Below are 115343 nucleotides of genomic sequence, written 5' to 3'. Positions count from 1 at the left end.
AATCCGCCGATTTCCACTGTGTTGGGCCAGCTATGCAGCTAATTCGCGGCATCCATAATATCCGTGCACGCCACCGTGGCTGCGTGCTTACCATCGGCAACTTTGACGGCGTCCATCGCGGTCATAAGGCGCTGTTGGGGCAGTTGAAGCAGGAAGGACGACGCCTGGGGCTACCGGTGATCGTCATGATCTTTGAGCCACAGCCGCTGGAACTGTTTGCCGCGGATAAGGCTCCGGCCCGCCTCACGCGTTTGCGTGACAAGGCTAAATACCTGGCACAGGCCGGGGTTGATTACCTGTTATGCGTCAAGTTTGATCCCCGCTTTGCCGCCCACACCGCCCAGGCATTCGTTGCCGAGCTGCTGGTCGAAAAACTGGGGGTAAAATTCCTGATGGTGGGGGATGATTTCCGCTTTGGTGCTGGTCGCCAGGGGGATTTCCCACTGTTACAGCTTGCCGGGCAAGAATTCGGCTTTGAGGTGGTCAGCACGCCAAGCTTCCGCGAAGGCGAGCTGCGCATCAGCAGTACCGCCATCCGCAATGCGCTGCGTGATGACGATTTGCCGCTGGCAGAAACCCTACTGGGGAATCCTTACAGTATTTCCGGGCGCGTAGTGCATGGCGATGAACTGGGGCGAACCATCGGTTTCCCAACCGCCAACCTGCCGCTCAAACGCCTGGTTGCCCCGGTTAAAGGGGTCTATGCGGTCGATGTTTATGGCCTGGGCCCCGAGCCTTTACCGGGCGTGGCCAATATCGGCACCCGCCCGACGGTGGCAGGCATACGTCAGCAGTTGGAAGTGCATTTGCTGGACGTAACTATGGATCTTTACGGGCGCCACTTGGATGTGGTGCTGCGCGCAAAATTGCGCAATGAACAGCGTTTTGCTTCGCTCGATGCGCTAAAGCAGCAAATCGCCAATGATGTGGTGACGGCCCGGGCGTTCTTCGGGCTACAGACACCGGTTTAATCTACGAACCGAAACGAGATCGAGAATCTAATGAGTGACTACAAGAATACCCTGAACTTGCCGGAAACAGGGTTCCCGATGCGTGGCGATCTCGCCAAGCGTGAACCTGGCATGCTCGCACGTTGGTATGAACAGGATCTGTACGGGATCATTCGTGCCGCCAAAAAGGGCAAGAAATCCTTCATTCTGCATGACGGCCCTCCGTATGCGAATGGCAGCATTCACATTGGTCACTCGGTAAACAAGATCCTCAAAGACATTATCATCAAGTCAAAAGGGATGGCTGGCTTTGATTCGCCTTACGTTCCAGGCTGGGACTGTCACGGTCTGCCTATCGAACTGAAGGTTGAGCAACTGTATGGCAAACCGGGTGAGAAACTGACACCGGCAGAATTCCGCCAGAAGTGTCGCGAATATGCTGCCGAGCAGGTTGAAGGCCAGAAGAAAGACTTTATCCGTCTGGGGGTACTGGGTGACTGGGATCGCCCTTACCTGACCATGAATTTTAAAACCGAAGCCAACATCATCCGTGCATTGGGCAAGATCATCAGCAATGGTCATCTGCTCAAAGGCGCCAAGCCGGTGCACTGGTGTACGGACTGCGGTTCTTCCCTGGCGGAAGCGGAAGTTGAATATTACGACAAAACCTCGCCGTCCATCGACGTCGCGTTCCACGCGGTTGATGCCGCGGCGGTGGCCAGTAAGTTCGGCGTACACAACGTTAATGGTCCGATCTCCCTGGTGATCTGGACGACCACGCCGTGGACGTTACCGGCTAACCGTGCGATCTCGCTGAATGCAGAATTCGCTTACCAACTGGTGCAGATTGACGGCCAATGCGTGATCCTGGCTGCGGATCTGGTGGAAAGCGTGATGAAGCGCGCAGGCATTACTTCCTGGGCCGTGTTGGGCGACTGCAAAGGCAGCGATCTGGAACTGATGCGCTTTACCCATCCGTTCATGGGCTTTGACGTGCCAGCAATCCTGGGCGACCACGTTACGCTGGACGCCGGTACCGGTGCTGTACATACCGCACCTGGCCACGGCCCGGATGACTTCGTGATCGGCCAGAAATACGGCCTGGAAGTCGCCAACCCGGTTGGCCCGAACGGTTGCTACCTGACTGGCACCTATCCGACGCTGGACGGCAAGTTCGTCTTCAAGGCCAACGATCTGATCGTTGAGCTGCTGCGTGAGAAAGGCGCATTGCTGCACGTGGAAAAACTGCAACACAGCTACCCGTGCTGCTGGCGTCACAAAACGCCGATCATCTTCCGCGCTACGCCACAATGGTTTATCAGCATGGATCAGAAGGGCCTGCGTAAGCAGTCGCTGGAAGAGATCAAAGGCGTGCAGTGGATCCCTGATTGGGGCCAGGCACGTATCGAAACCATGGTCGCTAACCGCCCGGACTGGTGTATCTCACGTCAGCGTACCTGGGGCGTGCCAATGTCCCTGTTCGTGCACAAAGAGACCGAGCAGCTTCATCCACGCAGCGTAGAGCTGATGGAAGAAGTGGCCAAGCGCGTTGAACAAGATGGGATCCAGGCCTGGTGGGATCTGGATGCTGCCGATATCCTCGGTGCCGATGCAGCCGATTATGTGAAAGTGCCAGATACGCTGGACGTGTGGTTCGACTCCGGTTCGACCCATTCTTCAGTGGTTGATGTGCGTCCAGAATTCAACGGCCACTCTGCCGACATGTATCTGGAAGGCTCCGACCAACACCGTGGCTGGTTCATGTCATCGCTGATGATCTCAACCGCCATGAAGGACAAAGCGCCTTACAAAGAAGTGCTGACCCACGGCTTTACCGTCGATGGCCAGGGCCGCAAAATGTCCAAGTCGATCGGCAACACCGTCAGCCCGCAGGACGTGATGAACAAGCTGGGTGGCGACATTCTGCGTCTGTGGGTGGCTTCTACCGACTACACCGGCGAGATTGCGGTTTCCGACGAGATCCTCAAGCGTGCTGCCGATTCTTATCGCCGCATCCGTAACACCGCGCGTTTCCTGCTGGCTAACCTGAACGGGTTTGATCCAAGCACCGACTGCGTGGCACCGGAAGAGATGGTGGTCCTGGATCGCTGGGCCGTGGGCCGAGCATTGGCTGCACAGCAGGATATCGAGCAGGCGTATGCCAGCTACGACTTCCACGAAGTGGTGCAGCGCCTGATGCAGTTCTGCTCGGTGGAAATGGGGTCCTTCTATCTGGACATCATTAAAGACCGTCAGTACACCGCGAAAAGCGACAGCGTTGCCCGCCGCAGCTGCCAGACCGCCCTGTTCCACATTGCAGAAGCGCTGGTCCGCTGGATGGCACCGATCATGTCGTTTACCGCCGATGAAATCTGGGCCTTCCTGCCAGGCAAGCGCGCGCAATACGTCTTTACCGAAGAATGGTACGACGGCCTGTTCGGGCTGGCAGAGGGCGAAGGCATGAACGATGCGTTCTGGGCCGATCTGCTGAAAGTACGTGGCGAAGTGAACAAGGTGCTGGAACAGGCGCGTGCAGACAAGCACATTGGTGGTTCGTTGGAGGCGGCGGTTACGCTGTACGCCGATAGCGATCTGGCAGCACGTCTGAACAGCCTGCAAGATGAACTGCGTTTTGTGCTGCTGACCTCATCGGCCAGCGTGGCACCGATTGCGGATGCTCCGGCAGATGCGCAGCCAAGCGAACTGTTGAAAGGGCTGAAAATTGCGTTCAGCAAAGCGGATGGTGAGAAGTGCCCGCGCTGCTGGCATTACACCACCGATGTCGGCCAGGTGGCGGAGCACGCAGAACTCTGCGGCCGCTGTGTGACCAACGTAGCCGGTGACGGCGAAAAACGTAACTTTGCCTGAGAACAAGCGCCTGATGAGTAGACCGATAAGTTCGACCGGCTTGCGCTGGCTATGGCTGGTAGTGGTGGTGCTGGCGCTGGATTTTTTCAGCAAACAGTGGATCCTGAGTAACTTCGTGCTGGGCCAGACCCAGCCGTTGTTCCCGTCAATCAACCTGTACTACGCCCGTAACTACGGTGCGGCGTTCAGTTTCCTGGCGGATCACGGCGGCTGGCAGCGCTGGTTCTTTGCCGGTATTGCGATCGCCATCGTGGTGGTGCTGCTGGTGATGATGTATCGCAGTAGCGCCCAGCAGAAGCTGAACAATATCGCCTATGCCTTTATTATCGGCGGGGCGCTCGGCAACCTGTTTGATCGCCTGTGGCATGGCTTTGTGGTCGATTTCATCGACTTTTATATTGGCAACTGGCATTACCCCACCTTCAATCTGGCGGACAGCTTTATCTGCGTCGGTGCCGCCATGATTGTGCTGGAAGGGTTCTTGCCGGCGAAGAAAAGTGTCAAGAGCGAAGGTAAGTGATATGACGGCTCAGGTTAACGGCAACAGCGCAGTATTAGTGCACTTTACGCTAAAACTGGCAGATGGAACGACCGCTGAATCAACCCAGGGAAATGGCAAACCGGCGCTGTTCCGCCTAGGTGATGGCAGCCTGTCTGCTCCGCTGGAACAGCAGTTGATCGGTCTGCGGGCTGGGGACAAGTGTGCGTTTAGCTTGCAACCGGAAGCGGCGTTTGGCGCGGAGAACCCGGATCTGATCCAGTTCTTCTCGCGCCGTGACTTCAACGAGACCGGTGTACCGGATGTCGGCACCATCATGCTGTTTACCGCCGTTGACGGTAGTGAAATGCCTGGTGTGGTGCGTGAAGTGACGGAAGACTCGATCACCGTTGATTTCAACCATCCGCTGGCGGGGCACCCGGTGACCTTCGATATCGAAGTGCTGGAGATCGATCCGCAGCAGGAGGACGCGCATGCAAATATTGCTGGCTAACCCGCGCGGCTTTTGTGCCGGGGTCGATCGTGCGATCAGCATTGTAGAACGTGCGCTGGAGATTTACGGCGCACCGATTTACGTGCGTCACGAAGTGGTGCATAACCGCTACGTGGTCGAAAGCCTGCGTGAGCGTGGTGCGGTATTTATCGAAGAGATCGCGGAAGTGCCGGATGGCTCGATCCTGATCTTTTCCGCCCACGGAGTCTCACAGGCAGTTCGTGCCGAGGCCAAAGCCCGCGATCTGACCATGCTGTTCGATGCCACCTGCCCGTTGGTGACCAAGGTGCATATGGAAGTGGCCCGTGCCAGCCGTAAGGGCACCGAGGCCATCCTGATTGGCCACGCCGGGCATCCGGAAGTGGAAGGCACCATGGGCCAGTACAGCAACCCTCAGGGGGGCATGTATCTGGTGGAGTCGCCGGAAGATGTCTGGCAGTTGCAGGTGAAGAATGAGCGTAACCTGTGCTTTATGACGCAGACCACCTTATCGGTGGACGATACTTCCGACGTGATCGATGCGTTGCGTAAGCGTTTCCCAGAGATTATCGGGCCACGCAAGGACGATATCTGTTACGCCACGACCAACCGTCAGGAAGCGGTGCGCAGTTTGGCAGGTGACGCCGATGTGGTACTGGTGGTGGGGTCGAAGAACTCCTCTAACTCCAACCGCCTGGCCGAACTTGCCCAGCGAGTGGGTAAACCGGCCTATTTGATCGACTCGGCGGCGGACATTCAAGAGTCCTGGCTGAAAGACGCCAGCAACATTGGTGTCACTGCCGGGGCCTCTGCGCCGGACGTGCTGGTTCAGGACGTTATCAGCCGCTTGAAAGCGTTGGGTGGTAAAGACGTGCATGAGATCAGCGGCCGCGAAGAGAACATCGTGTTTGAAGTGCCGAAAGAACTGCGCATGGATATCAAGCAGATCGACTGAGTACCAGAAAGTGACTAAACAACGGGGAGCTAAGGCTCCCCGTTTTGCATTCTAGCTCGCAGAAACCACAAAAAACCGCCTTATCGCCATTCAACGTAATGCATAAATCGTGCATGATTATGTCTATTGCGCCGTTGGCATTAATCGGGTAATTGTTAATCAATTGACAGCGTTACTGATGAAATGCTCGGGGTATCATTATTTTCTAATCCCCTGACAAATCCTCTGGCAGTCACAAGGTGGGCCAGTTACCCTGAACTTATAGCCGAGGATCGGCTTTTGACCATAAAAGAGAGCGAAGTATGACTGATTCACAAATCCGCATCGCGATTGCGGGTTCCGGTGGCCGCATGGGGCGCCAGTTGATCCAGGCCGTGCAGCAGGCACAGGGCGTGGTATTGGGGGCAGCGTTGGAGCGCCCGGGTTCTAGCCTGGTTGGTACCGATGCCGGTGAACTGGCCGGCGTTGGCCCTCTGGGTGTCACCGTCAGCGATAACCTGGAAAAGGTCGTCAATGATTTCGATATCCTGATCGACTTCACCCGTCCGGAAGGCACCCTGGCCCATCTGGCATTTTGCGTCGCCCACGGTAAAGCCATGGTGATCGGTACCACCGGTTTTGATGATGCAGGCAAAGCGGCTATCCAGGCCGCAGCGCAGCAGATTGGCATCGTGTTCGCCGCCAACTTCAGCGTGGGCGTCAACGTGATGCTCAAGCTGCTGGAAAAAGCGGCCAAGGTAATGGGCGATTATACCGATATCGAAATTGTCGAAGCTCACCACCGCCACAAGGTGGATGCCCCTTCAGGGACAGCGTTAGCCATGGGTGAGGTGATTGCCGGTGCTTTGGGGCGCGATCTGAAAGAGTGCGCGGTCTATGAACGCGTGGGTTATACCGGTGAGCGCGATCCAAAGAGTATCGGCTTTGCCACCATTCGTGCCGGAGATATTGTGGGTGAACATACCGCCATATTTGCCGATATTGGCGAGCGGGTAGAGATCACCCATAAAGCCTCCAGCCGCATGACGTTTGCCAATGGCGCGGTGCGTGCCGCATCCTGGATCTCAAACCAGCAAAACGGGCTGTTTGATATGCGCGATGTGCTTGGATTAGACCAGCTATAGTTTCTTGAACACCATCGTGATGTGGTTGTGTTTGTCATAATGCTATGATAATCGGACAATAATTTTATTGTCCTTTTTTTAACATGAAAAATGATGACTACGATGCAGTTTTAATTCGTTATCGTTATTTTTACATGTTATCTATCCCGTTTCTTGCTTTTGTTCTCACCTTTATTGCTCGCGGCTCCGATTTAAGCTGTTTTAAGCTATTTTTTCTGTCACTGTGTCTCGCAACCGTTTACTCGTCCAAGTTTGCTGCTGTTTTTGTGCCTGTGACCCCCTTTAAACCCTGAGGTCAGCAAAAATAATAGAAAAAATGGCAGTTTGGCTAGACAAGCGGGACACTCATCATTAAAATGCGCCCAATTTGCCAAAAATTGGCCTTGAGGGCGGTTTTTGCATTGATTTAGGGTGTGAAATATGAATTAATATGCAAATATTGTGATTGATTATTCCTCGGAGGGTGTTTTGATTAAGTCAGCGCTATTGGTTCTGGAAGACGGAACCCAATTCCACGGTCGGGCCATCGGGGCAGAAGGTACGGCAGTAGGGGAAGTGGTCTTCAATACGTCGATGACCGGCTATCAAGAAATCCTCACCGATCCTTCCTACTCCCGCCAGATTGTTACTCTTACTTATCCCCATATCGGTAATGTCGGCACCAATGATGCCGATGCTGAATCCTCCGCAGTTCATGCTCAAGGCCTGGTCATCCGCGACCTGCCACTGATTGCCAGCAACTACCGCAACGAAATGGGCCTGGCCGATTACCTCAAGCGTCACAACATCGTGGCGATTGCCGATATCGATACCCGCAAGCTGACCCGCCTGCTGCGTGAAAAAGGCGCACAGAATGGCTGCATCATCGCGGGCGACCTGACCGATGCCGAACTGGCGCTGCAAAAAGCCAAGGCTTTCCCTGGTCTGAAGGGCATGGATCTGGCGAAAGAGGTCACCACCAAGGAAGCTTACGCCTGGCAACAGGGGAGTTGGACGCTGGAAGGCGATTTGCCGGAGGCCAAACCTGCAGGCGAACTGCCTTACCATGTCGTGGCCTACGATTACGGTGCCAAGCGTAATATCCTGCGTATGCTGGTAGATCGCGGCTGCCGCCTGACCGTGGTGCCAGCGCAAACCCCTGCGGAAGAGGTGCTGAAAATGGCGCCAGACGGCATCTTCCTGTCCAACGGCCCTGGTGACCCGGAGCCTTGCGATTACGCCATCACCGCCATCAAACGCTTCCTGGAAACCGATATCCCGGTATTTGGTATCTGCCTGGGCCATCAGCTGCTGGCACTGGCTAGCGGTGCCAAGACCATGAAGATGAAGCTCGGCCACCACGGTGGTAACCACCCGGTGAAAGATCTGGATAACAACACCGTGATGATCACCGCGCAGAACCACGGCTTTGCCGTTGATGAAAATAATCTGCCGAGCACGCTGCGCATCACGCACAAATCCCTGTTTGACCACACGGTGCAGGGCATCCATCGTACCGATAAAGCCGCGTTCAGCTTCCAGGGCCATCCGGAAGCCAGCCCAGGCCCGCACGATGCCGCGCCGCTGTTCGATCACTTTATCGAACTGATTGAGACTTACCGTAGCAACGCCAAATAATCAGGAGCCAGAAAAGCCATGCCAAAACGTACAGATATAAAAAGCATCCTGATCCTCGGCGCTGGCCCGATCGTTATCGGCCAGGCGTGTGAATTTGACTACTCCGGTGCCCAGGCGTGTAAAGCGCTGCGCGAAGAAGGTTACCGCGTGGTGCTGGTCAACTCGAACCCGGCCACCATCATGACCGACCCGGAAATGGCCGATGCTACCTACATCGAACCCATTCACTGGGAAGTGGTACGTAAAATCATTGAGAAAGAGCGCCCGGATGCGGTGTTGCCAACCATGGGCGGGCAAACCGCGCTGAACTGTGCGTTGGAACTGGAACGTCAGGGCGTACTGGCCGAGTTTGGCGTCACCATGATTGGCGCTACCGCCGATGCCATCGATAAAGCCGAAGACCGTCGCCGTTTCGATATCGCCATGAAGAAAATTGGCCTGGATACGGCGCGTTCCGGCATCGCCCATAATATGGAAGAAGCGTTGGCGGTGGCTGCCGATGTGGGCTTCCCTTGTATTATCCGTCCATCGTTCACCATGGGCGGCAGCGGCGGCGGTATCGCCTACAACCGCGAAGAGTTCGAAGAGATTTGCGAACGTGGTCTGGATCTGTCACCGACCAAAGAGCTGCTGATTGACGAATCGCTGATCGGCTGGAAAGAGTACGAGATGGAGGTGGTGCGCGATAAGAATGACAACTGCATCATCGTCTGCTCGATCGAAAACATCGATGCGATGGGCATCCATACCGGTGACTCCATCACCGTCGCCCCGGCGCAGACCCTGACCGACAAAGAATACCAAATCATGCGCAACGCCTCGATGGCGGTGCTGCGTGAGATCGGCGTGGAAACCGGTGGTTCCAACGTGCAGTTCTCGGTGAACCCGAAGACCGGCCGCCTGATCGTGATTGAAATGAACCCGCGCGTATCCCGTTCATCGGCGCTGGCCTCGAAAGCCACCGGCTTCCCGATTGCCAAAATCGCCGCCAAGCTGGCGGTGGGCTACACCCTTGATGAGCTGATGAACGACATCACCGGTGGCCGTACGCCAGCCTCCTTTGAGCCTTCCATTGACTATGTCGTGACCAAGATCCCGCGCTTCAACTTTGAGAAGTTTGCTGGTGCCAACGATCGCCTGACTACCCAGATGAAGTCAGTCGGTGAAGTGATGGCGATTGGCCGCACCCAGCAGGAATCGTTGCAGAAGGCGTTACGCGGCCTGGAAGTGGGCGCGACCGGCTTCGATCCTAAAGTGAGCCTGGACGATCCGGAAGCCTTGACCAAGATCCGCCGCGAACTGAAAGATGCTGGTTCAGATCGTATCTGGTACGTTGCCGATGCCTTCCGTGCTGGCCTGTCGGTCGATGGCGTATTCAACCTGACCAACATCGACCGCTGGTTCCTGGTACAGATTGAGGAGCTGGTGCGTCTGGAAGAGCAGGTTGCTGAAGCGGGCATCAATGGCCTGAACGCCAGCTTCCTGCGCACGCTCAAGCGTAAAGGCTTTGCCGATGCGCGTCTGGCCAAGCTGGCTGGCGTGGCGGAAAGCGAAATCCGCAAGCTGCGTCACAGCTTCAATATGCACCCGGTCTACAAGCGTGTGGACACCTGTGCGGCAGAATTTGCGACCGACACCGCCTACATGTACTCCACCTATGAAGACGAGTGCGAATCCAACCCGACCAGCGATCGTCCGAAAATCATGATCCTGGGCGGTGGCCCGAACCGTATCGGCCAGGGTATCGAGTTTGACTATTGCTGCGTACATGCTTCGCTGGCGCTGCGTGAAGACGGTTACGAGACCATCATGGTCAACTGTAACCCGGAAACCGTCTCTACCGACTACGACACCTCCGATCGCCTGTACTTCGAACCGGTCACGCTGGAAGACGTACTGGAAATCGTGCGTATCGAGAAACCAAAAGGCGTGATCGTGCAGTACGGCGGACAAACCCCGTTGAAACTGGCGCGTGAGCTGGAAGCGGCAGGCGTGCCGATTATCGGCACCAGCCCGGATGCGATTGACCGTGCCGAAGACCGTGAGCGTTTCCAGCAGGCGGTTAACCGTCTGGGTCTGAAGCAACCGGCCAACGCCACGGTGGCAACCATCGAACAGGCTGTTGAGAAAGCGGCCGGTATCGGTTATCCGCTGGTGGTGCGTCCTTCCTATGTGCTGGGTGGCCGTGCGATGGAAATCGTTTACGACGACATCGACCTGCGTCGCTACTTCCAGAACGCAGTCAGCGTGTCCAACGATGCGCCAGTGCTGCTGGATCGCTTCCTGGACGACGCGGTAGAAGTCGATGTGGATGCAATCTGCGACGGCGAGCGCGTGCTGATTGGCGGCATCATGGAACACATTGAGCAGGCTGGCGTCCACTCCGGTGACTCTGCTTGCTCACTGCCAGCATACACGCTGAGCAAAGAGATCCAGGACGTGATGCGCCAGCAGGTCGAAAAACTGGCGTTTGAGCTGCAAGTCCGTGGCCTGATGAACGTGCAGTTTGCGGTGAAGAACAACGAAGTCTACCTGATCGAAGTGAACCCACGTGCCGCGCGTACCGTGCCGTTCGTTTCCAAGGCTACCGGCGTAGCGCTGGCTAAAGTGGCGGCGCGCGTGATGGCCGGTAAATCACTGGCCGAACAGGGCGTGACCGAAGAGGTCATCCCGCCGTACTACTCCGTCAAGGAAGTGGTGCTGCCGTTCAACAAATTCCCAGGCGTTGACCCAATCCTTGGGCCAGAAATGCGCTCAACCGGTGAAGTGATGGGCGTGGGCCGCACCTTCGCCGAAGCCTTCTCCAAGGCGATGCTGGGCAGTAACTCTGGTATGAAGAAAGGCCGTGCGCTGCTGTCGGTGCGCGGTGGGGACAAGGCTCGCGTAGTGGATTTGGCCGCCAGCCTGCTTAAGCAAGGCTTTGAGCTGGATGCTACCCACGGCACTGCCGTCGTGCTGGGCGAAGCGGGGATTAACCCACGCCTGGTCAACAAGGTGCATGAAGGGCGTCCACACATTCAGGACCGCATCAAGAACGGCGAGTACACCTATATCGTTAACACCACGGCGGGGCGTCAGGCGATTGAAGATTCCAAGCTGATCCGCCGTAGTGCGCTGCAATATAAAGTGCACTACGACACCACGATGAACGGCGGCTTTGCCACTTCAATGGCGATGAAAGCAGACCCAACCGAGCAGGTGACTTCGGTACAGGAACTGCACGCGCGCATCAAAGGGTAAGGGCGTTACACGCTGTTTTGCCATCAAAGGACGGGATCGTATCCCGTCCTTTTCTTTTATCTTCATCAGCCAATTTGTACCAAGCCAATAAAAATTTCCGCTATTAATCCCTGCGTAAACCGTCAAGATATATGCTTGATGTATGACACCGCACGGCGAGAACCGCATGATCCTGATTATTTACGCCCATCCCTATCCCCGGCATTCCCATGCCAACCAACGGTTGCTACAGGCAGTAAAAGATATTCCCGGTGTTGAGGTTCGCGAGCTTTACGAACTGTATCCGGATTTCAACATCGATATCAGTGCCGAGCAGCGGGCACTGGAGCGGGCCGATATGGTGGTTTTGCAGCATCCGATGCAGTGGTACAGCATGCCACCGTTGCTGAAACTGTGGATCGACAAAGTCCTCGAACATGGCTGGGCCTATGGCCATGAGGGAAACGCTCTGGTTGGGAAAGATTGCCTGTGGGCGGTGACCAGCGGAGGAGATGAGCATCACTTTGCCTTGGGCGATTACCCCAACTTTGCTGCGCTGGGGCAGCCGCTACAGGCAACGGCGATTTACTGTGGTATGCAGTGGCAACCGTATTTTGCCGTACATAACACCTTTACCTGCAACGAGCCGGCCTTGATCGCCGCCGGGGAAGCCTATCGTCAGCGGTTGGTGCAGTATCTGATGGAACACAGCGAGCCAACGGTAGAGCAGGAGCCCGTCAATGGATAACCATGGCATGATGATTGAGGGTCTGATCTATCTGGGATCGGCCGGGCTGTTGGTGCCGATCGCCGTACGTCTGGGATTGGGGTCGGTGCTGGGCTATCTGATTGCGGGCTGCATCATTGGCCCTTGGGGGCTGAAGCTGGTTTCCGATCCTGAATCGATACTGACCTTTGCCGAGATCGGCGTGGTATTGATGTTGTTTATCATCGGACTGGAGCTGGATCCCCGGCGGCTATGGACGCTGCGAGCAGCGGTATTTGGCGGTGGCAGTATCCAGATGGTGGGCTGCGGGCTGGTGTTGAGTGCCTTCTGTTATTTCCTCGGTCTGAACTGGCAGGTTGCCTTGCTGATTGGTTTGACGCTGGCGCTATCCTCTACGGCGATCGCCATGCAGGCGATGAGCGAGCGTAACCTGACGCCTTCACCGATCGGCCGCAGCTCGTTTGCGGTGCTGTTGTTCCAGGACATTGCCGCTATTCCCCTGGTGGCGATGATCCCGCTATTGGCCAGCAGCGGTGTGGCCACGACGCTGGGTGCTTTTGTGTTTTCTGCCGCCAAGGTGGTGGGAGCGCTGGCGGTTGTCGTGCTGCTGGGGCGCTATGTGACCCGGCCTTTGCTGCACTTTGTGGCGCGTTCCGGCATGCGTGAAGTGTTCAGCGCCGTGGCGCTGTTCCTGGTGTTTGGTTTTGGCATTCTGCTGGAAATGGCCGGGCTGTCGATGGCGATGGGAGCCTTTCTGGCTGGCGTACTGTTGGCAAGCTCCGAATACCGTCATGCGTTGGAAAGCGATATCCAGCCGTTTAAGGGGCTGTTACTCGGGCTGTTCTTTATCGGTGTGGGAATGTCGATCGACTTTGGCACCTTGTTCCATCACCCGCTGCTGATTGCCTCGCTGCTGCTGGGCTTTATGCTGCTGAAGGCGGCGCTGCTGTGGTTGGTTGCCCCGATATTGGGAGTGCCCAAGCGTCAGCGCGGGCTGTTTGCCATTTTGCTGGGGCAGGGCAGTGAGTTTGCCTTTGTGATCTTCGGTGCGGCGCAGATGGCCGGTGTGTTGCCGCTGGAATGGGCTAAATCGCTGACGTTGGCGGTAGCGCTTTCGATGGCAGCCACGCCGCTGCTGCTGGTGATTGCCGCTCGCCTGGCCAAGAATGCCCCGCAAGATGAGCGCCCGGCAGACGTCATCGACGAAGAGAACGCCAGCGTGATCATCGCCGGCTTTGGACGTTTCGGCCAGATCGCTGGCCGTATGCTGCTGGCTAACGGCGTGCATACCGTGGTGCTGGATCACGATCCTGACCATATCGAAACGCTGCGTAAGTTCGGCACCAAGGTGTTTTATGGCGATGCGACGCGGGCCGACCTGTTGGAAGCGGCGGGAGCTGAACATGCCAAAATCCTGATTAACGCCATCGACGATGTGGAAGCCAACCTGCAATTGACGGAACTGGCCAAACGTCATTTCCCGCACCTGAAAGTGGTGGCGCGCGCTCGCGATGTCGATCACTGGTATCAACTGCGGCAACTGGGCGTGGAAAAACCCGCGCGGGAAACCTTCGAAAGCTCATTGCTGATCGGCAGGGAAACGCTTGAACTGCTGGGGCTGGACGCTTATGAAGCCCGTGAAAAGGCTGATACCTTCCGCCGCTATAACCTCAAGATGCTGGAGGAAACGCTGGAGAACTACCAGGATACCGAATTCCGCGTGGCCAGCCTGCAACGGGCTAAAGAGATGCTGACATCGGCCATCGAGCAGGATCAGTCACGCCTGTCTCACGTGCAGCAAAACGGTTGGCGCGGCAGCATTGATGGTAAGGCGCCAGAGGAAGAGGTGGTGGAAGCAAAAGGCTGAGAATTTGGCGAGGGCTGACCCCTCGCCGGTTGTTAGCTCAGAGCAACCTTGATGCCCAAGGCGATCAACATCCCGCCCAGCAACTTATCGACCACTTTCTGAGTTTTCTCCAGCCCGCGGCGCACCGGTCCGCTTTGGATCAAAAACACCAGCACCGGCCACCACAAGGCGGAAAGACCGAGGATAATCCCGGCATACCACAGCTTTTCACCCAGGCCAGAGTTGATTTGCAGCACTTGAGTAAACACCGCCAGAAAGAACAGAGTGGCTTTCGGGTTGAGCAGATTGCACAGGTAGCCTTGCACAAAAGCGCTTTTCAGGCTGACCTGTTGTTGCGGCAGGCTACTTACGTTCATCTTGCTGTCGCCACGTGATAGCAGGGCTTGAATACCGACCCAAATCAGGTATACCGCACCGGCGTATTTCAGCACGTTGAAGAGCCACGGCGTGGTGGTGATCACTACCGCCAGACCCGCAACACAGTAAGACATGTGGGTCGCCACGCCGCAGATCACACCGAACGCGGTCATCATTGCTGCCAGACGCGGATAGCGCGCCGCGTTTTTAATCACCAGGAAAAAATCTGGCCCTGGGGAAAGCATGCCGAGGGTGGCAATACCGGCGACAAACAATGAAGTTTCAAGCATGGGCGGGTTCTCTGATAAAAAGACCGAATTATGCTGATAATAACGCCACTCCACCTGATGCGCATCAACCTATTGAGGTAATCTCTGGTTATATGATGAACATTCATTCAGGGAGATACGTTGGACGTTATGAAGCAGGAATTAACCGCAGAGATACCCGGAGTTAACCATCAACAGCGTGAAATCACCCGTCTATGTATTCAGTGTGCATTGCTGTTGCTACAGCACGGGGCGGAAAGCACGGTAGTAGAGCAACTCTCAACCCGCCTGGGCCTGGCGCTCGGCATGGACAGCGTAGAAAGTTCCATTTCGGCCAACGCCGTGGTGCTGACCACCATCAGTAATGACGCCTGCCTGACCACCACGCGTAAGAACGTTGATCGCGGGATCAACATGCAAATGGTGACCGAGGTGCAGCACATCGTGATCCTGGCGGAACACCATCTGGCGGATGCCCATGACGTGGCCCGGCGATTTGAAAAGATCCGTCCGCTGCGTTACCCACGTTGGCTGGTGGTGCTGATGGTGGGGTTGTCCTGTGGCTGCTTCAGCATGCTCAACGGCGGCGGGCCCGATGCCTTTGCGGTCACCTTTATGGCCAGCGGTTTGGCGATGTTTGTGCGCCAGATGCTGACCGCCCGTCATATGAATCCTTTGATCAACTTTTGCCTGACGGCCTTTGTCGCTACGTCGGTCTCCGGCCTGCTGTTGCGGCTACCCGTTTTCCACCAAACTTCCAGCGTGGCAATGGCGGCCAGCGTGCTGTTGCTGGTGCCCGGTTTTCCGCTGATCAACGCGGTAGCCGATATGTTTAAAGGCCATGTGAATACCGGTCTGGCCCGTTGGGCGATGGCCAGCCTGTTGACGCTGGCAACCTGTATCGGTGTGGTGATGGCAATGTCGTTGTGGGATTTGCGGGGGTGGTCATGAGCCTGCTCTGGGCGCTGTTACAGGACATGCTGCTGGCGGCAGTACCTGCGCTGGGCTTTGCCATGGTGTTCAACGTTCCGGTGCGAGCGCTGCGCTATTGCGCCTTGCTAGGGGCGTTGGGTCACGGCTCGCGGATGCTGCTGATGCATTTCGGCATGAATATTGAGTGGGGCTCGTTCCTGGCCGCCATCCTGATCGGTGTGATCGGCATTTACTGGTCACGTTGGCTGCTGGCGCACCCGAAGGTGTTTACCGTTGCGGCGGTGATCCCGATGTTCCCCGGTATTTCTGCCTATACCGCGATGATCAGCGTGGTGGAGATTTCGCACTTGGGCTATAGCGAAGCGCTGATGTCGGTGATGATCTCCAACTTCCTCAAGGCCTGTTTTATCGTGGGAGCCTTGTCGATTGGTCTGTCGGTACCGGGCCTATGGCTGTATCGCAAACGTCCTGGCGTTTAAGGCATTTGCTAAGGATCTGGGATTATTAAAGTTTATCTTCAGAGCCGTCCGATATATGGCTATCGCTCTATTCGTCTATCGACGGTTGACGGGGCTTTACGTATAGTGTGAGCAATTTTGCTGCCTATACAGGGTTAAACAATGATTATCAGCCTGATTGCTGCTTTGGCGGCGGATCGCGTTATTGGTATGGAAAATGCCATGCCGTGGCACCTGCCGGAGGATTTGGCGTGGTTTAAACGTAACACGTTAAACAAACCGGTGATTATGGGCCGCAAGACCTTTGAGTCGATTGGTCGCCCGTTGCCGGGCCGCCATAATATCGTGTTGAGCAGCCAACCGGGTAATGAACCTGGCGTGACCTGGGTGACGTCGCTGGAAGAAGCTCTGACAGCGGCAGGAGATGTGGAAGAAGTGATGGTGATGGGCGGTGGCAGTATTTACAGCCAGTTCCTGCCAAAGGCTTCCCGCATGTATCTGACACATATCGATGCCGAAGTGGGTGGCGATACCTACTTCCCGGATTACGAACCGGACGAATGGGAAACCTCATTCAGCGCTTTCCACGATGCGGACGCACTGAACTCTCATGGTTATTGTTTTGAGATTTTAGAGCGCCGTTAAGGCGGTTGAGCTATCAAATGGGCACCCTTGGGTGCCCATTGCCGTTTTAGGAAGCGACCAGCGTATCCGTGCCGTCTAGCGTTTCACCGCGATTGCCCGGTTGGGTAAAGTAGCGCTTGTCTTCCCAACGTAACATCGTCAGATCCCCGCCCCAACAGCAGCCTGTATCCAGTCCGATAATGCCTTCCGGTGTGCCTTTGCCTTCTAGCGATGCCCAGTGGCCGAAAATGATGGTGTACTCGGGATCGACCAGACGCGGCAGATCAAACCAGGGCTTCAAAGGGGCGGGCGCGGTGCCTGGCGCATCTTTGCAGATCATGTCCAACTGGCCGTTAGGGAAGCAGTAGCGCATGCGGGTCAACGCATTGGTGCTAAAGCGCAGGCGCGCCAGCCCGCTCAACTCTGGACTCCAGTTGTTGGGCATATCGCCGTACATCGCATCCAGGAACAAAGGGTAGCTGTCGCTACTGAGCACGGCTTCCACTTCACGGGCGCAGGTCTGCGCGGTCTCGATATCCCACTGCGGGGTAATTCCGGCGTGGCCCATGATCAGCTTACGTTCTTCATCCACCTGCAACACCGGTTGGCGACGCAGCCAGTTGATCAACTCGTCAGCGTCAGGGGCTTCCAGCAGAGGGGTAATGCGGTCTTTGGGTTTATTGCGGCTGATACGGGCGTATACCGCCAGCAGGTGCAGATCGTGGTTACCCAGTACCATGCGCAGTGCCGGGCCGAGAGAGCGCGCGTAGCGCAACACTTCGAGCGAGCCGGGGCCACGGGCGACCAGATCGCCGGTCAGCCATAGCTGGTCTTGCAGCGGGTCGAAATTAACCTGCGCCAATAGCGACTGCAGTTCATCGAAACAGCCATGAACATCGCCGATAAGATATGTCGACATAATTAGTGGATCAGCGTTGGAATGGCTAAACGGAACACCGGAATAGCGGTACGGAATGGCTGACCCTGATGATCAACCATCTCATAGTGGCCTTCCATGGTGCCCAGCGGCGTTTCGAGTACCGCGCCGCTGGTATATTGAAACTCGCTGCCAGGGCGGATGATCGGCTGTTCACCGATCACGCCTTCACCCTGAACTTCGGTCTGGCGACCGTTGCTGTTGGTGATCAGCCAGTAACGGCCCAGCAGTTGCACGTCAAAGCGCCCCAGATTACGGATGGTAACGGTATACGCGAAGACGTAACGTTCTTCCTCAGGTATCGACTGCGATTCAACATACACACTCTGGACCTGAACACATACACGGGGCGAATCAATCATGACTACTGCTCCTTTATTGCTGTTGCGCCTGTTGCTCTGAAAGCCAGTTTGCCAGCTTACAGTACTGCGCTACAGAAATATTCTCTGCTCTGAGCGTCGGATCGACGCCGAGTTCCGTCAACTGTTCCGGGGTGAACAGATCGCCCAGGCTGTTGCGGATGGTTTTTCTGCGTTGGTTAAACGCCTGAGTGGTCACGCGGCTTAGCATGCGCACATCGCCGACGACATTTGGCATCACCAGATGCGGTACCAGACGCACCACGGCAGAATCGACTTTAGGCGGCGGCGCGAACGAAGTTGGCGGTACTTCCAACACCGGGATCACGTTACAGTAATACTGCGCCATCACGGTCAAGCGCCCGTATGCTTTGCTGTTCGGGCCGGCAACCAGACGGTTGACCACCTCTTTTTGCAGCATGAAGTGCATGTCGCGGATAGCCGAAGTATAGCTGAAAAGGTGGAACATCAGCGGCGTCGAGATGTTATACGGCAGGTTGCCGAACACGCGCAGCGATTGGCCTTCTTCGGCGGCCAGCTCGGCGAAGTTCACCGTCATGGCATCTTGCTGATGAATGGTCAGCTTGTCTTTCAACTGCGGGTGATTGGCCAGACGGGCTGCCAGATCGCGGTCGAGTTCAATCACCGTCATGCGATCCATACGTGCGCCAACCGGTTCGGTCAAGGCTCCGAGGCCAGGGCCGATTTCGATCACGGCTTCGCCCGGCTGTGGGTGAATGGCCGAAACAATGCTATCGATGACAAACTGATCGGTTAAAAAGTTCTGTCCAAAACGTTTGCGGGCAAAGTGCCCTTGGTGGACTCTATTATTCATTGCTGTTAATTATCATTTTAATGGCGAGATCCAAGGCCGTTTTGAAGCTGCCTGCATCGGCAGTGCCGCTGCCAGCCAGTTCCAACGCGGTACCATGGTCGACCGAGGTACGGATAAAAGGCAAACCGAGGGTGATATTCACCGCCCGACCAAACCCCTGGTATTTTAGTACAGGCAAGCCCTGATCGTGATACATCGCCAGCACCGCATCCGCATGTTGCAGATATTTGGGCTGGAACAGCGTATCCGCCGGGAGCGGGCCAATCAGTTGGATGCCTCGGCTACGCAGAACGTCCAAAGCCGGAATAATCACATCCAGCTCTTCACGCCCCATATGGCCGCCTTCCCCTGCATGCGGGTTCAGCCCACAGACGTAAATCTGCGGCTGCGGGATGCCAAACTGGTTTTTCAGATCCCGATCGAGAATGGTGATCACTTCGAACAGGGTCTGTTGGGTGATGGCGCCCGGCACTGCCAGTAACGGCAGATGGGTGGTTGCCAGAGCGACGCGCAGCTCTTCGGTCGCCAACATCATCACCACACGTTCACAATGGCTGCGATCGGCAAAGAATTCGGTGTGGCCGGTAAAGGCGACGCCAGCGTCGTTGATGATGCTTTTGTTGACCGGGCCGGTGACCAGCGCGGCGAACTCACCGTTCAGGCAACCGTCACAGGCGCGGGCCAAGGTCGCTACCACGTAGGCACTGTTGGCCACGTTTAACTCGCCTGCGACCACGGCCGCCGGAGCAGCAACGGGTAATACCGTTAGCGTCCCGGCACGTTGTGGCTGTGCAGGCTGGCTTGGTTGGTAATCGCGCAGCGTGAGCGGTAACGCCAACTGGCGGGCGCGCTCAAGCAACAAGGCCGGATCGGCGCATACTACCAGCTCAACAGGCCAATCCTGTTGTGCCAGTGCGGCGACCAAATCCGGCCCAACCCCGGCAGGCTCGCCGGGGGTGATAACGATACGGTTATTGCGGTGCATTGCTTCCATCGAGGATCTTCACGTAAGCAGCGGCACGTTGTTCCTGCATCCAGGTTTGCGCTTCTTCGGCAAACTTGCGGTTAAACAGCATGCGGTAGGCACGATCTTTCTGCGCCGCATCGGTTTTATCCACCTGACGGGTATCCAGCAACTGGATCAGGTGCCAGCCAAAGGAGGAGTGTACCGGCTCGCTGACCTGGCCTTTTTGCAGCTTCAGCAGCGCATCGCGGAAGGCAGGATCGTACATGTCAGGCGAAGCCCAACCCAGATCGCCGCCCTGCAAGGCTGAACCCGGATCTTGTGACAGCTGTTTGGCTTCGTCTTCAAACTTCGCTTTGCCACTCTTGATGGCCGCAGCCACTTCTTGCAGCTTGGCGCGGGCCTGATCGTCTGTCATCACCACGGAAGGTTTCAACAGGATATGACGGGCATGCACTTCGGTCACGGAAATCGCCTGAGAACCGCCACGGATATCGTTAACCTTCAGGATATGGAAGCCGACGCCAGAGCGGATTGGGCCAACCACGTCACCTTTTTTGGCACTGGATAGACGTTCTGCAAACAGCGTTGGCATTTCCTGTAGCTTGCCCCAACCCATGTGGCCGCCTTTCAGCGCCTGAGAGTCTGCGGAGTAAGTGATCGCCAGCTTGCCGAAATCGGCACCGCTGGTCGCTTCACCCACCAGACGTTTCGCCAGCGCTTCAGCTTCATCAACCTGCTGCTGCGATGGGTTTTCTGGTAATGGGATCAGGATGTGGCTGATGTTGACGTCGGTTTCACCGCCGTTCTGTGCACCGACCTGTTTGGCTAACGCATCGACTTCCTGTGGCAGGATGGTGACACGGCGGCGCACTTCATTGTTACGCACTTCGGAGGTCAGCATTTCCTTGCGGATTTGCGCACGGTAAGTGTTGTAGTTCAGACCTTCGTAAGCCAGGCGGCTACGCAGCTGATCCAGGCTCATTTTGTTCTGGGCAGCAATATTGGCGATTGCCTTGTCCAGATCGGCATCGCTGACGGTGATCCCCATTTTTTGCGCCATCTGCAGCAGGATGTTATCCGCGATCAGACGTTCCAGGATCTGGTGACGCAACGTGTTGTCGTCTGGCAATTGCTGGCCAGCCTGCTGTGCGTTGAGTTTCACCGATTGCATCAGGCCGTTTACGTCGCTCTCGAGCACGACGCCGTTATCGACGACGGCGGCGACTTTGTCCACTTGTTGCGGTGCTGCGAACGCGGTATTGGCACAAACCACCAATCCGAGAAAAAGCGTTCTCCAGTTCTTCATACATTTCCCGTTATCTGAATCCGCAAATGCGGGTGAAAGTTGTTGTTTTTCAATATGCTAAACAATATCAAAATGCACGTTGATAAGGCAGGATACCCGCACGCAGCATTTCATTGGTCCCAATGCTGTGATCGCTGCTCAAGCCACGCAGTTCGACGTTGAACGAAACTTTGTTATCGTACTTACTGACCTGGTTGCCGTAGTCCCAATCGGTGATCTTACGCTCATAACCCACGTTAACCGCCCAGCAGCAGGTGTTATAGCGCAGGCCGACCAACTGGTTAGCGGTTTGTTTCGCACGAGTGTCGTAGTAATACGCTCCGACCACCGCCCAACGATCGGCAATTGGCCAACTGGCCACCAGACCGACCTGTGAAATACCGTCCTGATAACCTGGGTTGCTGATATCAGGCAGGGTAGCCGAAATATACTCCGGGCTGGCATAACGGTAGTTCAACTGCACCATGCGATTCTGATCCTGACGATACTCCACTACCGCGTCACCTAACGCGAAGCTGTCAAGACGGGTGTCGTACTGCACGCCACCACGCAGGCCCCAACGATCGTCAATCTTCCAATAGGTATCACCAGCCCAGACTACGCTGCCGGTATCATCACTATTATCAAAGCTGCTGCTTTGATCCCCGGTCCGCGAACGGCTGAGGTAGTAGATTTGACCTACGGAAACGTTAAAACGTTCAACTAGCGCATCATCATAAATGCGCGAAGTGATACCGGCTGCCAAACGGTTCTGCGAGGCGATACGATCCAGGCCGCTGTAGGAGCGGTCGCGGAACAGGCCCGAGTAGTCGGTTTGCAGCAGGGTTGAGTCATAGGTATAGATATTGCTTTGATCGCGATAAGGCACGTACAGGTACTGCATACGTGGCTCAATGGTCTGGGTATAGCCCTGTGACCAATCCATTGGGCGATCAAACACCACTTTACCGTCGGTCTTGAACTGTGGCAGTACGCGGTTGACCGAGTCTTCCAGATCGGGCACCGGGCTACCCGGGTTACGGCTGGCATAGTCGGCGGCAAAGCCGTTCGGAATCGTCTGCTGGAAATGCGTCGCCATCAGTTTGGCTTCGGTATTCAGGCTGCCCCAACTGTTGGCCAGCGGCAGATTGATTGCCGGTTCTACGTGCCAACGCGTAGCTTCCGGGTTATTCGGGTTGACGCTGGTAAACTTGGCGACCTGGCCGTAGGTGTGGAAATCAAACGGGCCGATATCCGATTTATAGTAGTTGAGATCCAACTGCGGCTGCGCACGGTAGGCGTTTTGGTTGCCTGCACCGCTGAAAATCTGGAACTGTTTGGAGGCCAGCGTGGCATCCCAGTTCTCATCGGCATAACCGACGCTGAATTTCTGCGTGGCGTAGCCATCGGTAGTGGAACCGTATTTGGAGTCCAGATCGGTGAAGTAATAAGGATCGCTGACCTTGGTGTAGTCGACGTTGAAACGCCACACCTGATCCATAACGCCGTTATGTGCCCAGTAGAACAGCCAACGTTTACTGTCGTCGGCATCCCCGTGATCTTTCTCGTACTGGCTATCGCTTGGCAGCCAGTCGAAGGCCATGGTACCCAGGCCCGGTTGTACCAGATAGCGGAATTCGTTCTGCCATTGCAGCCCACGATTGGTCATGTAGTGCGGCGTGATGGTGGCATCAAAGTTCGGCGCAATGTTCCAGTAATACGGCAGCATGAACTCGAAGCCGTTATTACTGCCATATTTGGCATTGGGGATCAGGAAGCCGGAACGGCGCTTGTTACCCACCGGAAGCTGCAAGTAAGGGCTATAGAACACCGGCACCTTGCCAATCTTGAAACGGGCATTCCACACTTCGGCCACTTCTTCTTCGCGATCGTGGATCACTTCGGAGCCAACGACGCTCCAGCTGTCATCCCCTGGCAAGCAGGAGGTGAAAGTGCCGTTTTCCAGGATGGTGTAGCGGTTTTGACCGCGCATCTTCATCTTGTCGGCTTCACCACGCCCTTGGCGGCCCACCATCTGATAGTCGCCTTGATAGACGTCAGTATCTTTGGTGTTCAGGTTTGACCAGGCTTTTGGCCCTTTCAGTTTGATCTGATTATCCGCGTAGTTCACGTCGCCGGTGGCGGTAACGGTACGGATAGGGTCCGGCTGCCCGTCTTTTTGCGTCTGGTTAAGCTCAACCTGCTTCGCAGTCAGGGTGCTGTTGCCCTGTTCGATATTCACGTTGCCGCTGAACAGCGCGCTGCTCGGGTAATTGGCCTGTGAATCATCGGAAATGATGGTGACCGGCAGGCTGTTGGGATCGCCGGTGATGACTGGTTTGTCGTAAACAGGCACGCCGAGCATACATTGCTCGGCCAGATCTGCCAGCGCGTGCTGACTGTAAATTGCCGTCCAAATCAACGTGGCCAGCAGTGTTGGGAAACTTTTTTTCATACGCGGTTTTGGTGTTCCGTCATCAGAGGCGTCATGTCCGGCAAACGGTCAGAGCCTATATCACTCATCAGCGTTGCGCTAGTGTTAAATCCTGCCGTTCGAATGCGTCGTCGTTAGGCGCAGAGATAAATGACAGGTATGATAATCGAATTCTTGAAAAAAATCGCCTTAACCCTTGCGCGTACCGATAGGGATACACGGCTTATTACGGTTTGATAGTTGGGGAGTATATGCAGTATTGGGGAAAACTGCTCGGAGTGATTGTTGCCATTTGGGCTGGCGGCGGATTCTGGGGTGTAGTGTTAGGGCTGATTGTTGGTCATATGATCGATACCGCACGCAATAACAAGCGCAGCCGGGGCTTCTTTACCGATCAACAAACGCGGCAGACGTTATTTTTCCGCACCACCTTTCAGGTTATGGGGCATCTGACCAAATCGAAAGGGCGGGTAACCGAAGCCGATATCCAGATAGCCAGCCTGTTCATGGACCGCCTGCAACTGCATGGCGAGGCCCGCACCGCGGCGCAACAGGCGTTTCGTGAAGGCAAGCACAGTCAGTTCCCGCTGCGTGAAACCTTGCAACAGTTACGTAGCATCTGCTTTGGCCGCTTTGACCTGATTCGGATGTTTCTGGAAATTCAGATCCAGGCCGCGTTTGCCGACGGTTCGCTGCATCCGAACGAACGTCAGGTGCTGTATGTGATTGCCGAAGAGCTGGGCATTTCCCGCGCTCAGTTCGATCAGTTCCTCAGCATGATTGAAGGCGGACGTCAGTTTGGTGGTGGGCAGCAGGGGGATTACTCCTATGGCGGCTACCAGCAGGCGCAACGTGGCCCAACGCTGGAAGATGCCTGCAAGGTGCTGGGCGTTAACAGCAGCGACGATGCCACCACCATCAAGCGCGCCTACCGCAAGCTGATGGGCGAGCATCATCCGGACAAGCTGGTGGCCAAAGGGTTACCGCCGGAAATGATGGAGATGGCGAAGCAGAAAGCGCAGGAGATCCAGGCGGCTTACGATCTGATCAAACGCGAAAAGGGCTTCAAGTAAAGCCAGAGATTTTACCGGGGTAGGGGTTCAGCATGCTGAACCCACTGCTACTCAGAAATCCGGCTCGACGCGAAAATGCATCGGGGTCTGGAACGCTGGATGGGTGATCCGCAATTCTTGGGCGTGCAGTTGCAGGCGTGGGGCCATCGCCTTGGCCTCTGGCGGGGCGTAGAAGCCATCGCCGAGGATCGGGTGACCCAATGCCAGCATATGTACGCGTAATTGGTGTGAGCGCCCGGTGATGGGTAGCAGCTTGACCCGCGTGCTGCCATCCGCATCACGGGAAAGTACCACATATTCGGTCTGTGCAGCCTTGCCGGTTTCAAAACACACTTTCTGCAATGGCCGGTTTGGCCAGTCACAAATCAGCGGTAAATCTACCAGCCCTTCATCCTGTGCCATATGCCCCCATACGCGGGCGATGTAGCATTTTTTCGGCTCACGCTCGCGGAACTGGCGTTTTAGCTCACGTTCGGCAGCCTTGTTCAACGCTACGACGATCACCCCGCTGGTGGCCATATCCAGGCGATGTACCGATTCCGCCGCAGGGAAGTCGGCCTGGATACGCGTCATCAGGCTGTCTTTGTTCTCCGGCGCACGGCCAGGCACGGAAAGCAGCCCGCTGGGCTTGTTGACCACGATGATGTGCTCATCCTGATACAGCACGTGCATCGGATCTTGCGGGGGATTGTAAGGTTCCATGTTAGCTCCGCTGAGAAGGGCAAACCGGGAAGCCAAAGGCTTCCCGTCAAGTGGATTACTGGTGTGTTACCACTACCAGGCGAATCGCATCCAGTCGCCATCCCGCTTCATTGAGGTTAACCAGCACCTGTTTACGGTTGAACTCCAGCGCTTCGACTTCGTCGTCACGGATGTTCGGGTTAACCGCTTTCAGGGCTTCCAGACGGGCCAGTTCGGTGCTCAGTTTGTCATCGGCTTCATGCTTGGCCTGCTCGATTAGCGCACGCGCCTGCTCTTCCACCAGGCTTTCGGCCTGTTGTAGCATCACGTGCACCTCTTGCTGTACCGCATTCACCAACTTGCTGGAGGTGTGGCGGTTGACCGCGTTCAACTGACGGTTGAAGCTTTCGAACTCGACCTGTGCCGCCAGGTTGGTCCCCTTGCGATCCATCAACATGCGGATCGGCGTTGGCGGCAGGAAGCGGGTCAGTTGCAGGTGTTTAGGCGCCTGCGCCTCAACCACATAAACCAGTTCGACCAGTAGGGTACCGACCGGCAGCGCCTTGTTTTTCAACAGGGAAACCGCACAGCTCCCGGTGTCGCCGGAGAGGATCAGATCAAGCCCGTTGCGGATAATCGGGTGCTCCCAACTGACAAACTGGGCATCTTCACGCGACAGCGCCTGCTCGCGATCGAACGTCACGGTACAGCCATCCTGCGGCAGTCCTGGGAAGTCTGGCACCAGCATATGGTCGGACGGGGTCAGGACGATCAGGTTGTCGCTGCGGTCTTCCTGATTGATGCCGACGATATCGAACAGGTTGAGTGCAAAGCCCACCAGATTGATGTCGTTGTCTTGTGCGGCGATGGCTTCTGCCAGCGCCTGAGCTTTGTCACCGCCATTGGAGTGCATCTCCAGCAGACGGTCACGGCCCTGTTCCAGCTGGGATTTGAGCTGGATATGCTGCTGGTTACAGGCATGGATAAACTCGTCCAGGCCTTCCTGCTCGGTAGGTGCGGCGAGGTAGCCAATCAGTTGCTCGTAGCTGCTGTCATAAATCGGACGGCCGGTCGGGCAGGTATGCTCGAAGGCATCCAGCCCTTCATGGAACCAGCGGCCCAGCACGGACTGAGCGGTGTTTTCCAGGTAAGGCACCATAATCTGGATGTCATGCATTTGGCCGATACGATCCAGACGGCCGATACGTTGCTCCAGCAGGTCTGGGTTGAACGGCAGATCGAACATCACCATCTGGCTGGCAAACTGGAAGTTACGCCCTTCCGAACCGATTTCAGAGCACAGCAGCACCTGTGCACCTTCTTCTTGTGAAGCGAAGTAGGCGGCGGCGCGGTCGCGTTCGATAATGCTCAGCCCTTCATGGAACACGGCGGCACGGATCGCTTCGCGCTCGCGCAGTACCTGTTCCAGTTGCAGAGCGGTAGCCGCCTGGGCGCAGATCACCAGCACTTTTTCATGACGGTTGGCGACCAGATAATCCAGCAGCCACTCCACGCGCGGGTCGAAGTTCCACCAGGTGGCATTCTCGCCTTCGAACTCCTGATAAATCTGTTCCGGGTAGAGCATATCGCGGGCGCGGGCTTCGACGGTTTTCTTGGCGCTCATGATGCCGGAGACTTTGATTGCCGTCTGATATTGCGCTGGCAACGGTAGTTTGATCTGGTGCAGGTGACGGTGTGGGAAACCTTTTACGCCATTACGGGTATTACGGAACAGCACGCGGCTGGTGCCGTGGCGATCCATTAGCATGGTGACCAGTTCCTGGCGCGCCTGCTCGCTATTGTCGGTATCGCTGTTGGCCGCTTTCAGCAGCGGTTCAATGTCCTGCTCGTCGATCAGTTCACCCAGCAGGTTCAGTTTGTCATCCGCCAGGCGCTCGCCGCTCAACAGCAGCGTCACCGCATCGGCGACCGGACGGTATTTCTGTTGATCGGTGACAAACTCCTGGTAGTCATGGAAACGGCTGGGATCCAGCAGGCGCAGACGGGCAAAGTGGCTCTGCTGACCGAGCTGCTCCGGAGTTGCCGTCAACAGCAGTACGCCGGGAATGTGCTCTGCCAACTGTTCAATCACCTGATATTCACGGCTTGGCGCTTCTTCGCTCCAGGCCAGGTGATGAGCTTCGTCTACTACCAGCAGATCCCAATGGGCATCGGCCAACTGCTCAAGGCGCTGTTTGTTGCGACGCACGAAATCCAGCGAGCAGATCACCAACTGTTCGGTTTCGAACGGGTTGCTGCTGTCGAGCATCGCTTCGGAGTAGCGGCTATCGTCAAACAGGGAGAAATAGAGGTTGAAGCGACGCATCATTTCAACCAGCCACTGGTGTTGCAGGGTTTCCGGCACCACGATCAGCACGCGTTCGGCGCGGCCAGCCAGCAGTTGCTGATGAATAATCATCCCGGCTTCGATGGTTTTACCCAGACCGACTTCATCGGCCAGCAGTACGCGCGGCGCATGGCGCTGGCCGACTTCGTAGGCGATATGCAACTGGTGTGGGATCAGACTGGCGCGCATGCCACGCAGGCCAGCGAACGGCAGACGATACTGCTCACTCTGGTACTTGCGAGCACGGAAACGCAGCGCAAAGCGATCCATACGATCGATCTGGCCGGCAAACAGGCGATCTTGTGGCTTGCTGAAGGTCAGCTTGCTATCCAGCAGCACTTCACGCATGGCGACGCCGCTTTCCTGGGTATCCAGGCGCGTGCCGATATAGGTCAACAGGCCGTTATCCTCTTTGACTTCCTCTACCTGCAACTGCCAGCCTTCGTGGTTGCTGATGGTATCGCCCGGGTTGAACATCACGCGGGTAATCGGTGAGTCGTTTCTGGCATAGAGGCGGTTTTCACCGGTGGCGGGGAAAAGCAGGGTGACCATGCGCACGTCCAGTGCGACCACGGTTCCCAGTCCCAATTCGCTTTCCGTATCGCTGATCCAGCGTTGACCAAGTGTAAAAGGCATAGTTTGTCGGCTCGATTCTTATTAAGTAAGTCTTGCTACCCGGCGGATAAGCTCTGGGTAACCTGTTTCAACTGCTTGCTATTGCCGGCCACACTGGTTGGCTAGCTTTATTGTCGTTTAGCGGGCAATAGTTTGTTACGCCATGCTAGCGTCTGGTGACGGCATTGCGACAACGGTGTTGTGAATAGTGGTTCAGAATTTGGGAAGGGCGCTATGGTAATGGAAGGCGGCGCATTCGTCACCTGTAAAACCCGATGATTTTTTCTTCTTAAATTCTGATTAACACCTGCGAAAAGAGAGGGGTTCTCCGGAGAGATGGCCGTAGCCCTCGCTTTTTTACTGCTCAGAACAGTCCTATCTGCTTGGTCACCAACGCTGAAAAATCGTCGTATAGGAAGGGAAGTATCGCGTCTGCCACCGGTTGCAGCTGGCGTTCGAGATAATGATCGTAGTCGATCGCGGATTGCCGGGTTTCCAGCGGTTCTGGCCCAGCCAGCGTCATCACATAGCTGATCCAGCCACCGTTCTGATATTGCAGCGGCCGCCCCTGTTGACGATTATAGTCATCGGCCAGGCGGGCTGCACGGGCATGAGGCGGAACATTGCGTTGATAGTCGTCCAGCTTGCGCCGCAGGCGTTTACGGTAGACCAACCGATCGTCAAATTCGCCGTTCAGCGTTTTAGCGACGTATTCGCGCACAAAATCCTGATAAGGCTGGCGCTTGAAGATGCGTTGATAGAGCTGCTGCTGAAACTGCTGAGCCAGCGGGGTCCAGTCGGTACGTACTGTTTCCAGACCTTTATACACCATTTCTTCACTGCCATCCGGTTTGCTGATCAGCCCGGCGTAGCGCTTTTTGCTGCCCTGTTCGGCACCCCGGATGGTCGGCATTAAAAAGCGCGAGTAGTGGGTTTCAAATTCCAGCTCCAGCGCATTCTCCAGCCCATATTGCTGTTGCAGGTGTTGCTGCCACCATTGATTGACGTGATCCAACAGTTCGCGGCCAATCTCGGCGGCCTGTTGTTCGTTGTGGGCCTTTTTCAGCCAGACAAACGTCGAGTCCGTATCGCCGTAGATGACCTGGTAACCTTTTGCCTCGATCAATTCCCGCGTCTGGCGCATGATCTCATGGCCGCGCAGAGTGATTGACGAGGCCAGTCGGGGATCGAAGAAACGGCAGCCGCTCGATCCCAACACGCCATAGAACGCATTCATAATGATCTTCAGCGCCTGCGACAGCGGCTTGTTGTTGTGGCGCTTGGCCGTTTCGCGCCCTTGCCAGATTTGGCGAACAATTTCAGGCAGGCAGTGCTTGTTACGTGAGAAACGAGCCTGGCGAAAACCGGGTACCGAGTTCTCATCGTCTGGATGCTGCATGCCTTCGACCAGCCCGACGGGATCGATCAGGAAGGTGCGGATGATCGACGGGTACAGGCTCTTGTAATCAAGCACCAATACCGAATCATACAGGCCGGGCTGTGAATCCATCACAAAACCACCGGGGCTGTGTTCTTCCGGTAACTCCCCAAGATTGGGGGCTACATAGCCCTGGCGATGCATGCGTGGAATATAGAGGTGGTTAAAGGCCGCCACCGAACCGCCGCTGCGATCGGCAGCCAACCCGGTTACCGTGGCACGTTCCAGCAGGAAGGTCAGTAGTTCGGTTTTGGCGAAAATTCGCGTGACCAGCTCGCAGTCCTTCAGGTTATAGCGTGCCAGTGCGGGTTTATCCTCGGCAAAGCGGCGGTCTATTTCTGCCATCCGCTGGTAAGGATTGTCGATCGACTTTCCTTCCCCAAGCAGCGTTTGCGCTACATATTCCAGGCTGAAGGACGGGAAGTTCCAGGTGGCCGATTTCAGCGCCTCGATACCATCAATAATCAACCGCCCGGAAGCCGAGGCGAAGAAGTGGTTTTGCTTGAAGCCATGCTCGCGCCATTCCAGCAAGCTGCCGCCACGGCCAAAGCGCAGAGGGATTTGATAGCGTTCAGCGTGCTTTTGCAGTACCCGCAGGTCGAACTGCACCAGGTTCCAGCCGATGATGGCGTCGGGATCGTGCTGCTCCAGCCATTGGTTCAGGCGTTCCAGCAGCTGTGGACGGCTATTGCAGTATTCCAGCTCGAAATCCAGAGGCTCGTTGCCGCCGTTGGCCGGGCCAAGCATATAGACTTGGCGCTGACCGCAGCCTTCCAGCGCGATGGAGTAAAGCTCGCCGTGGGCGGTGGTTTCGATATCCAGCGACACCAGTTTTAAGTTGGGGCGATAGTCAGGAGAGGGCTTCATCTGGGCATTAAGCCATAGCCCATGGCCGTCGGGTTGGCCGTTGAACCAGACCGGAGCGGTGATAAAGCGCTCCATCAGATAGCGTTCCGGCGGGCGGATATCGGCCTCAAACACGTTGACGCCACCCTCTTTCAACAGCTTTTCCAACTTGATCAACTGACGGTGCTGGCGGCAATAAAGCCCCATCACCGGCCTGGAGTGGAAATCCAGCAACGGCAGGGGTTTCAGCTCGATATGACGCTCTTCACGCAGCAGCAACTCGGCCCGCTGACGCTGTTCGGCGGGAATAAATGCCACGGAGGTTTGCGGTGCCAGCCGTAGCCGTTGTGGCCCGCTGTCGGTCGCCAGCCAGAATTCGACTTCGGTACCGGCAGGCGTATCACGCCAATGGCGAGTGAGCAGGAAACCCTGTTGTAACGATGTCACTGGTCGCTGGGTATCAATGAAGAATGGGTGTTTATAGTATGGGTATTTATACAGTCATTGTCCATGATTGGCTGGATCGGCCAAATCTACATACAATTCAACGATTGACTCACCCCGGTCCGGGCCGGACAATCCTCCGCCCACGCGCTTGAGCTTATACACAGAGGTTTAATGGAAGCCTATTTACAACAGTTGATCACCCAGTCATTGGCTTTCACCCTGGTGGTGGTCATGTTGGTGGCGTTCCTGGAGTCATTGGCGTTGGTCGGTTTGCTATTGCCGGGCACGGTGATGATGGCCAGCATTGGCGCACTGATCGGCAGCGGGCAGGTGGATTTTTATATGGCCTGGGGAGCCGGCATCGTCGGTTGTCTGCTGGGGGATTGGATTTCCTACTTTATTGGCCGGGCCTTCAAGGGGCCGCTGCACCGCTGGTCGTTCCTGAAAAAGAACAAGGCGCTGCTGGATAAGACCGAGCATGCGCTGCATCAGCACAGTATCGTAACCATTTTGATTGGCCGCTTTATTGGCCCGACGCGTCCGCTGGTACCGATGGTGGCCGGGATGCTTGATCTGCCACCCTATAAATTTGCCTTGCCCAATATCATTGGCTGCCTGACCTGGCCGCCGATCTATTTCTTCCCTGGCATTCTGGCAGGCGTGGCGATCGATATCCCTGCCAGCACTAACAGCGCGTTGTTCAAATGGCTGCTGTTTGGCGTTGTGGTGCTGACCTGGCTCGCAGCCTGGCTGAGCTGGCGTTGGTGGCGTGAAGGGAAAAGTAGTGCCGACAAGCTGACGCGCTGGCTCACACCGATGCGGCTACGCTTGGCCTGTATCGCTAGTTGGGCAGGGGCGTTGGTTTGTTTCTATTACATGCACCAGCAGGCGTTGATGCCAGTGTATCGGCATCTGCTGTGGAAAGTGCTGGCGGGCTGAGAACAAAATTTGGGCGTAAAAAAACCGACTGGTGAGGTCGGTTTTTTTATTTTCCGGTTTCGAGTTAGTGACTCTGACCGGTTGAGACAGCCCTCATCTAACAGTGTTGATTTTATCGTCGATCTTCCCCAATGTCAAAAACTCAGAAATCGGATATCTGTTATGTCGTGAGCTGAGTTGGTTAAGATATAATCAGCCGGTTAGCTCTGTTGTTGTCTTTACTTCGGTGTGCGTACGTACCTATTCAAGTCCTGGTCGGATGTACGGATGGTGCCGTTATCCGACGCTCTGGCCGGAGTGAGACAGCCTTCATCTAACAATGAGCGCTGCGCTGTGACAGGCAATGTAAGAGTAAGCGGCGGTGGCTCACTCCATGTCATGGAGAAAACGGGTGATTGATATTGATAAGGCAATCATCGTTCTTGGGGCGCTGATCGCGTTACTGGAACTGATCCGTTATGTGCTTCAGTTGCTGAACTGATAACGGAAACGTAGCTAAGGCCGGGGCTAAACCACTCCCCGGCCTTTAACATTGTCCTATTGGAAGAAGGCTTCCAACTGCTCAAACACCCGCATATCTTCGCTATGGCGTTTCACCTGCAAGACATCTTCCAGCTTCTCAACCTGACTGATCATCTGCACCAGGCGCTGATCGTCGGCTACCAATAGCCAAATGCGGCTTTGCGTCCCATCTTTCAGCGGCATACACAGAATGCCTTCCACGTTAAATGCACGGCGGGCAAACAGGCCGCAAACGTGGGTCATCACGCCCGGATGGTTTCGTACCGCCAACTCCAGGATCACTTGTGGGTTCTTTTGTAGTGATTGCATGGCTTATTCTCCAATCATTTCGATGTTGGCGGCACCCGGTGGCACCATTGGGTAGACTTTTTCATTGATATCGATCAGCGCGTGGATCAGGCAAGGGCCAGGGCGTTGGATCGCCGCCATCAGCGCGGCCTGTGGATCCGCCTCGGCATTCAAATCGCAGGTGTCCAGACCAAACCCGGCGGCAATTTTCAGGAAATCGGTACGCTTCGGATAGGTGGCGGCAAAGATATGCTGTTGATAGAACAGCGTCTGCTGTTGGTGCACCAACCCTAACGCCTGGTTGTTCATCAGGATGATTTTTACATCCAGATTGTGTTCAACGGCGGTCGCCATCTCCTGAATATTCATCATCAGGCTACCGTCACCGGAGAAACACAGCACTTTGCGCTGAGGCTCGGCCAGTGCGGCACCAATAGCGGCGGGCAAACCAAAGCCCATAGTGCCCAAACCGCCGGAGGTCAGCCATTGGCGCGGACGGCTCAACGGGTAAGCCTGGGCTACCCACATCTGATGCTGACCCACGTCGGTGGTGATAATGGCGCTGTCGTCCACGCAGCGCGCCGCGGCCTTAACCAAACCGTAGTGGCTCAATGGATCTTCTACGTTCGGCATATTGAACGGGAATTCGCGTTTCAGATCGTTAACGGTGTTCATCCACTCGCTGCGTGGCTGGGCCTCGATCATCGGTAACAGCTGTTGCAGTACCTGGCCAACGTCGGCATGGATGGCAATATTGGCCTGTTTGACCTTGCCCAGTTCGGCGCGGTCGATATCCACGTGGATAATTTTGGCGTTAGGGCAGAATTGCTCGGTTTTGCCGATGGCTCGGTCGTCAAAGCGGGCACCCATTACGATCAGCAGATCGGCTTCCTGCAGGATAAAGTTGGTGCTGCGAGCGGCGTGCATCCCCAGCATGCCTAATGACAGCGGATGTTCTACCGGCATTGCGCCCAAAGCCATCAATGTCATGGTGGTAGGCAGGTTAGAGCGCTCGGCCATTTCCAGCGCGGGTACGTGAGCTTCTGCGCAGATAATGCCGCCACCCAGATACAGAATGGGGCGCTTGGCCTGATTGATCATCAAGGCAGCCTGTTCGACCTGTTTGATATCAAAGGCCGGTGGGGCGTCTGGTACGGCCATTGGCGGCAATGAGTCCCACTCAATTTCGGCGGTTTGCACGTCTTTCGGAATGTCGATCCACACCGGGCCTGGGCGGCCGGATTCGGCGATGCGGAATGCGTCACAAATCACCTGCGGCAGATCGCTGACATCGCGTACCAGATGGTTGTATTTGGTTATCGGGATGGAAATGCCGTAGGTATCCACTTCCTGGAAGGCATCGGTGCCAATCATCGAGGAGGATACCTGGCCGGTGATACACACCAGCGGGATTGAATCGAGCTTGGCATCGGCAATGGCGGTCACCAGATTGGTGGCTCCCGGGCCGCTGGAAGCGATGCAGACCGCCGCCTTGCCGTTGGTACGTGCCATGCCCTGCGCCATAAAACCGGCCCCTTGCTCATGGCGGGCCAGAACGTGCTGGATGACGGTGCTTTGGCTCAGAGCATCGTACAACGGTAGCGCTGCGCCACCGGGGATGCCTGCAATGGTGGTGATTCCCTGACGCTCCAGCAGATGAACGATCAGCTGTGCGCCGGTAATACGTTGGCCTTGGTGTGGCGTGCCCGAAGTTGCCATGTGCCTATCCTTTTCTCTCAGGGCCGGTTAGCTTTTCTGGGCAGGGGGACTAAAACAAGAAACCCCGCCCGGTTTGCGCCGGCGGGGTTTGGGAATCGATGCGTTGATTCGGACCCTACGGCGCGTTGCCGACGATCACCACCACACGCACGACGACCACCGCGGCTGGTAGCGCGGTTGTTAGTAGGGTCGAGGTCAGCGAGGATGCGATCACTAGGGAGCCTTATCATCAGTAGTAACAAACAGAATTTTATAAAACCACAGGTGCAAAATTCGCACAACAGGTTTATTGGTTCAGCATAAAAAACGCGTGCTAGATCACGGTTTGACCGAAATGCCCAGCACCTTGGCCTCCGGGGCGCTACCGCTGACCAACGCCTGGGTCGGGCCGTCATAATAAATACGGCCATCCACCACCAGCAGAGTTCGCGGCGCGATGCGGGCGGCATCCTCAAGATTGTGTGAAACCATCAGCAGCGTGAGTTGGCGCTGGCCGCACACCTGTTGCAGTAGTTGCAGCATTTCACTGCGCAATGCCGGATCGAGGGCAGAGAAAGGCTCGTCGAGCAGCAGGATCGGCTGCTGGCGGATCAGGCAACGCGCCAATGCCGCCCGCTGTCGCTGCCCACCGGAAAGCTGCGACGGCAGGCGTTGCAGATGATCTTCCAGCCCTACCTGCTGGGCAATCTGTGCCAACTGCTCTTGCTGCGCGGCGGTCAAGCGCAGGCCAGGATCCAGCCCCAGGCCGATGTTTTGCCTGACCGTCAGGTGGGCAAACAGGTTGTTTTCCTGAAACAGCATCGACACCGGGCGTTTGGCAGGGGGGGAAACGGTGTGATCGCTACCGTTCAGCCACATTTTCCCGCTGGCCGGTGGCAGAAAGCCGGCGATCAGGCTGAGGAGAGTACTTTTGCCCGCGCCGCTGGGGCCGAGCACCGCGACGTGTTCCCCTGGCTGAATGCGTAAGTCAAAACGCATCGGCAGGTGTTCATACAGATAGGTCAGTTTTTCAAGCGTCAGCATGGCGGCCCGGTAAACGTTCGATCAGGGTAAACAGCAGGAAACAGAGTAACAGCAGCAGCAGGGCAGTAGCGGCCCCGTCGTTGCTGCGATAAGCGCCAATCTGCTGATAGAGATAAAAAGGCAGCGTACGGAATTGCTCGTTACCAAACAACGCCACCACGCCAAAATCGCCAATCGACAACACACAGGCAAAGGCCAATGCCTGTGCCAGCGGGCGTTGCAGTGCTTTCAGTTCGATCCAGCGCAGCCGCTGCCAGCCGTGGATATCCAGCGATAAACAGAGTGGATTATAGCGCTCGGCCAAATCGCGCATTGGGTTTTCCAGCACTTTCAGCGCGTAGGGCACCGCCATCAACGCATTGGTGAGGATCACCAGCGCATAAGGCGACTGCGGTAACCCGGTGGTATCGCTCAACAGCAGGAAAAAACCGGTAGCCAGCACGATCCCCGGCATAGCAAGGATCACCATGCCGCTCAGTTCCAGCGTTTGGCCCCAGGCAGCCTGCTGCTGCAGCTTCAGTTCACGGCTGCTCCACAGTAGCATCATGGTCAATACCACGCACAAAATGCCCGCACCAAGTGCGATGCGTAGTGAGGTGAACAGAGCCTGCCAGAGAATTGACTGTTGCAGTGCGCTGAACAGCGTTTGATTGGCTCCATCGATGATAACTGCCAGCAACGGAGGCAGCAGCAACAGTAGAGCTGCGGCAATCAATAGCGTATCGCTAATGCGTCGCCCCAGGCTGTCTTGCGGATCGCGCCAGCGCTGGGCGTGAGTATGACCAACCGGCAGAGCCTGGCTCAAACGCTGGCTGAGCACCACCAGCCCCAGGCAACAAGCTAGTTGGATCAGAGCCAGCATTGCAGCTCGCCCGAGATCGTAGTCGTAACTCAGCGCCTGATAAATCGCCAGCTCGATGGTGGTGGCCTGCGGCCCGCCGCCCAATGACAGCACGGTCGCGAAGCTGGCGAAACACAGCATAAATATCAGGGCCCCACTGGGGAGGATCTGACGGCGTAACGCCGGCCATTCCACAAAGCGGAACTGTTGCCAACCGTTCATCCCCAACTGTGCAGCCAATTGACGCTGCTCGGTGGGAATGTTCTCCAGCGCCTGTAGCAGCAAACGGGTCGCCAACGGCATATTAAAGAACAGATGCGCCAGCAGAATGCCTTGCAGGCCATAAGGCGAGAAGCTGTAGTCCACGCCCAGCCAACCGCAGAGCGTTGCCAACCAGCCTTGCCTGCCGTAGACGCTCAGCATGCCAAACACCGCTACCAACACCGGTAGCACCAGCGTCATCGCGCACAGGCGCAGCAGCAGATTGCGGCCAGGGAAGCGCCGCCGGTACAGCGCCCGGGCCAGCCAGATGGCAGGCACCACCGAGATCACGGCAGAGAGCAGCGCTTGCCAAAAGGTAAAGCGCACCACGTGCCACAGGTAGCGGTCTTGCCACAGACTACGCCAATCGCTTTCAGGCGCATGACGCCACAGCGAACCCATGGCGGCCAACGCGATAAGCAGGATCAGACCGGCGGCAATCAGCCCCGGCCATAACCAGCGGGGGATCAGTGGCTGACGGCAGTTTGCCATGCCCGGACCCAGTTACCACGTTGCTGCGCCACGTCTTTGGCGCTGAATTGTAAGGCCGTTTGCGGTACGGTCAGTTGTTCGAAGCCGGCAGGCAGTTGCATTTTGATCACTGGGTACATCCAGTTGCCAGTGGGTATGGTGTTCTGGAAAGCCGGAGAGACCATAAACTGCATGAAGCGCTCGGCCAGCTCAGGCTGCTTGCTGGCCTTTAGCTTGCCAGCGACTTCGATTTGCAGGTAATGGCCTTCACTGAAGTTGGCCGCTGCATAGCTGTCTTTTTTCTCTTCGATCAGATGGTAGGCGGGGGAGGTGGTATAGCTCAGCACCATATCGCCTTCTCCTTTCAGGAACAGGCCGTAGGCTTCACTCCAGCCTTTGGTGACGGTTACGGTTTTCTTCGCCAGTTGTTGCCAGGCTTGCGGTGCCTCATCGCCATACACTTTCTGCATCCAGAGCAGCAGGCCGAGGCCCGGTGTGCTGGTGCGTGGATCCTGATAGATGATCTTCAGGGGGCGATCGCTGCTCACCAGTTCCTTCAGGCTGGTCGGCGGGTTCTTCAGCTTGTCTTTGTTGTAGACGAAAGCAAAGTAACCATAGTCGTAGGGAACGAAAGTCTGGTTTTGCCAGCCACCGGGAACGGTGAGCTTGTTGGTATCGACCTGGCTGTCGGTGAACAGATCGGTTTGCTGGGCGGCTTGCAGCAGGTTGTTGTCCAACCCCAGCACCACGTCGGCGGCGCTGTTCTTGCCTTCCATTCTCAGGCGGTTGAGTAATGAAACGCCGTCTTCCAGCGCGACGAATTTCAATTCACAGTCACACTCGGCCTCGAAGGCTTTTTTCACCGCCGGGCCCGGGCCCCAGTCGGCAGCGAAAGAGTCGTAGGTGTAGACCGTCAGCGTTGGCTTGGCCAGGACAGGCATTGCTGCTAGCAGTAATAAACAGGGCAGGTATTTTGTGACCACTTTGCGCTCCTAAAAAGTAAGGGGGCAAAGGTATCTGAGGGCGTGGGTTAACCAAGGTTAACGTGCCAGGCTCAAATCCCTCCGCCGGTATTGACCGGATCAGGTTCGACGGGTGTGCTCTCAGCGGTAAACCGATGGCCTGATGGCTGGTTTTCCGCACCCCGTTGAGTCGGCGCTATTGTAGAGACTAACCGACGTGGGTGGAAGGCGATTATGCTTCCGGTGGCGCAAACCAGGCAGATTTAAAATCGAACCAGCCGAGGGTATTCATACGCACCCCGCGCATACTGCGCTGACCATGTAGCTGCAACCAGTGGTGGAACAACGGATGTAACTGATGGCTGCTGACCAGACGTTGGCAAAACTCGGCCATCGACAGGCGATTTTCCCGCCATAGAGCCGCATCCTGAGCGATATCTTCGGTCAGGCAATGTTGGATCAACGGTAATTCATACAGCGTAGCAAATAGCGAAAATTCCAGCGGCAGGGTGAAGTTGGCACTACCTAGCCACAGATCGCTTTGCGCCTTGCCCTTGTGCCAGGCTTCATAATCCACGACCTGAACATTGAGCTTGATGTCCTGCTCGGCCAACAGAGAGGCGATCGCCTGTTTGATTGCGTGAAACTCGGAGTGTTCGTTGTAGAAGGTCAGGGTCAATTCGGTTAAGCCCGCAGGCTTGGGTTGCCGCCCCAGTACACGGTTATGCAACCAGCGTGGCAGGATGCCATAGGCCGGGGCCCAGTAACGCTGGTACAGCGGCCCTGCATGGCTCAACAGCGCAATCGGGTTAATCAGCTCGCATAGCCAACTGCGGATCTCCGGATTGGCTGTCACTGTCGAGCGTTGGTCGAACAGCAGAAAATAGCAGCCCTCTTCCAGGCGGCTTTCCAGCTCGTTCCTACCGGTATCATCCCCCTGCAGTTGAACGCCGGAGTGCGCCAACTCCTCGGTTATTTCCGGTAACACCCAAATGTTGACCTCATCGATCAGGGCGCGATAGCCAAAGTAGTCATCAAAAGCGTGGATTTTCATCTGGCTCTGGTTGTTGTGGATCACGCGATAGGGGCCGGTGCCGATCGGATGGCGGGCAAAATCCGGCAGGCTCTGCCATTCGCGTGGCAGGATCATGGCGTGCACGCTGCTCAATAACCAGGGCAGCCAGTAGTCCGGCGTGTGCAGATGCACATCGATGACATAGGGCGTTGGCGATACGATCCTATCAATATGGGAAAACAGCGGCTGTGGGATCAGACGGTTGAGCGAGTGGATGACATCTTCCATTTCCAACTCACGACCATGATGAAAATGGATCGCCGGACGGAGATAAAAGCGCCAGTGCAAAGGAGATAAGGTTTGCCAATGATGCGAAAGATCGGGTGCGAGTTCCCCGTTTTCCTCATTTACCCGCGTCAGGCCGTTGAAAATCTGCCTTGCCAGGTGGGTTTCTGAACGGCGCAGTGCTGAACCGGGCAGCAGGTTGTAAAGCTGACGATAGTAGAGCACACGCAGGATATGTTTCCCCTGGCGGAAGCTGCGCCCCAGTTGGGAAAGCAGCATTTGGCGTACCACGTCTTTATCGCCCACCAACTGAACCAATTGATCGATACGATCCTGTTCCAACAGCTCTTCGGCGCGTTGTTGCTGTAGTGCCAATCCGGTGTAGTGAAAGCTGAGCTGCGAACGCTTGCCTCGGCCGGATTCTGCCTGCCAGGTCAGCCAGCCCTCGTGCTGCATGGCTCCCAGCAACGAGCGAACATGGCGGCGGGAACAGCTGAGCACCTCTGCCAACTCTTGCAGCGTGGTTTCGGTGGTCTGACCATGGCAGCGTTGCCACAGGCGAATAAACTGTTGTTGCAGGCGTGAGGTGGACATAAAAGAGGAACTCTCTGGCATCAAGTCGTCAATTTATCTTTCCCTATATTACGCCGATAATCTGTTTAGTTGAAACAGCGGAGGGATAACCCATGACGGTTCTGTTAGCCAAACAGTTTTATCAGCGTTATTTCGCCGCGATCCGCCGCCAGCAGGCCGATTGGCTGCAGGTGGTGCCTGAACAGACGCGGCTGGAGATGCTGGCCCACTTGACCCAGTGGGACATCGCCACGCTGAGCGACAAGCAATACCGTGAGCGTATCTGACGTTCACCGCAAAGTGTTTCTGAGTAATGGTGCTTTTCACCAGCCAGTGGGGTAACCCACTGGCATTTTTATCTGCCGCCGTTGCTTTCTTCTCTGATTTGCCTTCTGTAGCATAGCCTTCTTTGTTTCTGGACAGGGATATCGCCATGAGTTTCAGACGTTGGTTGCCGCGCCGTTTTAATCCCGTTTTTGCCGCTTTCCTGCTGATTGCCTTCCTGACTGGCATTGCCGGGGCGCTGCAAGCCCCCACGCTGAGCCTGTTTCTGACTACCGAGGTTAAGGTACGCCCGCTGTGGGTAGGCATGTTCTATACCGTCAATGCTATCGCCGGGATTATCGTCAGCTTCCTGTTGGCCAAGCGTTCGGATACCCGTGGCGATCGCCGCAAGCTGATCCTGGTGTGCTGTGCGATGGCGGTGGGCAACAGCCTGCTGTTTGCGTTCAACCGTGATTACCTGACGTTGATCACCTGTGGCGTGCTGCTGGCAGCGATTGCCAATACCGCCATGCCGCAGATTTTTGCCCTGGCGCGTGAGTATGCGGACAGCTCGGCGCGTGAAGTGGTGATGTTCAGTTCGGTGATGCGTGCCCAACTGTCATTGGCTTGGGTGATTGGCCCACCGCTGTCGTTTATGCTGGCGCTGAACTTCGGCTTTACCGTGATGTTTATGATTGCGGCGGCCATTTTTGTTATCAGCGTGCTGCTGGTGTGGCTGATATTGCCTTCGGTGCCCCGTGCTGAGGTGGAGATCAGTATTGATTCACCGCCGATCGCGCCAATCAGCGCCTGGCGCGATCCCGATGTGCGCCTGTTGTTTGTGGCTTCGATGCTGATGTGGACTTGCAACACCATGTATATCATCGATATGCCGCTATACATCACCGCCGATCTCGGCCTGTCAGAACGGTTGGCAGGCTGGTTGATGGGGACTGCCGCCGGGTTGGAAATCCCGGCCATGCTGCTGGCTGGCTACTACGTCAAACGCTTTGGCAAACGTAATATGATGCTGTTTGCGGTTGCTGCGGGAGTGTTGTTTTACGCCGGGTTGGTGCTGTTCAAGTTCAAGTCGGCCCTGATGGTATTGCAGCTGTTCAACGCGGTGTTTATCGGCATCATTGCCGGGATAGGCATGCTGTATTTCCAGGATCTGATGCCTGGGCGGCCCGGTGCCGCGACGACCATGTTTACCAACAGTATTTCGACCGGGGTGATCCTGGCCGGTGTGCTGCAAGGCGCGCTGGTGGAAAACTTTGGTCATTACGCGGTTTACTACCTGATCACTCTGCTGGCGATCCTGGCGTTGTGGATGTGCGCCAAAGTACGGGAAGTGTGAACTGTAACACGATGTTAATTGATGCATGTCATTGAGAACATTGCCCCATTATCACTAAGATAAACGGACTCAGGGCGTGATCTTCACGCTCTCACCCATCTTGCTGTCGAGATGCCGATCCCGTTGATAAAAGTGGGTATGTTATGGATAAACTAACGCCGCTCAAACCTATTCCCTCCCTGTTTGCCGTTATTGTCGCGCTGCTTATCTGGTTTGTGATCCCAGTTCCCGAAGGAGTGGCACCGAATGCCTGGCATCTGCTGGCACTGTTTATCGGTACCATTATTGCCATCATCGGCAAGGCTATGCCTATCGGTGCCGTCTCCATCATCGCAATTGCGCTGGTAGCCGTGACCGGCGTGACCAACCCGGGCAAGCCTGGGGCGGCGTTAGATGATGCGTTGAGCGGGTTTTCCAACCAGCTTATCTGGTTGATCGGCTTCTCGATCATGATCTCCCTGAGCCTGAACAAAACCGGCCTGGGATCGCGCATTGGCTATTACTTTATCTCGCTGTTTGGCAAAAAGACGCTGGGGATCGCCTATGCGTTAACCCTGGCGGAAACCGTGTTGGCACCGGTGACGCCGAGCAACACCGCGCGCGGCGGCGGGATTATCCACCCGATCATGAAATCGATCGCCGACAGCTTTGGCTCCAAGCCTGAGCTGAATACCTCTGGCAAGATTGGCCGCTATCTCTCGCTGGTGAACTACAATATCAACCCGATCACCTCGGCGATGTTTATCACGGCCACCGCACCTAACCCGTTGATTGTTAATCTGATCGCCAAAGGTGCCGGCTCCGAATTTGAACTGACCTGGGCAATGTGGGCGGTGGCGGCGTTGGTACCGGCGGTCTGCTCGTTGATTGTCATGCCGCTGGTGGTTTATTTGTTGTACCCACCGGAAATCAAAAGTACCCCAGATGCGCCACGTTTTGCCCAAGACAAGCTGCAAGCGCTGGGGCCGATAACCTTGCCAGAGAAAATTACGCTGGGCGTCTTTGCGCTGTTGTTGGTGCTGTGGGCCGGGGTTCCTGCAATGATTTTTGGCCCAGCTCTGGCGGTTAACCCGACGACGGCTGCGGTGATCGGCCTGGCCATCCTGCTGGCAACTGGCGTACTGAGCTGGGACGATGTGCTCAAGCACAAAGGGGCCTGGGATACCGTAGTCTGGTTTGCCGCCCTAGTGATGATGGCAACCTACCTCGGCAAACTTGGCCTGATTGGCTGGCTTTCACAAACGGTGGGTTCAGGCATCGATCATATGGGGATGAGCTGGGTCGGCGGGACCATTCTGCTTACGCTTGTCTACCTGTATTCGCATTACTTCTTTGCCAGTACCACCGCACACGTAACAGCCATGTTTGCCGCATTCTTTGCTGCCGGTATTGCTCTTGGCGCACCGCCAGCACTGCTTGGTCTGATCCTGGCCTTCTCGTCTTCGCTGATGATGTCATTAACCCATTATGGTACCGGCACCGCGCCAATTATCTTTGGATCGGGCTATGCCACCTTGGGCGAATGGTGGAAAACCGGTTTTATCATGAGTGTGGTTAACCTGCTGATCTGGGCATTGATTGGTGGGGTGTGGTGGAAGTGGTTAGGATATTGGTGATTTAGACGGGTGCAGCATGCTGCACCCCTACAAAATAAGCTCCGATCGTAGGGGCGCCGCATGCAGCGCCCGCGTCAATTAATTCAAAAATGCAGGCTGCTGCGCCTCGTAGCGGGAAATCTCCGCTTCGTGTTGCAACGTCAAGCCGATGCTGTCCAAGCCGTTAATCATGCAGTGGCGGCGGAAGCTGTCGATCTCAAATGGATAGCTTTTGCCTCCGGCATTCACTGTCTGGTTTTCCAGATCGACGACAAACTCCGTGCCTTCGTGCTCTGCCACCAACTTAAACAGCGTGTCCACATCCTGCTCGCTCAGCGCAACCGGCAGCAACTGGCTGTTAAACGAGTTGCCGTAGAAGATATCCGCGAAGCTTGGCGCAATCACGACCTTGAAGCCGTAATCGGTCAGTGCCCATGGCGCGTGCTCACGGGATGAGCCACAGCCGAAGTTTTCCCGAGCTAACAGGATGCTGGCCCCTTTATAACGCGGATAGTTCAGCACAAACTCAGGGTTCGGCTGCTGCCCCGCATCGTCCAGGAAACGCCAGTCGTTGAACAGGTGCTGGCCGAAGCCGGTACGCGTTACTTTCTGCAGAAACTGTTTCGGGATAATGGCGTCGGTATCGACGTTGGCCGCGTCCAGAGGCACCACTAAGCCGGTATGTTGAGTAAATTTAGCCACGGTGGTGCTCCTTAGTGCAATTCACGGATATCGGCAAAATGGCCGCTGACGGCTGCAGCTGCTGCCATCGCCGGGCTGACCAGATGAGTACGCCCACCCCGGCCCTGACGCCCTTCAAAGTTACGGTTGCTGGTTGAGGCACAGCGCTCGCCTGGATTCAGGCGGTCGTTATTCATCGCCAGACACATAGAGCAGCCTGGCAGACGCCATTCGAAACCTGCATCGATAAAGATCTTGTCCAGACCTTCCTCTTCCGCCTGCGCTTTTACCGGGCCAGAGCCAGGGACCACAATCGCCTGTACGCCTGCGGCAACTTTACGGCCTTTGGCAATGGCGGCAGCGGCACGCAGATCTTCGATACGTGAATTGGTGCAAGAGCCGATAAACACTTTATCGATTGGCACTTCCGTCAGTTTGACACCCGGTTTCAGATCCATATAGGCCAGCGCTTTTTCCGCTGAGGCGCGTTCTACCGGATCGCTAAAGGAGTCTGGTGCAGGGATCGCCTGATCGACGGCGATAACCTGGCCTGGGTTGGTGCCCCAGGTTACCTGGGGTGCAATCTCTTCCGCCCGCAGGGTAACGATGGTATCGAATTTGGCTTCGGCGTCGGATTTCAAGGTGCGCCAATAGGTCACAGCCTGCTCCCAGTTTTCACCGGTTGGTGCAAACTGGCGGCCTTTCAGGTAATTAAAGGTAGTGTCGTCTGGGGCGACCAGGCCCGCTTTGGCACCCATCTCAATCGCCATATTGCACAGCGTCATGCGGCCTTCCATGCTCAGCGCTTCGATGGCTTTGCCACAGAATTCCACTACGTGGCCAGTCCCGCCAGCGCTACCGGTTTTGCCGATGACGGCCAGCACGATATCTTTGGCGGTAATACCTTCAGCGGCATCGCCGGTCACTTCAATCTTCATGGTCTTGGCGCGGCCCTGCTTCAGGGTTTGGCTTGCCAGCACGTGTTCCACTTCTGAGGTGCCGATACCGAACGCCAGCGAGCCAAAAGCACCGTGCGTGGCGGTATGGGAGTCACCACAGACGATGGTCATGCCTGGCAGCGTCATGCCCTGCTCAGGGCCGATGACGTGCACGATGCCCTGGAACGGGTGGTTCAGGTCATACAGCGAAACGCCGAACTCCGCGCAGTTCTTGATCAACTCCTGCATCTGAATGCGGGCCATCTCGCCGCTGGCGTTGATGTCTTTGGTCTGGGTAGAAACGTTGTGATCCATGGTGGCAAAGGTCTTGCCCGGCTGACGAACCTTGCGGCCCATGGCACGCAGGCCGTCGAAGGCCTGTGGGGAGGTCACTTCATGCACCAGATGACGATCGATGTACAACAGCGGCGTCTCGTTTGGCGCTTCATGTACCACGTGAGCATCGTATAATTTCTGATATAAAGTCTTGGCCATGATTTATGCCCCCTCAGCCACGAAGCGGGCAATGATGTCGCCCATTTCGCTGGTGCCGATAGCTTTGCCGGCACCAGCCAGATCGGCGGTACGGTAACCCTGTTCCAACGCCTGATTGATGGCGCGTTCGATGGCATCTGCGGCCTCATCGGCACCCAGGCTGTAACGCAACATCAGGGTTGCTGACAGAATTTGCGCGATTGGGTTGGCAATGTCTTTACCCGCGATGTCCGGCGCGGAACCGCCGGCCGGCTCATACAGACCAAAGCCTTGTTCGTTCAGGCTGGCGGAAGGCAGCATGCCCATCGAGCCGGTGATCATGGCGCATTCATCCGACAGGATGTCGCCAAACAGGTTGGAGCACAGCAGCACGTCAAACTGGGACGGATCTTTGATTAATTGCATGGTGGCGTTGTCGATATACATGTGTGACAGCGACACGTCCGGGTAATCCTTGGCGACCTGGGTCACCACTTCACGCCACAGGATGGAACTTTGCAGCACGTTGGCTTTATCAATCGAGGTGACGATATTGCGGCGTTTGCGGGCGGATTCAAAGGCGATGCGGGCAATACGTTCGATCTCAAAGCGGTGATACACCTCGGTATCAAAGGCGCGTTCGTGCATACCCTGGCCTTCACGGCCTTTGGGTTGGCCGAAGTAGATGCCACCGGTTAACTCACGCACACACAGGATGTCGAAGCCACGTGCGGCGATATCGGCACGCAGCGGGCAGAAATCTTCCAGCCCCTGGTACAGGCGGGCAGGGCGCAGGTTGCTGAACAGTTTGAAGTGCTTGCGCAATGGCAGCAGCGCACCGCGCTCAGGCTGCTCTGCTGGCGGCAGGTGTTCCCATTTAGGGCCACCCACCGAGCCGAACAGGATAGCGTCGGCCTGCTCACAGCCGGTCACAGTCGCGGCGGGCAGTGGTGTGCTGTGGCGATCGATGGCAATGCCACCGACGTCATATTCACTGGTGGTGATACGGATGCCAAAGCGTTGGCGCACTGCGTCCAACACCTTGTGCGCCTGGGCCATTACTTCTGGGCCGATTCCGTCTCCGGGCAAGACGGCAATGTGGTAAGTCTTAGTCATGTTCACACCGTTTCCTGATTATTATGCTGTTTGGTTTGCTGCAAGCGCTGCTTTTCTTTTTCTACCTGCTGGGAGCGCCAGATATTATTTAATACGTGGATCATCGCTTTGGCAGAGGACTCGACAATATCGGTTGCCAGGCCAACGCCATGGAAGCGGCGGCCATTGTAAGACACCACGATATCAACCTGGCCCAGAGCGTCGCGGCCCTGACCTTTGGCGGTCAGTTGGTATTTCACCAGCTCAATCGGGTAGTCGGTAATGCGGTTGATCGCCTGGTAAACCGCGTCCACCGGGCCGTTGCCGGTCGCGGCTTCGGACTTCTCTTCTTCGCCACATTTCAGTTTGACAGAAGCGGTAGCCATAATGTTGGTGCCAGACTGCACGCTGAAGGAGTCCAGGCTGAAATGCTCAGGCTCTTCCTGTTGCTTGTTGATAAACGCCAAGGCTTCCAGATCGTAGTCAAACACCTGGCCTTTCTTGTCGGCCAACTTCAGGAACGCGGCGTACAGCACGTCCAGATTGTAATCCTGTTCCTTATAACCCATCTCTTCCATGCGGTGTTTAACTGCTGCACGGCCAGAACGGGAGGTCAGGTTCAACTGGACATCTTTCAGACCGATAGTCTGCGGGGTCATGATTTCGTAGTTCTCGCGGTTTTTCAGCACGCCGTCCTGGTGAATACCGGAGGAGTGAGCAAAGGCGTTGGAACCGACGATGGCCTTGTTGGCCGGGATAGGCATGTTGCACAGCTGGCTGACCAACTGGCTGGTGCGGTAGATTTCCTGATGATTAATATTGGTATGCACCTGCATAAAGTCCTGGCGCACCTTGATGGCCATGATCACTTCTTCCAGTGAACAGTTACCCGCGCGTTCACCGATACCGTTCAAGGTACCTTCTACCTGGCGGGCACCGGCCTGGACGGCAGCGATGGAGTTACCCACGGCCATGCCCAAATCGTCGTGACAGTGGACGGAAATAATCGCTTTATCAATATTAGGTACGCGGTCATACAGCGTAGTGATGATACCGCCGAACTGGTTTGGCGTGGTATAGCCGACGGTATCAGGAATGTTAATGGTGGTGGCACCGGCGTTGATAGCGGCTTCAACTACGCGGCACAGGTTATCAATCGGGGTACGGCCAGCATCTTCACAGGAGAACTCGACGTCATCGGTATAGTTGCGGGCACGCTTCACCGAGCGCACGGCCATTTCCAGCACCTGATCGAAGGAGCGCTTCAATTTGGATTCGATGTGCAAGGTAGAGGTGGCCAGGAAGACGTGGATACGGAACGCCTCGGCAACGCGTAATGCTTCGGCTGCGACATCAATGTCGTTATCCACACAGCGTGCCAGACCACAAACGCGGCTGTTTTTGATCTGACGGGCGATGGTCTGTACCGACTCGAAGTCCCCAGGGGAGGAAACCGGGAAGCCGACTTCCATTACATCGACACCCATTCTTTCCAGCGCCATGGCGATCTGAATTTTTTCTTTAACGCTCAGGCTAGCCTGCAGCGCCTGTTCACCATCACGCAATGTGGTATCGAAAATAATGACTTGTTGGCTCATCGTGTTGTTCCTTGTCGTGTTTGTTTCACGCTAAGCGGGTAAAAAAAAACCCGCGCAGTAGCGCGGGTTTTGCAGATGATGGGCTGAATCAGCTTTGAACCCCGTCCACCAGCGTACCGCGCACATAAGATGCGTTTAGTAGTAGGCTTAGTAGACGGTGGGTACGGATCATGGCGGTCAGCTTCTCTAAAATTGTTTCGTTGCCTAACTTGATACTTTATTGGCCGGGGCATGTCAACACCTGATTAAAACTGGGGGTTTGAAAAGCCCGGTAGCAAGGGGCGACGCGGTAGTTGGAAACTCGGCAAAATCAGCGCAAGCCAGCGTAAAAGCCAATGGGTAACGGACGTTATTTAGCATAAATGCTTTGAAAGCGAGGCTGTTACATTGATTACCAATACTACTCGGTTAAAATCCATCAATGGCACAAAAAAACCGCGCCGAAGTCTTGATGGGGTGTTGATGTTGCAAGCTTTGTATTCATGGCGTCAATTTGTTTGTGTTGATTTATTCGTGCTTCGTATTCATAAAGCTGAACTGACCGGCTTCAATCAATTAAGTGATGCTAAAGATACCTATTTTGCTCTGCTATGATTGTCCAGCATCGTGTTTTATGGTCTGATCCCTAGGTTGATGAGTACCAAACGGGTATCCATAACTCAGGTGCTTTGCCTGCCAATTTGTTTGTATGCCATCGGCGTGTCACGCACCGATGTGCCCAGGCTGCCAACCGACGAACAAAGCCTAATATGCACCGCTGTGTCATATTTTTATAGGATGATGCCCAATTGCTGTCTGCCAAAGGGAGTCAATAGGGATAACTAATTTCGCAGTGTGGGAATAACCTGGCGCGGACTTTGCCTGTTATTCCCCTGCGCGCTGCCGGGATTATCTACATGGGACTTAGTGGAGTTTGGATATGTCCGAATTTAATTCAGGAACTGTCTTGAGGAAAGAAAACGGTGATATTCATTTGCGCAGTGTGGATCTTAATTTACTCACTGTTTTTGATGCAGTTATGCAGATGCAGAATATTACCAAGGCGGCAAATTCCTTAGGGATGTCACAGCCTGCGGTCAGCAATGCCGTATCACGCTTGAAGATCATGTTCAACGACGAACTGTTTGTCCGCTTCGGCCGCGGCATTCAGCCCACCATGCGCGCCCGCCAACTTTTTGGCCCGGTACGCCAGGCATTGCAGCTGGTACAAAATGAGCTGCCAGGCGCCGGTTTTGATGCACTGAGCAGTGAACGCGTCTTTGAGCTTTCTATCTGCAGCCCGCTAGATATTCGCCTGACGGCTAAAATTATTAACAACGTCAAGAGCATGGCGCCCAACGTGCAGATCCAGACCAAGTCCTACATGAGCCATAACATTGAGCATCAGTTACGCTATCAGGAAACCGAGTTTGTGATTGGCTACAGCCGTCTTGAACATCCCGAGTTTCGGGATATCGCCTTATTCGACGACGAACTGACCCTGGTTGCCGCACAGTCTCACCCACGTCTGGTGGGGACCATCAACCAGAAACAGATGCTGGCGGAGCGTCATGCAGTCATTTCATTAGATCGCTTTTGTTCTTTCAGTAAACCCTACTATCTTGATGAAGCCGCACAACGCAGTGTCACCCAGCAGTGTACTGACCTGTACAGCGTATTGAATATCGTCGCCATGACCGAGATGGTAGCAATCGCCCCTCGTTGGTTTGCCCAGCAGCACACACAGGCGCTGCAGCTGAAATTAATTCCGCTGCCTTGGGAGAAGAAAACGGCTACCTGTTATCTATCCTGGCACGAATCTGCCGAGCGCGATAAAGGTCATCAGTGGATGAAGTCGGTACTTAGCCAATCTGGCGTATTGCGCTAATTAGAGATTTATTGGCCCAGCGCGCTTTCGAGTGCGTCGGGTTGATAATGGATCATGCGGCGAATTAATAAGAATATGCTCAAACAAATCTAAGATAATTCTGTGTTACGGCGTCATTGGAAATAACATTTTCTCCATGACGATTAATTAATATGAACGACTGAAACTATATTCTGCCCCTTAAGCAATCCGCTGAAATTTTAACCTGCTACCTTCTTTTTTTGTCGCCGATCCCACTTTGTCAGTTTGGTGCAAACCTTTTGCACTGCCTTTTGTCCAAGATCAAGAGAAATGAGAACCCACGCGTTTTAGCTCACACTTCGACGCTGAAATCCCTTTTCCCACGGCCGGAGACTAGGTAGACTGCGAAAAAAAAGTAAACACGTGTAAGCTGAGATGCGAGAGCTTCCGCTCCGATCACGGTTAACTGGTTGATTAATTTCAGGCTTAGAGCGCTATGACCCATACCTTGCAACATTACCACCAGGTCGAACGTATACAGCATCAAATTGCTAACCGTGCCGAACAGACGGCTTTCCGCCAATGGTCTCCGCAGGGAGAAACCCGGCTGACCTGGTCGCAGGTCGGGGCGCACACACGGCAGATTGCCTGCGCTCTGCTGGCGCTGGGCGTCGAGGTGCAAGAACGTATCGCGATTTTTGCCAACAACAGCATGACCTGGTCGCTAGCCGATCTGGCGATCCTCGAATTACGGGCGGTGAGCGTGCCGCTTTATGCCACCAATACCCCGGCTCAGGCGGCATTTATCATTAATGATGCCGATATCCGCATTCTGTTTGTTGGTGAGCAAGAACAACTGGATGCCGCGATTGCGCTGCGTGGCGTGTGCCCGCAACTCACCCACATTATTGTCTTTGATGATTCAGCCGATTTGCGCGGCTGTGACATCGCTCAACATCTGCATCACTTTGAACGTCTTGCGGATATTGAGCGTTTTGACGCAGTGCGCCAGCAAAGGATTGCCGAGTGTGATTTGCAGGATCTGTTCACCCTGATCTACACCTCTGGCACCACCGGCGAGCCGAAAGGCGTGATGCTCGACTACCGCAATATGGCCGCCCAATTACAACTGCACGACGATCGCCTGACGGTGACTGCCGATGACGTTTCCCTCTGTTTCCTGCCGCTGTCACACGTCTTTGAACGTGCCTGGAGCTTCTTTATCATGCACTCGGGCGCGCAGAACGTTTATCTGCCCAATACCGACTGGGTGCGAGAAGCAATGGCCGATGTCAAACCGACCCTGATGTGCGCAGTGCCGCGCTTTTATGAAAAAATCTTCAGCGCGGTGCATGAAAAGGTCGCACGTGCGCCTTGGTTACGGCGTGCCTTGTTCCATTGGGCCATTGTCTGCGGCGAACGCAAATTCCTGCAGGAAAGGGCAGGCAAGCCGTTAGGTAAGCTGTTCGATCTTTCCCACCGTTGGGCAGACAAGCTGGTGTTAAGCAAGCTGCGGGGGATCCTGGGTGGGCGAGTGCGCTTCTTGCCTGCGGCCGGTGCCAAGCTGGATGACAATGTCATTTTGTTCTTCCAGGCGATGGGCATTAACATCAAATACGGCTATGGCATGACGGAAACCTGCGCCACGGTTTCCTGCTGGGAAGAGAATAACTTCCGCTTTGGCTCAATCGGCAAGCCGTTACCCGGCGTGGAAGTGCGCATCGGCGAAGAGAATGAGATCCAGGTGCGTGGCCCAATCGTGATGCGCGGCTATTTCAATAAACCGCTGGAAACGGCCGATAGCTTTACCGCAGACGGCTGGCTGAAAACCGGCGATGCCGGCATGGTTGATGAAGGTGGTAACCTGTTTATTACCGAGCGGCTGAAGGATCTGATGAAGACCTCCGGGGGTAAGTACATTGCGCCACAGATGCTGGAAGGGACTTTGGCGCAGGATCGCTTTATTGAGCAGGTGGCGATCGTTGCCGATGCGCGCAAGTTTGTCTCCGCGCTGATCGTCCCGAGCTTCGAATCGCTGGAAGAGTACGCCAAATCGGTCAACCTGAAGTATCAGGATCGGCTCGAACTGCTGCGTAACAGCCATATCCTCGAAATGTTTGAAAACCGCCTGCGGGAGATGCAAAAGGAACTGGCTCTGTTTGAGCAGGTGAAGAAATTTACTCTGCTGCCAGCGGCCTTCTCAATGGAATTGGGGGAACTAACTCCGACGCTAAAACTGCGTCGCAAGGTGATCCTCCAGCGCTATCAGCATGAGATAGAGTCCATGTATCAGGATAAATGAGGGTAAACAGGCCTCAGTTAGCTCATCGTACGTAGGGGCGCTGTATGCTGCGCCCGATTAGCTTGCCTAATATAGTTCTGTAATTACCCCACCATGCAAAACAATGCCTAGCTGAATAACCGCTCAGCTAGTGCATAGTTTTGTTAAGCCGCGCTTCTCCAGCCTGATGGCAATAACCTTGCCTGCGTTAAGCCATTTTGCCGTTTGCCTGCCCCATATTCTGACGCTATGTTAAGAGTCCAAAACGTCCATAAGATTTTTGGGGCCATGCCCCAGACAGGACAGGCGCTACGTTCCGGCGTCAGACAAGAACAAGCTATGTAAGCCTGGAGGCAAACCCATGGAAATATTGTCAGGAGCCGAGATGGTCGTCCGATCGTTGATCGATCAGGGCGTTAAGCATGTATTCGGCTATCCGGGCGGGGCGGTACTCGATATCTATGATGCCCTGCACACGGTGGGGGGCATCGACCATATTCTGGTGCGCCATGAGCAAGGTGCGGTGCATATGGCCGATGGCTATGCGCGAGCGACCGGCGAAGTGGGCGTAGTGCTGGTCACTTCTGGCCCAGGGGCCACCAACGCCATTACCGGTATCGCCACCGCCTATATGGATTCCATTCCGATGGTGGTGCTATCCGGCCAGGTGCCAAGTTCACTGATTGGCTACGACGCCTTCCAGGAATGCGATATGGTGGGGATCTCCCGCCCGGTAGTGAAACACAGCTTCCTGGTCAAGCGTACCGAAGACATTCCTTCCGTGCTGAAAAAGGCATTTTATCTGGCTTCGACCGGCCGTCCTGGCCCGGTGGTAGTCGATCTGCCGAAGGATATCGTTGGCCCGACGGTAAGAATGCCTTACGCGTATCCGCAGGACGTCAGCATGCGTTCCTACAATCCGACGGTGCAAGGCCACCGTGGGCAGATCAAACGCGCGCTACAAACCATTCTGGCGGCTAAAAAGCCGATCATGTATGTGGGCGGTGGGGCGATCAATTCGGGCTGCCATGAAGAATTGCTACAACTGGCGGAGAAGCTGAATCTGCCGGTCACCTGTACGCTGATGGGGCTGGGGGCATTCCCGGGAACTCATCGCCAAAGCGTCGGCATGCTGGGTATGCACGGCACCTATGAAGCCAACATGACCATGCATCATTCCGATCTGATCTTTGCCGTCGGGGTGCGCTTTGACGATCGCACCACCAATAATCTGGCCAAGTACTGCCCGGATGCCACGGTGTTGCATATCGACATTGACCCGACCTCCATTTCCAAAACGGTGGATGCCGATATTCCTATCGTTGGCGATGCTAAACAGGTATTGACGCAGATGCTGGAATTGCTGTCACAAGAGGGCAAAGCGCAGGATTTCGATGCGCTGCGTGACTGGTGGCAGTCGATTGAACAGTGGCGGGCGCGTGATTGCCTGGGCTACAACAAAGACAGTGGCACCATCAAACCTCAGGCGGTGATCGAAACGTTACACCGGCTGACCAAAGGCGATGCCTATGTTACCTCCGACGTGGGTCAGCATCAGATGTTTGCCGCGCTCTATTATTCTTTCGATAAGCCGCGCCGCTGGATCAACTCCGGTGGTTTGGGCACCATGGGCTTTGGCTTGCCGGCTGCCCTTGGGGTCAAACTGGCACTGCCAGACGAAACGGTGGTGTGCGTCACCGGTGACGGCAGTATCCAGATGAATATTCAGGAGCTGTCCACGGCCTTGCAGTACAACCTGCCGGTGGTGGTAGTCAACCTGAATAACCGCTATCTGGGCATGGTGAAGCAGTGGCAGGATATGATCTATTCGGGCCGCCATTCGCAGTCCTATATGGATTCCTTGCCGGACTTCGTCAAGCTGGCCGAAGCCTACGGCCACGTGGGTATTGCCATCCGCACGCCGGATGAGCTGGAAAGCAAGCTGGCGCAGGCGCTGGCGGAAAAAGAACGTCTGGTGTTTGTCGACGTCACCGTCGACGAGACCGAACATGTTTATCCAATGCAGATCCGCGGTGGAAGCATGGACGAAATGTGGCTCAGCAAAACGGAGAGAACCTGATGAAGCGCCGTATCTTATCGGTATTACTGGAAAACGAATCCGGTGCGTTGTCGCGCGTCGTCGGGCTGTTCTCTCAGCGTGGCTATAACATCGAAAGCCTGACGGTGGCCCCCACCGATGACCCAACCCTGTCGCGCATGACGATCCAGACGGTGGGTGATGAAAAGGTGCTGGAGCAGATAGAGAAGCAACTGCACAAATTGGTGGACGTGCTGCGCGTCAGTGAGCTGGTACAAGGCTCACACGTTGAGCGTGAAATCATGCTGGTGAAACTACAGGCTAGCGGCTATGGCCGTGAAGAGGTGAAGCGCAGCACGGATATCTTCCGTGGCCAGATTGTGGATGTCACCTCGTCGCTTTACACCGTACAACTGGCCGGGACCAGTGACAAACTGGATGCTTTCCTCAACGCCGTACGTGAAGTGGCAGAGATCGTGGAAGTGGCCCGCTCAGGAATTGTTGGCGTGTCGCGCGGCGACAAGATTATGCGCTGATAGCGGGTTTTCTGCACGGTATCGAGGGCGTGGCGAGTCTTGCTACGCCCTTTCTTTTTTCTTTTTTGCCCATTTGCTGGCACCTTTGGGCGAAAGCGGTTGCTCGGCCGTGTTTTCTGCGGTTAGATCGCCATTACGGGTTGAATAACCATAGTGACTATCATGGTTACTCCTTACCTCGCTGCTTTCGGTATGCCGTACTCTGAAAGCCAGGGGTAAAACAACGCCACACGATCCATTGTAATTTTTAGAGTTATTTAAAGGGGTTAACGTGAAACTGGATGAAATCGCGCGTCTCGCAGGCGTTTCGCGCACTACGGCCAGTTATGTCATCAACGGCAAGGCGAAACAGTATCGTGTCAGCGATAAAACCGTCGAAAAAGTGATGGCCGTGGTCAGGGAGCACAATTATCACCCGAATGCCGTCGCGGCAGGGTTGCGTGCGGGCCGCACTCGTTCTATCGGCCTGGTGATACCCGATCTGGAGAATACCAGCTACACCCGCATTGCCAACTATCTGGAACGTCAAGCGCGTCAACGCGGTTACCAACTGCTGATCGCCTGTTCCGAAGATCAGCCGGATAATGAGATGCGCTGCATCGAGCACCTGCTGCAACGTCAGGTCGATGCGATTATTGTGTCTACCGCCTTGCCGCCGGAGCATCCTTTCTATCAACGCTGGGCGAACGATCCTTTCCCGATTATCGCATTGGATCGCGCGCTGGATCGTGAACACTTTATCAGCGTGGTGGGGGCCGATCAGGAGGATTCTTTTGCCTTGGCGCAGGAGTTACGGACTTTCCCCGCCAAGTCGGTGTTGTATCTTGGGGCTTTGCCAGAACTTTCGGTCAGCTTCCTGCGTGAGCAAGGTTTCCGCCAGGCCTGGCAGGACGATGAGCGGCAGGTGGATTATCTGTATGCCAACAGCTATGAACGTGAAGCGGCCGGTGTGCTGTTTGCGGAATGGTTGAAAACCCATCCGATGCCACAGGCACTGTTCACCACTTCGTTCTCGCTGTTGCAGGGGGTGATGGATGTCACGTTGAAACAGCGTGGGCGTTTACCGGCGGATCTGGCGATTGCCACCTTTGGTGACCATGAGCTGTTGGATTTCCTGGAGTGCCCGGTGCTTGCCGTGGCCCAGCGTCACCGCGATGTTGCCGAGCGGGTGCTGGAGTTGGTACTAGCCAGCCTGGATGAACCGCGCAAACCCAAGCCGGGTATGACGCGCATTCGTCGTAACCTGTTCCGCCGTGGCAGCCTGAGCCGCAAGTAATCCAGCCCTCACCTTAACCCTCTCCCAAAAGGAGAGGGGACCCATTGACTCCTTAATCTGACCTTGGCACGGGCGCAGCATGCAGCGCCCCCTACGGCGTGCCACCTGACCTGCCCACGACGTTGAACTAGCTCCCTCTCCCTGTGGGAGAGGGTTGGGGTGAGGGGACCACGCGAAACAACCTGCGGCAGTACTCCAGAAAGTAGCCGTACACCACGCCCATCGCCATCGAGATCACCGCATTGCTGGTCACCGCCGCCAGGATCTGCTGGCCGTCTGCGCCCACGCTCCACAGAATGGCGGCGTAAACCGGCGATTGAAAGCTGACGTAGGCCAACAGGTCGGCCAGGTTGCGCAGTAAAAATTGCCCGCGGGGGCTGCGGCGAGCGGTGGCGATAAAGAAATCACGGTAGCGGCCATAAGGCCAGGCGATCAGGATATTGACCGGGATCGACACCAGCCTAGAGGAGAGCGATTGGCTAAAGCTCATGCCCGAGATCAGCATTTCGATCGCCATCCCGACGATAAAACAGTACACCACCAGCGCAAAAGTATCGGCGGCAGCGCTGCGCCAGTGAGAAACAGCTGTAGACATGACACGATCCCTGATTTTAACGGTCAACATGTTGATAATGAATGTTGACCTGGTGTTATTATCTAATTTGTTAGCCTGTTAGTAGTCTACTTGACTGCTTGGTTTGTTTTAAGTGGCTGAAAATTTTTATTTTTAACATTTGGCTGATTTTTATCCTGACGACAGGGTGAAAAGCGGAAAAAGCAGGCATTTAACATGGCAGATTCTTATAATTCATTTATAAACAAGGTGTTATGGTTTTTCGTTGGCCAGGGGAGGCCGCACGGATAAATGCACCGGAGGTAGCCTTACTATTTTTGCGCATATTCCTAAATGCGAAAAAAAATGCCGGGTGAATTGTAAATAGGTGTTTTGAGAAAAATCTTACCGATATGATTTGCATCATAATTAGCGTGGTAAGTCATTTGCGCCGCAATTATTTTTTCTACGGGTTGGTCTTTGGTGGAATAATTACAGTAAAATAGCGCATGGGTAACGGCGATATATGCATTGAGTGTTATTAAGTCAATGGGTTATGGCCTTTGCTGGCCATCAGGCCGCTGGTGGCCAAGCCTTTGCCAGCGCGGGATGCAGCAGGTTTGTCCCCGGCCCGAACGATGTTGAAAAGTGAGACCTGGATTGCAGAAGGGCATAATGAGTTATTTAATCGTCAATTTGTGTTTATTTTAATCACATTATTTCCGCTTAGAAAATTCTCCTCTTTAATCATGATGTTAATTTATCTTCATGCAATAATTAGAGTTCCTTTCGTGAGACAGCCCCCAGAATATGCCTATAAATATTGCCAAACCGCGCTTGCTCTGGCTTGACAAGGTTTTCATACCCTCCGTAAACTCCCTTATGTGGGAATTTGTGGTGTAAAGTGGTGAAAAGGGTCACGAGGGGGTAGCTCAGGTATGTTTCGTGGGGCAACGTTGGTCAACCTCGACAGTAAAGGACGGCTCGCCGTTCCTACCCGGTATCGGGATTTACTGAATGAGGAATCGCAAGGCCAAATGGTTTGCACCATTGACCTCCATCAGCCCTGCCTGCTGCTTTATCCATTACCTCAATGGGAAATCATCGAGCAAAAGTTGTCCCGTCTGTCGAGCATGAATCCCGCCGAGCGCCGCGTCCAGCGCTTACTTTTGGGCCATGCCAGCGAATGTCAGATGGATAATGCCGGTCGGTTGCTGTTAGCCAATACGCTGCGCCAACACGCCGGGCTTACTAAAGAAGTGATGCTGGTCGGGCAGTTCAACAAGTTTGAACTGTGGGATGAACAGACCTGGTATCAACAAGTCAAGGATGATATTGACGCGGAACAATCCACTCAGGAACCGTTGTCTGAGCGGCTACAGGACTTGTCACTATAAGCATGCTGGAAAATTATAAACATACGACCGTACTGTTGGATGAGGCCGTAAAGGGTCTCAATATTCGCAGTAACGGCATCTACATCGACGGTACTTTTGGTCGCGGTGGTCATTCTCGTCTGATCTTGTCCCAACTGGGGCCGGAAGGGCGCTTGCTGGCTATCGATCGCGATCCGCAGGCAATTGCCGCAGCTCAAGCTATTACAGACCCACGTTTTACTATCATCCACGGCCCGTTTTCCGATTTGGCTGACTATGTGCAGGAACGGGACCTGGTGGGCAAGATTGACGGCGTGTTGCTCGACCTGGGCGTTTCTTCCCCGCAGTTGGATGATGCAGAACGCGGATTTTCCTTTATGCGCGACGGCCCGCTGGATATGCGCATGGATCCCTCAAGCGGCCTATCTGCCGCCGAATGGTTGATGAAAGCGGAAGCAGACGATATCGCCTGGGTGCTGAAAACCTTCGGTGAGGAGCGTTTTGCCAAACGCATTGCCCGTGCCATCGTGGAAAGAAACCTCGTTGAGCCGATGACCCGTACCAAGGAACTGGCGGAGCTGATTGCCCATGCCAGCCCGTTCCGCGATAAGCATAAACACCCGGCAACCCGCAGCTTCCAGGCGATCCGTATCTACATCAACAGTGAGTTGGAAGAAATCGAACGCGCGTTGGATGGTGCATTGGCCGTGTTGGCCCCGCAAGGCCGTCTGTCGATCATCAGCTTCCATTCGTTGGAAGACCGTATCGTCAAACGCTTTATGCGTCACCACAGCCGCGGTGCCCAGGTTCCGGCGGGTATACCGTTAACCGAAGCGCAACTGCGTGAAATGGGCGGCCGTACCTTGAAAGCTTTGGGCAAAATGATGCCTGGTGATGCGGAAGTAGCGGAAAACCCACGGTCGCGTAGCTCGGTACTGCGAATTGCCGAGAGGATGCCTGCGTGATTGGCAATGAGCGCCACGGTTTAGTCGGCGTCATCGGTGGCGATCTGCTGCGTAATGCCAAGATCCCAATGATTTTGCTGATCGCCGCGCTGGTTTCCGCCGTGTTTGTGGTGACCACCGCTCACCGTACCCGCCTGCTGACCGCCGAGCGTGAACAGCTGGTGTTGGAGAGGGATGCGCTGGATATTGAGTGGCGCAACCTGATCCTGGAAGAGAATGCCCTTGGCGATCACAGCCGTGTAGAGCGTATCGCCACTGAGAAGCTGCAGATGCAACACGTTGATCCATCGCAAGAAAATATTATTGTCAAGCCATGAGTGGTTTAGCCGAAGTTATGACACGGAGCAAATAGCTAACGCATGAAAGCAGTACGTCCCGGTAATAAGTTGAAACGCCAGGAAGATCAAGCCAGCTTTGTCAGCTGGCGTTTTGCGTTGCTGTGCGGCTGTATCCTGTTGGCCTTGGTTGGGCTGATGCTGCGTGTGGCCTATTTGCAGGTGATCAATCCGGATCGGTTGGTGAAGGAAGGCGATATGCGCTCGCTGCGCGTACAGTCGGTGCCAACCGCGCGCGGCATGATTAGCGATCGCTCTGGTCGCCCGCTGGCGGTGAGCGTACCGGTGAACGCCGTATGGGCGGATCCGAAAGAGTTGAACGAACGTGGGGGTATTACGCTGGATTCGCGCTGGAAAGCGCTGTCCGACGCGTTGCAAATCCCGCTCGATCAGCTCTCCAATCGTATCAATGCCAATCCGAAGGGGCGCTTTGTCTATCTGGCCCGGCAGGTTAACCCGGCGATTGGTGATTACATCCACAAGCTGAAACTGCCAGGTATCTACCTGCGTCAGGAGTCGCGCCGTTATTACCCGTCCGGGCAAGTGACCTCTCATATCATCGGCGTGACCAACATTGATGGCGAAGGTATTGAAGGGGTCGAAAAAAGCTTTGACCGCTGGCTGACCGGCCAACCGGGTGAAAGAACGGTACGTAAAGACCGCTATGGCCGGGTGATCGAGGATATCTCCTCGGTAGACAGCCAGGCGGCGCACAATCTGGCGCTGAGCATCGATGAACGTCTGCAGGCGCTGGTTTATCGCGAACTGAACAACGCCGTTGCCTTCAACAAGGCGGAGTCTGGTACCGCGGTGCTGGTGGATGTGAACACCGGCGAAGTGCTGGCGATGGCCAACAGCCCGTCGTACAACCCGAACAATATGGCCGATACGCCGAAAGACACCATGCGTAACCGTGCCATCACCGATATTTTTGAGCCTGGTTCTACCGTTAAACCGATGGTGGTAATGACGGCGTTGCAGCGTGGCGTAGTGAAAGAAAATAGCGTGCTCAACACCATCCCTTACCGCGTTAGCGGCCATGAAATCAAAGACGTGGCGCGTTATTCGGAACTGACCGTGACCGGGATCTTGCAGAAGTCGAGTAACGTCGGTGTTTCAAAGCTGGCGTTAGCGATGCCGTCCTCAGCGTTGGTAGATACTTACTCACGTTTTGGGCTGGGAAAAGCGACCAATTTGGGGCTGGTCGGAGAAAGCAGTGGCTTATACCCAAAAAAACAACGGTGGTCTGACATAGAGAGGGCCACCTTCTCTTTCGGCTATGGGCTAATGGTAACCCCGTTACAGTTAGCGCGAGTCTATGCCACGATCGGCAGCTTGGGCGTTTATCGCCCACTGTCGATCACCAAGGTTGACCCTCCGGTTGCCGGTGAACGCATCTTCCCCGAGGCTACCGTGCGTACGGTAGTGCACATGATGGAAAGCGTCGCCTTGCCGGGCGGTGGTGGGGTGAAAGCCGCCATCAAGGGTTATCGTATTGCCATTAAAACCGGTACCGCCAAAAAGGTCGGCCCGGATGGCAAATACGTCAACCGATATATCGCTTATACCGCGGGGGTGGCACCAGCTAGCCAACCTCGTTTTGCTCTGGTGGTGGTCATCAACGACCCGCAGGGTGGAAAATACTACGGTGGTGCGATTTCTGCGCCGGTGTTTGGTGCCATCATGGGAGGCGCGCTGCGGATCATGAACGTTCAGCCAGACGCGTTACCCACCGGTGACAAAAGCGAATTAGTGATTAACAAGAATGAGGGTACAGGTGGCCGATCGTAATTTGCGCGATTTACTCGCTCCGTGGGTGCCAACGGCACCCGAGCGCGCGCTGCGGGAAATGATATTAGACAGCCGTATTGCGGCTGCCGGGGATCTGTTTGTCGCCGTAGTTGGCCATCAAACGGATGGACGCCGCTATATTCCGCAAGCCATCGCCCAAGGGGTTGCCGCCGTTATCGCCGAAGCGGAAGGCGAAGCTGAAGACGGTAAAATTTGTGAAATGCACGGCGTGCCGGTGATTTATCTGAGCCAACTTGGCCAGCGCCTGTCCGCATTAGCCGGGCGTTTCTATCATCAGCCTGCCGAGCGTCTGCGCCTGATTGGCGTGACCGGGACCAACGGTAAAACCACCACCACTCAACTGTTAGCCCAATGGAGCCAACTGTTGGGGGAAACGGCCGCAGTGATGGGCACCGTCGGCAACGGTTTGTTAGATCAGGTTTGCCCAACGGAAAATACCACCGGTTCTGCCGTCGACGTGCAGCACGTGCTTAACGATCTGGTGCAGCAGGGGGCGACCTTTGCCGCGATGGAAGTTTCCTCTCACGGTCTGGTGCAACACCGTGTGGCGGCCTTACCTTTTGCCGCCGCGGTATTCACCAACCTGAGCCGCGATCACCTGGATTACCACGGTGACATGGCCAGCTACGAAGCGGCCAAATGGTCACTGTTTGCCAACCATGAGGTTGGGCAGGCCATTATCAATGCCGACGATGAAGTCGGACAGCGCTGGCTGGCTAACTTGCCAGACGCGGTAGCCGTCACCATGCAGGATAATTTACAGCCTGGCTGTCGTGGCCGCTGGTTGAAGACCACGGCGGTGAACTATCACGATAACGGTGCCACCCTCCACTTCAGCTCAAGCTGGGGTAACGGCGAGATCGAAAGCCGCCTGATGGGGGCATTCAACGTCAGTAACCTGATCCTGGCATTGGCGACGCTGCTGTCGCTCGGTTACCCGCTTGAGAAGCTGGTTAACACCGCCAATCAGCTCCAGCCGGTCTGTGGCCGGATGGAAGTCTTCAATGCGCCAGGCAAGCCGACGGTCGTGGTGGATTATGCCCACACCCCGGATGCGCTGGAAAAAGCGCTGGAAGCCGCTCGCCTGCATTGCCAGGGGCAACTGTGGTGCGTGTTTGGCTGCGGTGGCGATCGCGATAGAGGTAAGCGCCCACTTATGGGTGGCATTGCCGAGCAGTTTGCCGACCGGGTAGTGGTAACGGATGATAACCCGCGTACCGAAGAGCCGCAGGCGATCATCAAAGATATTCTGGCCGGGCTGCTGGATGCCGGGCATGTGCAGGTGATCCACGGGCGTGCAGAAGCTGTGACCAGCGCCATCATGCAGGCCAAAGAACAAGATGTCGTGCTGGTGGCGGGTAAAGGCCACGAGGATTACCAACTGGTGGGCAACCGCCGCCTGGACTACTCCGATCGTACCACCGTCGCTCGTCTGCTGGGGGTGTTGGCATGATCCCGGTTTCCCTCCAGACGCTGGCCGCAGTATTGGATGCTGAGCTGATCGGCACCGATTGCACCATCACCGAAGTGACAAGGGATACTCGTCAGGTCACCGCGGGTTGCCTGTTTGTGGCTTTGAAAGGGGAGCGTTTCGATGCCCACGACTTTGCCGCTGATGCCGTTGCCGCAGGTGCAGGCGCTTTGCTGGTAAGTAAGCGCTTATTGGTGGATGCCCCACAACTGGTGGTGAAAGATACCACCTTGGCGCTGGGGCAGTTTGCCGCCTGGGTACGCCAGCAGGTGCCAGCCAAAGTGGTGGCGCTGACCGGTTCATCGGGCAAGACCTCGGTGAAAGAGATGACCGCGGCCATTTTGCGTGAATGCGGCGAAGTGCTGCATACCGCAGGCAATTACAATAACGAGATCGGCGTGCCGCTAACGCTGCTGCGTTTAGAGCCGCAGCATGATTTTGCGGTGATCGAACTGGGTGCCAACCATATCGGTGAGATTGCCTATACCACCGCCTTGGCACAACCGCAGAGCGCGCTGGTGAATAATCTGGCCGCTGCCCATCTGGAAGGTTTTGGTTCACTGGCTGGCGTGGCGCAGGCCAAGGGCGAGATCTTTGCCGGTTTGCCGGCGGATGGCGTGGCGATCCTCAATGCAGATAGCAACGACTGGCCACACTGGCAGACGCAGTTACGGGGCAAGACAGTCTGGCGTTTCTCCCCCCAGGCTGCGGAATCAGTAGATTTCTTTGCCAGTGACATCCAGGTGAAAGGCAGCGTAACGCACTTCACCTTGCACAGCCCATTCGGCACGGTAGCGATCGAGTTGCCATTGCCGGGCCGTCATAATGTGGCCAATGCGTTGGCAGCGGCAGCGCTGGCAATGTCAGTGGGTGCAACGTTGGCCGCCGTCAGTGAAGGTTTAAAACAGCTTCAGGCCGTGCCAGGGCGTCTGTTCCCGATCGCCTTGGCAGCAGGTAAGTTATTGCTCGATGACAGCTACAACGCCAACGTCGGTTCCATGACGGCAGCGGCGCAGGTATTGGCAGAAATGCCGGGTTACCGCGTGATGGTCGTTGGCGATATGGCCGAACTGGGCGCAGAAGCCGAAGAATGCCATCGTCAGGTGGGTGAAGCCGCCCGTCAGGCCGGTATCGATAAAGTTATCAGCGTGGGTGGACTGAGCCAGGTATTGAGCTCGGCCGCCGGTCACGGTGAGCATTATCAGGATAAAACAGCAGTGACCGCGCGCGTGGCGGAACTACTTTCAACACATGCGGTAATTACCGTGTTAATCAAAGGTTCACGTAGTGCCGCAATGGAGCAGGTAGTACGCGCGTTACAGGAGAAAGCACCATGTTAGTTTGGCTGGCCGAACATTTGGTCAAATATTATTCAGGCTTCAACGTCTTTTCCTACCTGACGTTCCGGGCCATTGTCAGCCTGCTGACCGCGCTGTTCCTGTCCTTGTGGATGGGGCCTAAGGTGATCAAACGCCTGCAGGAAATGTCCTTTGGCCAGGTCGTACGTAACGACGGGCCAGAGTCACATTTCAGCAAGCGCGGCACGCCGACCATGGGCGGCATCATGATCCTGACCTCCATCACCATTTCGGTGCTGATGTGGGCCTATCCGTCCAACCCTTACGTGTGGTGCGTGCTATTCGTGCTGGTAGGTTACGGCATCGTCGGCTTTGTGGATGATTATCGCAAAGTGGTGCGCAAAGATACCCGGGGGTTGATTGCCCGCTGGAAGTATTTCTGGCAATCGGTGATTGCCCTGATCGTGGCCTTTGCCATGTATGCCGTAGGAAAAGACACGCCAGCCACCGAGCTGGTTGTGCCGTTCTTTAAGGACATCATGCCGCAGCTGGGTCTGCTGTATGTGCTGTTGGCGTACTTCGTGATTGTCGGTACCAGCAACGCGGTCAACCTGACCGATGGGCTGGATGGCCTGGCGATCATGCCAACCGTGTTTGTGGCGGCAGGCTTTGCACTGGTGGCTTGGGCGACGGGCAACATGAACTTCGCCAACTATCTGCATATTCCTTATCTGCGTCATGCGGGTGAGTTGGTCATTGTCTGCACCGCGATTGTCGGGGCAGGTTTAGGTTTCTTGTGGTTTAACACCTACCCGGCTCAGGTGTTTATGGGTGACGTAGGTTCACTGGCACTGGGCGGCGCGTTGGGTACTATCGCCGTGCTGCTGCGCCAGGAGTTCTTGCTGGTGATCATGGGCGGCGTGTTTGTGGTTGAAACGCTGTCGGTGATCCTGCAGGTGGGATCGTTCAAGCTGCGCGGGCAACGTATTTTCCGCATGGCGCCGATCCATCATCACTATGAATTGAAAGGCTGGCCAGAACCACGGGTGATCGTGCGCTTCTGGATTATTTCGCTGATGCTGGTGCTGATTGGCCTGGCGACGCTGAAGGTGCGCTAATTATGGTGGATTATCAGGGTAAAAAGGTAGTCATCATCGGGTTGGGCCTCACCGGCCTGTCCTGCGTTGATTTCTTTATGACTCGCGGCGTGACGCCGCGGGTGATGGATACCCGTATTTCGCCGCCGGGCCTGGATCAACTGCCCGAGAGCGTTGAACGCCATCTGGGCGATCTCAACCAGGAATGGCTGCTGACGGCGGACCTGATCGTTGCCAGCCCTGGCATGGCACTGGCCACTCCCGCCTTGAGCGCTGCGGCTGATGCCGGAGTTGAGATTGTCGGAGACGTTGAGCTGTTCTGTCGTGAAGCCCAGGCGCCGATCGTGGCGATCACCGGCTCCAACGGCAAGAGCACCGTCACCACCTTGGTGGGCGAAATGGCCAAGGCCGCCGGTTGGGCCGTAGGCGTTGGGGGCAATATTGGCCTGCCAGCGTTAAGCCTGCTGCGCCAGGAGTGCCAACTGTACGTGCTGGAGTTGTCGAGCTTCCAACTGGAAACCACTCACAGCCTGCACGCCGCAGCGGCCACCATTTTGAACGTGACCGAAGATCATATGGATCGCTATCCGTTTGGCCTGCAGCAATACCGCGCCGCCAAACTGCGTGTCTATGAAAATGCCGGGGTCTGCGTGGTGAATGCGGACGATGCGCTGACCATGCCGATCCGCGGTGCCGATGAGCGCTGTGTCAGCTTTGGTGCCGACGTGGGGGATTACCATCTCACCCGCCAACAGGGTGAGATCTGGCTGCGTGTGAACGGCGAGAAGGTCCTCAACACCAGCGAGATGAAGCTCACCGGCCGCCATAACTTTACCAATGCGCTGGCAGCCCTGGCGCTGGCCGATGCTGTCAAGCTGCCGCGTGCGTCCAGTTTGAAAGCGCTGACCACCTTCACCGGCCTGGAGCATCGCTTCCAACTGGTGTGGGAACAGCACGGCGTGCGTTGGATTAATGATTCCAAAGCCACCAACGTGGGCAGTACCGAAGCGGCGTTGAACGGCCTGCAGGTCAAGGGTACATTGCATCTGCTGTTGGGCGGTGACGGCAAGTCTGCGGACTTCTCCCCGTTGGCGCGTTATCTGCAAGGCGACAACGTACGTTTGTACTGTTTTGGCCGTGATGGTGGGCAACTGGCGCAACTGCGTCCGGAAGTCGCCACACTGACAGAAACGATGGAGCAGGCAATGCAGGCGATTGCCCGCGAGGTGCAGTCAGGCGATATGGTGCTGCTGTCACCGGCCTGCGCCAGCCTGGATCAGTTCCGTAATTTTGAAGTGCGTGGCAACGAGTTTGCCCGTCTGGCGCAGGAGCTGGGCGGATGAGACTACGGGTGTCGACGTTCGGCCTGACCAACAAGCTGAAAGACTGGGTGATGGGATCGCGTGAAAGCGACGCGGTCAGCATGGTGCTGTATGACCGTACCCTGTTGTGGCTGACTTTCGGTCTGGCGATCATTGGTTTTGTGATGGTGACGTCGGCTTCGATGCCTATCGGCCAGCGCCTGGCAGAGGATCCGTTCCTGTTTGCCAAGCGTGATGCGCTGTACCTTGGCCTGGCGTTTGGCCTGTCGCTGGTGACGCTGCGTATCCCGATGGCCGTGTGGCAACGCTATAGCAACGCCATGCTGCTGCTATCGATAGTCTTGCTGCTGGTGGTACTGGTGGTAGGTAGCTCGGTCAACGGGGCATCCCGCTGGATTGCACTGGGGCCGTTGCGTATCCAACCGGCTGAGCTGTCCAAGCTGTCGCTGTTCTGCTACCTGGCGAGTTATCTGGTGCGCAAGGTTGAGGAGGTTCGCAGCAACTTCTGGGGCTTCTGCAAGCCGATGGGCGTAATGGTGGTGCTGGCGGTACTGTTGCTGGCACAACCGGATTTGGGAACGGTTGTGGTGCTGTTTATCACCACGCTGGCGATGCTATTCCTGGCCGGGGCGAAGATGTGGCAGTTCCTGGCGATCATCGGTTCCGGCGTGTTCGCCGTGGTGCTGCTGATTGTGGCGGAACCTTACCGTATGCGCCGCGTGACGTCATTCTGGAACCCGTGGGCCGATCCGTTTGGCAGCGGCTACCAGTTAACCCAGTCGCTGATGGCGTTTGGCCGTGGTGAGTTCTGGGGGCAAGGGTTAGGTAATTCGGTACAAAAACTCGAGTATTTACCCGAGGCGCACACCGACTTTATCTTCTCCATTTTGGGCGAGGAACTGGGCTATATCGGTGTGGTTTTGGCCCTGTTAATGGTATTCTTCGTCGCTTTTCGCGCCATGTCGATCGGCCGCAGGGCGCTCGAGATAGACCAGCGTTTTTCCGGTTTTCTGGCGTGTTCAATCGGTGTCTGGTTCAGTTTCCAGGCGTTGGTTAACGTCGGTGCGGCAGCGGGGATGCTGCCAACCAAAGGCTTGACCTTGCCACTGATCAGTTACGGTGGCTCGAGCCTGATCATTATGTCGACGGCGATCGTGCTGTTGCTGCGAATTGATTATGAAACGCGCCTGACCAAAGCGCAGGCGTTTGTGAAGAGGTAGCGGATGAGCGGTAAAGCTAAGCGTTTAATGGTGATGGCAGGCGGTACCGGCGGGCATGTGTTTCCGGGGCTGGCGGTCGCGCATCATCTGATGGCGCAGGGCTGGCAGGTTCGCTGGCTCGGCACCGCAGACCGTATGGAAGCCGATCTGGTGCCAAAGCACGGGATCGAGATTGATTTTATCCGCATCTCCGGGCTACGTGGCAAGGGGCTGAAGGCGCAGCTGACCGCGCCGCTGCGTATCTGGCAAGCGGTGCGTCAGGCTAAAGCGATTATGCGCAGCTATCAGCCGGACGTGGTGCTGGGGATGGGCGGTTACGTTTCTGGTCCTGGCGGTTTGGCTGCCTGGCAGTGTGGTATTCCGGTGGTGCTGCATGAGCAGAACGGCATTGCAGGCCTGACCAACCGCTGGCTCTCGCGGATTGCCAAGAAGGTGTTACAGGCGTTCCCTGGTGCGTTCCCGAATGCGGACGTAGTGGGTAACCCGGTGCGTACCGATGTATTGGCACTGTCGTTGCCTGCCGAGCGTCTGAGTGGGCGCGAAGGGCCAATCCGCGTGCTGATTATCGGCGGTAGCCAAGGGGCTCGCGTGCTGAATCAGACAGTTCCTGAAGTCGCCGCGCTGCTGGACGGTAGAATAGCCCTCTGGCATCAGGTAGGTAAGGGCGCGTTGCCAACGGTGCTGCAAGACTACGAGAGGGTAGGGCAGACCGGGCACAAGGTAACCGAATTTATTGATGACATGGCAGAGGCTTATGCCTGGGCAGATGTGGTGGTGTGCCGTTCTGGCGCGCTGACCGTCAGCGAAGTGGCGGCGGCGGGATTACCGGCCATTTTTGTGCCGTTCCAGCACAAAGATCGTCAACAATACTGGAACGCACGTCCTCTGGAAGAGGCCGGTGCGGCCAAAATTATCGAACAACCGCAGTTTACTGCCGATGTCGTGGCGGAACTGCTGGCTAGCTGGGATCGTCCTACGCTGCTGAAGATGGCCGAAAAGGCCCGCGCGGTGGCGATCCCGGATGCAACAGAACGTGTGGCGGCAGAAATTATTCGCGCAGCCCTGTAAGGCCGTAGGGATGACCCCCTGTGAGCTAAACCGAACCTGATAGATAGAGAAGTGATGAATACACAACAATTGGCGAAACTACGTACTTTCGTGCCTGAGATGCGACGCGTCCGGCACATCCACTTTGTTGGCATCGGTGGTGCCGGCATGGGGGGTATCGCCGAAGTGTTGGCCAACGAGGGTTATGAGATCAGTGGTTCTGACCTGGCACCGAACCCGGTCACCCAGCAGTTGAGCGAGCTTGGGGCAACGATTTACTTCCATCACCGCCCGGAAAACGTGCTGGATGCCAGCGTAGTGGTGGTTTCGACCGCTATCTCGGCAGACAACCCGGAGATTGTCGCGGCCCGTGAGGCACGCATTCCGGTGATCCAGCGTGCAGAAATGCTGGCCGAACTGATGCGCTATCGTCATGGCATTGCGATTGCCGGTACCCACGGCAAAACCACCACCACGGCGATGGTTTCCAGCATTTATGCCGAAGCCGGTCTGGATCCGACGTTTGTTAACGGCGGGCTGGTGAAGGCGGCGGGGACCCACGCACGTTTGGGTTCCAGCCGTTACCTGATTGCGGAAGCGGATGAGAGCGACGCGTCGTTCCTGCATCTGCAACCGATGGTGGCGATTGTCACCAACATCGAAGCCGACCATATGGATACCTACCATGGCGATTTCGAGAATTTGAAGCAGACGTTTATCACCTTCCTGCATAACCTGCCGTTTTATGGCCGTGCGGTAATGTGTATTGACGATCCGGTGGTGCGTGAGTTGTTGCCGCGCGTGGGTCGCCATATTACGACTTATGGTTTCAGTGAAGATGCAGACGTGCGTATCGAAAGCTACAGCCAGAAAGGGCCACAAGGGCACTTTACGCTGAGCCGTCAGGATAAGCCGCTGATGACGGTAACCCTGAATGCGCCGGGCCGCCATAACGCCTTGAACGCGGCGGCGGCGGTTGCTGTGGCAACAGAAGAAGGCATTGCTGACGAAGCCATTCTGCGTGCGCTGGCCGGTTTCCAGGGCACAGGGCGTCGCTTCGACTTCCTGGGCGAGTTCCCGCTGGCCGCTGTGAACGAAAAGCAGGGCAGCGCCATGCTGGTGGACGATTATGGCCACCATCCAACGGAAGTTGATGCCACCATCAAGGCGGCGCGTGCCGGTTGGCCAACCAAGCGGGTGGTGATGATCTTCCAGCCGCACCGTTATACACGTACTCGTGATCTGTATGACGATTTCGCCAACGTATTGTCGCAGGTTGACGTGTTGCTGATGCTGGATGTCTATCCGGCGGGTGAAGCGCCAATTCCAGGTGCCGATAGCCGTAGCCTGTGCCGTACCATTCGCAACCGCGGCAAACTGGATCCGATTTTGGTGTCCGATGCGGATACCGTGCCAACGCTGTTGGCGCAATTGTTGCAAGGAGATGATCTGGTGCTGGTGCAAGGGGCCGGTAATGTCGGTAAAATCGCGCGCAAACTGGCTGAACTAAAACTGCAACCACAGATCAAACAGGAGGATCATCATGGCTGATAAAGTCGCCGTATTGCTGGGTGGTACCTCCGCAGAACGTGAAGTTTCATTGCAATCTGGCGCGGCGGTGCTGGCCGGGTTGCGAGAAGCGGGCATTGATGCTCATGGCATCGACACCCGTGACTTCCCTGTCACCGACTTGAAGGCGCAGGGGTTCACCAAAGTGTTCATCGCGCTGCACGGGCGTGGCGGTGAAGATGGTACATTGCAAGGCCTGCTGGAGTTTTTGCAACTGCCTTATACCGGCAGCGGAGTGATGGCTTCGGCGCTGACCATGGATAAATGGCGCAGCAAAATGGTGTGGCAGTCGATGGGGTTGCCGGTGGCACCTTACGTCGCGCTGAGCCGCCGCCAGTATTTGGGCGAAGAACGGCAAAGCCAGCTGGCCGCCATTGAAGCGCTGGGATTACCACTGATTGTGAAGCCAAGCCGTGAAGGTTCCAGCGTTGGCATGAGCAAAGTGACCGAACGCGCTACCCTTGAAGGGGCGCTGGAAGAGGCTTTCCGTCACGATGAGGATGTGCTGGTAGAAAAATGGCTCAGTGGCCCGGAATACACCGTGGCCATCCTGGGCGATAAGGTGCTGCCTTCTATCCGTATTCAGCCCGCCGGTGTGTTTTACGATTATCAGGCCAAATATATTGCCGACGACACGCAGTATTTTTGTCCGAGCGGTCTGGATGATCAGCAGGAAGCCGCTATGGCTGCGCTGGCACTGCGGGCTTACCGTGGGTTGGATTGCAGCGGCTGGGGGCGTGTTGATGTCATGCAAGACAGCGATGGCCGCTTCTACCTGCTGGAGGCGAACACCTCGCCGGGCATGACCAGCCACAGCCTGGTACCGATGGCGGCCCGGCAGTCTGGATTAACGTTCTCGCAGCTGGTTGCGGGAATTCTGGCGTTGGCTGACTGAGATGTCGCAAGCGGCCCTGAATGCGCGCGATCGCGAGGCGGATAACAGCCCACGTCGCAGCAATGGAACCCAGTTGGCGGGGATGATTTTCCTGCTGATGGTGCTGGGAACCATCCTGTGGTGCGGTTGGGTAGTGGTGGGCTGGATGCAGGATGCCAGCCGTTTGCCACTCTCGCGGCTGGTACTGACCGGTGAACGCCATTTCACCACTAACGACGATGTTCGCCAGGCGATCTTGGCTTTGGGAGCACCGGGCACCTTTATGACGCAGGATGTGGATATCATCCAGCAGCAGATTGAACGTCTGCCGTGGGTCAAGCAGGCCAGCGTACGTAAACAGTGGCCGGATGAGCTGAAAATCCACCTGGTGGAGTATGTCCCGGTGGCACATTGGAATGATTTGCACATGGTGGATGCCGAAGGCAAATCGTTCAGCATTCCGGCGCAGCGTTTGGGCAATCAGAAGTTACCGTTGCTCTATGGCCCGGAAGGAAGCGAACAGGATGTTCTGGAAGGTTACCGCGCGATGAATGGCGTGCTGGCAGCCAGCAAGTATCAGCTCAAGATGGCGTCCATGACGGCTCGCCATTCGTGGCAGTTGGCTTTGGATAACGATGTTCGGCTGGAACTGGGACGTGACGATCGCATGGGACGTCTGCAACGCTTTATCGGGCTCTATCCGGTACTGTTGCAGCAGGCGCAAGCGGAAAACAAGCGCGTCAGCTATGTCGATTTACGCTATGACTCCGGTGCCTCAGTCGGCTGGGCTCCGGCATTTATCGACCCGCAGGCAGCGGCAGGCGATCGGCCAAACAGTAATCAGCAACAGAATCAGGCACAGGCAAAACAACAATGATCAAGTCGACGGACAGAAAACTGGTAGTTGGACTGGAGATCGGTACTGCAAAAGTCTCCGCATTGGTAGGGGAAGTTTTGCCCGATGGCATGGTCAACATTATCGGGGTGGGCAGTTGCCCGTCTCGCGGTATGGATAAGGGTGGCGTTAACGATCTGGAATCGGTAGTCAAGTGCGTACAGCGCGCTATCGACCAGGCCGAACTGATGGCGGATTGTCAGATTTCTTCGGTCTACCTGGCCTTGTCGGGTAAGCATATCAGCTGTCAGAACGAGATCGGCATGGTGCCCATCTCCGAAGAGGAAGTGACACAGGAAGACGTGGAAAACGTGGTGCACACTGCCAAATCGGTACGTGTGCGTGACGAACACCGCATCCTGCACGTTATTCCTCAGGAATACGCCATCGACTATCAGGAAGGTATCAAAAACCCGGTTGGGTTGTCCGGCGTGCGTATGCAGGCCAAGGTGCACCTGATCACCTGCCATAACGATATGGCCAAGAACATTGTCAAAGCAGTGGAACGTTGTGGTCTGAAAGTGGACCAACTGATTTTCGCCGGTCTGGCCGCCAGCTATGCGGTGCTGACCGAAGATGAGCGCGAGCTTGGCGTCTGTGTGGTTGATATCGGCGGTGGCACCATGGATATGGCTGTCTATACCGGCGGTGCGCTACGCCACACCAAAGTGATCCCTTACGCCGGGAACGTGGTCACCAGCGATATCGCCTACGCCTTCGGCACGCCGCCGACCGACGCAGAAGCGATTAAAGTTCGACACGGTTGTGCACTTGGGTCGATTGTTAGCAAGGATGAAAGTGTTGAGGTTCCTAGCGTAGGGGGAAGGCCTCCTCGGAGTCTGCAAAGACAGACATTGGCTGAAGTGATTGAGCCGCGCTATACCGAACTGTTGAATCTGGTTAACGATGAAATATTGCAATTGCAGGAGCAACTGCGTCAGCAAGGGGTGAAGCATCATCTGGCAGCGGGTATTGTGCTGACCGGCGGTGCCGCCCAGATTGATGGCCTGGCAGCTTGTGCGCAACGGGTATTCCATACCCAGGTACGCATCGGCCAACCCTTGAACATCACGGGTCTGACGGATTACGCGCAAGAGCCTTACTATTCTACAGCGGTCGGGCTACTGCACTATGGAAAAGAATCTCACCTCAGCGGTGAGGCAGAAGTAGAAAAACGCGCCTCGGTGGGCAATTGGTTTAAACGCATCAATAGCTGGCTGAGAAAAGAGTTTTAATGTTTAGACAAAGAGATCATGCTGAGTAATCTTTTTATGATCTCGCAGCGACAGGCACAAAACGGAGAGAAACTATGTTTGAACCAATGGAACTAACCAATGACGCGGTGATTAAAGTCATCGGCGTCGGCGGTGGCGGTGGCAACGCCGTTGAACACATGGTGCGCGAGCGCATCGAAGGTGTTGAATTCTTCGCCGTTAATACAGACGCTCAGGCGCTGCGTAAAACGGCAGTTGGCCAAACCATCCAGATTGGTAGCGGTATTACCAAAGGTCTGGGTGCAGGCGCGAACCCTGAAGTGGGTCGCAATTCAGCGGAAGAAGACCGTGAAGCCCTGCGCGCCGCCCTGGAAGGTGCAGACATGGTCTTCATCGCGGCCGGCATGGGTGGCGGTACCGGTACCGGTGCTGCGCCAGTGGTCGCTGAAGTCGCAAAAGATCTGGGTATTCTGACAGTGGCCGTGGTGACCAAGCCTTTCAATTTTGAAGGCAAGAAGCGCATGGCATTCGCTGAGCAGGGTATCGCTGAGCTTTCCAAGCACGTGGACTCGCTGATCACCATCCCGAACGACAAGTTGCTGAAAGTTCTGGGCCGTGGCATCTCTCTGCTGGACGCGTTCGGCGCGGCCAACGACGTGCTGAAAGGCGCGGTACAGGGTATTGCCGAACTGATCACCCGCCCAGGCCTGATGAACGTTGACTTTGCCGACGTGCGCACCGTGATGTCCGAAATGGGCTACGCGATGATGGGTTCTGGCGTCGCCTGTGGCGAAGACCGTGCCGAGGAAGCGGCGGAAATGGCGATCTCCAGCCCACTGCTGGAAGATATCGACCTGTCCGGCGCCCGTGGCGTACTGGTCAACATCACCGCTGGCTTCGACCTGCGTCTGGATGAATTCGAAACCGTGGGTAACACCATTCGTGCTTTCGCTTCCGACAATGCGACCGTGGTCATCGGTACCTCGCTGGATCCGGAAATGAACGACGAACTGCGCGTGACCGTGGTCGCGACCGGTATCGGTATGGACAAACGTCCTGAAATCACTCTGGTAACCAACAAACAGGCCAGCCAGCCAGTGATGGATCACCGTTACCAGCAGCATGGTATGTCACCGCTGCAGCAGGAAGTGAAACCTGCCGCCAAGGTGGTGAACGATCAGAGCGCGCAACCTAACAAAGAGCCTGATTATCTGGATATCCCGGCCTTCCTGCGCAAGCAGGCAGATTAGGAATAAACCGATAATTTGGAATCTCCGCTCTTTGTGCTAAACTGTCCCGCCGGCCTTGCTGTATGCTTGGCTGGTTGGATTGATAACATTGCGAGATAAAACGATGATCAAACAAAGGACATTAAAACGTATTGTGCAGGCGACTGGTGTCGGTTTACATACCGGCAAGAAAGTCACGCTCACAATGCGCCCAGCGTCGGCTAATACCGGGGTCATCTATCGTCGCACTGACTTGAATCCACCGGTAGATTTCCCGGCTGATGCCAAATCCGTGCGTGATACCATGCTCTGTACTTGCCTGGTTAATGAGTCAGACGTGCGTATTTCCACCGTTGAGCATTTGAATGCTGCGTTGGCGGGCCTGGGTATCGACAACATCATTATCGAAGTTGACGCTGCCGAAATCCCGATCATGGACGGTAGTGCCAGCCCGTTTGTCTATCTGCTGCTGGATGCCGGCATCGAAGAGCTGAACTCGGCGAAGAAATTCCTGCGTCTGAAAGACACGGTACGTGTTGAAGATGGCGACAAGTGGGCAGAGCTGTCCCCGCATAACGGGTTCCGCCTGGACTTCACCATCGACTTCAACCACCCGGCGATTGATGCCAGTACCCAACGCTATCGTCTGGATTTCTCAGCCGATTCGTTCGTACGTCAAATCAGTCGTGCGCGTACCTTCGGTTTCATGCGTGATATCGAATATTTGCAGTCCCGTGGCCTGGCCCTGGGCGGCAGCTTCGATTGCGCGATTGTGGTGGATGACTATCGTGTCCTCAACGAAGACGGCCTGCGCTTCGAAGACGAATTCGTACGCCACAAAATGCTGGATGCCATCGGCGATCTGTTCATGTGCGGCCATAACATCATTGGCGCGTTCACCGCGTACAAATCAGGCCATGCGCTGAACAACAAGCTGCTGCAAGCCGTGCTGGCGAAACAGGAAGCTTGGGAATACGTGACATTCCAGGATGAAGCCGAAATGCCACTGGCATTCAAAGCTCCATCAACCGTACTGGCCTAAGCTGCCAAGACGTCAATTAGTTATCACGACCGGTCGCGTTGGCTCTCTCTCCTGCCAACGAGGCCAGTCGTTCTAAAATCTTGCGTAATTTCTCTGGGCTCTGTGCCGCCAATCCCCGTAATGCCTCTGCACTTTCCAGGCTCAAGTGACGCATGGGAACTTCTGCTTGCTGACCGCTTCCCGTGCCTTTGCCTAGATTTTGTACCTGACTGCTGCCTTTTGCCATCAGCGATGGATTAATCCTGATGTCGATTGACGACAAAGATGGTAGAATTTGCGCTCGTAGTGCGGATAGCAGGCTGGGTTGTTCATAGCGTAAGCGCATCATCCAACTGGCATTGGCGGTTTCCAGCACTAAAATACCCTGTCTGAAGTTGGCGACACGGCACCAAGGGTGCAGCTGAGCGGGCAATAACCCCTTCACGGCACGATTGAGTTTCAGTAGCGCGATAGCGCGTTGCTGAACGTTATGCAGCGGTCCTTTCTCTGTTGCAGACGCGTCGTCAAACAGGATATCTAATAATTGTGGACGGCTATCGCGCATAATGGGCTCCGGCGGATAATAAACACGTGATCGGTATTCTAAATCGTTGGCGACAATTTGGCAGACGTTATTTCTGGCCTCATCTCCTGTTGGGGATGGTAGCGGCTACGCTTGGCGTACCGCAAAATTTGTCCGGCACTGTCGATCAAAGCGCATTACCGAGCACCTCGTCCAGTCTTAACCGACAAAATTCAGCCAGTCACGCCTTCAATAGCCTGGCGTTACTGCAAGAAGTGCATCGTCGCCCAACGTTTAACGTTGATTACTGGCACCAGCATGCGCTTCGCACCGTCATTCGTCACCTCTCTTTTGCTCTGGCACCTCAGGCCGTCTATGCCCGGGTGCAGGAAGCGGAGAGCGTTGCAGTTGAACCTGCTCAGCTTGCCCTGCTTTCCACGCTCAATGCGCTACTGACGCACGAGCCAAAACCACCGACTATCATTCGTGATACCCATCACCCCATCGTACCTTCTTTGGCGCAGCATCAGGCCGGGCTATGGCTCGCTCAGGTGCAAGGTATTCGCGCCGGGCCTGCGGTCCTCGGCTAATCTTTGCCCCCTGGGCAGCAAAAACAAACAAAACAACAGCTTGTTGACGGCCATTATGGTGTCGTCGCGTAAGAGATATGAAGAATCATGTTAATTAAACTATTGACCAAAGTTTTTGGTAGCAGCAACGATCGTACCCTGCGCCGCATGCGCAAAGCGGTTGAGGTGATCAACCGTATGGAACCAGACATGGAAAAACTGTCTGATAGCGAACTGCAGGCCAAGACCGATGAATTCCGTGCGCGTCTGAAAAAGGGCGAAGTGCTGGAAAGCCTGATCCCGGAAGCCTTCGCCGTGGTGCGTGAGGCCAGTAAGCGGGTATTCGGTATGCGTCACTTCGATGTGCAGCTGCTGGGCGGGATGGTACTTAACGATCGCTGTATCGCCGAGATGCGTACCGGTGAAGGTAAAACGCTGACCGCAACCCTGCCTGCCTATCTGAACGCCCTGAGCGGCCGTGGCGTACACGTAGTTACCGTCAACGACTACCTAGCCCAGCGTGACGCCGAAAACAACCGTCCGCTGTTCGAATTCCTGGGTCTGAGCGTAGGCATCAACCTGCCGGGCATGCCTGCTCCGGCCAAGCGTGAAGCCTATGCTGCCGATATTACCTACGGCACTAACAACGAATACGGTTTTGACTACCTGCGTGACAACATGGCGTTCAGCCCGGAAGAGCGCGTGCAGCGTAAACTGCACTATGCGCTGGTGGATGAGGTTGACTCCATCCTGATCGACGAAGCGCGTACGCCACTGATCATCTCCGGCCCGGCCGAGGACAGCTCAGAGATGTACAAGCGGGTTAACAAGCTGATCCCACAGCTGATCCGTCAGGAAAAAGAAGACTCCGACACTTTCCAGGGTGAAGGGCACTTCTCGGTCGATGAAAAAGCACGCCAGGTTCACCTGACCGAACGCGGCCTGATCATGATCGAAGAGATGCTGGTGGAAGCGGGCATCATGGATGAAGGCGAATCGCTGTATTCCGCGACTAACATCATGCTGATGCACCACGTTACTGCCGCACTGCGTGCCCACGTGCTGTTCACCCGCGACGTTGACTATATCGTTAAAGACGGTGAAGTCATTATCGTTGACGAACACACCGGCCGTACCATGCAGGGCCGCCGCTGGTCCGATGGTCTGCATCAGGCAGTCGAAGCCAAAGAAGGCGTAGACATTCAGAACGAAAACCAGACGCTGGCGTCGATCACCTTCCAGAACTACTTCCGTCTCTACGAGAAGCTGGCCGGTATGACCGGGACGGCGGACACCGAAGCCTTCGAATTCAGCTCGATCTACAAGCTGGATACCATCGTGGTGCCAACCAACCGCCCAATGATCCGTAAAGATATGCCGGATCTGGTCTACATGACCGAGAAAGAGAAGATCGCCGCGATCATTGAAGATATCCGTGAACGTACCGCCAACGGCCAGCCGGTGCTGGTAGGTACCATCTCGATCGAGAAGTCTGAAGTGGTTTCCCGCGAACTGACCAAGGCTGGTATTGAACACAAGGTTCTGAACGCCAAGTTCCACGCCATGGAAGCGGATATCGTCGCCAATGCTGGCCAGACTGCCGCGGTCACCATCGCCACCAACATGGCCGGTCGTGGTACCGATATCGTGTTGGGCGGTAGCTGGCAGAGCGAAGTGGCTAACCTGGAAGAGCCGACGGAAGAGCAGATTGCTGCAATTAAAGAGGCTTGGAAAATTCGCCATGATGCCGTGCTGGCCGCCGGTGGTCTGCATATTATCGGTACCGAGCGTCACGAATCACGCCGTATCGACAACCAGCTGCGTGGTCGTTCCGGCCGTCAGGGTGATGCCGGTTCTTCCCGCTTCTACCTGTCGATGGAAGATGCGCTGATGCGTATTTTCGCCTCGGATCGCGTTTCTGGCATGATGCGCAAACTGGGTATGAAAGATGGTGAAGCCATCGAGCACCCATGGGTCACCAAAGCCATTGCTAACGCACAACGTAAGGTTGAAAGCCGTAACTTCGATATTCGCAAGCAACTGCTGGAATACGATGATGTGGCCAACGATCAGCGCCGTGCGATCTACAGCCAGCGTAATGAATTGCTCGACGTGTCCGACGTGAGCGAAACCATCAACAGCATCCGTGAAGACGTGTTCAAGACTACCATCGACAGCTACATTCCGCCGCAGTCGCTGGAAGAGATGTGGGATGTGAAGGGTCTGGAAGAGCGCCTGAAAAACGACTTCGATCTGGATATGCCGATCGCCGAGTGGCTGGATAAAGAACCTGAGCTGCACGAAGAAACGCTGCGTGAGCGTATCATGGCGAAAGCGAAGGAAGATTACCTGCGCAAAGAAGAAGTGGTTGGCGCTGAGATGATGCGCAACTTCGAAAAAGGCGTGATGCTGCAAACGCTGGACTCCCTGTGGAAAGAGCACCTGGCGGCGATGGATTACCTGCGTCAGGGTATTCACCTGCGTGGCTATGCGCAAAAGGATCCGAAGCAGGAATACAAGCGTGAATCCTTCAACATGTTTGCCACCATGCTGGAATCGCTGAAATATGAAGTGATCAGCGTATTGAGCAAGGTTCAGGTGCGCATGCCGGAAGAGGTTGAAGCTCTGGAACTGCAACGCCGTGAAGAAGCCGAGCGTCTGGCACGCCAGCAACAGCTGAGCCACCAGGAAGAAAACGCCCTGGCGATCACCGATCCGAATGCTCCGGCAGTCGCCGAACGCAAAGTAGGGCGTAACGATCCTTGCCCTTGTGGTTCCGGTAAGAAATACAAGCAGTGCCACGGCCGCCTGCAAAAGTAAGCCAGGCGCGGTGAGTGGGTCTCGGGGCCCACTACGTAGGGGCGCTGCATGCTGCGCCCTCGCTGTTCCATTTTTACATCAACCTGAAGGGCTCAGCATGCTGAGCCCTTTTTTTAGCTATCAAGATCTGGAGGATGCGATGAAGCACCTGAACATCGCCGTAGGGATTATCCGTAACCCACAGCAGGAAATCTTCATCACGCGCCGCGCTGCGGATTCGCACATGGCGGGTTTTTGGGAATTCCCTGGCGGCAAGATTGAGCAGGGCGAAACGCCGGAACAGGCATTAGGCCGCGAATTACTCGAAGAAACCGGGATCGACACTAAACAGGCTCGACTATTGGAGGTGCTGGAGCACCGCTTCACCGATCGGATTGTGACGCTGAATTTCTATCTGGTGGAAGAGTGGGCGGGCGAACCCTATGGCCGTGAAGGGCAGCCGATGCGCTGGGTGAAGCAGGCCGATCTGCGCGAGGAAGAGTTCCCCGAAGCCAATGTCATTATCATCAAACTGCTGGTGGCGCAGGCCAGTGCCGCACAGTAAATTTTTGGCCGTAACGTTGGTCAGTCAAGGTTGGCTATTTCCCCTCACCCCAGCCCTCTCCCGATGTAAAGGCTGAGAGTTTCATGAACACGGGTATGGGGAGAGGGGGCTAACCCGGAGTCGCGGTCAGGTGCAGGGGATAATCTGTGGCACGTTCGGTCCCCTCTCCCTGTGGGAGAGGGTTAGGGTGAGGGGGCACCAAGGCACGCTGCAAGCCGTGTTCAAAGCGGCTCCCGGTCCTCCGACCAATCTTCACTTTCGTTCAGATCTTCGTTGCTGGGAATACGCTTCTCTTCATCGGCCCATTCACCCAGATCGATCAGCTGGCAGCGCTTGCAGCAGAACGGCCTAAATGGGCTGACTTCGCCCCAAACCACGCCTTTGCCACAGGTTGGGCATTTTACTACGGTCATATTCATTCCTTGCTCCCTCTTAAAATCCAAGGGGTTATCATCAACAGCAGGCCAGCTCAAAGGTCAGACGCTCCGGCACTACGCCGTTTTCACTGTCTAGCGGCAGGAAACGGATGGCATAGCGCGTCTTGTGGCCGGAAATCTGCGGGTAAAGCTGGTAAGCCAGATTAATACGTAAGCGTAACAGATCTGCACCCTCGGCGTTATCCTGGAAGAAGCCGTTAAGGCTGATCTGATTGCGGAACGGTCCGGCCTGGCGCACCAGATCCAACACGATGGTCAGCGCCTGATTCAAAGGTTCGAGGGTTTGCAACCACTCTGCCACGTCGGCATCACGTTCATGTTGCGCCACGTGCATCCACATATGCAGCGTTGGCAAATCGAAGCTGCAACAGCCGCCAGGGATGCTCAGACGCTGGCGAACCAGGCTTATCAGCCGATCTTCACGTAGTGCCTGACCCATACGTGGGGCAGACATCAGCGCTGAGGCGCAACCTTTCAATTGGCTGCGTAGTTGATTGACCACCGAGATATCGACACCGGGCAACTCTGCCCATTGCAGTAATTTCTGCTGCTGGCGTTCCAGCTCTTTCAGCAGTTCGGTGCGCACTTCGCCACGTTCCAATACGTCCAGCAGGTCCGCAACGGTGCGGAAAAAAGTCAGGGCGATTGCCGTTTCGCTCAGTGCTCTTTGGCCATGGAGCTGCTGCAATAAAAACTCGATCCGCAGCCAGGTACGCATTTTTTCATTTAACGGGTGTTCAAAGAGAACAGTCGGGGAAGCGTCACTCATTCGGTGTGATCCTGTCGGGTCGCTGAAGTTGCCAGCTCAAGATAGTGTTGATGCAATGCGGCGACATGGGATGCGATTTCCTGTGCACTGCCGCTATTGTCAATGACGTCATCCGCAACGGCCAGGCGCTGTTCACGCGTGGCCTGTGCAGACAGAATATTTAGCGCCTGTTGGCGGTCGATGCCGTCGCGGGCCATGGTTCTGGCCAATTGTGTTTCGCTGTCGACATCCACCACTAAAACGCGGTCGGCACGATCTTGCAGGCCGTTTTCTACCAGCAAGGGTACTACCCATAGTACGTAACAACTCTGGGCGTTGGCTAGTTGTCGCTGCGTTTCCCGCTGGATCTGAGGGTGCAGCAGCTGGTTTAGCCAGCGCTTTTCGTCGGGATCGCTGAAGATCCGCTGACGTAAAGCCGCACGGTTGAGGGATCCGTCCGTCAGCAACATTTCATTACCAAAATGTGCCGCAATAGCGTCCAATGCCGGGGTTCCAGGCTCAACAACCTGGCGAGCGATGATATCCGCATCAACAATGACCACGCCTAAACGTGCAAAGGCGTTGGCTACGGTGGATTTGCCGCTGCCGATACCGCCGGTTAATGCCACTATGTAGGCCATGGTCGAAGGGGATCCTGATTTCACCAAAAATAATAAACGAATCATAAAGCGATCGCGCAGAAGTGCAAGCGGGCGCGCGTGGCTTACCTCGCGCTTGAGGTTTCAGCTGAGAAATATTGAGTCGTGGCATCGGGAAAATGAGGCGGCAATCACATTGGGGTGTAGCAGGTAAATTTGTGGGATTGTACCGCAAATAAAGGTGAAATCGCAGTCTTGCCGAGTGATTATTAGTGCGTATGATAGCATCACTGGAACTGGCAATAACCTACCCGTCGTCTTTCAAGTTGTAGGGTAGAGGTTCGAAATCCCTCTGCGATCCGTCGCCAAAAACCAGGAAATCATCAGTCATGCGTATTGAAGAAGATTTGAAGTTAGGCTTTAAAGATGTGTTGATCCGCCCTAAGCGCTCCACGCTGAAAAGCCGTTCGGAAGTTGAACTGGAGCGTCAGTTTACCTTCAAACATTCAGGTTGGAACTGGTCCGGTGTGCCGATTATCGCCGCCAATATGGACACGGTTGGCACCTTCCGCATGGCCGAGGCCCTGGCATCCTTCGACGTTCTCACCGCCGTTCATAAACATTACACCGTAGAGCAATGGGCTGAGTTCGTTCAGCGCGTGCCTGAATCCGTGCTGCGCCATGTGATGGTGTCTACCGGGACTTCTGAAGCCGATTTCGTCAAGATGAAGCAGATCCTGGCGCTCTCTCCGCTGTTGAAATTTATCTGCATCGACGTGGCCAACGGTTATTCCGAACACTTTGTGGCCTTCCTGAAAAGAGCCCGTGAAGCCTGCCCAAGCCATGTGATTTGCGCGGGTAACGTGGTTACCGGTGAAATGGTGGAAGAGCTGGTGCTGTCCGGTGCCGACATCGTGAAGGTCGGGATTGGCCCTGGTTCGGTCTGTACTACCCGTGTGAAAACCGGCGTAGGTTATCCACAACTTTCCGCCGTGATCGAGTGTGCCGATGCTGCACACGGTCTGGGCGGGCAGATTGTCAGCGATGGCGGCTGTTCTGTTCCGGGCGATGTGGCGAAAGCCTTCGGCGGCGGTGCAGACTTTGTCATGCTGGGCGGCATGTTGGCCGGGCACGATGAATGTGAAGGCACCGTGGTGGAAGAGAACGGTGAGAAATTCATGCTGTTTTACGGCATGAGCTCAGAGTCCGCCATGAAACGCCATGTGGGTGGGGTAGCTGGCTACCGTGCGGCAGAAGGTAAAACCGTCAAGCTGCCACTGCGTGGTGAAGTCGAGTTTACCGTGCGCGATATTCTCGGCGGCCTGCGTTCTGCCTGTACTTACGTAGGCGCAGAGCGTCTGAAAGAGCTGACCAAGCGCACCACCTTTATCCGCGTGGCGGAGCAGGAAAACCGCGTTTTCGGCAGCAAATAACGGTCTGACATGGTGGGGCGCCGCATGCTGCGCCCTTATCAAACAGGGAATTACCCCAGCACATTCCCCAACTGGAATATCGGCAAATACATCGCGACCACCAGCGTTCCCACAATCCCTCCTACCACTATCATCAGCAATGGTTCCAGCGTTTGTGCCAGCGTATCGGCGAGTTCATAGGTCTGTTGTTCGTGCCAAACCGCCAGCTTGTCCAACAGAATATCCAACGTGCCGGATTCTTCCCCCACCCGCACCAACTGCTGGCACAGCGAGGGAAACAGCGGCTGTTGAGCCAGCGCACTGTGGAAGGGATATCCTTGGGACAGTTGCTGTTCTATCGCCGTCAGCGCCTGGCAATAAAACACAATATTCACCGATAGCTTCGCCGCACTTAGCCCTGCCACCAGCGTTAATCCCGCCTGCTGGGTCATGGCCAGAATACGAAATACCTGACTCAGGCAGTTGCCCTTGACCAACGAGGCAATCAACGGGATGCGCAGCAACATCGCCTGTTCACGTTGTTGCCAATCCGCCAACGGATGCAGCCAGCGCCAATAAAACCCTGCCAGCCCAGCGACCGCGAGCAACAGATAAGGCCCGGTAGCGATCAAGACGCCAGACAGTGCCAGCAGGCCCTGGGTAAACCAGGGTAATGGAGCATCGAAAGATTGATAAATCTTGGCAAACTCCGGCAGCACCATCACCAACATTAAAATAGTGACCACCATGGCCACCAGACAGATAAACAGCGGGTAGCGCAGTGCCTTCAGGACCTTCTTCTGTAGCTTCTGCTGGGCTTCTTGCTGCTGTGCCAACTGCAGGCAACAGCGATCCAGATTACCCGTCAATTCGCCGATGGCGATCAGTTGGCGATAGATTAAGGGGAATACGCGATGCTGCTCGGCAATCACTTCGGAAAAGGGGTGCCCCATTGCCACGCTGTGGCTGATTTCCCGCAACAGACAGCGCCAGGCCGCCGCTTGATGCTCCTGCGCCAGCAGCTCCAGGCTATTGACCAGCGGTAGCCCGGCCTGCAACAGGGTTGCCAACTGGCGGGTGAATTGGATCATCGGCTCGCCACGCCATTGACGTGCAGAAACCCGTTTCCCAGGCCCCATTTGATAAGGTTGTAACCCCTGTTCCAGCAAGTGCTGATAGACCTGATTTTTCTCCTCCGCCAGCAGTTCGCCATTGCGAATGCCACCCTGGCTGTCGATAGCTTGCCAAACAAACAGGCGGCGAGTTTTCATGGTTTGCTCTCTGTCTGAGTGGTTACCCCAACCACGCGATATAGCTCTTCCAGCGAGGTGGTTCCCTGAGCGACCAACGTCAGGCCTGCTTGCAACAGCGCCACCTGGCCTTGCTGTTGTGCAATATCGGCCAACTGTCTCACCGAGGCATTTTGCATCAGGGCGTTCTGGATCTCCGGGGTGATCTTCAGCAACTCGTAGACGCCAATCCGACCGTAATAACCCCCAAAGCAATGCTCACAGCCAGCTGCACGCCACGGGATCAGGGGTTCTGGCCAGATAGCGGCCGGGAAGTGCAGGATCTCCACTTGTGGATAGCGGCAATGGATGCACAAACGCCGCACCAGGCGTTGGGCAATCACCAGTTTCAGGCAGGCCGCCAGCAGGTAACCGGGAATGCCCATTTGGGTCAGGCGGGTCAGGGTTTCGCAGGTGGAATTGGTATGCAGGGTCGATAACACCAGATGCCCGGTTTGAGCTGCCTTGACGGCAATTTCGGCCGTTTCTTTATCGCGGATCTCGCCGATCATGATGACATCCGGATCCTGGCGCAGCAGAGCACGCAACACGCGGGCGAAATCCAGATCGGTTTTGCTGTTGACCTGCGTCTGGTTAATACCGAATACCGGGATCTCGATGGGATCTTCGACGCTGCACAGGTTGCTCTGCGCATCGTTCAACTGGCGTAACCCGCTGTACAGCGTCACGGTTTTACCGCTGCCGGTTGGGCCGGTAACCAGGATCATGCCTTGCGGGTTGCAGAGGGCATCGGCATAAGATCCAAGCGCTTCCTGGCTCATGCCAAGCTGTTCGAGCGGTAATTCCTGGCGGTCGGTTTGCAGGATCCTCAGCACTACCTTTTCACCATGCAGCGTGGGTAGGGTAGAGATACGCATTGAGAAACTGGCGTTATCTAACTGCACGCTGAGTTGGCCATCCTGCGGCAGGCGGCGCTCGGCGATATCCAACTGCCCCATGATCTTCAGTCTGGCGGTGATCCTGGCTGCCAGCGAAAAGGGTGGGGAAGCGATAGCCTGAAGGACACCGTCAATCCTTAACCTGACGCGGAACCTCTGCTGATAAGGCTCAAAATGTACGTCAGAGGCGCGCCGCTGGATGGCGCTGCGCAGCGTCTGATTAATGAATTGCACCACCGGAGTATCGCCGTCGTCATTAAGCGAAGGGGATTGTTCCTCGGTATTTTCCTGTGCAGGCACCAGGGCGAGAGGTTGCCGTTGGTGCTGTGCCTGCTCCAGCCGTGCAATAGGCCATTGTTCTATCCCAACGCTTTTACCAGTGGCGAAACGCAGCGCGCTCACCAGAGCCACAGGGATTTCGCCATGCAGGGCAATAGTCAGCCGCTGTGCGTCTTCGCTAAGGGCCAGCGCCTGGTAACGCTGGCACAGCGCGTGGATTTCATCGCTGATTTCCATGCAGGTTCCTCACTGGGTGGCATCATCAAAACGGAAAACTTCCTGGCAGGTTTCCAGCAGGCTGGTGTTACTGCTGTTGCATTGGCGCGTCCAGCGCATCGGGCCGGTGGCGTCGGTGGTGGGGGTCAGCGTCACCGTTAGCCCTTGCAAGCTCTGGGTACCAACGAGGCTGATGGTACCCCCGCTGACCTGAATACTGCTGACATAGCGGGTTGCTGCCCCGGCGGGGATGCCTTTAGTCCCTGCATCGCAGCCTGACGGGCCGCCGCCTTCCAGCGCGCACAGTTCAACCGCCATTTTATAGGGCACCATGGCCTGCAGCATGTCAGTCATGGCGGCTTTCTGGATATAACGCTGATAGGCTGGGATGCCAATGGCGCTGAGAATGGCGACGATGGCGATAACCACCATTAATTCGATCAGGGTAAAACCGCGTTGTGTTCCCATCTGTTGTTTCCTCCGTAGTGATCAGGAGGCAACGTTAAAATGCTCAAAATCCGGTGGCGAGAAGAGGATAAGAATTATGCGTAGTTGTTCCATCACAATGTGTCCGCGTTACTCAGCGTTGAAAAAGAATGCGTAGTGCTTCACAACCGAGTGACGACGCTGCCTTTGCAAGTCTCACCTCTTCCCTTTGAACCGCCGGTGAGGCTGCGAAACGTCTGATTTTTCGCTAAAACCTTCTGATTTTTAGTGGATGATTATTCTTAGGTAATAAGAATGATCCTGCATTAGCCTTTGGGTCTCTCATGCGGTATATTCAGGCTATTATTGTTATTTTTAGAGTATTAACCTACCTGTATGTAAGAAATATCCTTGATCGGATGTTCTGTAATATAATGTTTTCGTGATATTTGATGCTAAAATTATTATTGAAATGCATTAAATATAGCGCTATCGTTGTCATCACTGCAGTAGAGGGAATAATTAACTATTCTAATATCATGCTTTAATAAAGGCATGAGTTATCGTGCCTTTATATTGAGCATAGATTTTTTCTATTATTTATGATGGAAATAACTAGGGCTATTAAATTTCACTTTTATATAAGGATGATGTTGTGAAAAAATTAAACGTTTCTGAAGCTAGCACAATCGTTGGCGGCACTTGCAAAACCTGTAGCGTTGAGTATGTAAACCTGACTCCAACCACTTGTAATGCTGTTACCACTTGTGTAGACAAAGATGGCAAGGTTGTTAGCGTTGACAGCAAACCAGTTGCGCTGAGCAGCTGCCCTGCGCAGCCATAATGTAAACATCGGTATCCTGTCTGACAGGAACTGATGCCAGTGCTGATGCGGTAGGGTTTATCGCATCAGCCTGTTTGATTCTCGTGCATTTTTAATGGACTGGGATGTGACTGCTGCAAGGATTATTGCCAGCCTGCCTGACTAAAACGATCAATATCCCTCCGTTATTAAGTGCTAATCGATTTACCCTTATGCATTAAGGTTGGTGGGTATTAGCACGCAACCTTGAAAGATTTTGGGTATATGTAATTTAGGACGCTGCGATCATGTTCAAGAAGCCCTTTTATCTTTTCGCCTATACCCTTTTGGTTATTATTATCTCTTCGCTGATCACCACGGCTTATTTCCACTATTTTATACTGAATCAGAATTCTGCTCCTGAGCAACAGGCTCTGACTATGCTCGGCGAGGACGATATTAAAATCAGTCCGATAAATACGGATAATACGATTATTGAGATCTTCTCTTACGGTTGCCACTATTGTGCCTTGAATGACGAGGATGTCTCCAAGATGGAAGCCCGGATGCCGGCCGGGACTCAATTCGTTCGCTTGCACATTGCCAACCTGAACAATGATGGTTTGGCGAGCTTCGCCCCGTTGTTTGCCACCCTGACGGTGATGGGCATTGAATCACAGCACCGTGCAAGCGCTTATGACGCCATCATTAAACAAAGAATCGATCTGACTAACCCAGGCATCCGCGATCAATGGTTAACGAAAAACGGTATCGATATTGAGGCTTATAACAAAGCCAGCCAGACACCGCAGGTGGCAGAGTTGCTGAACTATATGACCAAAGTGTCTGGGTATTACAAAATCAAGGCGACCCCAACGTTTATCGTCAACAAAAAGTGGCTGGCCCTGCAGGATCGCGAATTCCCTGAGTTTGCCGATCATCTGTTGTCACTGTTGCAGCATGACAAACCGCTGGAGAAATAATGCGTTTATTTGCCGTGTGGATATATCTGGCGTGGAGAGAGGCGCTCACAGGCATTGCTCGCAGTTTGTTGCCCTTGCGCAGAGCATACGGCAAGACGGTTTGTTGGCTGCTGCGCCATGGCAGCTACCGTTGGTTCCTTGGGCTGGCGGCGCTGGGCCGCTGGCTGCGATTAGGTAACCGGGGCGATCGTCGGCGTGCCTTTGTGGCCGAGGCCAACAAGCAATCTCTGCTCGGGGCTGACTACCAAGGGAATTTTGCCCGCACCAGTCAGCGCCGCCGTTTACTGGAGCTGGCCGCAACCTACGGCCAGAGCCCTCAGGTCGCAGCCCAGTTGGCTCGCTGCCAGGCTGAGCTTAATGCGGTTGTCGAACCTTTGCATCAGGCAGGGCACCCCGTGGTGCTGGCACCGCTGCATATGCTCTCTGACGTGCTGGCCGGCATGGTGGGTGCCGGGGTGTTTCCGGGGCAGGCGACGGCGATAGTTTCCGTTAGCGTTGAGGTGTATCACGCCAAGGCGCGGGAGTTAGGGGGCGTTAACCTGTCCTACTGCTCGATCCATGATGATAACCGGGAAATTGCCGGCAATCTGATGGGGGCGATTATGGAAGCGGCCGATCATCAACGCAATATCATGATTTTCCCGGATATCTCGCCGGATTACACCGTCAATACCAATACGGCGCAAACGGCAAAGCTCAGTTGCCGCCTGTTTGATCGCCCGGCCAATTTGCACAGCGGCTTGATCCGCATTGCCCGGGCGCTGTCGGCGCAGGTGGTGTTTTATTACCTGTATTACGACAAAGAGATAAAAATCCATATTGATCCGCCGATCCCGGCGCGCAGCGTGAAAGCCAAATTGCCAGAAATTGTTGAGAGTTCGATCGTCCGGCATCCCGAGGACTGGCTGTTATGGCACGCACATTCGTTATTTTTTATCAATGAATAACCCGGAAATTGAAGAAGTCAGATCATGGAAAAGATAATCCCGACGCTGGTGTTTCAAGGCGAAACGAATGAATGTGGGCTGGCCTGTATCGCCATGATGGCGGAAACGCAGGGGATCGATGTCTCGTTGGAAAGCCTGCGTGAACGCTATCCGGCCTCGCAACATGGCACCTCGCTGGTGAGGTTGTGCGATATCATGGCAGAACTGGCGATGCCTGCTTATCCCGTGGCCTTTGAACATGATGAACTGGCGGAAATACCGCTGCCCGCCATTTTGCATTACGGGGCGAGTCATTATGTGGTGCTGGCCTACCGCAAGGGCAACCATGTTTGCGTGATGAACCCGGGCATTGGCCAGCAACTGCTGCCTATCGATGCATTAAAGTTGGATATCAGCGGCTATGCGCTGGTGCTGGACAGTGAAACCCAGCCCGATCCGCAGGCGCTGGCCAACGTACAGCGCAGTAAACGTTTTCGCATGTTCGACACCATGAGCCTGAAAGAAACGGCACGTATCCCCGGCATTTACCGTTTGATGATACTGGCGTTTCTGATCTCGTTGACCCTGTTTATCATGCCGACGATGGTCAGCAGTGCCATCAACCAGGTCTTTTCCTCTGCGGGACAAACAGATTTCCCCTATTTTTACTTCCTGCTGGCGTTTGTCGTTTCGACCACGCTGGCCTTCGGTGTGCGTTGGATCACCGAGCGGTTTATCAAACGCTTTGTGGTGAACAATAGCGTGGCGGGCTTCTCGCGCTTGCTCAGTAACTCACTGAACTTCTTTGATAAACGCGCACCTGGCGATGTATTTAGCCGCTTTGCCAGCTGGCAGATGGCCTCGGGCATAAAAATCGAGTTGGATAACGGCCTGCGTACTGATTGGATCATTGGTGCCATTGCCTTGGCCGTGATGTGTTACATGAGCCCGCTGCTGGCGATGGTGTCTGGTATCAGCGTGGCCCTGATGGGGCTGGTCAGCGTCTGGGCCATCTATCGTGACCGTTATTACACCCAGCAGATGCAGGTCAAAACGGCCGATCAGAGCGACTTTATCCTGGAGAGTATTCAAGGTTTCGCCACCATCAAGTCAGCCGGGCTCGATAGCCAGCGCAAGAGCCTGTTTGCCAAGTACGCCCTGGCGCTGTTTACCTGCCGCCAGCAACAGCGGATGTACGAACAGGTCAAAAGCAGCCTGTATCAACTGATCGGCAGCCTGGAAATGGTGCTGTTTATGTTCCTGGCGCTGCCGTTGTTGAAAAACGAAACCATCACGCTGGGGGAGTTCTTTGCCTATAGCTTTGTGCGGGAAATTTTTACCTCCTACATCACCAAAATCTTCTATTCGATCCTGCAAAAGAATCAGTTGAACGTGATTGACACCCGCGCCCGGGATCTGTTCCCCCCACGCTCTGCACCGGAGCTGGGCAACGCAGCGGTGCCAGCGCCGATCCCGGCCTTTACCTCGCAGCTGCGTTATAACCATATCGCCTTTGCCTATGACGCCCAGCAGCCGGTGTTGCACGATCTTTCCCTGTCGTTCAAGCCGGGGCAAAGCATTGCGATTGTCGGTGAGTCTGGCGCGGGCAAAAGTACCCTGTTGAAGGTGATGACCGGCCTGATGCCGCCACAGCAAGGGGACATCATAGTGGATGGCCAGCCGCTCGATTATCAGCAGGTGCACGCGTTGTTCTTCCTGCAAAGCCAGGAGGACATCTTGTTCAATGCCTCGGTGCTGCACAACATCACGCTGTTTGATGAGAACTTTAATGAGCAAAAGCATCAACAGATTGAGCGCTCGCTGGAGGGGCTTAATCTCACCCCGGTGATCGAGAAGCTGCCGGGGGGCCTGAACGCCCTGATCCGTGAAAGCCACGCCGGGTTGTCTCTGGGGCAACGTCAACGTCTGTTGCTGGCGCGGGCCATGTACAGCGATCGCCCGGTGCTGGTGCTGGATGAACCCACGGCCAACCTGGATGAGGAAACGGCGCACCAGGTGATGACCACCTTGCTGGAACATTGTCGCGAACGGCATAAAACGCTGATCACCGTCACCCACAGCGAGAGCGTATTACCGATGTTCGACCGGGTATTCCGCGTGAGCAACGGCCATGTGGCCAGCGTTGAAACCCCACCGGTACTGACCACGGCGGTGTGCTGATGAAACTGAAAATGGTTGGCATAACCAAACGCTGGCTGGTGCCGATAGCCTTGCTATGTTTGCTGGCGATGGGTGCGCTCGTCTGGTACGTCACTGCGCCCACTCAGGAAAATACCTATGACACCGAAGAGATCACCCGTGGCGATATCGAAAAAACCGTGTTGGCTACCGGCATTCTCAAACCCGCGTTGCAGGTCAGCGTGGGTGCTCAGGTTAACGGGCAATTACAAAAGCTGTATGTGAAACAGGGCGATCGCGTTACCCGTGGGCAGTTGCTGGCGGAAATCGATCCCACACTGCAACAGAATGCACTGCGTAAATCGGAAGCTGCCCTGCAAAGTGCCGAAGCGCAAAAACAAGTCACCCAGGCGACGCTCAAACAGTATCAACAGGAGCTGAAGCGTCAGCTGAAGCTGGATCGTGATGGTTCAGGCGTTAAAAGCGATCTGGAAAAGGCGCAGGCGCAGTTCCAAACCCAGGTGGCCCAGTTGAAGGTCAACGACGCGCAGATCGTTCAGGCGCAGATGGAGCTGGAAACCGCCAAGGCCAATCTGGGTTTTACCCGCATCGTTGCGCCGATCGACGGCGAAGTGTTGGGCATTGTGACCAAAGAAGGGCAGACCATCGTGTCGTCACAAACCGTCCCGACCATTCTGGTGCTGGCGGATGTGGATACCATGACGGTACACACCCGTATTTCAGAGACCGATATCCTGAAGGTGCGCGTGGGGCAACCGCTGTGGTTCTACGTGGTGGCCGATCCGAAACAGCGTTACGAAAGCGTGATGGGCTCGATCCAGGAAGCACCCAGTGACGCTTTGCAGGAAGATAACCCGTCCAGTTCCTCTAATCAGCAAGCCTCGGCGGTGTATTACAGCGGCGTGTTTGCCATTGCCAACGGGAAACGTCTGCTGCGCACCTCGATGACCGCGCAGGTATTTATCATTACCGAACAGGCAAAGAACGCTTTACGTGTACCGGTGGCTGCCTTTGGTGCCCAGCAGGGCAAAGATCGTTATCAGGTGCAGGTGATGAACGGTAAACAGCTTGAATCACGCTGGGTGCGCATTGGCCTGAACGACCGCCAGTTTGCCGAAGTGAAAGAAGGGCTGAAAGAGGGCGACCGCGTGGTGTTGGCGGGGAGTGCTGGCAATGGTTAAGCCAACCCCTGCACTGATCTCACTGAGCGGGATCTCACGCCATTTTGTCTCCGGGCTGCAGACGGTGGCGGTGCTGAAAAATGTCTCCCTTTCCATCCAGCCTGGCGAGATGGTGGCGATCGTGGGTGCGTCCGGCTCGGGTAAATCCACGCTGATGAATATCATCGGTTGCCTGGATAAGCCCACCGAGGGTGAGATGCAGATCAAGGGTATCTCCACCCAACTCGCCAGCAGTGAGCAGTTGGCCCAGCTACGCAGCCAATACATCGGGTTTATCTTCCAGCGCTATCACCTGATGCCGTACCTGAGTGCCAGCGAAAACGTCGCCATCCCGGCCCTGTATACCGCGATGCCTGCGGCGGAACGTCAGACGCGGGCTGAATACCTGCTCACCCGGCTTGGGCTGCAACAGCGGATGGGCTACAAACCGGCACAGCTCTCCGGTGGGCAGCAGCAGCGGGTGAGTATTGCTCGTGCGTTGATGAACGGGGCGGAAATCATTCTGGCCGATGAACCGACCGGTGCGCTCGATCGTGCCAGCGGGCAGGAGCTGATGGAAATCCTGCACTCCCTGCATCGTTCTGGGCACACCATCATTATCGTCACCCACGATCGGGATGTTGCCAATCAGGCGCAGCGCATTATTGAAATCAGCGACGGTGAAATTATTGCCGATCGGCGCAATGAAGCGGTCGCGCCATTGGAAACCCGTCCGGTATTGCCGGTGGTTGCTGCTACCGGGCGTAACTCGTTCTGGCAGAGCGTGCAAGAGGCGATCAAGATGGCCTGGCGTGCGCTGATGGGGCATCGGGCCAGAGCCTTTCTGTCGATGTTGGGCATCATTATCGGCGTCTCCTCCGTGGTGTCGTCGATGGCGGTGGGTGAGGGCGCACGGCAAAATATTCTTAGTGAGATCGGCCAACTGGGCAGCAGTACGTTGGAGGTCCGCCCCGGTGAAGGAAGAGGGAAAGTGCGGCCTGACTTTGCGCGCGCATTGAAGGTTTCCGATGTAGAACTGTTGGCTCGCCAGCCTTATGTCGACAGTGTATCGCCAGTGGTCAGCACAGCGGTGACCGCAGTGCGCGGTGGCAAAGAGGTCACGGTGGCGATTTCCGGCATCAGTAATGCCTATTTCCGCGTGCAGGGCCTGCATTTCCTCTCCGGTAACGGTTTTACCCAGCGCGATCTGGACGAGCGTGAGCCGGTGGTGATCATTGACCCGGAATTACGCGATACGCTGTTTGAAACGGATGAAACACCAGAGGGGGAAATCATCCAGCTCGGCGGCACGCCTTACCGGGTGATCGGCATTGCCGAGCGTAAAGGCGGCAAATTCAGCGGCATGATGTTGGGTGCCTGGATGCCCTATACCGCGTTGCTGGAGCGCATGTCCGGCGATATGCCGATCGAGTCCATGACCTTGCGTGTGCGTGACGGGCTTGCACCGCATGAAGTACAAGGGCGCGTGGAGAAGCTGTTAGAACAGGCTCATGGCCAGCGCGACTTTTACACCCAGACCAATGACCAGATGACGCAGGCCATCCGCAAGGCATCGGATTCCATGAATCTTTTGATCACCGCGATTGCCGGAATTTCGCTGCTGGTGGGGGGGGTAGGCGTCATGAACATCATGCTGGTTTCCGTTACCGAACGTACTCATGAGATTGGCATTCGTCTATCGGTCGGCGCACGGCCAGCGGACATTATGCGCCAGTTCCTGATTGAGGCGATGGTGATCTGCTCGCTGGGCGGGATGATTGGCATTATTGGCTCCGGGTTGGCCGGGGTGATTTTCTCTCTGGTGACGCAAGAGTTCTCGATGATCTTTACCTGGCCGCCGTTGGTCCTTGCCAGCGGGTTCTCGGCACTGATTGGCCTGGGTTTTGGCTTCTTCCCGGCGCGCAATGCGGCACGTCTTCATCCCACGGAGGCGCTGGCGCGCGAATGATGATGAACAAATTCTCTCTGGCTATCTTGTTGCCCTTGCTGCTGAGCGGTTGTGGCTCTTTGACGAAAAGCGAATATCAGCGGCCAATGTTGTCGGTGCCTACTGAGTGGCGGGTGCAGGATACCGGTTCAGGTTATCTGCAACACACCGACCACTGGTGGGATAACTTTGACGATCCACAGCTCTCGATGCTGATCGGACGCGCACTGACCAGCAACAACGATCTGGCGATCGCGGGCATACAACTCCAGCAGGCCCGATTGGCGGCTGGGTTGACCGATACCAATTTAACGCCGGAAGTGTCGGTTGGGGGGAGCGCCAACAACAGAAAAAACCTGCGCAGCAATACCACTCCGACGGAGTCTTACAGCACGACGTTGTCGCTGAGCTATGAGCTGGACCTATGGGGCAAATTGGCTCGAGCCAGAGAGCAAGCGCAGTGGCAGGTTGAAGCCACGGAGCAGGATCGGCAAAACACCGCGCTAACGCTCATTGGCAGCACGGCGCAGTATTACTGGCAGATCGCCAACCTCAACCAGAAGATAAAACAGCAGCAAGCGGGCCTGGAAATTAGTCAGCAGACGCTGGCGCTGGTGCAATCCCGTTATGCTTCCGGCGCGGCAGGGCAGCTCGATTTGTTACAGGCACAGCAGTCGCTGCTTAATCGAGAGAACACCTACCGTACGCTGCAACAGCAACGGGAAGAGAACCGTAATGCGCTGGCGATCCTGTTCAACCGTTCGCCCACCGATCGTCAGGCGGAACGCAGCTCGCTGGATATCAATCAGGATGTGCCGATTGCCAAGGTGCTGCCGGTAGAGGTTATTGCCCGTCGTCCAGACGTGAAGGCGGCGGAAGGGCGTTTGCGAGCTACCCTGGCCGGTTCGGATGTGGAACGTTTAAGCTTCTATCCTTCGCTGTCACTGGCTGCCTCACTCGGCTCCGCCAGCAACATTTTCTCTCAATGGTTCAGCAATCCTGTCAGGACGCTGGGAGCCACCGCTGCGCTGCCATTTGTGCAGTGGAATACGGTGCAGTTAACCATCGAGAAGTCGGGTCTGGACGTCAAACAGGCGGCGATCACTTTCCGTAGCAAGGTTTATAGCGCGCTCTCCGACGTGGATAACGCCATGTCGCAACGCCTCAGTTATCAGCAGCAAAAGATCAATCAGCAACAGAATCTGCAACTTAGCCAGCAGCGTTTGGTATTGGTTAGAAGCCAGTACCAGGTAGGGGCAGTCTCTTTCCAGAGCCTGCTGGATGCCGAGGACGATCTGCTGACCATCGAAACCAATTTGTCAGATCTACAGTACAACTACCTCAATGCCACCATGAAACTGTGGCTGGCGCTGGGCGGCGGTGTGGAAAAAAACGGTGATATAACAGGATGAAATCATGAATAAAGATGCTTTGCCACGTCGCGTGGTGGTTACAGGTTTCGGTGCGGTCACACCATTAGGGATGAATGCCGAGCAAAGCTGGGCAGCGATCATGGATTATCAACTGGGCTATCGCCATGTCGATATGTCTGCCAAGGGGATCCAGTCACGTTTCTTCGGCGTGATCGACGAAGAACCCAGCCTGAAGGGGGTACCGGCGGCGATCCGCCGTCGTCTGCCTCGTTTTGCCCGTCTTGCGCTGGGGGCGGCCCGCGAAGCGATGGAGATGGCCTTCCACGGGGAGAGCCCGGCGGCGTATTACGATCTGTTGGACTGCGGCACCATCATCGGCAGCGGCTGGGCGGGTCAGGATGAAACCCACCTTAACTATGAAGGCTATCTCCGTACGGGGTTGGGCTCACCGTTTGGCTGCTTCCTGTCCATGCCGAATGCGGCTACGGCAGCGTGCAGCCTGTTCTGGGGCCTGCGTGGTTATCAAAATAGCCCGATTGCCGCCTGCGCCACCGGAACGATCGCCATTGGTGATGCGGCCGAGGTGATCCGCAGCGGCCGTGCGTCGATGATGCTGGCCGGGGCCGGTGAGTCGTTGCGTACCGATGCCGCCGTGTGGAACATCGATATTCTGCGCGCCCTGGCAAGTGAACAGGACGACGCCAGCAAGGCCTGCTGCCCCTTCAGCCTCGATCGCAACGGTTTCGTGCTGTCCGAAGGGGCTGCCGTGCTGTGTCTTGAAGAGCGCGAAGCCGCACTGGCGCGTGGGGCAACGATCTTTGGCGAGATCAAGGGCTACGGTAACTACTCCGATGCCTTTGATTTTACCGCGCCAGCAGAAGACAAGATTGCCAGGGTGAAAACCATCCAGCACGCGCTGGACCAGGCTGGGGTGACGGCGGAAGATATCGATTATATCAATGCCCATGGCACGTCCACGCCGCTCAACGATCTGAATGAGACCCAGGCGATCAAGCTGGCCTTTGGCGAGGCGGCCTGCCGCACGCCGCTTTCCAGCACCAAGTCTTACTCTGGACACCTGATTGCGGCGGCGGGCAGTTTTGAATCCATTATCTGCCTGCAGGCGTTGCAGCATCAGCTGATGCCAGCCACCTGTAACCTGAAAAATGCCGATCCGGAGTGCGACCTGGACTACATCAGTGAAGGGCACCGCCCGGCTAAATTGCAGAACATCCTGAATCTGAGCTTCGGCTTTGGCGGTGCCAATGCGGCGCTGGTTATTGGGCAGGCATGAGTATGATCCTCAACTACACCCTGCGCGATGCCGAGGAGTGGGCCGCCTTCTCCGGCGACTACAACCCGATCCACTTTGATCTGCAACACGTCCGCAAAATGGGGGCCGATCAACTGAGCGTCCATGGGATGCGGGCGATGCTGGACATGAAACGTCAGTTGAGTGCGACGCTGCTTGCAGCTCCGCCGGAACATGACTTTTATGTATTCAGTACCCGCATGCGTCGGCCGGTGCTGTGCCAGACGCCGTATGATTTGCAGATCGGGGGCAACGGCAAACAGATCACCGGCGAGTTGTTGGATTGCGCTACTCGGCAAAACTGCTTCAACAGCAAGCTGGCTGCGGGCCGCCCGTTGGAACTGGCGGCTTGCAATCACCAGCATGCGCTGACCGTGGCTGAGGTGATGGCGCTCTGCCAGTCCTTCCCGGGGCAGGCATTGGAAGCCACGCAGGCGTGGAGTTTCTTCGATGCCCTGCTGTTCCAACTGCTGGTCAAGTCTCCAGCAACGTTGGCGGCGCTAACCACCGCCCTACCGGAACTCCAGGCTGCCACGTTGATCGACGTGTTTGCCCAGATCCCGGTGGTGCAGACGCACCATGAAACTCACTTCAGCGCCCGTTTGTTTACCCCCACGGCGCTGTTTGAACCCGAAGATCGGTTGTATTACCACATCCAGCCGATGCTGATTATCGGGGATAGAAGCAACGGGTTTGTGCTACGTACGGTGATCGAGGCCAGAACGCAGCGGCACCCGTTGCTCGTCACCTCGGTGACCTTAAAAACATGGCCATTGGCCGACAATTAACTACAGGGATATCATCATGGAAAAGTATCAACAGGTTTATGACACCGTCACTGAAATGATTTGTGATGCCAAAGATCTCGAAATGAGCGATCTGTCGCCAGAGATGCCGCTACATCAGTTGAAGCTGGACAGCCTGGACTATGTGGAGCTGATGGTGCTGGCCAAACGTGAGTTTGGGGCCACGCTGACCGCCGAAATGTTCATCGACAAGCCGAATATGACGCTGGGTGAACTCTGTCAAAGCCTGGTCGACGCGCAACAGTGATCCTATGACAAAACAATGGGTGTTAGTGACAGGCGGTAGCCGGGGGATTGGCCGGGCGCTGGTGGAAGAGTTGGCCAAACAGTGGAACGTGGTGTTCACCTGCCGTAGCGGCTCCGAGGCGGAGTCGGCAGTTATAAAAGCCTGCGCGGGTTTACCGGGCTGGGTGGAAAGCTGCGTGTGTGATGGCAGCGACGAGCAGGCGGTGGATGCCGTGGCTCCGCAGTTGCTGGCACGCCATGGCGCGCCTTTTGCGGTGATCCATAACGCCGGGATCACGCTGGATGACCTGCATATCCAGCAAACCGGTGAGCGCTGGCGGCAGGTGATCGACACCAACCTCAACGCCATTTTCTACTGGAACCGCCATCTACTGCCGGCGATGATGGCGCAGGGGGAAGGGGCGATGGTGCTGATGTCTTCGGTCACCGGCATCAAGGGCAACACCGGGCAGACGGCCTACGGGGCCAGCAAAGCAGCGATGATCGGCATGGGAAAATCCCTGGCGCTGGAAGTGGCACGCTTTGGTATCCGGGTGAACTGCCTGCTGCCGGGGATTATCGAAAGCGAAATGACGCAGGCCATTCCGCCAGAGGCGCTGAAGGCACTGCGCAAGCAAATCCCGCTGCGCCGCCTGGGTAAGGCCAGCGAAGTGGCACGCACCACCGCGTTTTTGATCGGTGATGACAGCCGTTATATGACGGGCCAAAGCCTGATCCTGGACGGGGGGTTAACCGTTTAAGTTAAGCTCGGGGGTATCTCTGCATACCCCTCCTTCACTAACTCCCTCTCTATTGCAACTCTATGGGTTGCTCCTTATCACCAGAACACCGCTGAAAAATGATGTCCAACTCAAAATCGGCAGGGTTAACTAATTCTCCCGGATTGAATTATTGGTTCAAAAAATATACTAATACACATTTTGTTACCAATAGTTACAAATAAATAAAGGCGCTAAGCCCACTGAAACTAGAGTTATTCCACAAAGTCCCAATAAGCCTCTAGTCAGGAGCTTGACCAGAATTTTCTTATGTCGTTAAATCAAATTTCTGAACATAAATGGGTATAGGGAAATACTGCATGTCGGCTAACACCAATCGTAAGTTTTTGAGTATGGATGAAGTACAGCGTTTACTCGATGCCATTCCTGAACATAAGAACACTATCCGCGATAAATGCATGCTACTGGTTTGTTTCATTCACGGATTGCGTGTCTCGGAGCTCTGTAATCTGCGGTTGCAGGATTTGGATTTAATCAGCGATAAATTGTATGTCAATCGCCTGAAAAACGGTTTTTCCGTCCAGCATCCCATCCAGCCACGTGAGCGGTCTGCGTTGGTCAGTTGGCTAGCTCTGCGCCCGCAATATCTTGAAGCAGATAGTGACTTTCTGTTTCTGTCACGCCAGGGGGGGCGGCTCTCTCGCCAGCAACTGCATCGCCTGATCCGCGAGTATGGTGAACTTGCCGATCTGAATGTTCCGGTGCATCCGCATATGTTACGCCACTCTTGTGGCTATGCGCTGGCGGATACCGGTATCGATACACGTTTAATTCAGGACTATCTGGGCCATAAAAATATTCAAAACACGGTAATTTATACGGCTAGCAACGCCTGGCGTTTTCGCTCGATTGCATTATAGAGCAGAGCCTGTTGGGAAAGTAATCCCCCCCTTAATTCGTCAATGACAACTAGTGCCATCGAATGATGACTGAGTCTAGCTTTTTACCTATACTTTCACTAATAAAGTCACGTGATAATAAAGGGGGGTACTTTAATTGGACCTCTCGTAGGCATTCAAGATGATTTAAAATGGGCGTTCCATAAAAGGGTGAAGGTTATTCAAAAACGTTAAAATAGATTGGAACTTATATCGTCAATATCGATTCTGGAACTCACTCTGAGTGGTTATTTCGCTGTTTATTAATAAAATCAATTAGGACTTATCTTGGAAATGGCAAGGTGTAGCCCTTGCTGACAGGGTTTGGTGGTCAGGATTTTTTTCTGCCAGATACCCTTAATCATTCCATGGCTGTTGTCATTTTTCCTCTCCGCTATACTGTTTCTGGGGGTCGGCTGAAGCTGTCACCACCCTTGCATCGACGATCCCATTAATCTTGTAGGTATGTAAAAGGATGAATAGCCCTGCACATTTCTTTGTAAAGTAACAGTGAGGCACTATGAATAATCGCAAGCATCTGACTCCTTCCGAAGTGGCGCGTCTGCTAGGGGCTACCCAGCATGGCAAGCACCCGGAGCGCGATTACTGTTTGATTTGGATGTGTTTTATCCACGGGTGTCGCGTCAGTGAGATCAACCGTTGGCGCCTTTCCGATATCGACCTGGAAGGCAAAAGCATTTATATCCATCGGTTGAAGAACGGCTTTTCCACCATTCATCCTTTATATGCCAAAGAACATAAAGCGCTACGCGCCTGGTTGAAAGTTAGACGTAATTATCGAGGTGCCGACAGCGACTGGTTATTCCTCTCCGAGAAGGGGAATCATCTATCCCGCCAGCGGATCTATTGGCTAATGCGTAATTACAGTGAGTTAGCTGGTTTGGAGGTCAACGCTCACCCCCATATGCTGCGGCATGGCTGTGGATTTGCACTGGCAGATCGAGGGATAGATACAAGATTGATTCAGGATTTCCTGGGACATAAGAATATTCAGCACACCGTACTTTATACGGCCAGCAATGCGCGGAGGTTTAAGGAAGTTTGGTAAACGAAATGTAATGATTTAATTCACCCGGTACACTTTGAACTAAACTGTCACGCACTCTAAGGATTATCTTTTTGCTAGTCAACAAATTTGTTATAGCGAGTGTTTTTATTTTTTAAATTTAATTTATATCAATGAATTAAACCATTTTCTTGCTAATTTCCTTTCATGATTTTTTCCCAGTTCGTTCTTGTTTATCACTTTTCAGGCTTATCACGACGTCTCCTCACGCCCGATCAGAATAGTCCCATTGGTTAGCTATTGTTTACTATCTGATCTCCTTCTGAAGTTTAATGCTGTCATATTGTAAATTTCAGTATAAAAAACTGGACGGTACACTTTAGTTCAAAATGACTCGTCGGTTAGACAAGGCTTAACGGCCCGAGCAGTTATTTAACGGGCGAGGTTATCGCTAGGAACTAAATAAACAGGGAACGACATAAGGCTATGTCAAATAATTTTGCTATGCACATGAGTGCATTACATTAAAGGAAAGTGTTGTATGAAAAAGAATCTGATCGCTGTTGCCGTATTAGCCTCTTCTGTATTTGCCGTTACCGCTGCTGCGGCTGCTGATGGTCAAGTTGATTTCGTTGGTAAAATCACCGATGACGCTTGTGTTGTGACTAACAACCCAGGCAGCCCGCTGCAAGTAAATCTGGGTGAAGTCGCTACCACTTCTTTCAACGTGGGTGGCGTTCCGACTGCGGGTGTTAAATCTTCTGCAACCAATTTCACCATCAAATTGACAGGTTGCCCGGCTGCGGCAACTCAAGCTTCAGTCAAATTTGACGGTATCGCTGTGTCTGGTGACAACACCGTTCTGGCACTGACTGCTGGTGGCGCAACAGGTGTTGGTATTCAGCTGAGCGATGACGCTAACGCTGTAGTTCCATTGTTTACTGCATCCAAATCATATCCACTGGTTGTAGGTAATAACGATCTGGACTTCGTTGCACGTTATATCTCTACCTCCGCCACCATCACTTCTGGTGTTGCGAACTCCACCGCTAGCTTCACCCTTAACTACAACTAAGACTTTACCGATTCGACGTAGAGATTAGTTGTTCTGATTTCAGGCCAGCGGTAGTTGAGCTGGCCTTTATGTCTCATTTTAGGGGTGTTTGTATGAAATTTATTCCTGCCACAGTGCTGATGGGCTTGCTGATGATGAGTTGTGCAACTCAGGCCGGCGTGATTGTGGGCGGTACGCGTCTGATTTATGAAGGCGGTAAAAAGGAGTCTTCACTGAGCGTCAGTAACCCGGACAAGGGGCCGTACCTCATCCAGACCTGGGTAGAGACCACCGCAGGTGGCGCTGAGAAAGCCCCCTTTGTGGTGACCCCGCCGCTGTTCCGCCTGGATGGCGACCAGAAAAACGTCCTGCGCGTAGTGCGTGCCGGGGGCAATCTGTCCTCCGATAAAGAATCGTTGTATTGGATGAACATCAAGTCCATTCCCGCCGCCAGCAAAGGTGACGTCCGCAATACGCTGCAAATTGCAGTGAAGACGCGCATCAAGCTGATTTACCGCCCGCAGGGTATCAAAGGCACGCCGGAGCAAGTGACAGAGAAACTTACCTGGCAGCGCAGTGGTAATAACCTGCAGGTGACCAACCCAACGCCGTTTTATATGAACTTCTATGAAGTGAAGGTTGCAGGCAAGAAATTGAGCGATGTGACCTATGTGGCTCCGATGAGTACCGCAAGCTTTGCGCTGCCAACCGGAGTGAGCGGCGGCCCGCTCAGCTGGAAGATTATCAATGATTACGGGGCGGTAAGCAAAGAGCAGCTCGCAGCGTTATAGCAGGACTTGCAAGGTATTGCGTTGATTGAGCAGGCATCCCCACAGGCCGTGGGGCACAGGACACAGGGGGGGATTTCACCCTGCAGGCAATGGAGTAAAACGGATGAATAACAATAAAAGCCAGGCCGGGCATTCGCCACGCATCAGCAGGCTGGCTTATTTGATTGCTACCCAGTTGGCATTGATGGGAACCCTATCCTTTAGCGTACAGGCGCGCGACTATTTCAACCCTGCACTGCTGCAAATGGATAACCCAAACCAGGGCGCGACAGATTTAACGGTTTTTGAAGAAGGCATAGGTCAGGCGCCGGGCACCTATCGCGTCGATATCTATCTTAATAACGAACAGCAGGACACACGGGATGTGACGTTCAGTATGCAAAAAGGGGCTGATGGCAAAGAGCATCTGCAACCTTGTCTGAGCGTAGAGCAACTTAATGCCTTGGGGGTGAAAACCGATTTATTCCCAGGGCTCGGTGATGCCAAGTCACAATGCGCCAACCTCAGTGCCATTCCCCAGGCCAGCGCCCAGTTCCGTTTCAGCGAACAGCAATTACTGATCAGTATTCCTCAGGCAGCCCTCTCACAGAAAGCACGTGGTTACGTTCCTGAAAGCCAGTGGGATCAAGGTATCCCGGCATTGCTGCTCAACTATAGCATGAGCGGTGCCAATACTTATGCACGTAATGGCAATAGCCAAGACAGCAACAGCCAGTACGTCAACCTGCGGCCAGGTGTCAACATCGGGGCGTGGCGGTTGCGTAATTACACCACCTGGAGCCGAAGCAGTGACGGTCAGGATAAATGGGACACCATCTATACCTATGCCCAGCGTGACATTATCGCGCTGAAAAGTCAGATGACGCTGGGGGATAGCAGTTCGCCTTCGGACGTGTTCGACAGCGTACCGTTCCGTGGTGGGCAGTTGGCCTCGGACGACGAAATGATACCGGACAGCCTGAAGGGCTATGCGCCAACGGTTCGGGGTATTGCTCGAACCAATGCGCAGGTGATTATCCGCCAGAACGGCTACGTGATTTACCAGACCTACGTGGCGCCAGGTGCCTTTGAAATCAATGATATGTTCCCTACCGGGGGCAGCGGTGACCTGATGGTGACCATCAGGGAAGCTGACGGTAGCCAACAGCAGATGGTGGTGCCGTTTGCCTCGCTGCCAGTGCTGCAGCGTCAAGGTCGTTTGAAGTACTCGGTCACCAGCGGGCAGTACCGTTCTTATGACAACAGCATAGACAAGACCCTGTTCAGCCAGGGCACGGCGATTTATGGTCTGTCCAATGGCTTTACGGCCTACGGCGGTGGCCAGTTTGCCAGCAAGTACCAGTCAGTGGCCTTGGGGCTGGGCAAGAACATGGGTGACATCGGTGCCATCTCGGCAGACGTGACCCAGGCATGGTCTACGATGCAAGACCAACCTAAAACCGATGGCCAGTCATGGCGAGTTCGTTACAGCAAGAACCTCGTCCAGACCGGTACCAACTTCTCGATTGCCGGTTACCGTTACTCAACCGCTGGCTATTACAGTTTGCAGGAAGTATTGGACACCTACCGTGACGGTAGTAGTTACCGGCTTATCGACCGCAGGCGCAACCGCAGTGAGTTGACCATTAGCCAGAACTTGGGAGATGCGGCGGGAACCCTGTCATTAAACTGGGTCAGCGAAGACTACTGGAACAGCGATCGTACCTTGCGTTCGATTGGTGCCGGCTATAACAACAGCTGGAACGGTATCAGCTACGGGTTGAGCTACAGCTATAACGAAAATTCGACGGCCAGTGGCAACAGCAGTGGCGCCGTTTATGACCGCGATCAGATCTTTGCGCTTAACGTCAGCATACCGCTGGATCGTTGGCTGAGCAGGACTTATGCCAGCTACAACCTGAACACCAGCCAGAAGGGTTCCACCAACAACTCCGTCGGCCTGAACGGCACGGCGTTAGCGGATAACAACCTGAGTTGGGGCGTACAGCAAAGCTATGGCAACAAAGGCATCGGTAACGGCGGCAACCTGAATGCCGACTATCGCGGTACCTATGGGGAAGTGTTGGCGGGTTATGCCTACGATCGCAATAGCCAGCGTCTGAACTACGGCCTGCAGGGCGGTATTGTGGCGCACCAGAACGGGGTGACCTTCGGCCAACCGTTGGGTGAAACCATTGCGCTGGTGAAAGCACCAGGAGCAGGTGGCACGGGCGTTAACAACCAGACCGGGGTTAAAACCGACTGGCGTGGCTATGCCATCGTGCCGTACGTCAGCCCTTATCGCAAGAATCAGGTGCAGTTGAATACCGAAACTATGGCGGATGACGTTGAGGTGGAGTTGACCTCTCAGAACGTGGTGCCAACCCGTGGCGCAGTGGTTCGAGCCAACTTCCAGGCCAACGTGGGTCAGCGAATACTGATGACGCTGTTACGCCAGGGCGGCGCACCGGTACCGTTCGGTGCCACGGTGAGCGATCCGGCGCAGAAAACAGCACAGGGCTTTATCGTCGGGGACGGTGGCCAGGTTTATCTGACCGGGATGGCAGACAGCGGCAGCCTGAATGTGAAGTGGGGCAGCGCTTCAGACCAACAGTGTCAGGTGAGTTACTCACTGACAAAACAGACAACGGAAAGTGCTGGCATTCAGATGCTGAATGCGCAGTGCCGGTAAGGAACGATGATGAAGTTAATCAGGTTAGTTAAATTAACATTGGGCGGCCTGCTGTGCCTGTTTTCCGTATCAAGCTTTGCGGCAACCGGGTGGTGTACCACGGTAGGCGGTACGAAGATATATAACTTCCCCTTTGTCAAACAGTACGACAATCCAGCGGACAACAAGGCTGGCATGTATTTTAATCGAACCTACCAGTGGAATTTAGCGGCGAATTACGCTGCCAACTGTGATTGTACCACCCCGGCTATAACCTACTATAAGGCAGTGGTACCGGGCAATCTGACAGCTACGCGGAACTTTGATGGATTAGAATTTCATTCATTAAATAAATATCTGGAAGTGGCTACTGAATTATGGATTGGAGGAAACAGGGGGGAACACGTAGCCACCCCATTCGACGACCAGGGCAATAAATTTGTCAGCGCCTGTTCGGGTGTAACCAACTGGATATCCGGTGCTAATGGCTATGTGTCTTTATACTTTACCCGGCCATTTGTGGGGCAGGTCGTCATCCCAAGCACTAAGATCCTGGACCTTTATGGCACAAAAGTCATGGGATCCTATGGCGGGATGCCGATGTCGTCTGTCTATATGAGCGGATCGGTAACGGTACCACAATCTTGTGAAGTTAATGCCGGGCAGGTCATTAATGTCAAGTTTGGCAATATCATGTCAAATGACATCAAGGATCCCGGTGAAATTGCCAAGGGGTTTACCCCCAAAGTCGTTGATATGACGCTGGCCTGTAACAATATTTCTAACGGTGTTGTCGTCAGCTTATCCTTTAGTGGTGAGCCATCGGGGGGGGACCCAACCGCATTGAAGACGGACAATAATGATATCGGGGTTCGGGTACGTGACGCGAACGGTAATATCGTGCCGCCGGTCAATGGAAATCTGCCTGTCACCTTCGACTATTCTTCACAAACTGGCACCAGCTCTATGAGTCTGGCACCGATGAACGTGACTGGCAATCCCCCGGCTATAGGGCAGTTTAATGCCGTGGCCACCATTAATGCAGAAATTAATTAAGTTTTTTTAACTCAAGGAAATCAGGCAGGAATTCCCTGCCTGAATATAGACGGGAACAGTAAGGAAACCTCATGAAAAAACAAACTCAACGTACGCTGCTCGCCTTGATTATTTTGGGTGCCGGTGTTCATCAGGTCGTGGCAGCTCCAACTCAAGTTAATATTACCGGTGTTGTGGTTGCTTCACCTTGTACCGTAGACACCACTAACTCAGATTTGAACGTCAATCTGGGGACCAGTATTCAGGCGAAGGACCTGGCGACGGCAGGCGACACTTCCACGGCGGTGCCATTCAAGCTGGTAGTGAAGGATTGTCCAACGACAACCACCAAGGTTACCGCAGCGTTTAGCGGTACGCCGGATGCTGCGGCTGGCGGGCGCTACGCGACAACCAGCGGTACGGGGATGGCAGGTAACGTGGCGGTAGAAGTGGCGCAAGAGGCGTCCCCTACTACCTTGCAAAATCCGGGATCCAGCATGGAAGCGACGGTGACAGGAAACTCGGCAACATTTTCACTGTTAGCCAGTGCCTATGCCAAAGATGCGGTTACACCAGGTAATATCGCTTCGGTAATGTCAGTCGACTTTACCTATAACTGATAAGCCAAATTAGTCATCGCAGTGGGTAATACGTGGTTAAGTTTGATGGTCTGTCTGTTTTTTTTGGCCGTTGAACATTAATCCCGAGCTGCGAATTGGTGAAGAGAGCCTGCGTATTGGCACCCAAGCCTATTTGAGGTGCCAATCATTATCAGGGCAAGCCGGGTCATTAATAAAGGAACTATGATCATGATGACATCAACCGTATGGAACAGCATTCCGCTACCGAAAATGCAGACGGCATGCCGCATAGATCGGCTATTGCTGATGGACGCTTGCCCGATAACCCGCGCCGGGATCTATTCCGCATTTCAGCCGCCGCAGTTTCAGGTCCTTGATTGTGTGCAGGTAGAGAAAGTGCGCGATCTGCCCGCTGCGATGCAGCAGGGCAAAGTGAACGTAGTGGTTACCGAACTCTGTGGCGAAGGTGAGTCGGTATTAGAGGGCCTGCGCATGATTGGCCATTTGCGCCAGTACTGGGAGCGGGTACCGCTTATCGTCGCTACCACCTTGCAGGAACCGCACCTGCTGGCACAGTTGAGAAATTTACGGGTCGGCGGTATTTACCTCAAGCAGGATCCCCTGTCATCACTGACACAAGGTGCACTCTGTGCGCTGGCGGGGTTGTCCAGCCTTAGCCCGTCAGCGGTGGCATTACTGGGCAGCGGCGCGCCGTCATTGTCATTAACCGGGCGTGAGATGGACGTACTGGAGTGCCTGTTTTCCGGTAGAACGGTGACCGAAACGGCACGGGTGTTGGCTCGGGATGTCCGCACCATCAGCACCCACAAACGTCGAGCGATGTATAAACTCGGCTTCCACAGTGATAGCGATCTCTACACTCGTGGAGATTATCTAGCGCGTAATGGATTACTGGTCTAGGAGTCGCCGTATGAAAACGTCCTTATCGGTCATAAAGCTGGCCGTCGTTGCCCCTTTACCTCCGCTGCAGGCCGGGGTAGCGCATTTTATTCAGAGTTTGGGCCCTTCCTCTCACTTTGTGGTGATGGTTTCTTCGCTTGAGCAGTTGCTGGCGCAATGGTCGCCGCCACAGATCGACCTGTTGGCGGTGGTGCTCAGTGGTTCGCCGCAGGAGATCGCCCACGATACGCAACAGTTGCTGCTGCTCTCTGAACGTGTTCCTACGCTGCATATCGTGGTATGTACCTATTGTCGGGACATGGCATTGTTAACCCTGCTAAATGCCAGGCCCCATATCAGCCTGCTTGCCCGCCAGGAGTCGCAGGAGCAGACACGCCGGGATATGGCGCTGGCGTTGACCGGTGCCAAGGTTTGTAGCCCAAGTCTGGCAAAGTACCTGCTGCCCAACGCCTCTCCAGCGCAAGAGCAAGACAATCTAGCGGTGCTGACGCAGGCAGAGCACAAGGTGCTGGAACATTTGCAGCAAGGGATGAGCGTTTCTGACGTTGCCGATTTGCTGCATCGCAGTGTCAAAACCATCAGCGCGCATAAGTGTAATAGCATGCGCAAGCTGGGGGTTCGCAACGATGCTGAACTGTTCCACCACTTGCGCAGTCTGGTCACCGACACGCCTCGTAGCATGCGGCATTATCCTTTGCAGGCCACAACGTGATAAGCCTGAAGCGAGACCGCGTGGTGGTAGTTTCACCGTGCTGTTTCTTTCAGGCAGGGATTTGGACATTACTCACCACCCACTCGCTATCGCGGGTCTGGCACTGCCAGAAGATCGCCGAGGCGCAGCGGTATCTGGCTGCACAGCCCGTTGATATGGTGGTTATGTCTTTGCACATCGGGCAGCAGGCGGACTTGTTGCTGGCTTTGCGCTTTATACAGCAGGTGCGTCTTTCTTTCCCCGGCGTCGTGCTGATGGTGACCTTGGATGTTCCCATTCCGTATCTGGTTACGCGGTTGTGCCGCTTGGGTGTGAGGCATATCCTGCGTCTGGGGCAACCGTTGGGCCTATGGCAGGCTCAGTTGCGTCAGATGTTGTTGGGTGAGGGTAGTCGGGTAGGCAGTGATTTACCGGGGTGCGATGAGGAAACGTTGTCCATGGCAGAGCGGCAGGTGGTGGAATACCTGATACAGGGAAAGACTCTGGCCGAAATTGCCGCTCTCACGAGTCGCAGTATCAAGACAATCTCGACACAGAAGGGCCAGGCGATGCACAAGCTGGGGATCCGCCACTACGCCCAACTGATCGCCGTACAAAGCATTTTTGTCGACAGTTGGCTGTCCCACGACCGAAGATCGGTGGCCGGAGGAGCGACTCCAAGACTTTGGTATTATTGGTAACTGGCAACCCCGCCTCTCAGCCGAAGCCGAAAGGCGGCTAGTAAGTGGATCAGCTAAAACGCATCGAGAGATCGAGCGCGGTAACGTGTTTGGTCAGTGCCCCAACGGAAATATAATCTACCCCGGTTTCGGCAAATTCGCGTAGGGTCCGATCGGTGACGTTACCGGAGACTTCCAACTGCGTACGTCCTTGGGCCAGGGCTACGGCTTCGCGCATCATCTCGACGCTGAAATTGTCCAGCATCACAATGTCAGCACCGGCATCCAATGCCTGTTGCAACTCATCCAACGATTCGACTTCCACCTCTACCGGCACATCCGCATGCAGCCAAAAGGCTTTCGCTACCGCGTTCTTGATCGAGCCAGCAGCAATAATATGGTTTTCCTTGATCAGGAATGCATCCGAAAGACCCAGACGGTGATTACTGCCACCGCCACACAGCACGGCATATTTCAGCGCAGTGCGCAGGCCGGGCAAAGTCTTACGGGTATCCAGCAGCCGGGTTTGCGTGCCTTGCAGCAGTTCGACATAGCGGTTTACCGCCGAGGCCACGCCAGACAGCGTTTGCACAAAGTTCAGCGCGGTACGTTCACCCGTCAGCAGGATGCGTGCCGAGCCACTCAGGTGGCATAGCGGTTGGTTGGGCACCAGTTTATCGCCATCTTCTACCAACCACTCGATCTTCACCTGTCCACCCAGCTGGATAAACACCTCTTCCAACCAGCGGCGGCCACAGAAGACGCCGGGTTCACGGGTGATCACCGTGGCTTTGGCCTGTTTATCGGCGGGTAACAGTTGTGCAGTGATATCGCGCTCGGCATCTACGGTGCCCCCCAGATCTTCGCTCAGCGCCTGGGCGACGGCGGCAGGGACATCATTGGCAATACGTTCGAGAAGCGCGGTACGGCGGCTGTCGGCACTGTAGCGACGTGTCGGCATAGCAAACTCCGGAAATGGACGGTAGGTCGGTGGATCCACATGCTACTCTGTTTTATAGCCCCGCGCCAGCCGCCAGTTCTACATAATATCAATAGGTTAGTGATGTTGTAAGCCCCTCATCCTAACCCTCTCCCACAGGGAGAGGGGACCGAATGTGCTACAGATTGACACTGTTCTGGCCGCGGCTCAGGACCGCTCCCTCTCCCAAAAACGGTGTTGATAGATCACAAAAAATGTAGGTCGGGAGAGGGTTGGGGGGAGGGGCTTGCAGATAAAATCATTCAGCCTCTCTCGAGCAGTGGGGCAAGTTGTTCTACCGCCAACACAACCGCATTGAATATCTCAACCTTTTGTTATTTGGCATACTGTTTATCCAGACAGTGTTCTGCTGGATAAATAAAATCATCAATAGAATTTTGCAATAACTTATAACTTACACCGCAGATGTATTACGAGGATTTACTATGAAAAAGCTACCGTTAAATGTGATCTATCGACTGTATAAAGCCGAGTTTGGCGACACCATTGATAATACTTATGTTCGTCTAACTGGCGGTTGGATGACCCATGATCGGCGTGATGTCGATGATAATGGGATGTTCCAGTTCAATCCTGTCTACCAGTTTGCATTTAAGGATTTATCCGATGGGGAATACTATCGGACAAGTCAAAGCCCTTCACGGGGTTCCAATCCCAATGACCCTAGTGGGGTGTATTATTATGAGCCGTTCACTAGGAATACCATTAATCCCTTCCCAGTGTATACTTGCCAATATTCAACAATTGAAGTGAGCGTGGCTGAGTATACGGAAGGGATTGAGCCTTAATATTATTTAAGGCCAATGGTGACGAACGTATTTTTTAACCTATAACGTTTTAATCATGGGCAGTCTGGCCTATATTCAGTGTTAATCAGATGCTGAATATAGGCCATTCACGCGTTATTTTAGGACTACTTTTGGGCAACTGAAAATAGTGTCCGTCAAGCTGATTTGTTGTACTGACTGACATCAACAGGCCGCGACTGCCGAGTACCGTGCCTGATGTGGCGGCGCAGGTAACAAATCTATTTATTATCAACGCATTAAATTCACTTCGCGGAAACATGCTACTCTGCTGCTGGCACTCGTACCACCGCAAGCATTATGCTGGGGAACAGACAGAAGGAGAGGATTAGCTAATGACGCTGTTTACGCTATTACTGGTTTTGGCGTGGGAACGCCTGTTTAAACTGGGTGAGCATTGGCAGTTGGATCATCGTTTAGAAGTGGTGTTTCAGCGGCTGCATCGGTTTTCTTTGGCACAGACCCTGGCGTTGACCCTGGTCTGGATGTTCGTCGTATGGGGCATCCTGTGGTTGGCGCAGGGCCTGTTCTTTGGCGTGGTGGCGTTACTGTTGTGGATTGTGATTGGCCTGCTGTGCGTTGGGGCCGGGATCAAGCGCAAACATTATCGGGCCTATTTGCAGGCCGCGCGGCAGGGCGATAGCCACGCCAGCGATCAGATGGCGGAAGAGTTGGCGCTGATCCACGGTTTACCGGTGGATTGCAGCGAGGAAGAACGCTTGCGTGAGCTGCAAAACGCCCTGTTGTGGACTAACTATCGTTACTATCTGGCTCCGCTGTTCTGGTTTGCGGTGTGCGGGCCCTATGGGCCAATCGCCCTGGCGGGCTATGCGTTTCTGCGTGCCTACCAAACCTGGTTGGCAAGGCACCATTCACCGTTGCAACGCTCGCAAACGGGGATCGATTTCCTGCTGCATGTGGCTGACTGGATCCCGGTTCGTCTGGCAGGGGTGGCCTATGCGCTGATCGGCCATGGTGAAAGGGCGCTGCCCGCGTGGTTTGCTTCGCTGGGGGATCGCCATACTTCGCAGTATCAGGTGTTGACGCGTCTGGCGCAGTTCTCTCTGGCCCGCGAACCGCATAACGATCCGGTGCAGACGCCGCGTGCGGCGGTGACTTTGGCGCGTAAGGTGACGATGATTGTGGTAGTGGTCGTGGCGATATTAACTATCTACGGCACCTTGCTCTGAGGATAACGGCGGGCGCAGAGTTGCGCCCGCCAGCAGATTACAGCTTGGCGAAGCAGCGGCGTGCGGCATCGATGGTGCGCTGAATATCTTCGTCGCTGTGTGCAACAGACATAAAGCCAGCCTCGAACGCCGACGGCGCCAGATAAACTCCCTCATCCAACATCAGATGGAAGAAGCGCTTGAAGCGCTCAACATCGCAAGCCATCACGTCTTGATAGCAGGTGACCGTCGGCGCGTCGGTAAAGAACAGCCCAAACATGCCGCCCACATGGTTGACGACAAACGGGATATTCTCCGCCTTGGCCGCTGCCAGCAGGCCTTCTGCCAGCTTGGTCGTCAGCTCGGTCAACGTCTGATGAATGCCAACCTGGGAAACCTCGGTCAGACAGGCGAAACCGGCGGCCATGGCAATCGGGTTGCCAGACAGCGTGCCAGCCTGATACACCGGCCCGGTAGGCGCCAGGGCAGCCATCACTTCACGGCGGCCACCGAAGGCCCCCACCGGCATACCGCCACCAATAATTTTGCCCAGACAGGTCAGGTCTGGCACCACATCGTAGTAAGACTGAGCACCGGCCAGTGCTACGCGGAAGCCGGTCATCACTTCGTCAATGATCAACAGCGCGCCATATTTTTCGCACAGGGCACGCAGGCCCGGCAAGAAGTCTGGCTGCGGTGGGATGCAGTTCATGTTGCCCGCGACAGGCTCAACGATGATACAGGCGATCTCTGAAGGGTACTGCTCGAACGCGGTACGTACGGAATCGAGATCGTTATAGGTACAGGTCAGCGTGTGCTTGGCGAAGTCTGCCGGCACACCCGGTGAGTTCGGCTGGCCCAGCGTCAGTGCACCGGAACCGGCTTTCACCAGCAGGCAGTCGGCGTGGCCGTGGTAGCAGCCTTCAAATTTGATGATTTTGTCACGGTTGGTGTAGCCGCGAGCCAAACGAATGGCGCTCATGGTCGCTTCGGTACCGGAGTTCACCATCCGTACCATATCCATCGTTGGCACCAGCGTGGTCACCAACTCGGCCATTTTCACTTCCATCTCGGTAGGTGCGCCGAAGCTCAGGCCGCGTTGTGCCGCCTCGATCACCGCATTGCGGATCGCCGGATGGTTATGGCCCAGCACCATCGGGCCCCAGGAACCGACATAATCGATATAGGCTTTACCATCGGCATCAAACAGATAGGCACCGTCAGCACGTTCGATAAACAGCGGGGTACCGCCTACACCGGTGAATGCACGCACTGGGGAGTTAACTCCGCCTGGGATCAGCTGTTGCGCCTGGGCGTACAGACTTTCGGACTTACTGTGTAAGCTCATAAACCGGCTCCTGGGTTGGTTTTTGAATGATTTGACCGCGCTATTCTAGAGGAGTGTACGCAGTTATGAAACGTTCACAGCTAGATACCTATTTAGGGGGGCGATAGGACAGCGACTGAGCTAGAATAATTAACATCTCGATTAATATGACTTTTCACTACGTAGAACCCAATATGACCGAATTACAGCAACAGCCTTCTATGACTCCAGGCCCGGGCCTGAGGCGTCGTGATAAAGTCCGCCTGCTTATGCGCCAGGATAAGACGCCGGTTGCCATCCTGCTGATGGCGGCGCTGGTGGGGACATTGGCGGGATTATTGGGCGTCGCTTTTGATAAAGCGGTGGATTGGGTGCAGCAGCAGCGGCTGTCGGGTCTGGCCTACGTGGCCAATTCCTGGATCCTGGTGTGGCCGCTGGCGTTTATTTTTTCCGGCATGCTGGCCGCGTTGGGATTTTATCTGGTCAAACGCTTTGCGCCAGAGGCGGGCGGTTCGGGGATCCCAGAGATAGAAGGGGCGCTGGAGGAGTTACGTCCGGTGCGCTGGTGGCGGGTTATCCCGGTGAAATTTATCGGTGGCATGGGGACGCTCGGTGCCGGCATGGTGCTGGGGCGTGAGGGGCCGACGGTGCAGATGGGGGCCAATGCCGGGCGCATGGTGCTGGATATTTTCCGCATGCGCAGTGCCGAGGCGCGCCATTCCATGTTAGCCACCGGTGCCGCTGCCGGGCTTTCCGCCGCATTTAACGCCCCCTTGGCGGGGATCCTGTTCGTTATCGAAGAGATGCGGCCACAGTTTCGCTACAACCTGATTTCCATTAAGGCAGTGTTTATCGGCGTGATTATGTCGAGCATTGTCTTTCGCATTTTCAACGGTGATAACCCACTGATCGAGGTGGGTAAACTCGCTTCGGCACCGCTTAATACGCTGTGGCTTTACCTGGTGTTGGGGGCGGTGTTTGGCGCGGTGGGGGTGATGTTTAACGCGCTGGTGTTTCGTACGCAGGATATGTTTGCCCGTTTCCATGGTGGCAAGATAGGCAAGTTCATGCTGATTGGTGCCCTGCTAGGGGGCGTCTGTGGGGTGCTTGGGTTGATCCAGCCAGCCGCAGCGGGCGGTGGTTCGGCCTTGATCCCGATCGCGGCGGCGGGCAATTACAGCGTCGGCATGCTGCTGTTTATCTTTATCGCCCGCGTGATCACCACGCTGCTATGTTTCGGTTCAGGTGCACCGGGTGGGATTTTTGCGCCGATGCTGGCCTTGGGAACCCTGCTGGGCACCTCTTATGGCCTGGCCTGCGGTCACCTGTTTCCTGAGTACGGCCTCGAGGCCGGTACCTTTGCTATTGCGGGCATGGGAGCGCTGTTTGCTGCTACCGTACGTGCACCGTTAACCGGTATTGTGCTGGTATTGGAGATGACCGATAACTATCAGCTGATTTTGCCAATGATTATCACCTGTCTGGGGGCGACTCTGGTGGCGCAGTTTATGGGCGGTAAGCCATTGTATTCCGCCATTTTAGCCCGCACATTAGCCAAGCAGCAGCTGGAACAGGCCGAGAAAACAGGTAAAGAGAATACAACAAATGCGGTGAATACTTGAACGCAACACTCAGGTATTAGATAATCAGCAACATTAATCGGGTCGCCGTAGCAGTAACCTGATGCGAAACACTGTTGGGAGTAACGAGTATGAGTGATGAAACAGCACTGCCCCTGCAATTTACCGAGGCAGCAGCAAGCAAGGTGAAGTTCCTGATTGCTGACGAAGAGAATCCAAACCTGAAGTTGCGGGTTTACATTACCGGTGGCGGCTGCAGTGGATTCCAGTACGGCTTCACCTTTGATGACAAGATCAACGACGGTGACATGACCATCGAGAAACAGGGCGTCGCGCTGGTGGTTGATCCGATGAGCCTGCAATATCTGGTGGGCGGCGCGGTGGATTACACCGAAGGGCTGGAAGGTTCACGCTTTATCGTGACTAACCCGAATGCTAAAACCACCTGCGGCTGCGGTTCTTCATTCAGTATTTGATCCGCCGTCGTTAACAGGCCCGCCTGCCTGCACGGTACGCGGGTTAATGAGATGGTCACC

The 115343-nt window shown here is 55.2% G+C and carries 101 protein-coding genes and 1 riboswitch; of the genes, 70 read left to right on the top strand and 31 right to left on the bottom strand.

Annotated features, from left to right (window positions below):
• Window positions 1–32: 32 nt before the first annotated feature.
• From ribF to kefC, 10 genes are all read left to right on the top strand, one after another.
• The gene (gene ribF / locus U869_RS0121425) at window positions 33–971 is read left to right on the top strand and encodes a bifunctional riboflavin kinase/FAD synthetase (RefSeq protein WP_025120445.1); all 939 of its coding nucleotides are present in this window, start codon (window positions 33–35) and stop codon (window positions 969–971) included.
• Between the two features lie 30 nt (window positions 972–1001).
• Window positions 1002–3818, top strand: coding sequence for an isoleucine--tRNA ligase (gene ileS / locus U869_RS0121420; protein ID WP_025120446.1), 2817 nt, complete (start codon window positions 1002–1004; stop codon window positions 3816–3818).
• Window positions 3819–3831: 13 nt separating this feature from the next.
• Window positions 3832–4338: a signal peptidase II gene (gene lspA / locus U869_RS0121415; RefSeq protein WP_025120447.1), complete on the top strand. Its 507-nt coding sequence runs from the start codon at window positions 3832–3834 to the stop codon at window positions 4336–4338.
• 1 nt (window position 4339) lies between these two features.
• On the top strand, window positions 4340–4810 hold the full coding sequence (gene fkpB, locus U869_RS0121410) for an FKBP-type peptidyl-prolyl cis-trans isomerase (protein ID WP_025120448.1): 471 nt from the start codon (window positions 4340–4342) through the stop codon (window positions 4808–4810).
• Entirely contained in the window at window positions 4791–5744 is a 954-nt protein-coding gene (gene ispH / locus U869_RS0121405; protein WP_025120449.1) for a 4-hydroxy-3-methylbut-2-enyl diphosphate reductase, read from the top strand. The genes fkpB and ispH overlap by 20 nt, the downstream gene beginning before the upstream one ends.
• A gap of 302 nt (window positions 5745–6046) precedes the next feature.
• Entirely contained in the window at window positions 6047–6868 is an 822-nt protein-coding gene (gene dapB / locus U869_RS0121400; RefSeq protein WP_025120450.1) for a 4-hydroxy-tetrahydrodipicolinate reductase, read from the top strand.
• Window positions 6869–7336: 468 nt separating this feature from the next.
• Window positions 7337–8485 carry a glutamine-hydrolyzing carbamoyl-phosphate synthase small subunit gene (carA, locus tag U869_RS0121395; RefSeq protein WP_025120451.1) on the top strand — a complete coding sequence of 383 codons (1149 nt, stop codon included), beginning with the start codon at window positions 7337–7339 and terminating at the stop codon, window positions 8483–8485.
• Between the two features lie 18 nt (window positions 8486–8503).
• Entirely contained in the window at window positions 8504–11725 is a 3222-nt protein-coding gene (gene carB, locus U869_RS0121390) for a carbamoyl-phosphate synthase large subunit (RefSeq protein WP_025120452.1), read from the top strand.
• A gap of 166 nt (window positions 11726–11891) precedes the next feature.
• Window positions 11892–12452 (top strand): glutathione-regulated potassium-efflux system oxidoreductase KefF, encoded by a 561-nt coding sequence (kefF, locus tag U869_RS0121385; protein WP_025120453.1) that lies wholly within the window; start codon window positions 11892–11894, stop codon window positions 12450–12452.
• A complete protein-coding gene (gene kefC, locus U869_RS0121380; RefSeq protein WP_025120454.1) occupies window positions 12445–14298 on the top strand; it encodes a glutathione-regulated potassium-efflux system protein KefC in 1854 nt (617 codons plus the stop codon). The genes kefF and kefC overlap by 8 nt, the downstream gene beginning before the upstream one ends.
• Before the next feature lie 32 nt (window positions 14299–14330).
• On the opposite strand, the gene U869_RS0121375 is transcribed toward kefC, so the two are convergent.
• Window positions 14331–14945: a LysE family translocator gene (locus U869_RS0121375; protein WP_025120455.1), complete on the bottom strand. Its 615-nt coding sequence runs from the start codon at window positions 14943–14945 to the stop codon at window positions 14331–14333.
• Between the two features lie 129 nt (window positions 14946–15074).
• Between U869_RS0121375 and U869_RS0121370 the strand changes: the two genes are divergently transcribed.
• The 3 genes from U869_RS0121370 (at window position 15075) to folA (ending at window position 16960) form a co-directional block, all read left to right on the top strand.
• On the top strand, window positions 15075–15875 hold the full coding sequence (locus U869_RS0121370; RefSeq protein ID WP_025120456.1) for a threonine/serine exporter ThrE family protein: 801 nt from the start codon (window positions 15075–15077) through the stop codon (window positions 15873–15875).
• Window positions 15872–16336 carry a threonine/serine exporter gene (locus U869_RS0121365; RefSeq protein WP_025120457.1) on the top strand — a complete coding sequence of 155 codons (465 nt, stop codon included), beginning with the start codon at window positions 15872–15874 and terminating at the stop codon, window positions 16334–16336. Before U869_RS0121370 ends, U869_RS0121365 begins: the two co-directional genes overlap by 4 nt.
• 141 nt (window positions 16337–16477) lie before the next feature.
• Complete coding sequence (gene folA, locus U869_RS0121360) at window positions 16478–16960, top strand: type 3 dihydrofolate reductase (RefSeq protein WP_025120458.1); 483 nt, start codon at window positions 16478–16480, stop codon at window positions 16958–16960.
• A 46-nt stretch (window positions 16961–17006) separates the two neighbouring features.
• Here the strand turns inward: folA and apaH are convergent, their stop codons facing one another.
• The 6 genes from apaH to lptD all read right to left on the bottom strand — a co-directional run bounded on the left by apaH (window position 17007) and on the right by lptD (window position 23777).
• Window positions 17007–17858: a bis(5'-nucleosyl)-tetraphosphatase (symmetrical) ApaH gene (gene apaH, locus U869_RS0121355; protein ID WP_025120459.1), complete on the bottom strand. Its 852-nt coding sequence runs from the start codon at window positions 17856–17858 to the stop codon at window positions 17007–17009.
• A gap of 2 nt (window positions 17859–17860) precedes the next feature.
• Entirely contained in the window at window positions 17861–18238 is a 378-nt protein-coding gene (apaG, locus tag U869_RS0121350; protein ID WP_025120460.1) for a Co2+/Mg2+ efflux protein ApaG, read from the bottom strand.
• A 13-nt stretch (window positions 18239–18251) separates the two neighbouring features.
• Complete coding sequence (rsmA, locus tag U869_RS0121345) at window positions 18252–19070, bottom strand: 16S rRNA (adenine(1518)-N(6)/adenine(1519)-N(6))-dimethyltransferase RsmA (RefSeq protein ID WP_025120461.1); 819 nt, start codon at window positions 19068–19070, stop codon at window positions 18252–18254.
• A complete protein-coding gene (pdxA, locus tag U869_RS0121340) occupies window positions 19063–20055 on the bottom strand; it encodes a 4-hydroxythreonine-4-phosphate dehydrogenase PdxA (RefSeq protein ID WP_025120462.1) in 993 nt (330 codons plus the stop codon). The genes rsmA and pdxA overlap by 8 nt, the downstream gene beginning before the upstream one ends.
• Window positions 20042–21343, bottom strand: coding sequence for a peptidylprolyl isomerase SurA (gene surA, locus U869_RS0121335; RefSeq protein WP_025120463.1), 1302 nt, complete (start codon window positions 21341–21343; stop codon window positions 20042–20044). The genes pdxA and surA overlap by 14 nt, the downstream gene beginning before the upstream one ends.
• A 67-nt stretch (window positions 21344–21410) precedes the next feature.
• On the bottom strand, window positions 21411–23777 hold the full coding sequence (gene lptD, locus U869_RS0121330) for an LPS assembly protein LptD (protein ID WP_025120464.1): 2367 nt from the start codon (window positions 23775–23777) through the stop codon (window positions 21411–21413).
• Window positions 23778–24007: 230 nt separating this feature from the next.
• Here lptD and djlA point away from each other — a divergent pair, with 230 nt between their 5' ends.
• On the top strand, window positions 24008–24829 hold the full coding sequence (djlA, locus tag U869_RS0121325) for a co-chaperone DjlA (protein WP_025120465.1): 822 nt from the start codon (window positions 24008–24010) through the stop codon (window positions 24827–24829).
• 51 nt (window positions 24830–24880) lie between these two features.
• On the opposite strand, the gene rluA is transcribed toward djlA, so the two are convergent.
• From rluA to U869_RS0121310, 3 genes are all read right to left on the bottom strand, one after another.
• Complete coding sequence (gene rluA, locus U869_RS0121320; RefSeq protein ID WP_024483552.1) at window positions 24881–25531, bottom strand: bifunctional tRNA pseudouridine(32) synthase/23S rRNA pseudouridine(746) synthase RluA; 651 nt, start codon at window positions 25529–25531, stop codon at window positions 24881–24883.
• Between the two features lie 55 nt (window positions 25532–25586).
• The gene (gene rapA / locus U869_RS0121315) at window positions 25587–28493 is read right to left on the bottom strand and encodes an RNA polymerase-associated protein RapA (protein WP_025120466.1); all 2907 of its coding nucleotides are present in this window, start codon (window positions 28491–28493) and stop codon (window positions 25587–25589) included.
• 343 nt (window positions 28494–28836) lie between these two features.
• Window positions 28837–31203, bottom strand: coding sequence for a DNA polymerase II (locus tag U869_RS0121310; RefSeq protein ID WP_025120467.1), 2367 nt, complete (start codon window positions 31201–31203; stop codon window positions 28837–28839).
• Between the two features lie 171 nt (window positions 31204–31374).
• On the opposite strand from U869_RS0121310, the gene U869_RS0121305 reads away from it, so the two are divergent.
• Both U869_RS0121305 and dinQ read left to right on the top strand, forming a co-directional pair.
• On the top strand, window positions 31375–32142 hold the full coding sequence (locus tag U869_RS0121305) for a DedA family protein (RefSeq protein WP_025120468.1): 768 nt from the start codon (window positions 31375–31377) through the stop codon (window positions 32140–32142).
• Between the two features lie 400 nt (window positions 32143–32542).
• Complete coding sequence (gene dinQ, locus U869_RS31970; RefSeq protein ID WP_166735140.1) at window positions 32543–32623, top strand: damage-inducible type I toxin DinQ; 81 nt, start codon at window positions 32543–32545, stop codon at window positions 32621–32623.
• A gap of 56 nt (window positions 32624–32679) precedes the next feature.
• Here dinQ and ilvN (U869_RS0121295) read toward each other — a convergent pair whose 3' ends face one another.
• From ilvN (U869_RS0121295) to sgrR, 7 genes are all read right to left on the bottom strand, one after another.
• Entirely contained in the window at window positions 32680–32973 is a 294-nt protein-coding gene (gene ilvN / locus U869_RS0121295; RefSeq protein ID WP_024527189.1) for an acetolactate synthase small subunit, read from the bottom strand.
• Window positions 32974–32976: 3 nt separating this feature from the next.
• On the bottom strand, window positions 32977–34671 hold the full coding sequence (ilvB, locus tag U869_RS0121290; protein ID WP_025120469.1) for an acetolactate synthase large subunit: 1695 nt from the start codon (window positions 34669–34671) through the stop codon (window positions 32977–32979).
• A 115-nt stretch (window positions 34672–34786) separates the two neighbouring features.
• Complete coding sequence (gene ivbL / locus U869_RS31965; protein WP_071998275.1) at window positions 34787–34885, bottom strand: ilvB operon leader peptide IvbL; 99 nt, start codon at window positions 34883–34885, stop codon at window positions 34787–34789.
• 104 nt (window positions 34886–34989) lie between these two features.
• Entirely contained in the window at window positions 34990–35694 is a 705-nt protein-coding gene (gene thiQ, locus U869_RS0121285; RefSeq protein WP_025120470.1) for a thiamine ABC transporter ATP-binding protein ThiQ, read from the bottom strand.
• Window positions 35681–37288 carry a thiamine/thiamine pyrophosphate ABC transporter permease ThiP gene (gene thiP, locus U869_RS0121280; RefSeq protein ID WP_025120471.1) on the bottom strand — a complete coding sequence of 536 codons (1608 nt, stop codon included), beginning with the start codon at window positions 37286–37288 and terminating at the stop codon, window positions 35681–35683. Before thiP ends, thiQ begins: the two co-directional genes overlap by 14 nt.
• Entirely contained in the window at window positions 37264–38208 is a 945-nt protein-coding gene (gene thiB / locus U869_RS0121275; protein ID WP_369795061.1) for a thiamine ABC transporter substrate binding subunit, read from the bottom strand. Before thiB ends, thiP begins: the two co-directional genes overlap by 25 nt.
• 100 nt (window positions 38209–38308) lie before the next feature.
• Window positions 38309–38424: riboswitch (TPP riboswitch) on the bottom strand.
• Window positions 38425–38461: 37 nt separating this feature from the next.
• Window positions 38462–40123, bottom strand: coding sequence for an HTH-type transcriptional regulator SgrR (gene sgrR, locus U869_RS0121270; protein WP_025120473.1), 1662 nt, complete (start codon window positions 40121–40123; stop codon window positions 38462–38464).
• 92 nt (window positions 40124–40215) lie between these two features.
• Here sgrR and sgrT point away from each other — a divergent pair, with 92 nt between their 5' ends.
• From sgrT to U869_RS0121255, 3 genes are all read left to right on the top strand, one after another.
• Window positions 40216–40389 (top strand): glucose uptake inhibitor SgrT, encoded by a 174-nt coding sequence (gene sgrT, locus U869_RS31005; RefSeq protein WP_071998274.1) that lies wholly within the window; start codon window positions 40216–40218, stop codon window positions 40387–40389.
• A 146-nt stretch (window positions 40390–40535) separates the two neighbouring features.
• Window positions 40536–41723 carry a sugar efflux transporter gene (locus tag U869_RS0121260; RefSeq protein WP_025120474.1) on the top strand — a complete coding sequence of 396 codons (1188 nt, stop codon included), beginning with the start codon at window positions 40536–40538 and terminating at the stop codon, window positions 41721–41723.
• A 143-nt stretch (window positions 41724–41866) separates the two neighbouring features.
• Window positions 41867–43339, top strand: a complete 1473-nt coding sequence (locus U869_RS0121255; RefSeq protein WP_025120475.1) for an anion permease — start codon at window positions 41867–41869, stop codon at window positions 43337–43339.
• Between the two features lie 78 nt (window positions 43340–43417).
• Here the strand turns inward: U869_RS0121255 and leuD are convergent, their stop codons facing one another.
• Genes leuD through leuA form a run of 4 tightly spaced genes read right to left on the bottom strand, consistent with a single transcriptional unit; the run spans window position 43418 to window position 48104 of the window.
• Window positions 43418–44020 carry a 3-isopropylmalate dehydratase small subunit gene (gene leuD / locus U869_RS0121250; protein WP_025120476.1) on the bottom strand — a complete coding sequence of 201 codons (603 nt, stop codon included), beginning with the start codon at window positions 44018–44020 and terminating at the stop codon, window positions 43418–43420.
• Between the two features lie 11 nt (window positions 44021–44031).
• Window positions 44032–45432, bottom strand: a complete 1401-nt coding sequence (leuC, locus tag U869_RS0121245) for a 3-isopropylmalate dehydratase large subunit (protein WP_025120477.1) — start codon at window positions 45430–45432, stop codon at window positions 44032–44034.
• 3 nt (window positions 45433–45435) lie between these two features.
• The gene (leuB, locus tag U869_RS0121240) at window positions 45436–46527 is read right to left on the bottom strand and encodes a 3-isopropylmalate dehydrogenase (RefSeq protein WP_025120478.1); all 1092 of its coding nucleotides are present in this window, start codon (window positions 46525–46527) and stop codon (window positions 45436–45438) included.
• Window positions 46528–46529: 2 nt separating this feature from the next.
• A complete protein-coding gene (gene leuA, locus U869_RS0121235) occupies window positions 46530–48104 on the bottom strand; it encodes a 2-isopropylmalate synthase (RefSeq protein WP_025120479.1) in 1575 nt (524 codons plus the stop codon).
• Between the two features lie 387 nt (window positions 48105–48491).
• Here leuA and U869_RS32245 point away from each other — a divergent pair, with 387 nt between their 5' ends.
• From U869_RS32245 to cra, 6 genes are all read left to right on the top strand, one after another.
• The gene (locus U869_RS32245) at window positions 48492–48698 is read left to right on the top strand and encodes a hypothetical protein (protein WP_157834749.1); all 207 of its coding nucleotides are present in this window, start codon (window positions 48492–48494) and stop codon (window positions 48696–48698) included.
• A 325-nt stretch (window positions 48699–49023) separates the two neighbouring features.
• Window positions 49024–49971, top strand: a complete 948-nt coding sequence (gene leuO, locus U869_RS0121225; protein WP_025120480.1) for a transcriptional regulator LeuO — start codon at window positions 49024–49026, stop codon at window positions 49969–49971.
• A 457-nt stretch (window positions 49972–50428) separates the two neighbouring features.
• Complete coding sequence (locus U869_RS0121220; RefSeq protein WP_025120481.1) at window positions 50429–52234, top strand: long-chain fatty acid--CoA ligase; 1806 nt, start codon at window positions 50429–50431, stop codon at window positions 52232–52234.
• A 340-nt stretch (window positions 52235–52574) separates the two neighbouring features.
• Window positions 52575–54293: an acetolactate synthase 3 large subunit gene (gene ilvI / locus U869_RS0121215; protein ID WP_025120482.1), complete on the top strand. Its 1719-nt coding sequence runs from the start codon at window positions 52575–52577 to the stop codon at window positions 54291–54293.
• The gene (gene ilvN / locus U869_RS0121210; protein WP_025120483.1) at window positions 54293–54787 is read left to right on the top strand and encodes an acetolactate synthase small subunit; all 495 of its coding nucleotides are present in this window, start codon (window positions 54293–54295) and stop codon (window positions 54785–54787) included. Before ilvI ends, ilvN (U869_RS0121210) begins: the two co-directional genes overlap by 1 nt.
• Before the next feature lie 271 nt (window positions 54788–55058).
• Window positions 55059–56063 (top strand): catabolite repressor/activator, encoded by a 1005-nt coding sequence (gene cra / locus U869_RS0121205; protein ID WP_025120484.1) that lies wholly within the window; start codon window positions 55059–55061, stop codon window positions 56061–56063.
• Between the two features lie 127 nt (window positions 56064–56190).
• Here cra and U869_RS0121200 read toward each other — a convergent pair whose 3' ends face one another.
• Complete coding sequence (locus tag U869_RS0121200) at window positions 56191–56658, bottom strand: L-alanine exporter AlaE (RefSeq protein WP_025120485.1); 468 nt, start codon at window positions 56656–56658, stop codon at window positions 56191–56193.
• 896 nt (window positions 56659–57554) lie between these two features.
• On the opposite strand from U869_RS0121200, the gene mraZ reads away from it, so the two are divergent.
• The 16 genes from mraZ to lpxC all read left to right on the top strand — a co-directional run bounded on the left by mraZ (window position 57555) and on the right by lpxC (window position 75382).
• The gene (gene mraZ, locus U869_RS0121195; protein ID WP_025120486.1) at window positions 57555–58013 is read left to right on the top strand and encodes a division/cell wall cluster transcriptional repressor MraZ; all 459 of its coding nucleotides are present in this window, start codon (window positions 57555–57557) and stop codon (window positions 58011–58013) included.
• A 2-nt stretch (window positions 58014–58015) separates the two neighbouring features.
• Entirely contained in the window at window positions 58016–58957 is a 942-nt protein-coding gene (gene rsmH / locus U869_RS0121190) for a 16S rRNA (cytosine(1402)-N(4))-methyltransferase RsmH (RefSeq protein WP_025120487.1), read from the top strand.
• Entirely contained in the window at window positions 58954–59274 is a 321-nt protein-coding gene (ftsL, locus tag U869_RS0121185) for a cell division protein FtsL (RefSeq protein ID WP_025120488.1), read from the top strand. Before rsmH ends, ftsL begins: the two co-directional genes overlap by 4 nt.
• Window positions 59275–59316: 42 nt before the next feature.
• Complete coding sequence (locus U869_RS0121180; RefSeq protein ID WP_025120489.1) at window positions 59317–61083, top strand: peptidoglycan glycosyltransferase FtsI; 1767 nt, start codon at window positions 59317–59319, stop codon at window positions 61081–61083.
• The gene (murE, locus tag U869_RS0121175; RefSeq protein WP_025120490.1) at window positions 61070–62557 is read left to right on the top strand and encodes a UDP-N-acetylmuramoyl-L-alanyl-D-glutamate--2,6-diaminopimelate ligase; all 1488 of its coding nucleotides are present in this window, start codon (window positions 61070–61072) and stop codon (window positions 62555–62557) included. The genes U869_RS0121180 and murE overlap by 14 nt, the downstream gene beginning before the upstream one ends.
• Entirely contained in the window at window positions 62554–63915 is a 1362-nt protein-coding gene (gene murF, locus U869_RS0121170) for a UDP-N-acetylmuramoyl-tripeptide--D-alanyl-D-alanine ligase (protein WP_025120491.1), read from the top strand. The genes murE and murF overlap by 4 nt, the downstream gene beginning before the upstream one ends.
• Window positions 63909–64991: a phospho-N-acetylmuramoyl-pentapeptide-transferase gene (mraY, locus tag U869_RS0121165; RefSeq protein ID WP_024527172.1), complete on the top strand. Its 1083-nt coding sequence runs from the start codon at window positions 63909–63911 to the stop codon at window positions 64989–64991. The genes murF and mraY overlap by 7 nt, the downstream gene beginning before the upstream one ends.
• Before the next feature lie 2 nt (window positions 64992–64993).
• On the top strand, window positions 64994–66313 hold the full coding sequence (gene murD / locus U869_RS0121160; RefSeq protein WP_025120492.1) for a UDP-N-acetylmuramoyl-L-alanine--D-glutamate ligase: 1320 nt from the start codon (window positions 64994–64996) through the stop codon (window positions 66311–66313).
• Window positions 66310–67512: a cell division protein FtsW gene (gene ftsW / locus U869_RS0121155; protein WP_025120493.1), complete on the top strand. Its 1203-nt coding sequence runs from the start codon at window positions 66310–66312 to the stop codon at window positions 67510–67512. The genes murD and ftsW overlap by 4 nt, the downstream gene beginning before the upstream one ends.
• A 3-nt stretch (window positions 67513–67515) precedes the next feature.
• The gene (murG, locus tag U869_RS0121150; RefSeq protein WP_025120494.1) at window positions 67516–68580 is read left to right on the top strand and encodes an undecaprenyldiphospho-muramoylpentapeptide beta-N-acetylglucosaminyltransferase; all 1065 of its coding nucleotides are present in this window, start codon (window positions 67516–67518) and stop codon (window positions 68578–68580) included.
• A gap of 54 nt (window positions 68581–68634) precedes the next feature.
• Window positions 68635–70110 (top strand): UDP-N-acetylmuramate--L-alanine ligase, encoded by a 1476-nt coding sequence (murC, locus tag U869_RS0121145; RefSeq protein ID WP_025120495.1) that lies wholly within the window; start codon window positions 68635–68637, stop codon window positions 70108–70110.
• Window positions 70103–71023, top strand: coding sequence for a D-alanine--D-alanine ligase (locus U869_RS0121140; RefSeq protein ID WP_025120496.1), 921 nt, complete (start codon window positions 70103–70105; stop codon window positions 71021–71023). Before murC ends, U869_RS0121140 begins: the two co-directional genes overlap by 8 nt.
• A gap of 1 nt (window position 71024) precedes the next feature.
• The gene (gene ftsQ / locus U869_RS0121135; RefSeq protein ID WP_025120497.1) at window positions 71025–71879 is read left to right on the top strand and encodes a cell division protein FtsQ; all 855 of its coding nucleotides are present in this window, start codon (window positions 71025–71027) and stop codon (window positions 71877–71879) included.
• Complete coding sequence (gene ftsA / locus U869_RS0121130) at window positions 71876–73132, top strand: cell division protein FtsA (protein WP_004950148.1); 1257 nt, start codon at window positions 71876–71878, stop codon at window positions 73130–73132. The genes ftsQ and ftsA overlap by 4 nt, the downstream gene beginning before the upstream one ends.
• A 74-nt stretch (window positions 73133–73206) precedes the next feature.
• Window positions 73207–74361 (top strand): cell division protein FtsZ, encoded by a 1155-nt coding sequence (gene ftsZ, locus U869_RS0121125; protein WP_024483522.1) that lies wholly within the window; start codon window positions 73207–73209, stop codon window positions 74359–74361.
• Window positions 74362–74464: 103 nt separating this feature from the next.
• On the top strand, window positions 74465–75382 hold the full coding sequence (lpxC, locus tag U869_RS0121120; RefSeq protein ID WP_025120498.1) for a UDP-3-O-acyl-N-acetylglucosamine deacetylase: 918 nt from the start codon (window positions 74465–74467) through the stop codon (window positions 75380–75382).
• A 16-nt stretch (window positions 75383–75398) separates the two neighbouring features.
• Here lpxC and U869_RS0121115 read toward each other — a convergent pair whose 3' ends face one another.
• Window positions 75399–75926, bottom strand: coding sequence for a DUF721 domain-containing protein (locus tag U869_RS0121115; protein WP_025120499.1), 528 nt, complete (start codon window positions 75924–75926; stop codon window positions 75399–75401).
• 26 nt (window positions 75927–75952) lie between these two features.
• Between U869_RS0121115 and secM the strand changes: the two genes are divergently transcribed.
• From secM to mutT, 3 genes are all read left to right on the top strand, one after another.
• Window positions 75953–76474, top strand: a complete 522-nt coding sequence (secM, locus tag U869_RS0121110) for a secA translation cis-regulator SecM (RefSeq protein ID WP_025120500.1) — start codon at window positions 75953–75955, stop codon at window positions 76472–76474.
• 87 nt (window positions 76475–76561) lie between these two features.
• Window positions 76562–79273 carry a preprotein translocase subunit SecA gene (secA, locus tag U869_RS0121105; RefSeq protein ID WP_025120501.1) on the top strand — a complete coding sequence of 904 codons (2712 nt, stop codon included), beginning with the start codon at window positions 76562–76564 and terminating at the stop codon, window positions 79271–79273.
• 139 nt (window positions 79274–79412) lie between these two features.
• Complete coding sequence (gene mutT, locus U869_RS0121100; RefSeq protein WP_025120502.1) at window positions 79413–79817, top strand: 8-oxo-dGTP diphosphatase MutT; 405 nt, start codon at window positions 79413–79415, stop codon at window positions 79815–79817.
• 221 nt (window positions 79818–80038) lie between these two features.
• On the opposite strand, the gene yacG is transcribed toward mutT, so the two are convergent.
• From yacG to coaE, 3 genes are read right to left on the bottom strand one after another with little or no spacing between them, the layout of a single operon-like run.
• Window positions 80039–80236, bottom strand: a complete 198-nt coding sequence (gene yacG / locus U869_RS0121095) for a DNA gyrase inhibitor YacG (protein ID WP_029987434.1) — start codon at window positions 80234–80236, stop codon at window positions 80039–80041.
• A gap of 34 nt (window positions 80237–80270) precedes the next feature.
• Window positions 80271–81023, bottom strand: coding sequence for a cell division protein ZapD (gene zapD / locus U869_RS0121090; protein ID WP_025120504.1), 753 nt, complete (start codon window positions 81021–81023; stop codon window positions 80271–80273).
• The gene (gene coaE, locus U869_RS0121085; protein ID WP_025120505.1) at window positions 81020–81643 is read right to left on the bottom strand and encodes a dephospho-CoA kinase; all 624 of its coding nucleotides are present in this window, start codon (window positions 81641–81643) and stop codon (window positions 81020–81022) included. The genes zapD and coaE overlap by 4 nt, the downstream gene beginning before the upstream one ends.
• Before the next feature lie 347 nt (window positions 81644–81990).
• On the opposite strand from coaE, the gene U869_RS0121080 reads away from it, so the two are divergent.
• Window positions 81991–83034 (top strand): GMP reductase, encoded by a 1044-nt coding sequence (locus U869_RS0121080; protein WP_025120506.1) that lies wholly within the window; start codon window positions 81991–81993, stop codon window positions 83032–83034.
• Window positions 83035–83084: 50 nt separating this feature from the next.
• Here the strand turns inward: U869_RS0121080 and hofC are convergent, their stop codons facing one another.
• Genes hofC through ppdD form a run of 3 tightly spaced genes read right to left on the bottom strand, consistent with a single transcriptional unit; the run spans window position 83085 to window position 86164 of the window.
• Window positions 83085–84284 carry a protein transport protein HofC gene (gene hofC, locus U869_RS0121075; RefSeq protein ID WP_025120507.1) on the bottom strand — a complete coding sequence of 400 codons (1200 nt, stop codon included), beginning with the start codon at window positions 84282–84284 and terminating at the stop codon, window positions 83085–83087.
• A complete protein-coding gene (gspE, locus tag U869_RS0121070; RefSeq protein WP_025120508.1) occupies window positions 84281–85717 on the bottom strand; it encodes a type II secretion system protein GspE in 1437 nt (478 codons plus the stop codon). Before gspE ends, hofC begins: the two co-directional genes overlap by 4 nt.
• 9 nt (window positions 85718–85726) lie before the next feature.
• The gene (ppdD, locus tag U869_RS0121065) at window positions 85727–86164 is read right to left on the bottom strand and encodes a prepilin peptidase-dependent pilin (protein ID WP_025120509.1); all 438 of its coding nucleotides are present in this window, start codon (window positions 86162–86164) and stop codon (window positions 85727–85729) included.
• A 613-nt stretch (window positions 86165–86777) separates the two neighbouring features.
• On the opposite strand from ppdD, the gene U869_RS31000 reads away from it, so the two are divergent.
• From U869_RS31000 to U869_RS30160, 21 genes are all read left to right on the top strand, one after another.
• Window positions 86778–86966: a DUF4762 family protein gene (locus U869_RS31000; protein ID WP_071784393.1), complete on the top strand. Its 189-nt coding sequence runs from the start codon at window positions 86778–86780 to the stop codon at window positions 86964–86966.
• Window positions 86967–87232: 266 nt separating this feature from the next.
• Window positions 87233–87907, top strand: coding sequence for a DsbA family protein (locus tag U869_RS0121060; RefSeq protein ID WP_025120511.1), 675 nt, complete (start codon window positions 87233–87235; stop codon window positions 87905–87907).
• Window positions 87907–88854: an ABC transporter gene (locus U869_RS0121055; protein WP_025120512.1), complete on the top strand. Its 948-nt coding sequence runs from the start codon at window positions 87907–87909 to the stop codon at window positions 88852–88854. The genes U869_RS0121060 and U869_RS0121055 overlap by 1 nt, the downstream gene beginning before the upstream one ends.
• A 24-nt stretch (window positions 88855–88878) precedes the next feature.
• Complete coding sequence (locus tag U869_RS0121050; protein ID WP_025120513.1) at window positions 88879–91014, top strand: peptidase domain-containing ABC transporter; 2136 nt, start codon at window positions 88879–88881, stop codon at window positions 91012–91014.
• Window positions 91015–91082: 68 nt separating this feature from the next.
• Complete coding sequence (locus tag U869_RS0121045) at window positions 91083–92174, top strand: efflux RND transporter periplasmic adaptor subunit (RefSeq protein WP_369795062.1); 1092 nt, start codon at window positions 91083–91085, stop codon at window positions 92172–92174.
• Window positions 92167–94122, top strand: coding sequence for a MacB family efflux pump subunit (locus U869_RS0121040; RefSeq protein ID WP_029987436.1), 1956 nt, complete (start codon window positions 92167–92169; stop codon window positions 94120–94122). The genes U869_RS0121045 and U869_RS0121040 overlap by 8 nt, the downstream gene beginning before the upstream one ends.
• Window positions 94119–95513 carry an efflux transporter outer membrane subunit gene (locus U869_RS0121035; RefSeq protein WP_369795612.1) on the top strand — a complete coding sequence of 465 codons (1395 nt, stop codon included), beginning with the start codon at window positions 94119–94121 and terminating at the stop codon, window positions 95511–95513. Before U869_RS0121040 ends, U869_RS0121035 begins: the two co-directional genes overlap by 4 nt.
• Window positions 95514–95517: 4 nt before the next feature.
• Complete coding sequence (locus tag U869_RS0121030) at window positions 95518–96768, top strand: beta-ketoacyl-[acyl-carrier-protein] synthase family protein (RefSeq protein ID WP_025120517.1); 1251 nt, start codon at window positions 95518–95520, stop codon at window positions 96766–96768.
• Window positions 96765–97574, top strand: coding sequence for a MaoC/PaaZ C-terminal domain-containing protein (locus U869_RS0121025; protein ID WP_025120518.1), 810 nt, complete (start codon window positions 96765–96767; stop codon window positions 97572–97574). The genes U869_RS0121030 and U869_RS0121025 overlap by 4 nt, the downstream gene beginning before the upstream one ends.
• Window positions 97575–97590: 16 nt before the next feature.
• Window positions 97591–97839, top strand: a complete 249-nt coding sequence (locus U869_RS0121020) for an acyl carrier protein (protein ID WP_021179352.1) — start codon at window positions 97591–97593, stop codon at window positions 97837–97839.
• Window positions 97840–97843: 4 nt separating this feature from the next.
• Window positions 97844–98578: an SDR family NAD(P)-dependent oxidoreductase gene (locus tag U869_RS0121015; RefSeq protein ID WP_025120519.1), complete on the top strand. Its 735-nt coding sequence runs from the start codon at window positions 97844–97846 to the stop codon at window positions 98576–98578.
• 338 nt (window positions 98579–98916) lie between these two features.
• Window positions 98917–99477 carry a tyrosine-type DNA invertase gene (locus U869_RS0121010; RefSeq protein ID WP_025120520.1) on the top strand — a complete coding sequence of 187 codons (561 nt, stop codon included), beginning with the start codon at window positions 98917–98919 and terminating at the stop codon, window positions 99475–99477.
• Window positions 99478–100015: 538 nt separating this feature from the next.
• Window positions 100016–100564, top strand: a complete 549-nt coding sequence (locus U869_RS0121005) for a tyrosine-type DNA invertase (RefSeq protein ID WP_025120521.1) — start codon at window positions 100016–100018, stop codon at window positions 100562–100564.
• Window positions 100565–101063: 499 nt separating this feature from the next.
• Window positions 101064–101597 (top strand): fimbrial protein, encoded by a 534-nt coding sequence (locus U869_RS0121000; RefSeq protein ID WP_025120522.1) that lies wholly within the window; start codon window positions 101064–101066, stop codon window positions 101595–101597.
• A 92-nt stretch (window positions 101598–101689) separates the two neighbouring features.
• Window positions 101690–102367 carry a molecular chaperone gene (locus tag U869_RS0120995; protein ID WP_025120523.1) on the top strand — a complete coding sequence of 226 codons (678 nt, stop codon included), beginning with the start codon at window positions 101690–101692 and terminating at the stop codon, window positions 102365–102367.
• A gap of 103 nt (window positions 102368–102470) precedes the next feature.
• Entirely contained in the window at window positions 102471–105038 is a 2568-nt protein-coding gene (locus U869_RS0120990; RefSeq protein WP_025120524.1) for a fimbria/pilus outer membrane usher protein, read from the top strand.
• A 6-nt stretch (window positions 105039–105044) separates the two neighbouring features.
• Complete coding sequence (locus U869_RS0120985) at window positions 105045–106073, top strand: fimbrial protein (RefSeq protein WP_232785384.1); 1029 nt, start codon at window positions 105045–105047, stop codon at window positions 106071–106073.
• 71 nt (window positions 106074–106144) lie between these two features.
• The gene (locus U869_RS0120980) at window positions 106145–106672 is read left to right on the top strand and encodes a fimbrial protein (protein WP_051588652.1); all 528 of its coding nucleotides are present in this window, start codon (window positions 106145–106147) and stop codon (window positions 106670–106672) included.
• Window positions 106673–106861: 189 nt separating this feature from the next.
• Window positions 106862–107554, top strand: coding sequence for a response regulator transcription factor (locus U869_RS29600; protein WP_025120527.1), 693 nt, complete (start codon window positions 106862–106864; stop codon window positions 107552–107554).
• Between the two features lie 10 nt (window positions 107555–107564).
• Window positions 107565–108266 carry a LuxR C-terminal-related transcriptional regulator gene (locus tag U869_RS0120970; protein WP_025120528.1) on the top strand — a complete coding sequence of 234 codons (702 nt, stop codon included), beginning with the start codon at window positions 107565–107567 and terminating at the stop codon, window positions 108264–108266.
• Window positions 108263–108946 carry a LuxR C-terminal-related transcriptional regulator gene (locus U869_RS30160; RefSeq protein ID WP_025120529.1) on the top strand — a complete coding sequence of 228 codons (684 nt, stop codon included), beginning with the start codon at window positions 108263–108265 and terminating at the stop codon, window positions 108944–108946. The genes U869_RS0120970 and U869_RS30160 overlap by 4 nt, the downstream gene beginning before the upstream one ends.
• Before the next feature lie 49 nt (window positions 108947–108995).
• Here the strand turns inward: U869_RS30160 and nadC are convergent, their stop codons facing one another.
• A complete protein-coding gene (nadC, locus tag U869_RS0120960; protein ID WP_025120530.1) occupies window positions 108996–109886 on the bottom strand; it encodes a carboxylating nicotinate-nucleotide diphosphorylase in 891 nt (296 codons plus the stop codon).
• Between the two features lie 464 nt (window positions 109887–110350).
• On the opposite strand from nadC, the gene U869_RS0120955 reads away from it, so the two are divergent.
• Window positions 110351–110713: a hypothetical protein gene (locus U869_RS0120955; protein ID WP_025120531.1), complete on the top strand. Its 363-nt coding sequence runs from the start codon at window positions 110351–110353 to the stop codon at window positions 110711–110713.
• 353 nt (window positions 110714–111066) lie between these two features.
• Window positions 111067–111921 carry a beta-lactamase regulator AmpE gene (gene ampE / locus U869_RS0120950; RefSeq protein WP_025120532.1) on the top strand — a complete coding sequence of 285 codons (855 nt, stop codon included), beginning with the start codon at window positions 111067–111069 and terminating at the stop codon, window positions 111919–111921.
• Window positions 111922–111958: 37 nt separating this feature from the next.
• On the opposite strand, the gene hemL is transcribed toward ampE, so the two are convergent.
• The gene (hemL, locus tag U869_RS0120945) at window positions 111959–113248 is read right to left on the bottom strand and encodes a glutamate-1-semialdehyde 2,1-aminomutase (protein WP_025120533.1); all 1290 of its coding nucleotides are present in this window, start codon (window positions 113246–113248) and stop codon (window positions 111959–111961) included.
• Window positions 113249–113421: 173 nt separating this feature from the next.
• On the opposite strand from hemL, the gene clcA reads away from it, so the two are divergent.
• Window positions 113422–114849 carry a H(+)/Cl(-) exchange transporter ClcA gene (gene clcA / locus U869_RS0120940; protein WP_025120534.1) on the top strand — a complete coding sequence of 476 codons (1428 nt, stop codon included), beginning with the start codon at window positions 113422–113424 and terminating at the stop codon, window positions 114847–114849.
• A gap of 89 nt (window positions 114850–114938) precedes the next feature.
• Window positions 114939–115283, top strand: a complete 345-nt coding sequence (erpA, locus tag U869_RS0120935) for an iron-sulfur cluster insertion protein ErpA (RefSeq protein ID WP_021179368.1) — start codon at window positions 114939–114941, stop codon at window positions 115281–115283.
• The last annotated feature ends 60 nt before the right edge of the window (window positions 115284–115343 follow it).

Source organism: Serratia sp. H1w, assembly GCF_000633355.1.
Taxonomy (GTDB): domain Bacteria; phylum Pseudomonadota; class Gammaproteobacteria; order Enterobacterales; family Enterobacteriaceae; genus Chania.
Note: the sequence above shows the minus strand (reverse complement) of the source record. Positions and strands in the feature narration are given on the sequence as shown.

Excerpts from the sequence above, each read along its gene's own strand:
- ribF (WP_025120445.1), top strand. The coding sequence starts at position 33 with ATGCAGCTAATTCGCGGCATCCATAATATCCGTGCACGCCACCGTGGC.
- ileS (WP_025120446.1), top strand. The coding sequence starts at position 1,002 with ATGAGTGACTACAAGAATACCCTGAACTTGCCGGAAACAGGGTTCCCG.
- lspA (WP_025120447.1), top strand. The coding sequence starts at position 3,832 with ATGAGTAGACCGATAAGTTCGACCGGCTTGCGCTGGCTATGGCTGGTA.
- fkpB (WP_025120448.1), top strand. The coding sequence starts at position 4,340 with ATGACGGCTCAGGTTAACGGCAACAGCGCAGTATTAGTGCACTTTACG.
- ispH (WP_025120449.1), top strand. The coding sequence starts at position 4,791 with ATGCAAATATTGCTGGCTAACCCGCGCGGCTTTTGTGCCGGGGTCGAT.
- dapB (WP_025120450.1), top strand. The coding sequence starts at position 6,047 with ATGACTGATTCACAAATCCGCATCGCGATTGCGGGTTCCGGTGGCCGC.
- carB (WP_025120452.1), top strand. The coding sequence starts at position 8,504 with ATGCCAAAACGTACAGATATAAAAAGCATCCTGATCCTCGGCGCTGGC.
- kefF (WP_025120453.1), top strand. The coding sequence starts at position 11,892 with ATGATCCTGATTATTTACGCCCATCCCTATCCCCGGCATTCCCATGCC.
- kefC (WP_025120454.1), top strand. The coding sequence starts at position 12,445 with ATGGATAACCATGGCATGATGATTGAGGGTCTGATCTATCTGGGATCG.
- U869_RS0121375 (WP_025120455.1), bottom strand. The coding sequence starts at position 14,945 with ATGCTTGAAACTTCATTGTTTGTCGCCGGTATTGCCACCCTCGGCATG.
- U869_RS0121370 (WP_025120456.1), top strand. The coding sequence starts at position 15,075 with ATGAAGCAGGAATTAACCGCAGAGATACCCGGAGTTAACCATCAACAG.
- U869_RS0121365 (WP_025120457.1), top strand. The coding sequence starts at position 15,872 with ATGAGCCTGCTCTGGGCGCTGTTACAGGACATGCTGCTGGCGGCAGTA.
- folA (WP_025120458.1), top strand. The coding sequence starts at position 16,478 with ATGATTATCAGCCTGATTGCTGCTTTGGCGGCGGATCGCGTTATTGGT.
- apaH (WP_025120459.1), bottom strand. The coding sequence starts at position 17,858 with ATGTCGACATATCTTATCGGCGATGTTCATGGCTGTTTCGATGAACTG.
- apaG (WP_025120460.1), bottom strand. The coding sequence starts at position 18,238 with ATGATTGATTCGCCCCGTGTATGTGTTCAGGTCCAGAGTGTGTATGTT.
- rsmA (WP_025120461.1), bottom strand. The coding sequence starts at position 19,070 with ATGAATAATAGAGTCCACCAAGGGCACTTTGCCCGCAAACGTTTTGGA.
- pdxA (WP_025120462.1), bottom strand. The coding sequence starts at position 20,055 with ATGCACCGCAATAACCGTATCGTTATCACCCCCGGCGAGCCTGCCGGG.
- surA (WP_025120463.1), bottom strand. The coding sequence starts at position 21,343 with ATGAAGAACTGGAGAACGCTTTTTCTCGGATTGGTGGTTTGTGCCAAT.
- lptD (WP_025120464.1), bottom strand. The coding sequence starts at position 23,777 with ATGAAAAAAAGTTTCCCAACACTGCTGGCCACGTTGATTTGGACGGCA.
- djlA (WP_025120465.1), top strand. The coding sequence starts at position 24,008 with ATGCAGTATTGGGGAAAACTGCTCGGAGTGATTGTTGCCATTTGGGCT.
- rluA (WP_024483552.1), bottom strand. The coding sequence starts at position 25,531 with ATGGAACCTTACAATCCCCCGCAAGATCCGATGCACGTGCTGTATCAG.
- rapA (WP_025120466.1), bottom strand. The coding sequence starts at position 28,493 with ATGCCTTTTACACTTGGTCAACGCTGGATCAGCGATACGGAAAGCGAA.
- U869_RS0121305 (WP_025120468.1), top strand. The coding sequence starts at position 31,375 with ATGGAAGCCTATTTACAACAGTTGATCACCCAGTCATTGGCTTTCACC.
- ilvN (WP_024527189.1), bottom strand. The coding sequence starts at position 32,973 with ATGCAATCACTACAAAAGAACCCACAAGTGATCCTGGAGTTGGCGGTA.
- ilvB (WP_025120469.1), bottom strand. The coding sequence starts at position 34,671 with ATGGCAACTTCGGGCACGCCACACCAAGGCCAACGTATTACCGGCGCA.
- thiQ (WP_025120470.1), bottom strand. The coding sequence starts at position 35,694 with ATGCTGACGCTTGAAAAACTGACCTATCTGTATGAACACCTGCCGATG.
- thiP (WP_025120471.1), bottom strand. The coding sequence starts at position 37,288 with ATGGCAAACTGCCGTCAGCCACTGATCCCCCGCTGGTTATGGCCGGGG.
- thiB (WP_369795061.1), bottom strand. The coding sequence starts at position 38,208 with ATGCCTGTCCTGGCCAAGCCAACGCTGACGGTCTACACCTACGACTCT.
- sgrR (WP_025120473.1), bottom strand. The coding sequence starts at position 40,123 with ATGTCCACCTCACGCCTGCAACAACAGTTTATTCGCCTGTGGCAACGC.
- sgrT (WP_071998274.1), top strand. The coding sequence starts at position 40,216 with ATGACGGTTCTGTTAGCCAAACAGTTTTATCAGCGTTATTTCGCCGCG.
- U869_RS0121260 (WP_025120474.1), top strand. The coding sequence starts at position 40,536 with ATGAGTTTCAGACGTTGGTTGCCGCGCCGTTTTAATCCCGTTTTTGCC.
- U869_RS0121255 (WP_025120475.1), top strand. The coding sequence starts at position 41,867 with ATGGATAAACTAACGCCGCTCAAACCTATTCCCTCCCTGTTTGCCGTT.
- leuC (WP_025120477.1), bottom strand. The coding sequence starts at position 45,432 with ATGGCCAAGACTTTATATCAGAAATTATACGATGCTCACGTGGTACAT.
- leuB (WP_025120478.1), bottom strand. The coding sequence starts at position 46,527 with ATGACTAAGACTTACCACATTGCCGTCTTGCCCGGAGACGGAATCGGC.
- leuA (WP_025120479.1), bottom strand. The coding sequence starts at position 48,104 with ATGAGCCAACAAGTCATTATTTTCGATACCACATTGCGTGATGGTGAA.
- leuO (WP_025120480.1), top strand. The coding sequence starts at position 49,024 with ATGTCCGAATTTAATTCAGGAACTGTCTTGAGGAAAGAAAACGGTGAT.
- U869_RS0121220 (WP_025120481.1), top strand. The coding sequence starts at position 50,429 with ATGACCCATACCTTGCAACATTACCACCAGGTCGAACGTATACAGCAT.
- ilvI (WP_025120482.1), top strand. The coding sequence starts at position 52,575 with ATGGAAATATTGTCAGGAGCCGAGATGGTCGTCCGATCGTTGATCGAT.
- ilvN (WP_025120483.1), top strand. The coding sequence starts at position 54,293 with ATGAAGCGCCGTATCTTATCGGTATTACTGGAAAACGAATCCGGTGCG.
- U869_RS0121200 (WP_025120485.1), bottom strand. The coding sequence starts at position 56,658 with ATGTCTACAGCTGTTTCTCACTGGCGCAGCGCTGCCGCCGATACTTTT.
- mraZ (WP_025120486.1), top strand. The coding sequence starts at position 57,555 with ATGTTTCGTGGGGCAACGTTGGTCAACCTCGACAGTAAAGGACGGCTC.
- rsmH (WP_025120487.1), top strand. The coding sequence starts at position 58,016 with ATGCTGGAAAATTATAAACATACGACCGTACTGTTGGATGAGGCCGTA.
- U869_RS0121180 (WP_025120489.1), top strand. The coding sequence starts at position 59,317 with ATGAAAGCAGTACGTCCCGGTAATAAGTTGAAACGCCAGGAAGATCAA.
- murF (WP_025120491.1), top strand. The coding sequence starts at position 62,554 with ATGATCCCGGTTTCCCTCCAGACGCTGGCCGCAGTATTGGATGCTGAG.
- mraY (WP_024527172.1), top strand. The coding sequence starts at position 63,909 with ATGTTAGTTTGGCTGGCCGAACATTTGGTCAAATATTATTCAGGCTTC.
- murD (WP_025120492.1), top strand. The coding sequence starts at position 64,994 with ATGGTGGATTATCAGGGTAAAAAGGTAGTCATCATCGGGTTGGGCCTC.
- ftsW (WP_025120493.1), top strand. The coding sequence starts at position 66,310 with ATGAGACTACGGGTGTCGACGTTCGGCCTGACCAACAAGCTGAAAGAC.
- murG (WP_025120494.1), top strand. The coding sequence starts at position 67,516 with ATGAGCGGTAAAGCTAAGCGTTTAATGGTGATGGCAGGCGGTACCGGC.
- murC (WP_025120495.1), top strand. The coding sequence starts at position 68,635 with ATGAATACACAACAATTGGCGAAACTACGTACTTTCGTGCCTGAGATG.
- U869_RS0121140 (WP_025120496.1), top strand. The coding sequence starts at position 70,103 with ATGGCTGATAAAGTCGCCGTATTGCTGGGTGGTACCTCCGCAGAACGT.
- ftsQ (WP_025120497.1), top strand. The coding sequence starts at position 71,025 with ATGTCGCAAGCGGCCCTGAATGCGCGCGATCGCGAGGCGGATAACAGC.
- ftsA (WP_004950148.1), top strand. The coding sequence starts at position 71,876 with ATGATCAAGTCGACGGACAGAAAACTGGTAGTTGGACTGGAGATCGGT.
- ftsZ (WP_024483522.1), top strand. The coding sequence starts at position 73,207 with ATGTTTGAACCAATGGAACTAACCAATGACGCGGTGATTAAAGTCATC.
- lpxC (WP_025120498.1), top strand. The coding sequence starts at position 74,465 with ATGATCAAACAAAGGACATTAAAACGTATTGTGCAGGCGACTGGTGTC.
- U869_RS0121115 (WP_025120499.1), bottom strand. The coding sequence starts at position 75,926 with ATGCGCGATAGCCGTCCACAATTATTAGATATCCTGTTTGACGACGCG.
- secA (WP_025120501.1), top strand. The coding sequence starts at position 76,562 with ATGTTAATTAAACTATTGACCAAAGTTTTTGGTAGCAGCAACGATCGT.
- mutT (WP_025120502.1), top strand. The coding sequence starts at position 79,413 with ATGAAGCACCTGAACATCGCCGTAGGGATTATCCGTAACCCACAGCAG.
- yacG (WP_029987434.1), bottom strand. The coding sequence starts at position 80,236 with ATGAATATGACCGTAGTAAAATGCCCAACCTGTGGCAAAGGCGTGGTT.
- zapD (WP_025120504.1), bottom strand. The coding sequence starts at position 81,023 with ATGAGTGACGCTTCCCCGACTGTTCTCTTTGAACACCCGTTAAATGAA.
- coaE (WP_025120505.1), bottom strand. The coding sequence starts at position 81,643 with ATGGCCTACATAGTGGCATTAACCGGCGGTATCGGCAGCGGCAAATCC.
- U869_RS0121080 (WP_025120506.1), top strand. The coding sequence starts at position 81,991 with ATGCGTATTGAAGAAGATTTGAAGTTAGGCTTTAAAGATGTGTTGATC.
- hofC (WP_025120507.1), bottom strand. The coding sequence starts at position 84,284 with ATGAAAACTCGCCGCCTGTTTGTTTGGCAAGCTATCGACAGCCAGGGT.
- gspE (WP_025120508.1), bottom strand. The coding sequence starts at position 85,717 with ATGGAAATCAGCGATGAAATCCACGCGCTGTGCCAGCGTTACCAGGCG.
- ppdD (WP_025120509.1), bottom strand. The coding sequence starts at position 86,164 with ATGGGAACACAACGCGGTTTTACCCTGATCGAATTAATGGTGGTTATC.
- U869_RS0121060 (WP_025120511.1), top strand. The coding sequence starts at position 87,233 with ATGTTCAAGAAGCCCTTTTATCTTTTCGCCTATACCCTTTTGGTTATT.
- U869_RS0121055 (WP_025120512.1), top strand. The coding sequence starts at position 87,907 with ATGCGTTTATTTGCCGTGTGGATATATCTGGCGTGGAGAGAGGCGCTC.
- U869_RS0121050 (WP_025120513.1), top strand. The coding sequence starts at position 88,879 with ATGGAAAAGATAATCCCGACGCTGGTGTTTCAAGGCGAAACGAATGAA.
- U869_RS0121045 (WP_369795062.1), top strand. The coding sequence starts at position 91,083 with ATGGGTGCGCTCGTCTGGTACGTCACTGCGCCCACTCAGGAAAATACC.
- U869_RS0121040 (WP_029987436.1), top strand. The coding sequence starts at position 92,167 with ATGGTTAAGCCAACCCCTGCACTGATCTCACTGAGCGGGATCTCACGC.
- U869_RS0121035 (WP_369795612.1), top strand. The coding sequence starts at position 94,119 with ATGATGATGAACAAATTCTCTCTGGCTATCTTGTTGCCCTTGCTGCTG.
- U869_RS0121030 (WP_025120517.1), top strand. The coding sequence starts at position 95,518 with ATGAATAAAGATGCTTTGCCACGTCGCGTGGTGGTTACAGGTTTCGGT.
- U869_RS0121025 (WP_025120518.1), top strand. The coding sequence starts at position 96,765 with ATGAGTATGATCCTCAACTACACCCTGCGCGATGCCGAGGAGTGGGCC.
- U869_RS0121020 (WP_021179352.1), top strand. The coding sequence starts at position 97,591 with ATGGAAAAGTATCAACAGGTTTATGACACCGTCACTGAAATGATTTGT.
- U869_RS0121015 (WP_025120519.1), top strand. The coding sequence starts at position 97,844 with ATGACAAAACAATGGGTGTTAGTGACAGGCGGTAGCCGGGGGATTGGC.
- U869_RS0121010 (WP_025120520.1), top strand. The coding sequence starts at position 98,917 with ATGTCGGCTAACACCAATCGTAAGTTTTTGAGTATGGATGAAGTACAG.
- U869_RS0121005 (WP_025120521.1), top strand. The coding sequence starts at position 100,016 with ATGAATAATCGCAAGCATCTGACTCCTTCCGAAGTGGCGCGTCTGCTA.
- U869_RS0121000 (WP_025120522.1), top strand. The coding sequence starts at position 101,064 with ATGAAAAAGAATCTGATCGCTGTTGCCGTATTAGCCTCTTCTGTATTT.
- U869_RS0120995 (WP_025120523.1), top strand. The coding sequence starts at position 101,690 with ATGAAATTTATTCCTGCCACAGTGCTGATGGGCTTGCTGATGATGAGT.
- U869_RS0120990 (WP_025120524.1), top strand. The coding sequence starts at position 102,471 with ATGAATAACAATAAAAGCCAGGCCGGGCATTCGCCACGCATCAGCAGG.
- U869_RS0120985 (WP_232785384.1), top strand. The coding sequence starts at position 105,045 with ATGATGAAGTTAATCAGGTTAGTTAAATTAACATTGGGCGGCCTGCTG.
- U869_RS0120980 (WP_051588652.1), top strand. The coding sequence starts at position 106,145 with ATGAAAAAACAAACTCAACGTACGCTGCTCGCCTTGATTATTTTGGGT.
- U869_RS29600 (WP_025120527.1), top strand. The coding sequence starts at position 106,862 with ATGATGACATCAACCGTATGGAACAGCATTCCGCTACCGAAAATGCAG.
- U869_RS0120970 (WP_025120528.1), top strand. The coding sequence starts at position 107,565 with ATGAAAACGTCCTTATCGGTCATAAAGCTGGCCGTCGTTGCCCCTTTA.
- nadC (WP_025120530.1), bottom strand. The coding sequence starts at position 109,886 with ATGCCGACACGTCGCTACAGTGCCGACAGCCGCCGTACCGCGCTTCTC.
- U869_RS0120955 (WP_025120531.1), top strand. The coding sequence starts at position 110,351 with ATGAAAAAGCTACCGTTAAATGTGATCTATCGACTGTATAAAGCCGAG.
- ampE (WP_025120532.1), top strand. The coding sequence starts at position 111,067 with ATGACGCTGTTTACGCTATTACTGGTTTTGGCGTGGGAACGCCTGTTT.
- hemL (WP_025120533.1), bottom strand. The coding sequence starts at position 113,248 with ATGAGCTTACACAGTAAGTCCGAAAGTCTGTACGCCCAGGCGCAACAG.
- clcA (WP_025120534.1), top strand. The coding sequence starts at position 113,422 with ATGACCGAATTACAGCAACAGCCTTCTATGACTCCAGGCCCGGGCCTG.
- erpA (WP_021179368.1), top strand. The coding sequence starts at position 114,939 with ATGAGTGATGAAACAGCACTGCCCCTGCAATTTACCGAGGCAGCAGCA.